The sequence below is a fragment of the Methylobacillus sp. genome, from assembly GCF_036844465.1.
Lineage (GTDB): Bacteria > Pseudomonadota > Gammaproteobacteria > Burkholderiales > Methylophilaceae > Methylobacillus.
The window spans coordinates 55,294-170,636 of record NZ_DAIUFW010000006.1 but is presented as its reverse complement, the minus strand read 5'-3'; the positions used below and the strand labels follow the sequence as shown (position 1 = coordinate 170,636).

The following is a 115,343-nucleotide window of genomic DNA, read 5'->3' as shown; positions in this document are numbered from 1 at the left end:
ACCGCCTGGAAGTGGTGATCGAGGAACAGAGGGAGCTGGCGCGTTGGGGAAATATCGCGTTGGTGAACACTTACGGTGAGTTGTTCCACGCCGCCTCGGACAGTGACCTGCCGGTGTTCTACGGTCCCGGGGACGGTGTGGCGGAAGTGGCGAAGCAATACGGCGCCTATAGCCAGATCCTGGGTACGGGTACCGGCATGCACATCGCGCAGCTGGCATTGACCCCGCGCCGCGCCTGGCAGATCAAGACCAATACCGGCATGGTGATCGAACTGGGCCGGGAAGAGATGGAGACGCGCTTGCAGAAGTTCGCCAGCGTATATGAACAGACATTAGGCGGGTTGAAGGTGGCAATCAACTACGCCGATTTGCGCTATCCCAACGGTTTTGCCGTACGTAAGCCCGAGGGATTGAAGCCAAAACGCAAGACAGGAGCAGCCTGAGTAACATGGAAAATTGGAGAAATAAATGAGCAGGGTCCGGGAAGATAAGAACCTCATTGTCGGGCTGGATATAGGCACTTCAAAGATCGTCGCCATCGTGGCTGAGTTGCAGGTGGATGGCAGTCTCAAGGTCATCGGCCTGGGCCAACATGCCTCGCGGGGGCTAAAGAAGGGAGTGGTGGTGAATATCGACTCCACCGTGCAGGCTATCCAGCGCGCGCTGGAAGAGGCTGAGCTCATGGCGGATTGCAAGATCAGCACTGTATTCACTGGCATTGCAGGCTCGCATATCAAGAGCCTCAACTCGCACGGCATGGTGAAGATCAAGGATGCCGAGGTGACGCAGATGGACGTGGACCGCGTGATCGAGACTGCGCGGGCGATTGCCCTGCCGTCCGACCAGCAGATTCTGCATATCCTCACGCAGGAATTCATCATTGACGGGCAGGAGGATGTGCGCGAGCCCCTGGGCATGAGCGGCATGAAGCTGGAGGTCAAGGTTCATATCGTTACAGGTGCCGTTTCCGCCGCGCAGAACATCGTCAAGTGCATCAAGCGCTGCGGACTGGAGGTGAGCGACCTCATCCTGCAACCATTGGCTTCCAGCACGGCAGTATTGACCGAGGACGAGAAAGAGCTTGGTGTCTGTCTGGTGGATATTGGCGGCGGCACGACCGACATTGCCGTGTTCAAGCAGGGCGCGATCCGCCATACCGCAGTGGTGCCGATTGCGGGCGACCAGATTACCAACGACGTGGCGGTGGCGTTCCGCACGCCAACTCAGTCGGCAGAAGAGATCAAGATCAAGCACGGCTGCGCCTTGCGTCAGCTTGCTGATCCGCGCGAAGTGGTGGAAGTGCCTGGCGTCGATGGCCGCGACCCGCGCCAGTTGTCGGTGCAGACTTTGGCCGAGGTGATTGAGCCGCGTGTGGTCGAATTGTATGAATTCGTGCTTGGCGAGCTACGCCGCAGCGGCATGGAGGAAATGATCGCTTCCGGCATCGTGATTACAGGCGGTTCTTCCCTGATGAAGGGGATGGTGGAGCTGGGTGAAGAGATTTTCCACATGCCGGTGCGCCTTGGCATGCCGCGCAGTGTGGGAGGTTTGTCCGAGGTGGTAGGCAATCCGCGATATGCCACCGGGGTGGGACTGGTGTTGATGGGGCAGCAGCAAGTTGAGCGTCATCTCCAGGGACAGTTGGAATCCAATTCTTTCAGCCAGGTGTTGAGCCGGATGAAGAGTTGGTTTCAGGGTAATTTTTAGCAGTTGAGTTGAATGGCAGCGTGTAGTTGTACTTTTTTCGAGTTTAGGCAGACGTAATATTTAAGGAGGATGGAACATGTTTGAGATTATGGACAGGGACTCACAAGAGGCCGTGATCAAGGTGATAGGCGTGGGCGGTTGCGGCGGTAACGCCGTGGCGCACATGATTGCCAAGGAAGTCGGCGGCGTGGAATTTATTTGTGCCAATACCGATATGCAGGCGCTGAAGAAGAGCCAGGCCAAAACCGTGTTGCAGATTGGCACTGAGATCACCAAGGGACTGGGCGCGGGTGCGCGTCCTGAAATCGGTCGCGAGGCTGCGCTGGAAGACCGCGACCACATCGCGGAAGTGATCGATGGCGCAGATATGTTGTTCATCACCGCTGGCATGGGCGGCGGTACTGGCACCGGCGCTGCGCCCATCATCGCGGAAGTGGCCAAGGAAATGGGTATCCTCACTGTGGCCGTGGTGACCAAGCCTTTTGCTTTTGAAGGCAAGCGCACCAAGGTGGCGCAAGAGGGCCTGGAAGAACTTTCCAAGCACGTGGACTCTCTTATCATCATCCCGAACGAGAAGCTCATGCAGGTGCTGGGTGAGGACGTACCGTTCCTGGAAGCCTTCAGGGCCGCGAATGACGTGTTGCACAACGCGGTTTCAGGCATTGCCGAGATCATCAATTGCCCAGGCATGGTGAACGTCGACTTTGCCGACGTGCGTACCGTAATGTCCGAAATGGGCATGGCGATGATGGGTTCCGCCACTGCCACCGGTAGCGAGCGCGCCCGTATTGCGGCTGAACAAGCTGTGGCAAGCCCATTGCTGGAAGATGTGAATTTGGCGAATGCGCGCGGCGTGCTGGTCAATATCACTGCAAGCATGTCCTTCAAGATGAAGGAATACTACGACGTGATGAACACCATCAAGGAATTCACTGCGGATGATGCGACCGTGATCGTCGGTAATGTATTCGATGAATCCATGGGCGACGGTCTGCGCGTGACCATGGTCGCGACCGGCCTGAACGGCACTGTGGCTCGCCGTCAGCAGAAACCTGAATTGCGTGTGATGACCCAGGTGCGCGATGGCACGACCAATCAGCCTGTATATATGGGCGGCATGGACGACGAGGGTCCGGCTGTATTCAGCTCCAATGGCCGTCGTGCCCAGGTCGAAGCCATGAAGATGTCGGGCGTGGAGGAATATGATATTCCTGCATTCCTGCGCAAGCAGGCTGACTAAAGCCAGGCATCCAGATGGGCATCTTCATTAGTATGGCTTCCGTGCCGGAGCGGGTGGGTGACCGCCTGCCCGGGAAGGGTGAGCTCGCGTGATATAATGTGAGGATTATGTAGATGGGGGTTCTCGTTCAGAGAGATCACAGTGCTTAAACAAAGAACACTGAAAAATGAAATCAGCGCCACTGGTGTTGGGTTGCATTCTGGCGACAAGGTTACCCTGACCTTGAAGCCAGCCGCGCCTGATACCGGTATTGTCTTCCGCAGGGTCGATCTGCCCGGCACTGCGGCATTCAGGGTGCAACCCCATCTCGTCACCGATACCAAACTGTGCTCCGCGCTGGAATGCAATGGTGCGCGGGTCGCTACGATCGAGCACCTGATGTCTGCCTTGGCCGGATTGGGTGTGGACAATATCCATATCGAGCTCAATGCTGGTGAAGTGCCTATCATGGACGGCAGTGCCGGGCCTTTTGTATTCCTTCTGCAACAGGCCGGTATTGTCGAACAAACTGCGATGAAGAAATTCATCCGCATCAAAAAAACTGTTGAATATCGCGAAGGTGACAAATGGGTGCGTTTCGATCCCTATTTTGGCTTCAGGCTCGATTTCACGATTGATTTCAACCATCCTGCCGTGGAAAATACCGGGCAGAAAATTACAATGGATTTTGCTGACAACTCCTATATCAAGGAAATCAGCCGCGCGCGCACCTTCGGTTTCATGCATGAGGTCGAGGCATTGCGCTCCATGGGCCTGGCCCGCGGCGGTAGCCTGGATAATGCCATTGTGCTTGATGAATACCGCGTACTGAACAGCGATGGCCTGCGTTATGACGACGAGTTCGTGAAGCACAAGATGCTGGATGCGATTGGCGATCTGTATGTGCTGGGCCATCCGCTGATTGGCGCTTTCAGCGCCTACAAGGCCGGCCATTACATGAACAATCAATTGTTGCGCACCTTGCTAGCAGATGCAGAAGCCTGGGAATATGCCACCTTTGACAAGTTCGATGAGGCCCCCCAGGCGTTCCGCAACCCGATTGGCATGCCGCCAGTCCTGCAATACGTTTAAGAACCTGATCAAAGACTTTTTATGAGATACGTCGACCTGACAAGGCAGTCGAAGCAAGGCGTAAACCGCAGTCGTGCTCATTGCACGGCGAGGATTTACAACACAGCAGCGGCTGCCTTGTCAGGCCAACCCGAAGGGCATGGCTTCAAAACGCGCCCGCTCCGTGTTGCAGTCCTTGGCAAGGCAATGAGCATTACCCGTGGACTGCGCCTTGACTGGACGCGTTTTGAAACCATGCGTACTTATAAAAAGTCTTTGATCAGGTTCTAATCCATGCTGGTATTACGCATCCTGCTGATATTGGCAGCCATTTCTGTCGTAGTGTCGCTGGGTATCTATTTTCTTTCGGGCGACAAGCGCTATTTACGGTTTACCTGGCAGTTGATCAAGTTTCTTGTAGTGATGATGGTCACGGTGGCTTTGGTCATTAGCATGGGTCGTATCATTCTCTATTAGCTGGCTTGATTGCAGCGGTCTATCCCTTGGGTCGCTGTGCTATGCTTGGTGTTGCGTCACGGTTTGGGTACACACATGCAGTCAAGTAAAGTAGGCATCATGCTGGCAGCCTCGTCAAAAAATGCTGGCAAATCCAATGGGCAGGACAAGGTGGTATTGATTCCGCTTTTGCTGGCGTGCTGGATGCTTTTTTTTCAAACTCATGCAGTGCATGCTGCCAGCGCTGACGATCTTTTTCAGAACGCACGTGCCGCCTATAACAGCCGCAATCTCAATGCGCTGACCGATGCTTCGCAACGCCTGCACGCGCAACAATATATTCTGGCGCCTTATACCGATTATTGGCGTTTGCTGCTCAACCTGTCCCAAGCGGACAAGCAGACGGTCCAGGCTTTTCTTGAGCAATACAAAGACGCGCCTTTTGCCGACCGCCTGCGTGGGGAGTGGCTGAAGATATTGGCACGCCGCCAGGATTGGACCGCCTTCTTTGAGGAATACCCAAAGTTCCAGCGTGAGGATATGGCGGTCAGTTGTTATGCCACGGATGGCCATATTCAGCAGGGGCTGGAATCGGGGGTCGAAGAAGGCAAGGCGCTATGGCTGACTGGCAATGAGCTGCCAGCCAATTGCGAAGCTGTATTCAACCGTTTGCAGCAAGGCGGGGTGTTGCGCGAAGAGGATATATGGGCGCGTATTCGTTTGCTGCTGCAGGGCTCACGGATCACGGTCGCCAAGGCGGTGCTGCAACGCCTGCCGGGTTTCGACAAGAACAACCTCAAGCTGCTCGACCGTGTTTACCAGAACCCGCAACAGGTGCTGGAAAAGCAACAGATCAGTTTCAAGACCCGCTTGGGCAAGGAGCTCAATCTCTATGCGCTGGAGCGTCTGAGCCGTGGCCAGCCTGCGTTGGCGCTGGATATATGGGAAAAGCGGCATGTCAATTTTGATGTGGCCGACCGCGATTATTTCTGGGGACGTTTTGCCTTGCATGCGGCGCGCAAGCATGATCCTGCCGCGCTGACGTATTTCCAGAGAGCGGGCAATGCCGTGCTTGATAAGGAGCAGCAGGAATGGAAGGCCAGGGCTGCCATGCGTGCCGGCGATTGGAAGGAATTGCAGGCGACGATTGCCACCATGCCTGAATCCCAGCAGGAAGAGCAGGTCTGGCAATACTGGAAGGCCAGAGCACTCAAGGAACAGAAGCAGCTGGTGGCGGCCAACCTGATACTGGTCAAGCTTTCCAAGGAGAATACCTATTATGGCCTGCTGGCAGAGGAGGAGATGGGCGATGTCATGGCGGCACAGCACCAGCCTTACAAGGCCAGTGCGGATGAGGTGCGGGCAGCGCTGGAAAATGCAGGCATACAACGCGCGCTGGCGTTGCGACGCCTGGAGATGCGTTGGGAGTCGCGCGAGGAGTGGCGGTTTGCCAGCCGTGATTTCGACGATAAGCAACTGATTGCGGCGGCAGAGGTGGCGTTTCGTGAGGGTTGGTATGACATTGCCATCAGCACCGCCGACCGTACCAAGCTGGTGCATGATTTCGCCCTGCGCTATCCCACGCCTTATCGCGATATCATGCAGGGATATGCGGCGGACAATGCGCTGGACGAAGCATGGGTCTATGGTCTGATTCGCCAGGAGAGCCGCTTTGTGAGCTGGGCCAAATCCGTGGCTGGCGCCTCGGGATTGATGCAGGTCATGCCTGAAACGGCTAAATGGATTGCCAAACGCATGGGTATGGGCGATTACAAACCTGCCATGATCAACCAGCTCGATACCAACCTGAAATTCGGCACGCACTACCTGCGCTACACCATGGACAGGATGGAGCAGCAGCCATTGATGGCGACGGCTGCCTATAATGCGGGGCCAGGCAGGCCGAAGCGCTGGGCTTCGGACAAGCCGCTGGAGGGTGCTATTTATGCGGAAACCATTCCCTTCAGCGAGACGCGGGACTATGTGAAAAAGGTATTGGGTAATTCCATCTATTATTCGCAGCAGCTCGGCACCAAGCCGCAGACGCTGAAAGAACGACTGGGAACTGTTCCCGGGGTGGGCGAGCCTATCAATCCGGAACAGGACTAATGCCAGATTCTGGCAATCATTGAAGGGATAGTGGTAATGCAACGTATCAGGCAAGTATGTGTCCTTGGCGGCTCCGGTTTCGTCGGCAGTGCGATTGTGCAGAAACTGAGCACGGCAGGCTATGACGTCAAGGTGCTAACCCGGCGGCGGGAAAGCAGCAAGCACCTGATCCTGCTCCCCAACGTGCAGGTTGTGGAGTGTGACATCTTCAACGATACCGCGTTGGCAGGTCAGATTCACGGACAGGATGCGGTCATCAACCTGGTAGGCATTCTGCATGAGTCATCGCAAGCGAGTTTCCAGAAGATACATGCCGAGCTACCCAATCGTATTGCGGATATCTGCTGCAAGCAGGGTGTGAAGCGGTTGCTGCATATGAGCGCGCTCAAGGCAAGCGCCGGTGCCAAGAGCGCCTACTTGCGTTCCAAGGCAGCGGGTGAGGCTACCGTGCTTGCGCATTCCGGTGAGTTGAACGTGACCGTATTCAGGCCTTCCGTTATTTTTGGCCGTGGCGACCAGTTCCTCAGCTTGTTCGCCAGTGTAGTCAAGCTGTTGCCAGTTATTGCAGTCGCCAAGCCTCTGGCGCGGTTTCAACCGATCTGGGTTGAGGATGTGGCGCATGTGTTCGTGGCCGCACTGGAAAATGTCAGTACTTATGGCCGCAGCATCGATCTGGGAGGGCCGCAGGTGTATACCCTGCAGGAACTCATCAGCTTTGTGGCTTTCCTGCTCGGCAAGAAACGCCGCATCGTCCCGCTCAACGACACGCTTTCCTACTACCAGGCCTATGTCATGGAAAAATTGCCGGTCAAGCTCATGACGCGGGATAACCTGTTCAGCATGGAGGTGGACAGCGTGTGTGACCAGCCTGTGCAAGAGTTGTTTGGTGTGCCGACAACGTCATTGGAGGCGATCGCGCCAGAATACCTGGTTGGCGATACGCCACGCGGCGCTTATGATCGTTTCCGCAGTTTTGCGGGAAGAACATTCAGCAAGCACTGACGTTGTGCAAATCTATACCGTAGGCGGCGCAGTCCGCGATAGGTTGCTGGGATTGCGAATCAAGGACAGGGATTATGTCGTCGTTGGTGCCACACCAGAGACCATGGTGCAGCTCGGCTACCGCCCCGTAGGCAAGGATTTTCCGGTATTCCTGCATCCCGAAACGCATGAGGAATACGCCCTGGCGCGCACCGAGCGCAAAACGGCCAAGGGTTACAAGGGTTTCCAAGTATATGCCGACCAGGATGTCACGCTGGAACAGGACTTGGCGCGGCGCGACCTCACGATCAACGCGATTGCCGAGGACGGACAGGGCAACCTGATCGACCCTTACCACGGCGTGGCAGACTTGCAAGCCAGGGTCTTGCGCCATGTAAGCCCTGCATTCAGTGAAGACCCTGTCCGTATTTTGCGTGCAGCACGTTTTGCAGCACGATTCACCGAATTCACTGTGGCGGACGAAACCATGGCGCTGATGCGCCGGATGGTGGAGGCTGGCGAGGTGGATGCGCTGGTGCCGGAGCGCGTATGGCAGGAGCTGGCCAAGGGCCTGATGGAGCAAAAACCAAGCCGCATGTTCGAGGCGCTGCGTGCTTGCGGCGCGCTCGAGCGGTTATTGCCTGAGTTGGACAAGCTATTCGGCGTGCCGCAAACCGCCAAGTACCATCCCGAAATCGATACCGGCATTCATGTGATGATGGTGGTGGATTATGCCGCCCGCATGGGCTTCAGTCTGCCGGTGCGCTTTGCCGCGTTGACGCATGACCTCGGCAAGGGCATAACGCCTGCAGATATCCTGCCCCGGCATATCGGCCATGAGGAGCGTAGCGTCGCGCTATTGCAGCCGCTGGTACAGCGCTTGCGCGTACCTAACGATTGCAAGGAGCTGGCGCTGGTAGTGGCGAGATTCCACGGCAAGGTGCACCAGGTCGGAGAAATGCAGCCCGCCACGGTGCTGCGATTCCTGCAGGATACCGATGCCTTGCGCCAGCCAGCGCGGTTTCGCGATTTCTTGCGCGCATGCGAATCCGATGCCAGGGGACGTCTTGGTTTTGAACGTCAGGAGTTGCCGTATTTCCAACTATTGCTAGATATTCTGGAAGTAGTGATGAAGGTGGATGCGGGAGTGGTCGCGCGGCAGCAATCTACTCCTGCCACGATCAAAGAAGCAGTATTCGCAGCGCGCGTTACTGCGATGAAGCAGGCATTCAGTTTTCCCTTGAACCAGAGGATGTTGTGAACTCCGGCAATATCTCGCCCGTCGGTTTCCGCTTGGTGGATTGTACCCATGAAAAACATGCTGCGGATATCCTCGCTATCCTCAACCACGCCATCGTCAATTCCACGGCATTGTACGATTACCACCCCAGGTCGCCCGAAATGATGGAAGCATGGTTCTCGGCCAAGCAGGAGGCGGGATTCCTGGTTGTGGGCGTAGTGGATGCCGCTGGCGTGTTGGCAGGGTTTGCCACTTGGGGAACATTCAGGATGTTTCCGGCCTATCAATATACGGTGGAACACAGCGTGTACATTAAGCCGGGATACCATGGGCAAGGGCTGGGAACGTTACTGCTGCAAGAGTTGATCCGCCGCGCGGCATTGGCCCGGCTCCATGTGCTGGTTGGATGTGTCGATACGGCGAACGAGGCCAGCGTCAGGCTGCACCAGCGCCTGGGATTCACGCATGCAGGCAGATTAAAGGAGGTCGGGTATAAGTTCGGGCGATGGCTGGATACGGATTTCTACCAGCTCATCCTTGATACACCGGACAACCCCCAAGAGAATTGAAAAAGCCCCGCTGTGCGGGGCTTTTTATGCTGAAGTGAGTGTTTATTCTTCCAGGCCGTATAGTAGTGTCAGTTGCTGCTGCACGTATTCCATCGGCTTGCGCTTGTAACCGCTCTTGGCAAACTGATGCCAACGCCCAATCACAAAGCAGATCAGCAGGTTAGCCTGGGATTCAGGATCCAGCTTGCGGCCAGTCTGGGTTTCGGCAATGCGCAGGCTTTGCTTGAGCGTGGATTCAATGCGGTCGAACAACTGGTTGATGCGGGTTTGCAGGCTGGCATCCTCATTCACGAGCGCATCACCGATCAGTACGCGTGTCATGCCGTGGTTTTTTTCCGCGAACAGTAGCAGGATGGTGACGATGCGGCGCGTCTGGCGCAGCCCTTCGGTTTCTTCAGTGGTGATCTTGTTGATCAGGCCAAACAGGGTCTGCTCGATGAACTCAATCAAGCCGTCGAACATCCTGGCCTTGCTGGGAAAGTGGCGGTAGAGGGCTGCCTCGCTGACTTCAAGTCTGGCGGCCAGGGATGCGGTGGTGATCTTCTCACGCTTGGGAGATTCCAGCATCTTGGCCAAGGTTTCCAGAATCTGTTGTTTGCGCTCTCCGGGTTTTAAAGCCATTTCTTTACCTCTTGGTTATGAACTAAGGCAGAAAGTCGGACAGGGATCACTCCCTTGTTTCCCGCCTGTTATAAGTTTTATAAAGCCAGGTGTGGGGCAATTTCAGCACGTTGGAAATACGGGCATCCACATAAGCAGGCCGCCTGAGCCGGGATGAAACATGAATGGTTTTCATGCCTAGCCGTTTGGCCGTCATCAATGCCGGCAGGCTGTTCTCAAGCAGGATGCAATTGCCTGCCTGCACACCCAATGTTTGTAGTAAATGCTGAAAGCCGCGCATTGCAGGTTTGGGATGGAAGCCCGAGGACTCCACGCTGAACACCTGATCGAATACGTCTTCGACAGTCAGTAATTCTAGCACTCTTTTGGCATAACTCATCGGCGCGTTAGTGAATACTACCTTACGTCCGGAGATTTGCTGCAAGGTATGCCGCAATCTTTTGACAGATTTCACCATGCGCGGCAAATCGTCGAGCCGGTGGGTTTGGTGCAGGAAATGATGAGGAGGCACTCGGTGATGGCGCATCAAGCCCTTGAGCGTGGCGCCGTAGGTATGCCAGTAATGTTGGCGCAGCAGGCAGGCTGCTTGCTCTTCCAGCTTGAGTTCGCGCATGATGTAGCGCGTCATTTCGATATGCAGATGCGGGAAGATTGCCGCATCTGCATCATGCAGCGTGTTGTCGAGGTCGAAAATCCAGACCTTGCGTGACATGAGGTGAGTGTGTGTTTACTTTGCGGTAATCATGGTGCCGACGCCGGCATCGGTTAATACTTCCAGCAATAATGCATGTTCCACGCGGCCATCAATGATGTGTACGGATTTCACACCGCTGCGGGCAGCGTCCAATGCGGAACTGATCTTGGGCAGCATGCCGCCGGAGAGGGTGCCATCTGTGACCAGGTCGTCGATCTGCTTGGGTGTGAGGCCGGTGAGCAGGTTGCCGCTCTTGTCGAGTACGCCGGGCGTGTTGGTGAGCAGGATGAGCTTTTCCGCGCCGAGGATTTCCGCCAGCTTGCCGGCGACGACATCCGCGTTGATATTGTAGGTTTCACCATCTTCGCCCACGCCGATCGGGGCAATCACTGGAATGAAGTCGCCGCTATCGAGGAACTGGATCAGGCTGGGGTCGATACCGCTGATTTCGCCTACCTGGCCGATATCGATCTTGTTGGCGGGGTTTTGCAGATCCTGCACCAGCAGTTTGCGCGCATGGATGAAATTGCCATCTTGCCCCGTCAGGCCGACCGCCTTGCCGCCATTGCGGTTGATGAGGTGGACGATTTCCTTGTTCACCTGGCCACCCAGCACCATTTCCACGATGTCCATAGTTTCTTCATCCGTGACGCGCATGCCTTGGATGAATTCGCCTTTTTTCCCCAGTCTGTCGAGCAATTCGTTGATTTGCGGACCACCGCCATGCACCACGATAGGGTTCATGCCGACCAGTTTCAGCAATACGACATCGCTGGCGAAACATTCTTTCAGATATGGGTCGGTCATGGCGTTGCCGCCGTATTTGATGACGATGGTCTTGTCGAAGAAGCGCTTGATGTAGGGTAGGGCTTCTGCGAGGGTTTTTGCCTTGTTGATGGCAGCGTTTTCGGTTTGCATTGGTTCTCTCTAAACGATGGGCGAGTGAATGAACAGAGGTGCGCCTATTCTAACCGGTTTGTCATGAAAATCACGCGAAAGACGCAATGAAGGCGACCTGAATGCTAACTGCTGATTTGCTGGAAATTGTTGCTGTTATTGAATGTGTGTGAGATCTGTTTATTGATCACCAATAATTAGGTAAGTAGACCTTCCTTAGATTTGCTTGGTGAATACTTTTGAGCGGCGTTGCAGGTTATAGAGTTTCTTTTTTTCGCCAGGTAGATGCTCGACATCGGTTTCCTTGAATCCGCGTTCCAGGAACCAATGTTCGGTGCGAGTGGTGAGCACGAAGATGGAGCGCATGCCGGATTCGCGCGCGACCGCTTCGCAATAACCAAGCAGACGGTCGCCGCGTCCTCCACGACGGAAGGAGGAGTGCACGGCCATGCAGGCCAGTTCAGCTGTTTTTACCTCAGGAAATGGATAGAGGGCGGCGCAGCCGATGATCTTGCCGTCGTGCTCCATCACATGGAAATGGTTGATTTCCATTTCTAGCCGTTCGCGGCCACGGCGCACCAGGATGCCCTCGTTTTCCAGCGGTTCTATCAGTTGCAGGATGCCACCGACATCGGTGATGTCTGCCGGCCGCATAGCCTCCAGCGCATCCTCGGTAATCATGGTGCCTATGCCGTCATGGGTAAACAGCTCCTGCAGGATGGCGCCGTCCACATGGCGACTGATCAGGTGCGTGCGTGCCACTCCTTGCTCGCAGGCGCGTATTGCGGCAGGCAGGTAATACAGTTCGTCCTCGGTGATTCTTTGCGGGCCGTTGTTGCCAATGTGCCGCAACAGGTTTCTGGCCTTGTCCGTGGTCATCTCGCGCAACAGCTCGCCACGGATATTGTGCACACCGCTGGAATCCATGAGGAAAATCAGTTTGTCCGCATCCAGCGCAATTGCGGCGCTGGTGGCGACATCCTCCAGTGTCAAGTTGAACACTTCTCCCGTGGGCGAATAGCCCAGCGGAGACAGCAACACCAGTTCGCCATCATCAAGACGTTTTTGGATACCTATGGCATCCACCTTGCGCACTTCGCCTGTGTGTTGCAGATCCACACCCTCCCGCACGCCCAATGGCTTCGCGGTGACGAAATTGCCGCTGGCAACGCGGATATCGGCACCAGCCATCGGGGAGTTGATCAGGCCCATGGAGAGCAGGGATTCGATTTCCACGCGTACCGCACCATTGGCCTCCTTGACTGCTTCCATGGCTTCATCGTCGGTGACGCGCAGCCCATCGACGAGATGGGTTTTCAGGCGCGAGCGTTTCAGCCGGCTTTCGATCTGCGGGCGGGCGCCATGCACCAGCACCAGGCGCACTTCCAGGCTGGCGAGCAGATTGAGGTCATGGGATAGGGCGACGAATTGACCGTCATCGACAACCTCGCCACCGAAAGCGATCACGAAAGTGCGCCCGCCGAATGCATGGATATAGGGCGCGGCGGAACGGAACCAGCGTACAAACTCCTGCGGCTGGTGCAGGGTGATGCGCGAAGTGTTGGTGCTGTTGCCGCTTTCTGCATCGCTTTGTGCATAGAGGGAAGCCGCCGTGCAATCCAGTGCCGCGCAAAGTTTGTGCAACATGGCTTCGGAGATACCTTGTGTTCCGCGTTCGATACGGGAAAGGTTGCCGCTGTTGGCATTCACCTTGCGGGCGAGTTCCTGCAGTGTCATATTGAGCGCCTTGCGACGCATGCGGATTGCGGTGCCTAAAGCCATGTGGTTGCATGTCCCGTGTGTTGAGGTGGCAAAAATTGCGTTCAGCGCATATTTTTATAGCAAACAGACACAGAATGCAATTTTATGCGCAGGAAATTTGCTTGCAGATTTAACGCAGGAAGTCGCCCCAGAGTGATTGCATGCTGGCGATGGCAGCCAGGGCGGCGGTCTCTGTGCGCAAGATGCGTGGCCCCATGCGTACGGTGGTATAGCCATGTTGAGCGGCAAGCCGGATTTCATCATCGGTCAACCCGCCCTCTGGCCCGATGAGTAGGTGAATGTGGTGGCCAGGCGCCGTCATTTGCGGCAGGGTGACAGATGCATCGGGCGCCAATGTAATCAAGCTATCTGCATCGGGCTTCTGCGCTAGCCAATCCTGCAGGTCCAGTGGCATGGCGACTGTTGGAATGGTAGCGCGGCCCGATTGCTCGCAGGCGGAAATGACCACGTTCTGCCAATGTTCGCGGCGCTTTTCGGCACGATCGCCTGCTAGCTTGACGATGCTGCGCTGGCTGGCAACCGGCTGGATGGTAGCTACGCCCATTTCCACGGCTTTCTGGATGGTAAAGTCCATACGGTCGCCAGAGGAAATCGCCTGTACCAAAGTGATGTGCAACGGCGATTCCGTATCGCAGGCGACTGCTTGCAGAATATTGGCGGTGACAGCCTGTTTATTGATGGTTGACAGCGTGCCGTGGTAGTTGTTGCCATCGCCATTGAACAGGACGACTTCATCTCCGACCTGCATGCGCAGGGCGCGACTGGCATGCGTGGCGGCATTGTTGGTTAATGTTGCGAATTGTCCGGGCAGCAATGTGTCCGGGTGATAAAAGCGTGGAGTGGCCATGGGTGGTGATAACATTGCGAACGAATCGGGAATTCTAATAGAAGGAGTCTATGTAATGGCAAGTCTTAACCCACCTGTATGTGAATTCGGCTGGAAAGCGCCAGATTTTGACCTGTTCGGGGTGGATGGGCGGCGCTGGTCATTGTCGCAGGTAAAAGGTGTTAATGGCACCTTGGTGATGTTCATCTGCAATCATTGTCCCTATGTGCAGTCCATACGCGCAAGGCTGGTGGCGGATGTGCATGCCTTGCGGGAGCTGGGTATCAATACTGTGGCCATTTCCTCCAATGATGCTGCGACCTATCCTGATGACTCTTTTGAGAAGATGGCGGAACTTGCTCGCGAGTTCCATTTCCCTTTTCCGTATCTCTATGACGAAAGCCAGGAAGTGGCTAAGGACTATGGCGCAGTATGTACGCCGGATTTTTTCGGCTTCAATGCGCACCTGGAGCTGCAATACCGCGGACGGTTCGACAATCAGGGGCGGGTGATGACGCCGGTGGAGTATCCCACGCGCGATCTCTATAATGCGATGAAGCACGTGGCAGAGACCGGGCGCGGGCCATTGGAACAGGTGCCTTCGATTGGGTGCTCGATCAAATGGCGCGAGACGGCGGAATGATTTTTTGTTCAAACAGGTCTATAGCGAGACGGCAAAAGCATTAGTCTTGATATTGGTATTGCTGAAACCGCCCATCTCAGGAATAATTGCAGCATAAATACCTCTCCGTCGCTGTGGTTTGCGACAATTCAGCATTCCGACAACTCAGAGGATTTCCAAAGAAATTTGAGTAAGGCTTCCTTCAGCTTTTTTGTGCTGGAGAAGCCTTGTTCTTTTCAACCGTAGGGAGATATGTATGGCAGCAACTCGTCAAGAATTGGCAAATGCCATCCGCGTGTTATCCATGGACGCAGTTCAGAAGGCAAATTCTGGACACCCAGGTGCACCGATGGGCATGGCAGATATCGCAGAAGTTCTGTGGAACCACCATCTGCGCCACAATCCAACCAACCCTAACTGGGCTGACCGTGACCGTTTCATTCTGTCCAACGGCCATGGCTCCATGTTGATCTACTCCTTGTTGCATCTGACAGGCTACGACCTGAACATGGATGACATCAAGTCTTTCCGTCAATTGCATTCCCGTTGCGCTGGTCACCCAGAATACGGTTATGCACCTGGCGTTGAAACTACTACTGGTCCTCTGGGTCAAGGTATTACCAATGCGGTTGGTTTCGCGATGGCTGAAAAGCTGCTGGCTGACCAATTCAACAAGCCAGGTCACGACATCGTTGACCACTACACTTACGTATTCCTCGGCGACGGCTGTCTGATGGAAGGTGTTTCCCACGAAGCTGCTGCGCTGGCTGGTACATGGGGCCTGGGCAAGCTGATCGCGGTTTGGGATGACAATGGCATCTCTATCGACGGTCACATCGAAGGTTGGTATACAGACGATACAGTAAAGCGTTTTGAAGCTTACGGCTGGCACGTCATTAGCGTTGACGGTCACGACTTTGATGCTGTGAACGCTGCTATCGAAGAAGCTAAGAAAGTCACTGACAAGCCAAGCTTCATCGCGGCCAAGACTATCATTGGTAAGGGTTCTCCAAACAAGTCCGGTTCCCACGATTGCCACGGTTCTGCACTGGGCCTGGAAGAAGTTGCTGCAACCCGCGAAGCACTGGGTTGGACTCACGAGCCATTCGTTATTCCTGAAGAAGTTTACGCAGGCTGGGATGGCAAGGCTAAGGGTTCCAAGCTGGAAAGCGATTGGGATGCTAAGTTTGAAGCTTACGCTAAGATCTACCCAGCAGAAGCAGCTGAATTCAAGCGCCGTATGGCTGGTGACTTGCCAGCTAACTGGAAGGAAGCCACTGATGCATTCATCAAGGCAACCAACGAGAAGGCTGAAGGCGTTGCTACACGTAAGGCTTCACAAAATGCGATTGCTGCACTGGCTCCAGTATTGCCAGAATTCCTTGGCGGCTCTGCTGACTTGACAGGATCTAACCTGACTAGCTGCTCCAGCTTCAAGCACGTTGATGGCAAGAACCCAGGTAACTACATCTCCTACGGTGTGCGTGAATTCGGTATGTTCGCGATCATGAACGGTATGGCACTGCACGGTGGCTTGCTGCCATTCGGTGGTACTTTCCACATGTTCTCCGACTACGCTAAGAGCGCATTGCGTATGGCTGCATTGATGAAGCAGCGTACTATCGCTGTTCTGACTCACGATTCTATCGGTCAGGGCGAAGATGGTCCTACTCACCAACCTATCGAAAACACTGCTGGCCTGCGTTACATTCCTCGTATGGATGTGTGGCGTCCTGCTGATTCCGTTGAAACTGCGATTGCATGGGTTGCTGCTGTTGAACGCAAGGATGGTCCTTCCAGCCTGGTGTTGAGCCGTCAGAACGTACCTGGCATCAAGCACGACGAGAAACACTTCGACCTGGTTCGCAAGGGCGGTTATGTGTTCTCCGACGTTGAAGGCAAGGCAGACGTGATCATCATCAGCAACGGTTCCGAACTGGATCTGGCGATCAAGGCTGCGGCTGAACTGAATGCTGCTGGTACCAAGGTACGCGTGGTTTCCATGCCATCTACCAACGTATTCGATCGTCAAGACCAAGCCTACAAGGACAGTGTATTGACTCCAGGCGTGAAGCGCGTAGCTGTTGAAGCAGGCGTGACTGATTTCTGGCGCAAGTATGTTGGCCTTGAAGGTGCTGTGGTCGGTATCGACACCTTTGGCGAATCTGCTCCAGGTGGCGCGCTGTTCAAGCACTTCGGCTTCACTGTTGAAAATGTAGTGAACACTGTTAAATCCGTGTTGTAATCGCATGATGTAACTGAAGAAAAAAGGGAGTCAGCTGCTGGCTCCCTTTTTGTTTTTCTAGAGGGAGAATTCTATGACAATCAAGGTTGGCATCAACGGCTTTGGCCGTATCGGTCGCATGGCATTCCGCGCCGCAATGAAAGATTTTACTGATATTGAAATCGTCGCCATCAACGACTTGCTGGAACCGGATTATTTAGCTTACATGCTCAAGCACGACTCCGTGCATGGTCGTTTCAATGGTGAAGTGTCTGTCAGTGGCAACAATCTGATTGTAAACGGCAAAACCATTCGCCTGACCGCAGAGAGGGATCCTGCAAACCTGAAGTGGGATGAGGTCGGTGTGGATGTGGTGGTAGAATGTACCGGTTTTTTCCTGACCGAAGAAACCTGCCAGAAGCACATTGCCGCGGGCGCCAAGAAAGTGGTGCAATCGGCGCCTTCCAAGGACGATACTCCCATGTTCGTCTATGGCGTGAATCATGATACCTATCAGGGGCAAGCCATTGTTTCTGCAGCTTCCTGCACCACCAACGGTCTGGCACCTGTCGCCAAGGTGCTGCACGACAATTTTGGCATCAAGCGTGGCCTGATGACTACCGTGCATGCGGCGACCGCGACCCAGAAAACCGTGGATGGCCCATCCAACAAGGACTGGCGCGGTGGCCGTGGTATCCTGGAAAACATCATTCCCTCCTCCACTGGCGCAGCCAAGGCGGTGGGCAAGGTCATTCCCGAACTGAACAAGAAATTGACTGGCATGGCGTTCCGCATTCCGACCAGCGACGTTTCCGTGGTGGACCTGACCGTGGAATTGAACAAGGAAACCACCTACGACCAGATCGTGGCGGCGATGAAGGCGGCTGCCGAGAGCGGCCCGCTCAAGGATGTGCTTGGCTTCACAAATGAAAAAGTGGTGTCCACCGATTTCCGCGGCAACGTCTGCCCATCCATCTTCGATGCCGATGCTGGTATTCAGCTAGACCCGACTTTCGTCAAGATCGTGGCCTGGTACGACAATGAATATGGCTATACCTGCAACATGATGCGCCTGGTGCGTCATATCGCCAGCTAGGCTAGGAGTAAAAGCAATGACCGTAATCAACATGACGGATCTAGACCTCGCGGGCAAGCGCGTTTTCATCCGTGCTGACCTCAACGTGCCGGTCAGTGACGGCAAGGTGACGTCTGATGCCCGTATCACTGCTTCCATCCCCACCATCCGCCGTGCGCTGGACGCCGGTGCGCGCGTGATGGTGACTTCCCACCTGGGTCGGCCGGAAGAAGGCGTGTATTCCGAGGAGAACTCTTTGCAACCCGTGGCGAATGTCCTTGCTGAAAAGCTCGGCCAACCCGTGCGCCTCGTCAAGGACTGGGTCGATGGCGGCTTTGACGTGGCGGAAGGCGAGGTGGTCTTGCTGGAAAATTGCCGTTTCAACAAGGGCGAGAAAAAGAATGTCGAGGAAACTGCGCGCAAATATGCCGTACTTTGCGACGTGTTTGTGATGGATGCTTTCGGCACCGCGCACCGCGCGGAAGCTTCTACCTACGGCATCGCGCAATATGCGCCAGTTGCTGCGGCTGGTTTGCTGCTCACTGGCGAACTGGATGCGCTGGGCAAGGCATTGCACCAGCCCGCCCGCCCCATGGTGGCGATTGTCGGTGGCTCCAAGGTCTCTACCAAGCTCACCGTGCTGGAAAGTCTTGCTGAGAAGGTAGACCAGCTCGTGGTTGGTGGCGGCATCGCCAATACCTTCCTCAGGGCCTCCGGCAAGCCGGTCGGCAAGTCGCTGTGCGAGGATGATCTTGTGCCTACCGCGCAGGCGCTGATGAAGGAAATGGCGGACCGTGGCGCGGCGGTGCCGATTGCTGTTGATGTGGTGTGCGGTAAGCAGTTTGATGCCAACGAGCCCGCCGTGCTCAAATCGGCGGATGATGTGGCGGATGACGACATGATCTTCGACATCGGCCCCGAATCCGCCAAGCAACTGGCGGATATCATCATGAGCGCAGGCACCGTGGTCTGGAACGGCCCGGTCGGCGTATTCGAGTTCGACCAGTTCGGCAAAGGCACCAAGACAATCGCCGACGCCATCGCCAAGACCAAGGCCTTCACCCTGGCCGGCGGCGGCGACACCATTGCTGCGATCCAGAAATACGATATCTATGACAAGGTGTCTTATATCTCGACGGCGGGCGGGGCATTTCTGGAATTCCTTGAAGGCAAGAAATTGCCGGCGGTGGAGATTTTGGAACAGCGTGCTAAAGGTTGATTGCTAAGATAAGCCTAAAAATAAAGGAGCCTGCGGGCTCCTTTATTTTTTTGTAAGATCTCTTTTGGATGCGTGTAGCAAAGCCAAGTTGCTGTACTAGTTATTTGTTGATATCCAAGTGTTGTTTGAAAAGATGATTTGCTACTATCCTACTGTATCTAAGTTAGGATGGCCGATTAATTTTTGATACTAGAATGAAGGAAAATTTGTGATTTTAACAAGCACTCTTCTTTCGCTCGTTTCGGTAAGTGTATTGCCTCCCGAAAATGTAATGAGCTTTGGTACAGGGTTTTTTTATAACCGCAATGGGGATTTTTTTACAAATCGGCATGTGATTTCAGAGTGTCGTGATGGATCTATTCATGCGAGAACCTCTGATGGTGCTTGGCATCCAGTGAGTCTACTAGCGATTGATACACAAGCAGACTTGGCTGCCGGGAGTATTAACAAGCCAGTTGATGCTTTTGCTTCAATACGTGTATATGGAAATACAGGGAGCGTATCCGTTCCAACTGAGACGGAAGATATTTTTAGTGCGGGGTTTTCTGCTCCAGAGCGCAACCGTTTTAGGTTGCAAACAAAGTGGGGGCAGATTCAAGTATGGAGCGATCCAAACGAAGAGCCGTTCATACAGCGTATGCGTATGGATGCTTTTCCCGGGGCATCAGGTTCGCCGATCCTGGATTATGCTGGTCTCTTGGTAGGTATTCTGTTTGCTGGGTCAAAATACCCTGCTCCAAACATTAATACGCTGAGTTCAGCGGGTTACGGAGATAAATGGATTTTCTTTTATAACAATAATGCAATCGTCGAGTTCGCTAATAAATATCAATTATCTTATTCTGCTTGGGGGAAGTGGCAACGGCAGGATCCTATATTTATCGCTGACCATGCGCAGAAAATCACAGTTTTGCTAGCCTGTCAGACACAGGGTGATATCTAAATGATGATTGTGTGTTTAACCATATGATGCAATTACCTACATCAGTTCCTGAAGCGGATTCTTCGAGTCTTTGGTCGTTACAAAATATTTTGCTCAATTGGGCTGAAGAGCTTGTTGGTATGCGAGATCAATCAAAAAAGATTTATCAACCTCAGTTTCACGAAAACGGTCCAAATATCCGTAACACTCCTTCATTTGATGGCGCATTTTCTGAGCTTAGTTATGCGAGTAAAAATTATTGGCCAACCGTTGTATATGAAATGGCACATGAAACAATTCATTTATTGAACCCAATGGCTGGATACACTAATTGGCTAGAAGAGGGTGTTGCTGTTGAGTTTTCAATCTATGCCCAACAACAATTTAACCTTACGTCTATACAGTCTCCGCACTCAGGCCCTTATCATGAAGCTTTAAATATGGTTCGGTTGCTGCCTAGTGGTACGTTCTGCGCTGCTCGCCATGTGCGTGATGCTGTTGGAAGTCTAGGCTCTGTGACATTTGAACAGCTCTGCGATCTATTTCCCAATCATGATCTTAAGGATTTGCATAAATTATCAGAGCAATGCATTCCCAGATGAAGTGCAATATGTCGATTAATACTCCTAGGGGTAGATGTAAGCTGCTAATTGGTTTCTATTATCTCATGACACAAAATATGCACCCTTCTCCCTAGGCGATGTCAGCATTAACATGAACACTGAGAAATCCTAAGGAAAGGCTGTCATGGCATTACGTAAAACAAAAATTGTGGCGACGCTGGGGCCGGCTTCCAGTGAGGAGGCGGTGATTGAGCGGCTGGTGGATGCCGGGGTGGATGTAGTGCGGCTCAATTTTTCGCATGGGTCTGCCGCAGACCATATCGCGCGCGCCGAACTGGTGCGTGATATATGCCGGCGCAGCGGGCACCCGGTTGGCATTCTCTGTGATTTGCAAGGGCCGAAGATACGCATCGGCAAGTTTGAGAGTGAGCGCATTCTGCTCAAGGTGGGCGACAAATTTATCCTCGATGCGGCATGCAAGCTGGGCAACCAGGAGCGGGTGGGGCTGGATTACAAGACCTTGCCATCCGAGGTGGAGGCTGGCGCGGTGTTGCTGCTCGATGACGGGCGCATCGTGCTCAACGTCGAAGCGGTGAACGGCGGCGAGGTGCATTGCACGGTGGCGGCCGGCGGGGTGCTGTCGAACAACAAGGGCATCAACCGCCAGGGCGGCGGGCTATCTGCGCCTGCATTGACTTTGAAGGACCAGGAGGATATCCGTACGGCAGTGGCGCTGGAGGCGGATTATATCGCCGTCTCGTTCCCGCGCAGCGGTGCGGATATCGAGTTGGCGCGCCAGCTGGTGGAGGAGGCGGGCGGCCATGCGGCGATTGTCGCCAAGATCGAACGCGCGGAGGCGATTGACGCGCTGGAGGAGATTATCGATGCCGCCGATGTGATCATGGTGGCGCGTGGGGACTTGGGCGTGGAGGTTGGCGATGCGGCGGTGCCAGGCTTACAGAAACGCATGATCCGTACGGCGCGCAGGCGCAACAAGCTGGTAATTACGGCTACCCAGATGATGGAGTCCATGATCAGCAGCCCGATTCCTACCCGGGCGGAGGTTTCCGATGTCGCCAATGCGGTGCTGGATGGCACGGATGCGGTCATGCTTTCTGGCGAGACAGCAGTCGGGCAGTATCCTGTTGAGACTATTCATGCCATGAACCGGATTTGCCTGGAGGCGGAAAAGGAATATAACAGTCAGCATTTGCAGCCGCCGATCAATGACGAATTCGAGTTTGTTGATGAGGCAATTGCGATGGCCTCCGTGTATACCGCAGAACATTTGAATGTGAAGGCGATTGCGGCATTGACTAAATCTGGTTCCTCTGTCACCTGGCTGTCGCGGTCCAACACCAATGTGCCAATTTATGCCTTGACCACGGAGCGCAATACCCGGCGTAAGCTCAGCCTGTATCGTGGCGTGTATCCCTACCACATGGAGCAGCCGTCCAGGGAACTGAGTAAGATTCTCTATGACGCAGAGGAAGTCTTGCTGCAGCAAGGGGTGGTCAATCATGGAGATTTGATGATGCTGACTTTTGGTGAGCCCATTGGTCACGCGGGGGGTACCAACACCCTACAAATTGTCCGGGTAGGCGAACACAGGCGTGAACACGCAAAAAAATAGGAGGATGCATGGCGCTGATCAGTCTACGTCAATTGCTGGACCATGCGGCGGAACATTGTTATGGCGTACCTGCCTTCAATATCAATAACCTGGAGCAGGTGCAGGCCATCATGCGGGCTGCTGATGCCTGCGATAGCCCGGTGATCTTGCAGGCTTCTGCCGGAGCGCGCAAATACGCTGGGGAGGGTTTCCTGCTCAAGCTGGTCGGTGCAGCGGTCGAAAGCTATCCGCATATCCCGGTCGTCCTGCACCAGGATCACGGCGCGAGTCCGGCAATATGTCTACACGCCATCAAAACCGGCTTTAGCAGCGTGATGATGGACGGTTCATTGTTGGAGGATGCCAAGACGCCATCCAGCTATGAATACAATGTGGAGGTGACGTGGCAGGTGGTGCAGGCGGCGCATGCTGCTGGTGTTTCGGTGGAGGGCGAGCTGGGCGTGCTTGGCTCGCTGGAAAGCGGGCTGGCGGGTGAGGAGGATGGTGTGGGGGCGGCAGGTCATCTTGACCACAGCCAGTTGCTTACCAACCCTGATGAAGCCGTGGATTTTGTCGCCAAGACCGGCGTGGATGCATTGGCAATTGCCATTGGCACGTCGCATGGCGCATACAAGTTCAGCAGGCCGCCGACAGGGCAGATGCTTTCCATCAGCCGCATTCGCGAGATTCACGCAAAACTGCCGAATACTCACCTGGTGATGCATGGTTCCTCTTCCGTGCCGCAAGAATGGCTGAAAATCATCAACGAATATGGCGGCGACATTCCCGAAACCTATGGCGTGCCGGTCGAGGAGATCGTTAAGGGCATCCAAAACGGCGTGCGCAAGGTGAATATCGATACCGACCTGCGCCTGGCGTTCACGGGCGCGGTGCGCCGTTTCCTCGGGCAGCCGGAACACAAGGCGGAGTTCGATCCGCGCAAGATCCTTGCGGTTGCAACTGCTGCCATGCAGGCATTGTGCAAGGAGCGTTTCGAAGCCTTCGGTTCGGCGGGGCATGCTGCAGCAATACAGCCGATCCCGCTGGAAAAAATGGCGCGGCAATACTGATTGGCCGGACTTCGAGTGCGTGAAGGGCCGGCATTACAGCGTATAATGCTGCCTTGTTTTACCCTCTCCAGAACCGATTTCAAGAAAAGGTATTGTTGTGACTACCCCACTCATGCAATCCAGCATCAAGAGCCTCAGGCTCATCAACCAGGGCAAGGTGCGGGATATTTATGACATTGACGATAAGCATATGCTGCTGGTGGCGAGCGATCGTCTCTCCGCATTCGACGTCATTCTGCCGACGCCTATCCCGGACAAGGGTGCGATCCTGACCCAGATCGCCAATTTCTGGTTCGACAAGCTCAAGCACGTCGTACCCAACCACCTGACCGGCATTGACCCCGACAGCGTAGTGAGCGACCCGGTGGAAAAAGCCCAGCTCGGCCCGCGCGCGCTGGTGGTGAAGAAGCTCAAGCCGTTGCCGATCGAGGCAATCGTGCGCGGCTACCTCGCCGGTTCCGGCTGGAAGGAATACAAGGCCAGCCAAAGCGTGTGCGGCATCCCGTTGCCGGCCGGCCTGCAGGAGGCGGCGCAGTTGCCCGAGCCCTTGTTCACGCCATCGAGCAAGGCGGAAGTGGGCGACCACGACGAGAACATCACGCTCGAAAAATGCGCCCAGCTGATTGGGCCTGAATTGGCGGACAAGGTGGCGCGTATTAGCGTGCAGCTTTACAAGGAAGCGGCAGCCTACGCCCTGGGCCGTGGTATCATCATTGCCGATACCAAGTTCGAGTTTGGCCTCGATGAGGCGGGCAAACTCTATCTGATCGATGAAGTCCTGACCCCGGATTCGTCGCGTTTCTGGCCGCAGGATCAATACCATGTGGGCAGTAACCCGCCGAGCTTCGACAAGCAATATGTGCGCGACTGGTTGGAGTCCACCGGCTGGAACAAGACACCTCCCGGCCCCGAGTTGCCGGATGATGTCGCCGCGAAAACCGCAGAAAAATACCGTGAGGCGTTTGAGCGACTCACCGGAAAGCCATTCTGAAGCAAACACTAAAAGCGCTGGCGCGGCAGTTCAAGACAGAAATCCAGGTCTACCAACTAGTGCTGCGCCATCCGCAAACACCCTGGCTTGCCAAGGCGTTGCTAGGACTGGCAGTAGGCTACCTTCTGCTGCCATTCGACCTGATTCCCGATTTTATCCCCATCCTCGGACAACTCGACGATCTGGTCATCGTGCCGGGTTTGTTCTGGCTGGGCGTCAAGTGCGTGCCGCCGCAGGTCATTGCCGAGTGCAAGCAGCAAGTGCTGGCACAGGCGATGGATGGCGGATGATTTTTCTAGCCGATTTACGCTAAAATCGCGGGATATTCCAAAAATCATTCAAACCCAACACCCTAATTATTAAGGATCAATGCATGTCTCTCTGTAACGTGCCAGCAGGCAAAGATATCCCCAATGACTTCAACGTCATCATCGAAATCTCCATGCGTGGCGAACCCATCAAATTCGAAGTGGACAAGGACTCCGGCGCTGTATTCGTGGACCGCTTCATGGGTACCTCCATGCACTATCCCTGCAACTACGGCTACATTCCGCAAACCCTCTCCGAAGACGGTGACCCGGTCGACGTACTGGTGATCACTCCGATTCCATTGCAGCCGGGCGTGGTAATCCGCTGCCGTGCCATCGGCGTGCTGACCATGGAAGACGACGGCGGGGTGGATGCCAAGGTACTGGCCGTGCCGGTGGATAAGATCTGCCCGCAATATAAGGACGTCAAAAGCTACCTGGACATTCCCGAATTCCAGTTGGCGCCTATCTCTCATTTCTTCGAGCACTACAAGGACCTAGAAAAAGGCAAATGGGTCAAGGTTGGCGAGTGGAAAGGTGTTGAAGACGCCAAGGCGGAAATCGTCTCCGGCGTGGCACGCTACGGCAAGTAGGTTAGTACCTGCAGGATGAAAGGAAAACGGCGCTTGAAGCGCCGTTTTTTATTGGGAAAAGTCAGAGCCTATTCCCCTACCTGCAATAGCAATCCGCGTTGACGGGCAATGCGGAAGTAGCCGAGGAACACGGCAACGCCAGCGCTGAGGAAAATGATATTGAGTCCGATAGCCCATTGCATGTGGGCGACATTGAACGTGTGTTGCAGCAGGAGCTCGCGCATGCCCTCGAACACGTGACTGGCGGGCAGGGCCAGCGCGACGGGTTGCAGCCAGTGCGGCAGGGTGGCGACTGGATAGTAGATCGCGCAGAGTGGCTGGATGGCGAATACGCTGACCCAGGCGATGCTTTCCGCGCCCATGCCGTAGCGCAGCACGATGCCTGAAACCATGAGGCCGATAGCCCAGCCCATGACGATGAGATTGAAGAAAAAGGCGATTAGCGGCAGCCCCATGTCGTAGAAGTTATAGCCGAACAAGGGAATGGCGACCAGCGTCGCGCCGCCGATGCCGATCACGGTGCGGATCAGGCTCATGAGCAGCAGCGAGGCGACCATTTCATAAGGCCGTAACGGGCTGACGAACAGGTGGCCGAGATTGCGCGACCACATTTCCTCCATGAATACCAGGGCGATGCCGAGCTGCCCGCGGAACAGCACGTCCCAGAGCAGAACGCCGGACAGCAGCAGGCCGCTGGCCTTGGCGATCAGGCTGCTGTTGCCTTGCAGGTAGAGGGTGATGAAACCCCACAATATCATCTGCACTGTGGGCCAGTAGACCATCTCCAGCACGCGCGGCCAGGAGGAGCGCATCAGGTACAAATGGCGCAAGGCGACTGCGCCGATACGGCGTATGGAGAAATGCACGTCATGCATCAGGCGGGCTCCTTGTGGCGGGCGATGTCGATAAAGACTTCTTCCAAATTGTTGCGGCCGTACCTGGCCTGTAGCTCGGCAGGCGTGCCAGTATCCACCACCTGGCCCTTGCGCATCATGATCACGTCGCTGGCCATGCGCTCGACTTCTGCCATGTTATGCGAGGCGAGCAGGATGCTGGCGCCGGTATCGCGCTGGTATTGCTCCAGGTAGCTGCGGATCGAGTCGGCGGTATCTGGGTCCAGCGAGGCGGTGGGTTCGTCCATCAGCAGCAGTTCGGGTTTGTTGAGCAGGGATTTTGCCAGCGAGACGCGAGTTTTCTGCCCGGCGGAAAGCTGCCCGTAACGCTTGTCAAGCAGGCTGTCTAAGCTGAGCGCCGCTGCCAGCTCCTCGATGCGCGCCTTCAGGCTGGGCAAGCGGTAGAGATGGCCATAGACCGTGAGGTTCTCGCGGATGGTCAAGCGCTGCGGCAGGTCTACGTAGGGTGAGGAGAAATTCATGCGGTGCAGCAGGCGGTAACGGTGCTGCAGCATATCCTCGCCCAGGATGCGGATCTGCCCCTGGCTGGGGATCAGCAACCCAAGTAGCATGGCGATCGTCGTGGTTTTTCCCGCGCCGTTGCCGCCGAGCAGGGCGGTCGTAGCGCCGCGACGGGCGTTGAAATTCAGGTTATCGACCGCGCAGAACTGGTCGAAATACTTGTAGAGGCCAGTGACCTCAATGACGAAATCATGATTCATACCAGGCTCCATAACATCTTGAGGCCGACCACATACAGCAGCAGCGCAAATAGTTTCTTCAATACCGCCACGGGCAGCCGGTGGGCCAGGTAAGCGCCCAGCGGCGCGGTCAGCATGCTGGCAAGCGCAATGCCCAAGAATGCAGGCAAATAGACGTAGCCCAAGCTGTATTGCGGCAGGTTGCCTTCCGCCAGGCCAGTGATGATGAAGCCCGTAGCCCCGGCCACGGCAATCGGCAGGCCGATGGCGGCGGATGTGCCGATCGCGTAGCGGGCATTGAAGTTGCAATAGATCAGAAATGGCACGGAAAGCGAGCCGCCGCCGATGCCCACCAAGCTGGCGATGAGGCCGATGAGACTGCCCATGCTTGCTGTGCCTAGTTTTCCTGGGAGCTGCCGGTGCGCGGCGGGTGTGAAGTTGAGCGCCATTTGCGTGGCGATCAGCAGCATGAATACTGCGAAGATACATTTCAGCACAGTGGTATCCAGCTCGCTGGCCAGCGCCGCGCCCAGCAGAGTACCGATCACGATGCCGGGAGCGATCAGTCTGACCACTGACCAATGCACGTTTTGCTTGCGATGATGCGCGCGCGCAGAGGAAATCGAGGTGACGATAATGGTTGCCAGCGAAGTGCCCAAGGCGATATGCATGATGTGTTGCTCAGGGAAAGCCAGCGATGTGAAGATGAACACCAGCATGGGCACAATAACCGTGCCGCCGCCCACGCCCAGCAGCCCTGACAAAATGCCGGCACCAGCGCCCGCGATGAAGTAAAGTAAAAATTCCATACTGAATCCGATTTAATTCCCGGCAAGGCAGGGTGATTAGCGACGACTTGATAGCCTGGCGATGGCATCGCCTAATGCCGAACCCTGCAACTCCTTGGCTAGCTTCTCCAGACTGGCAGCCGCGGCTGGGCTGAGCACGCGAGCTGGTTTTGCAGGTTTGCCTGCGCTGGTTTGCACTTGCACCTCGACCCTGATCGAGGTGACTTCCAACCCTTGTTTTTGCAGGCCCAGCATCAGGCTGGGCAGCAGCAGCTTGATTTTTGCGGCTACGGCGCCATTGGCCGCATATACAGTCAGCCGCTTGTGGCTGAGAGCGCCCGCTTGCGTATAAGGTTTCAATCCGGCAGGGACGACTGTATTCCATTTCTGCTGTGTCAGCGTTAACTTCTCTGCTTGATGCGAAAGCGCTGCCAACTCGGCATTTTCAGTAAACAGGGCACTGACGCGCAACATGTTGGACTCTCCCCAGGGGATTGGTGATAGGTAGTAGGGCAAGGCGATGGAAAAACTGCCCTGTTTCACTGGAGGGCGTGGCGCTGGACTTGCCGGACTGGCTGGCTATTGTGCCATAGGGCAAATATGAGCACAAAGGCGGGGGATTTTGTGGCGCGGATCAAGGTGTCTGTGTATGCTTCTGCTGCTGAAAATATATCGGCTGCGGAGCAGATTGCTGAATATGGTAGAATTGTCAAGATTGACTCTATGTTCAGGGATGGAAAATTGTGCCTAGCCTGATGCAGGTCAAGGTATGTTGAATAATGTGGCGCTGGTTCGCACAAGATGTTTTGGGTGTGTGAATTGAGTTTATTTACTAATCTATAAAGCTAATCTAGAGGTTTCCGTATCAACGGAAAAGTGGTGTCATTTCATGTTATCCGCGGTGTTCAAAAAAATCTTCGGCAGCCGTAACGATCGGCTGGTCAAGCAATACGCACAAAACGTCAAGGCCATCAATGCGCTGGAACCCAGCATGCAGGCATTGACTGATGAACAGCTCAAAGCCAAGACTGAAGAATTCAAGCAACGCTACCAGAAAGGCGAGACGCTGGAAAAGCTGTTGCCTGAGGCGTTTGCTGTGGTGCGCGAGGGTGGACGCCGCGCGCTGAATATGCGCCATTTCGATGTGCAGATGATCGGCGGCATGGTGCTGAATGCGGGCAAGATTGCTGAAATGCGTACCGGTGAAGGCAAGACCCTGGTAGCGACCTTGCCGGCCTACCTGAATGCGCTGACCGGCAAGGGCGTGCATGTGGTGACGGTCAACGACTACCTGGCGCGCCGCGATGCGGAATGGATGTCACGCCTCTATAACTTCCTTGGCCTGAGCGTGGGCATTAATCTCTCGCAAATGCCGCATGATGAAAAGCAAAAGGCTTATGCGGCTGATATTACCTACGGCACCAATAACGAATTCGGTTTTGACTATCTGCGCGACAACATGGTGTTTACGGTGGAGGAGCGCGTGCAGCGTGGCCTCAATTATGCGTTGGTCGATGAGGTGGACTCCATCTTGATCGACGAGGCCCGTACGCCGCTGATCATTTCCGGCCAGGCCGACGATAGCGTGGATCTCTATGTGCAGATGAATGGTATTGCCGCCAAGCTGGTCCGTCAGGAAACAGAGGATGGCGAGGGCGATTTCTGGGTAGATGAAAAATCCCACCAGGTTCTGCTGTCCGAACAAGGGCATGAGCACGCAGAAGCCTTGCTGGCAGAGGCTGGTCTGCTGGCAGAAGGCAGTAGCCTGTATGATGCCGCCAATATCAGCTTGGTGCATCATATGTATGCAGCCTTGCGCGCGCAATCGCTCTATCATCGCGACCAACACTATGTGGTGCGTGACGGCGAAATCGTCATCGTCGATGAGTTTACAGGCCGTATGATGCCGGGCCGCCGCTGGTCTGATGGCTTGCACCAGGCGGTGGAAGCCAAGGAAGGCGTGGCGATCCAGAAGGAAAACCAGACCCTCGCGTCGATCACATTCCAGAACTATTTCCGCATGTACGGCAAGCTTTCCGGCATGACCGGCACTGCTGATACCGAAGCTTATGAATTCAACCAGATCTACGGTCTGGAAACCGTGGTAATTCCTACACACCGTCCCTTGCAGCGCAAGGACCACATGGATAAGGTCTATCGCACTGCCAAGGAAAAATACCAGGCGGTGATAGACGATATCAAGGAATGCCAGAAGCGCGGACAGCCAGTGCTGGTGGGTACTACCTCGATTGAAAACTCCGAATTGATCTCCAAGGTGCTGACCGAGGCCCAGCTGGAACACCAGGTGCTGAATGCCAAGCAGCACGAGCGCGAGGCGCATATCATCGTGCAGGCAGGACGTGCCGGCATGATCACGATCGCCACCAATATGGCAGGCCGGGGTACCGATATCGTACTGGGCGGAAACCCGGAACCTGAAATTGCCGCGATTGAAGCTGACGAAAGCCTGTCCCAGGCCGACAAAGAGGCTCGCATCGCCAAACTCAAGGCCGATTGGCAGGTACAGCATGATGCCGTATTGGCCGCAGGCGGCCTGCATATCATTGGCACTGAGCGACACGAATCCCGTCGGGTGGACAACCAATTGCGTGGTCGTTCAGGCCGCCAGGGTGACCACGGCTCCAGCCGTTTTTACTTGTCGCTGGAAGATCAGTTGCTGCGCATCTTCGCCTCCGACCGTGTTGGAGCGATCATGGAGCGCTTGAAGATGCCGGAAGGCGAGGCAATCGAGCATCCTTGGGTAACGCGCGCGATCGAGAATGCCCAGCGCAAGGTGGAAGGCCGTAACTTTGATATCCGCAAGCAATTGCTGGAATACGACGATGTTTCCAATGACCAGCGCAAGGTGATTTACCAACAGCGCAATGAGTTGCTGGAAGCTATAGATGTGGGTGACACCATCGCCACTATGCGTGTGGATGTGATCCACGACCTGATTGCTACCTATATTCCGCCTGAAAGCCTGGAAGAGCAGTGGGATATCCATGGCCTGGAAAAAGCATTGCAGGCTGACCTGGGGATGGAAATCCCACTGCAGAAGATGCTGGACGATAATCCCAATCTGCATGAGGAAACCATTCGCGAGCATATCGTTGATACTGCGAATGCTGCTTATACCGCAAAGGAAACCCAGGCTTCTTCCAGCGTCATGCGCCAGTTCGAGCGCGCTGTCATGCTGCAAAGCCTGGATAACCATTGGCGCGAGCACCTGGCGGCACTGGATCATTTGCGCCAGGGCATTCATCTGCGCTCTTATGCGCAGAAGAACCCCAAGCAGGAATACAAGCGCGAGGCTTTCGAACTGTTTGCCCGCTTGCTGGATACCGTCAAGCGCGAGGTGACCCAGGTCACCATGCTGGTCAAAGTGCAGAGCGAGGCGGACGTGCAAGCTGTCGAGAAGCCTGCCGAGCTTGAAAATGTGCAGTATCAGCATGCGGACTACGATGAAGCGCTGGGCCATGACGATGAAACAGCCGAGGCTGGCGCTACGGTAGCGGCGCCGTTTGAGCGTAGCGGCGCCAAGGTCGGCCGTAACGATCCGTGTCCATGCGGTTCCGGCAAGAAGTACAAGCAATGCCACGGCAAGCTGAGCTAACAACAGTTTCGCAAGTGGCTTCTCCCTGTATTGGGATCTGCGCGCTGGATGCGCAGCGGGAATATTGCACCGGCTGCTTGCGAGCCATTGGCGAAATCCGCGACTGGCGCACGATGAGCGACCAGGAGCGTTTGCAGGTATTGCAGGATATTGCCGCCAGGCGAGTCGGACAGTATTGAATCAAGCCGGGGTCTCCCGGTTTTTTTATTGGGCGCTTCAATCGGCACTGTCGGGCAAGTGTCATCTGATTACGGTAAAATCAGCGTTTTGCCTTTTCAGAGAACTACCATTATGCCAGTCAATCTTGTTGCGCCAGAAGCGCACTCCCTGTTGCCAGTTCCAGGTGTGGAGTTGGGTATTGCCAAAGCCCATATCCGCAAACCTGACCGCAAGGATATGCTGGTCATCAGGCTGGCTGAAAATACTCGTGTGGCTGGCGTATTCACCTTGAACCGCTTTTGCGCGGCACCGGTAACGGTGTGCAAGGAACACTTGGCGGCAGGCCAGGATATTCGCGCCTTGCTGGTCAATACTGGCAACGCCAATGCAGGGACTGGCGAAACTGGCTGGCAGAATGCGCGTGCCAGTTGCGAGGCGCTGGCGGAAATATTGCAGGTCAACCCTGAGCAGGTCTTGCCGTTTTCGACTGGCGTGATCCTGGAGCCATTGCCGATGGACAGGCTGCTGGCAGGCTTGCCGCATTGTGTGGCCGACCTGAAGGCGCAGAACTGGTTCGATGCCGCCGAAGCGATCATGACCACCGATATCGTCTCCAAGGGCGCCTCACGGCAAATTACCCTGGGCGGCAAGACGGTGACGATTACCGGCATCTCCAAGGGCTCCGGCATGATTCACCCTAACATGGCGACCATGCTTGGCTATGTCGCGACGGATGCGGCCATCAGCCAGCCAGCGCTGGAAGCACTGATCAACCATGCGGTGAACCGTTCCTTCAATTGCATTACCGTGGATGGCGATACTTCCACCAACGATTCCTTCATCGTCATGGCGACGGGGCAGGCGGGCAATGCCGAGATTGCCGATGTGCACAGTGCGGAATTCCTGCAGTTGCAGGCTGCAGTCACCGAAGTGTCGGTCGAGCTGGCGCAGGCGATCGTGCGCGATGGCGAGGGCGCGACCAAGTTCATGACCATCCAGGTCGAAGCGGGCCGCGATGTGGAAGAGTGTCGCAAGGTAGCGTATGCGATTGCGCATTCCCCCCTCATCAAGACGGCATTCTTCGCCTCTGACCCGAACCTGGGCCGGATTCTGGCTGCGATTGGCTATGCGGGCGTGGATGATCTGGACGTCAATACCATGCAGTTGTATCTGGGTGATGTGCTGGTGGCAGAGCATGGCGGACGCGCGGCCAGCTATGTAGAAGAGCAGGGGGCTGCGGTGATGAAGGAAGCGGAAATCACTGTGCGTGTCGTGCTGAACCGCGGGACGGCGGCAGCTACGGTCTGGACCTGTGATTTTTCTTATGATTATGTGCGTATCAACGCAGATTACCGCAGCTAAGGGAATCGAATGGCTGATCTTGAGCAATTGATTACACGGGCAGAAGCCGTATTGGCGAGGCTGGAGAATTTCTTGCCGCCGCCTGCGGAGGAGTCCGACTGGAGTGCTATCGCCTGGCGTTGGCAAGTGTTGAACGGGCGCGGCCGACTGGTGGCAGTGGAGCATCCGCATCATATCAGCCTGGACGACATCTGCAATGTGGACGAGCAAAAAGCGGAAATCGTCCGCAACACGGAACAGTTCGTGCATGGCTATCCGGCCAACAATGTGCTGCTGACCGGCGCGCGCGGCACGGGCAAGTCATCGCTGGTAAAAGCTGTGCTGAGCGCATTTGCTGATCAAGGCTTGCGGCTGGTGGAGGTGGATAAGCAGGATCTGGTATCCCTGCCTGAGATTGTCGCCTTGCTGCGCGAGCGCAAGGAGCGCTTTATCATCTTTTGCGATGATCTGTCGTTCGAATCCAGCGACCCCGGCTATAAGGCCTTGAAGGTAGTGCTCGACGGCTCGATCGCCGCTACCTCGGACAATGTGGTCGTCTATGCCACATCCAACCGCCGCCACCTCATGCCGGAATACATGTCGGAAAACCTGGAAGTGTCGCGGCACGGCGATGAAATCCGCCCGGGCGACACCACCGAGGAAAAGGTCTCGTTGTCCGAGCGTTTCGGCTTGTGGCTGTCGTTCTACTCCTTCAGCCAGGACGAATACCTGGCTGTCGTTGCGCAATGGCTTGGGCATTACGGCATCAATGAGATGGATGAGGAAACCCGCAGCGCCGCCTTGCTGTTTTCGCATACGCGCGGCGCGCGCAGCGGCCGGGTCGCCTACCAGTTCGCGCGTGACTATGTGGGCCGCCAGGCATTGCAGGCAAACGCATGAGCATAGTGCGGGTGGCAGTCGCCATATTGCAGCGACCTGATGGACAAGTGCTGATGGCGGACAGGCCGGCAGGCAAGCCCTGGGAGGGCTGGTGGGAGTTTCCGGGGGGCAAGATAGAAGCGGGAGAAACACCACATCACGCGCTGGTGCGTGAACTATATGAAGAGCTCGGGGTGAAGGTGGAAAAGGCTTATCCCTGGCTGGTGCGCCGTTTTGAATATCCCGATCGCCATGTGGAACTGCATTTCTTCATCGTGCGGGAGTGGCAGAATGAACCACATGGATGCGAGGGGCAGCGCCTGAGCTGGCAATCTCCGTCCGCTCTGACCGTGCAACCGGTGTTGCCCGCCAATGAGCCCATCCTCGCGGCACTGAATTTGCCGCCTGTTTATGCGATCAGCAATGCGGCCGAGCTGGGGAAGCAGGGTTTTCTTGATAGCCTGAAACGTGCCTTGGACCAAGGTCTGCGCCTGTTGCAGCTGCGGGAAAAACAATTGTCATTGGATGATTTGCGGCGACTGGCGGAACAAGTCATTGCCATCAGCGAGCCTTATCATGCCAGGGTGCTGCTGAATGGCGATATTGCTACGGCGCGGGAGTGGGGTTTCGCTGGCGTGCATCTGTCTTCTGACAAGCTAATGACGCTTTCCGAACGCCCGCAGGATATGCTGTGCGCCGCTTCTTGCCATGATGCAGGGCAGCTTGTGCATGCCCAATCCTTAGGGCTGGATTTTGCCGTGCTGTCGCCGGTCCTGCCTACACTGAGTCATCCTGGTGCACCAGTGCTGGGATGGGATGGTTTTGCCGGACTGGCTCAAGGCAGCAGCTTGCCCGTATATGCATTGGGCGGCATGCAGCAGGCGTATATTGAGCAAGCCTGGCAACACGGCGCGCATGGCGTCGCCATGATGCGCGGCATATGGGCCCAGGCATGATGACGCGCAAGCTGGCATGGATCGCCATGGCAGTATTGTTGGTGCTGTGCGCTTTTGTTTATTTCTGGCTCAAGCCGGAAGCAGTCAAACCGGAGCCAATGGCATGCGAGGATATTGTGCAGGGTTGCAGCCAAGATGGCTTGACAGTACAGGCCATGACAGCGCCCAAGGTCATGCATGCATTCGAGATGCGGGTGACCGTGCCGGAAGCCAGCTCTGTGCAGGCCAGCTTTGACATGAAAAGCATGCAGATGGGGATCAACCGTTACCGGTTTCAGCAGCAGCCAGACGGTAGTTGGCGTGCCAGGGTAACCTTGCCGGTGTGTGTGGATGGGCGCAGCGATTGGCTGATGACCATTCATGTCAAACATCCATCACGACAGGCAGGCGACAACTACCAGCTTGAGTTCAGCGCAGAACCTTAGCCTGATAGTGCTAATTAGCCTGCCTTAGTATTCGTCGTTCTCGGGTTTGGGGTTGTTTTCCGGAATGCGGTAGTTCTCGCTCGCCCATTGACCAAGGTCGACCAGGCGGCAGCGTTCCGAGCAGAATGGGCGGTAGGGGTTGGCGCTGGAGTATTCGCTTTGTGTCCCGCACTGAGGGCAAGGCACCAGTTTTTTCTTGCTTACAGGTTGCACAGCGTCAGGGAGAAATGAATGTCGTGGTCGCAAGGGCGTGGCCGCTGGGCATTGTCCAGGCTGTTGAAGCGGATATTGATGGCATATTTGTTCGCGCTGACTTCGGGAAAACAGGGAACCTCGTCGCTGATTTCCACTCGCAGCATCTGGGCCGGTTTCGCACCTCCCAGCATCTGCTGGTAAGAACCGTTGATGGCAGTCATGCTGGTGGTGGCGCCGCTGCCACGCAGGATGTGCAGGATAATACGGATGGCATTGTATAACGGCATCAGCGGGCTTATCCATGTCTGGATATCCTGCCTGCGGCGCTCGTTGCTCAGGCCCAGCCAGTAATGGTAGGACGGCAGATCGAACTCACAAACGCCGCCAGGGATCACTGAGCGTTGCTTGATGCTCATCAGCCATTCATTATCGCGCAGGCTTTGTCCCAGCTTGCCCGGCGTGTTGCGCAGGGGATGGGCCGCGCTCTCAATATCGCTTACCAGATCATCCAGCACCTGCTCTTGAATCGACGGGTTGCCGCGCAGGTTGTTCATGACCATTTTTTGCCGGTCCAGCTCCTGTAGCAAGTCCATTTTGAGCTCGGCGCGCTCAATGATGTCCAGAATCTGGAAAATGGAAAACAGGGCGCTGTGGTGAGTAAACTCGTGCTCCCCCTCAATGTTGTGCAGAACCTTGATAAACAGGTCCTCCAAACGCAACAGGGTACGGATGCGTTCATTAAAAGGGTAATCGTAACTTGGCACGGGCTTCTCGAAACGGATCCGAATAGGAGGTTAAAGTTGTTGTGGATTATCAGATTTATTCGCTAACTGCGCAAGTCTTAATGAATTTTTCATGCATGCGATGGACGTTTTGCTCCAGTTCCTCAATTGTGCCATTGTTATCAATGATATCGTTGGCCAGTGCGCGGCGGAAACTACGCGAAGCTTGTGTAGCAATGATGGAACGTACCATTTTCTCGGTAAAGCCGTTGCGATTGACGACGCGGCTGACCTGCAAGTCTTTGTCGCAATCGATCAGCAAGGTGCGGTTGACGATACCTTCGTAACGGTTTGATTCAAAGAACAAAGGGATGGCGAGAATCTGGTAAGGCGCGCGATGATAGCTTTCCAGCTCGCGCAAGGCTTCGCTGTGGATGACTGGGTGCAGTATGGATTCCAGCAGCCTGCGGTCGGCGTCGCTGGAAAAGATGCGCTCGCGGATTTTTTCCCGGTCCATGGCGCCATCTACGGTGACATATTCCTTGCCGAAGGCATGGGCGATCTTGGCAACCAGCGGCTGGCCAATGCCGGTCAGACGGCGGGAGATGACATCAACATCCACGACAGGCACGCCTATCTCACTGAAGATTCTTGCTGCTTCGCTTTTGCCGGCGCCAATACCGCCAGTCAGTCCAACCACATACATTGATCAGCCTCCTAGATATAGTTGCGAGAGTTGATTACCAAAAAATAGAGCCGCCACTCCTCCCAAGGCCAGATATGGGCCAAACGGGATAGGTATTTCGCGTCTGTGTTTGCTGAATACTATTAAAGCTATCCCGATAATGGAGCCAGCGACGGATGATAGCAGGATGACAGCAGGGAGCAATTGCCAGCCGAACCAGGCGCCTAGCGCAGCCAGTAGTTTGAAATCGCCATAGCCCATGCCTTCCTTGCCAGTAACCAGCTTGAACAGCCAATATACTGACCAAAGTACGAGGTAACCTGCCGCTGCGCCAATGACGGCTGATGCGATATCTGTAAAGCCGTGGTTGAGGTTGAACAGCAAGCCGGCCCAAAGCAGAGGCAGGGTGATGTCATCGGGCAGCAAATGTGTGTCGAGATCGATGAAGGTCAGGGCAACCAGTGCAAAGATGATGAGCCAGCTTGCTACCGCAAGGCTGGAATAGCCGAAATGCCAGCTTGCCAGTCCAACAAGGGCTGCGGTCAGTAGCTCCACCATGGGGTAGCGAAGGCTGATGGCGGTTTTGCATTGGCTGCATTTGCCCCCCAGGGCCAGATAACTGATGATGGGGATATTCTCCAGTGCAGTGATTGCGTGCTGGCAATTGGGGCAGCAGGAGCGCGGTGTGACGAGATTGTATCGAGACTGCTCGGGCAGGGGTTTGCCTTCTGCCTCAAGCCGTTCCGCTTGCCAGTCCAGCTCCATCATCTGCGGCAGGCGGTGAATCACTACATTGAGGAAGCTGCCCACCATGAGGCCCAGCAAGACCGAGCAGGTGATGAAAAATGCAGGACTTTCTTTCAGGACGTCCAGGAATGTGGAAATAAAATCAGGCATAGAATGGGCAGGGGAGTAAACTTTCCGCATCATCTCACCGTTATACTCAGTATGGCAACCGTGTTGCGGACAATCAGCGCAGGACTTGAATTTGGCCGAAACGTCGCCAGTTAGTAGTTGTATGGATGATCGTCACTAACTGAAAGGAACGCATATGATGAATACCGGAGCTCATGAAGCATGGGATGCCGCAGTTGTCTGCCGCGTCGAGGTGGATTTGCCTGGCTGGCTGGAACAGCTGACGGGCAAGGCCGATTGGGAGTTGTATGACGAATCTGAGGATGAAAACTACATGAGCTTTGCCATGCGCCATGGGCGGCGGCAGGCTGAAGTAACGCTATACCACAACGGTTATGCAACCGTGGATGTGGACGGGGAATCGTTGTTTGACGGCTCGCTGACCACCAGAACCAGTGATTGCGCTCACTTGAGCTATTATCACGTCGAAAGCGGCGACTTGATCACCCTGAATTAAGGGGGGGGGGCTCAAAAGCTGCGGCTGACGGCAAAATCTGCCAGCTGCAGCAACGCCTGTTTATACATCGAATCCTGCAGGTGGGCGATTGCCTGGCAACCTGCCTCTGCCTCTTTTCTGGCGACTTCGCGCGCATAATCTAAAGCGCTGGTGGCATGCACTGCGGAGATTACTGAGGGCAGTTCATCCAGGCCACCTTGCTCAATGGCCTGGCGAATGATGTTGCGCTGGGTTTCGCTGCCCTGGCGCATGGCATATAGCAACGGCAAGGTAGGCTTACCCTCGGCGAGGTCATCTCCCAGGTTCTTGCCGATCTCGCTACTGTCGCCACTCAGGTCCAGCACATCGTCGATTAATTGAAAGGCTGTGCCAAGGCGCATGCCGTATTCCGCCATGGCGGTCTCGTCATGTGCAGTGGCCCCGCAGATGATCGCTCCCAGCCGGGTGGCGGCCTCGAACAGCTTCGCAGTCTTGTAATGGATCACTTTCAGGTAAGCCTGCTCGGTGATGTCGGCGTCATGCACGTTGAGCAATTGCAGCACTTCGCCTTCGGCGATGGTGTTGGTGGTCTCGGAGAGCACTTCCATGACGCGCATGTTCTGAAGACTGACCATCATCTGGAAGGTACGGGAATAGATGAAATCACCCACCAGCACGCTGGCCGCGTTGCCAAACAGGGTGTTGGCTGTAGCCTTGCCGCGGCGTAAGGAGGATTCGTCCACCACATCGTCATGCAGCAAGGTGGAGGTGTGGATCAGCTCGATCACGGCTGCCAGATCGTGATGTTGCGCATTTATCCTGCCGAAAGCGCCTGCGGAAAGCAGCACCAGCGCCGGCCTCAATCGCTTGCCGCCACTGTTGACGATATACTCGGCAACCTGGTTGATCAGGATCACATCGGAATGCAAGGATTTGCGAATCACCGCATCGACCTTTTGCATGTCTTCTGCGATGCACGATTGAATAAAAGCTAGGGACACGTCTGGCTGCCAAAAATAAGTCCCGGAATTCTAGCATACGCAACAGAGGAAACAGTGCCGGTATATAGCAGATGTAATATCTGGAAAATAGTCATGGCGCAGGGCATGTATTTAGCTGGTAATTGCATTTGCTTTCCTCGTGATTTTCCGTATAATGCCCGATTCATTTGAATGCGTAGCAAACGAGGCATAACCATGTATGCAGTTATCAAAACTGGTGGCAAACAATATCGCGTAGCCGCTGGTGACAAGCTTAAGGTAGAAAAGTTGGCGGGCGACGTCGGCAGCGAAATCACGCTCGACAAGGTATTGTTGGTTTCTGATGGTGAAAACACTACTATCGGCTCCCCTCTGGTTCAAGGTGCAAGCGTACAGGCCAAGGTTGTTGCCCACGGCCGCGCCGACAAGGTGCTGATCTTCAAGATGCGCCGCCGCAAGCACTATCGTAAGACTCAGGGCCATCGCCAGAGTTTTACTGAAATCCAGATCGAAAAGATTGCTGCTAAGTAAGGAGTAATGAAGAATGGCACACAAAAAAGCAGGCGGTAGTTCCCGTAACGGTCGCGACTCAAACGCACAGCGACTGGGTGTTAAGGCATTTGGCGACCAGTTTGTTTCTGCTGGCAGCATCATCGTGCGTCAGCGCGGTACCAAGATGCACCCAGGTGAAAACGTTGGCATTGGCAAGGATCACACCTTGTTTGCCAAGGTTGACGGCAAGGTGGCTTTCTCTGTGAAAGGCGCTCTGGGCCGCAAGCTGGTCAGCATCATCCCAGCTTAAATCTGGCATGATTCAGAAAAAGCCCTATCGCTGAGATAGGGCTTTTTTATTTCAGGCAGCGATGGGTCATGTTGTGCCAACAGGAGCACGACACTACACTGACTGCTTTAACAGATTCATCTTTCAGATAGCGATCATGAAGTTTATAGACGAAGCTACGATCAAAGTATACGCCGGAGATGGCGGCAATGGTGTTGCCACATTCCGCCGTGAAAAATATGAGGCCATGGGCGGACCCAATGGTGGGGATGGTGGTCGTGGCGGTTCGATCTATATGATTGCTGACCGCAATATCAATACCCTGGTGGATTACCGCTATACCCGCGTGTTCCGCGCGCAACGCGGCGAAAATGGCCGTGGCTCCGACCAGTATGGCGCAGGTGGCGACGACATGGTGCTGCGCGTGCCGGTCGGTACCGTCATCAGCGATAAAGCGACGGGGCAAATACTGACTGATCTGGCCGAGCATGGCCAGAAAGTCATGGTAGCCAAGGGCGGGAATGGCGGCCTGGGGAATATCCATTTCAAGTCCAGCGTCAACCGTGCGCCGCGTCAATGCACCAAGGGCGATGCAGGTGAGGAATTCGAGCTATATCTTGAACTCAAGGTGCTGGCAGATGTTGGCCTGCTTGGCATGCCGAATGCGGGCAAATCCACCTTCATTCGCTCCGTTTCCGCAGCCAAGCCCAAGGTGGCGGATTATCCTTTCACCACCCTGCATCCCAATCTCGGTGTGGTGCGCGTTGATGCCAACCGCAGTTTTGTGATTGCCGATGTGCCAGGATTGATTGAAGGCGCAGCTGAGGGTGCGGGGCTGGGCCATCAATTCCTGCGCCATCTGTCACGTACTCGATTGTTATTGCATCTTGTGGACCTTGCGCCGTTTGATGAGGCGGTTGATCCTGTGCGCGAAGCTGTTGCCATCGTTGAGGAGCTGCGCAAGTACGACGAAGAGCTGTACAACAAGCCGCGTTGGCTGGTGCTGAATAAGGTCGATATGCTGGAAAACAGCGAGGAGCAGGTCGAATCCTTCGTTAAGGCATTGGGCTGGGAAGGCCCGTATTTCGCCATTTCCGCGCTGACCGGCAAGGGCTGCCGCGAATTGACCTACGCCATCATGGAGCATGTGGAGGCCACCCAGGCAGAAGAACTGGCTGCCAGTGAGCAGGTCGAGCCGCGTCCATGAGCTCTTTGTTATTGAATGCCCAATGCCTGGTGGTCAAGGTTGGCTCCAGTCTGGTGACCAACAATGGCGCCGGGCTGGATAAACAGGCAATTGCAGCCTGGGCCAGCCAGATTGCCAGCCTGGTTAAATCGGGAAAACAAGTAGTGCTGGTGTCCAGCGGGGCGGTGGCGGAAGGCATGCAGCGCCTGGGCTGGAAAAAGCGTCCGGTCGCCATCAATGAATTGCAGGCTGCGGCTGCGGTCGGGCAAATGGGACTGGTGCAGATGTATGAGAGCTGTTTTGCCTCGCACGGACTGCATACCGCGCAAATCCTGCTGACGCATGCCGACCTTGCGGACCGGAAGCGCTATCTCAATGCGCGCAGCACCTTGCGTAGCCTGCTCGATTTTGGCGTTATTCCCGTCATCAATGAAAACGACACTGTGGTGACCGATGAAATCCGCTTTGGGGATAACGATACCCTGGGTTCGCTGGTCGCCAACTTGATCGAGGCCGACGCCTTGGTCATCCTGACCGATCAGCCCGGCCTGTATTCCGCCGATCCGCGCAAGCACCCTGATGCCGTATTCATCCAATACGAAGCCGCAGGCAATCCTGCGTTGGAGAAAATGGCGGGCGGCGCAGGCACTGCTATTGGCAGTGGCGGTATGCTGACCAAGATACTGGCCGCCAAGCGTGCCGCCCGCAGCGGCGCGCATACCATCATCGCCTCTGGCCGTGAGCCAGATGTGCTGGTGAGGCTGGCGCAGGGTGAGGCTGTTGGCACTCATTTGCAGGCGCCGCAGGTCAAGACTTTGGCGCGCAAGCAGTGGCTGGCGGATCATCTGCGCCTGGCGGGCAGGGTTGTGCTGGATGACGGCGCGGTTCATGCCTTGTTGCAGGGCGGCAAAAGCCTGCTGCCGATTGGTGTGGTGAAGGTGGAAGGCGCATTCGAACGCGGCGAGGTGGTCGCCTGCGTCAATGCTACCGGTGTGGAAATTGCGCGTGGCTTGGTCAATTATAGTGCGCTGGAGACAGCACGTATCCTGCGCGCGCCTAGCCATGAAATTGAACGTATTCTGGGTTATGTCGAGGAAGCTGAGTTGATTCATCGTGATAACCTGGTATTGGTGTAAGGAAAAATATGTCCAAACCATTGGTTGGCATCATTATGGGGTCCGATAGCGACTGGCCGGTGATGCGTGCTGCGGCACAAATGCTGGCAGATTTTGGTGTTGCCTACGAGGCGCGGGTAGTATCCGCGCATCGCACGCCCGATCTGATGTTCGAGTTTGCCGAGGCTGCGGCTGAGCGTGGGATCAAGGTGATTATCGCCGGTGCCGGCGGCGCGGCACATTTGCCGGGCATGGTCGCTGCCAAGACCACCTTGCCGGTGCTGGGAGTGCCGGTGCCCTCGCGTCATTTGCAAGGACAGGATTCTCTGCTCTCCATCGTGCAGATGCCCAAGGGTATTCCAGTCGCTACTTTTGCCATCGGCGAAGCTGGTGCGGCGAATGCAGGCTTGTTCGCTACAGCGATACTGGCTACCACGGATATCAAGCTGGCACAGAAGTTAGCAGATTTCCGCGCGGCGCAGACTGCGCGTGTGCTGGATATGTCTTTGGCTGATCAACCCTGATCAGGCCTATATTGAAGAAACCAAGGAGTATTGCGTGAGTAGTGCGAATACCATTCTGCCTCCAGCCGTGCTGGGGATGCTGGGCGGCGGCCAGCTGGGCCGCTTTTTTGTCATTGCAGCCCATGAGATGGGCTACAAGGTAGCGGTGCTGGACCCGGATCGCAACAGTCCGGCAGGCAAGATAGCCGATGTACATCTGTGCGCGGCCTATGATGATGAGGCCGCCTTGCGCAGCATGGCGGAGCAATGCGCAGCGATTACCACCGAATTCGAGAACGTCCCGGCGGCTACGCTGCAGTTTCTGGCGCAATCTCGCACTGTGCGCCCGGCAGCCACTGCGGTAGCGATTGCCCAGAATCGTGTCGCCGAAAAAAACTTCTTCCGCGATTCTGGCCTGCCGGTAGCCCCTTATGTCGTGATCGAGCAGGCGGCGGATATTCCTGGGGCAGATAGCGGTTTGTATCCCGCCATCCTCAAGGTCGCGCGTTTTGGCTATGACGGCAAAGGCCAGGCTAGAGTTGCGACGGCGGAGGAAGCGCGTGCTGCCTTTGAAAAATTCGGCGCGGAAATCTGTGTGCTGGAACGCATGCTCAAGCTGGATTATGAGGTTTCATTGGTATTGGCCCGCGATGCGGATGGCAATGTGGCCGCATTCCCCGTGGCGGAAAATGCCCACTTGAACGGCATTCTTGATATCAGCATTGCGCCGGCGCGCGGTGATGCCGCCATTCGTGAGCAAGCGCGTGCCATGGCGATCGAGGTCGCGCAAAAGCTCAATTATATCGGTGTGCTGGGTGTGGAGTTCTTTGTCAGCGAAGGCAAGCTGCTCGTCAATGAAATGGCGCCAAGGCCGCATAACTCGGGGCATTACACCATTGATGCCTGTGTGACCAACCAGTTCGAGCAGCAAGTACGCGCTTTGGCCGGTTTGCCGCTGGGTGATGCGCGCCAGCACAGCCTTGCGGTGATGGTGAATCTACTGGGCGATATCTGGAAAAATGGCGAAGCTCCCGCCTGGCAGCTTGCCTTTACCGAGCCTGGCCTGAAAATGCACCTGTATGGCAAGCATGAGGCGCGCCCTGGCCGTAAGATGGGGCACTTCACCGTGATTGGTGAAGAGAGCGGGCAAGTGCTGGAAGATGCGCTGAAGGTGCGCAAGGCGCTCGGTGTGGGAGAGTAATAAGTAATCCGTGTGAAATAAAAAGCCAGGCTTGGTGCCGAGCCGTTCAACTAAATTGTTGAAAGTAAAAAGCCACACGAAATCGTGTGGCTTTTTACTTTTAGGGTTATAAGTGTGTGAAATGCACCGTTTAGCGAGGTACGTATTGGTCGAGGAAACGATGGATCACTTGGCCGATTTCTTCGGAGTGAGTCTCTAAAGCAAAGGTATGAGAAGAGGCATAACATAATAGATGCCGAGAAGCATAATCTCGACGGGTTATCTTGAAACTCCAGCGTATGACAACTGGCGTAATAGATCATTTGGAAGCATAAATGTGTCTTTTTAATAATTTCGGAACCATAATGCTGTCTCCAAATATGTAATCTCAATAGCCAGATTTATGCTTCCATAAGTTTACTTGCACCCATAAGCGCGTCCTACCTTCTCTAGGACACGGATGGGCTTGTAGAGGAGTTTCAATTTGATTCAAGTTCTTCTGATCCGCTCAGTTTGCCGAAAGTAGTAAAGATACAAAAGTGGGAGTATCAATAAGGTCAACAAGGAAGAAGAAACAATGCCTCCGATCACCACGGTTGCCAAAGGCCTTTGAACTTCAGCTCCGGTAGAGGTTGCTAAAGCCATGGGCAAAAAACCAATGGCTGCAACTAACGCAGTCATTACCACTGGGCGGAAACGATAAATAGCGCCTTCTATTATCGCTTCTTTCAATGTACGCCCTTCATTCCACAGAGTCCTAATGAAAGTAACCATTACCAATCCATTCAGAACAGCGACTCCAGACAACGCAATAAAACCCACCCCAGCTGAGATTGAGAAGGGCAGGTCTCGTAACCACAAGGCCAATACGCCGCCGGTGAGGGCAAACGGTACACCGCTGAATACGATCAGACCGTCCCGGAAATTTCCGAATAAGGCATATAACAATATCAATACGATCAAAAGTGCTGCCGGCACCGCGATATATAGTCGTTGCGTTGCAGATGTAAGCTGCTCGAATTGTCCGCCCCAGCTGATCCAGTAGCCTGTGGGCAGTTTGATGTTGTCGCGAACTACTGATTGAGCTTCGCTCACGAAAGAGCCGATGTCCCTGTTCCGAACGTTCGCAGTCACCACCATTCGTCGTTTGCCATTCTCGCGCCCCACCTGATTGGGGCCTTGCACGACTTCCACAGAGGCAATTTCTGCCAGGGTTATAAAAGCAGTTTCATTAGAAGATACTTTGATCGGGATGCGCTTGATGGCCTCAAGCTCGTTACGCACGGACTCAGGCATGCGTACTTGAATCTCGAAGCGACGGTCGCCCTCAAAAACAAGGCCTGCGCCACGACCACCTATTGCTGTGCTGATGGCGTCTTGCACATCAGCCATCATGATGCCATAGCGAGCGATCTTGGATCGGTCGGGCGTGATGGTTAGGACGGGCAGTCCAGTTAGCTGTTCTGCTTTGACATCTGCGGCCCCCGATACGGTTTTAAGGAGCTGCTCGATCTGCTTGCCGTTAGCTACCAGAACATCCATGTCATCGCCAAATACCTTGATCGCGACATCTGCCCGGACCCCAGAAAGAAGCTCATTGAAGCGCATCTGGATAGGCTGCGTGAACTCATAATTATTGCCAGGTACCTTTTGCACTGCTTGTTCCATGGCATTGACCAGCTCTGCTTTGGACCGGTAGCTTCCCGTCCATTGATCCTGTGGTTTGAGGATGATGTAAGTATCTGCCACGCTAGGCGGCACGGGATCCGTGGCAATTTCGGCTGTGCCGATTTTTGAGAACACCCGATCAACCTCAGGAAACTCCTTTACAGTTCTCTCCAGTGCATTCTGCATTTCAATCGCCGTGCTGAGACTAGTGCCGGGAATCCGTAGTGCATGCATGGCGATATCCCCTTCATTCAGGCTAGGAATAAATTCGCTACCCAATCTCGTAGCCAGTAACAGTGATAGAGCGATAGCCGCAGCGGTGATTGTCAGCGCTATCGCAGGAGCTTCAAGGGTGGATAACAAGAGGTGTTGGTAGCGTTCTTGGAGCCAGGAGAAACCTGTATGTTGATGAGTTGTTTCTTCCGGCTGCAGAAAAAGCGCGATAGCGGCTGGAATGAAGGTAATCGAGAGGATAGCTGCCCCCAACAGAGCGATGACAACGGTATAAGCCATGGGGTGAAACATCTTGCCTTCAACGCCAGAGAGCGAAAATACAGGGATATAGACGGCCATGATGATCAACTGGCCATAGAGCAAGGCGCGACGCACCTCGTGTGTCCCGTCGAATACGACAGTCAGTTTTTCGTCTAAGCTGAGCTGTCGTCCTAGCCTGTTGCGCTCTTCCCCCAACCTGCGGTAGCAATTCTCGACAATGACAATGGCACCATCGACGATGATGCCGAAGTCCAGCGCGCCCAAGCTCATGAGATTAGCGCTGACCTTGTTCGCTATCATCCCTGAGAAGGTGAAGAGCATGGCCAGGGGAATCACCATGGCTGTAATAAGTGCAGCACGCATATTGCCCAGCATCAGGAATAGCACCACGATCACTAGTACCGCGCCTTCCAACAGGTTGGTTGCAACGGTATCAATGACTTTGTTGACCAGATTTGATCGGTTATATGCGATGTTGATCAAGACTCCTTCGGGCAGCGAAGGGCGGATTTCGCCAATTTTCCGTTCTACCGCCTTGGATACGCTATGGCTATTTTCCCCGACCAGCAGGAATGCCGTGCCCAGCACGACTTCCTGCCCGTTCTGGGTAGCGGCACCATTCCGTAATTCCTTGCCGATCAGGATATCGGCCACATCCTTGATGCGAATTGGTACACCTTGATGCGTCCCGACGGTGATCTGCGCGATTGCGTCTGTATCGGTAACCTGACCTGGCACCCGAACCAGATACTGCTCACCGCTGCGCTCGATGTAGCCTGCACCCACGTTCAAGTTGTTACGTTCCAATGCATGGATGACGTCCTGCAGGTCAAGTCCGTAAGCCAGAAGCTTTTCCGAATAAGGCGTAACGTGGAATTGTTTGATATAGCCGCCTACCGAATTGATCTCAGTGACGCCTTTTACGGTGCGCAGCTGGGGCTTGATGACCCAATCTTGGACTTCACGCAGGTCCATGGAGGTGTAAGCCGTCCCATCCGCTTTCTTAGCATTGGGGTCAGCCTCTACCGTCCACATGACGATTTCCCCTAGTCCCGTCGATATCGGTCCCATACGTGGGATTGCCTGAGCTGGCAATCGATCGCGTACTTCCTGGATGCGTTCGTTGACGAGTTGCCTGGCGAAATAGATATCGGTGCCATCTTTGAAGATAACTGTTACTTGAGATAGGCCATAACGCGAGATTGAACGCGTGTATTCGAGTTTGGGTAACCCGGCCATGACGGTCTCGATGGGGAAAGTAATGCGTTGCTCTACCTCGACCGGACTATAGCCTTTGGCTTCGGTGTTGATCTGCACCTGTACATTGGTAATATCGGGAACGGCATCGATCGATAGCAGTTTGTAGCTATAAGCTCCGACCAAGGTCATCGCCAAGACGGCCAGCATGACCAGCCACCGATGGCGTATGGAAAAGTCCAGGATACGTTCGAACGTACCGGACTTATCGGGCGCTTGCGGTCTAGTGGTCATGGGTCGCTCCTGACTTGCCGATGTCAGCTTTGATGGCAAAGCTGTTAGTGGCTGCGTAGACTTCTCCAGCAGAGAGTCCGCTCAAAACTTCCACCATCTGCCCATCGGACCGGCCCAATTCAATTGGTCTGGCTTCGAAATAGCGTCCATAACGTCCGAACACCACGGTCCAATCACGGATCGTCTGCAATGCTTCAGCCTTCACTGCGACTGGCACTTCGGTGGAATCTTGTGTCAGTATCACATCGACAAACATGCCGGGGCGCCATTGCCCATGGGTATTGTCTAATGTCAGCCGCGCGGTAGCGGTCCTGGTCTGTTCCCCCATAAATGCACCGATGAATTCGACAGTGCCTTCACCTTCTGTATCGGAAGCGGATGCTCTCACCTTTGCCAGGCTACCGATCTTTACCGCATTGATGTCCTTGGGATAGACGGTCGCGTTTACCCAGACAGTACCGATGTCCGCCAGTGTGAAGATCTCTTGCTGATCCTGCACGGTTTGGCCGCTGGCGATCTTTTTATCTACTACAAGACCAGCGATAGGCGCGCGCACCTCGTATTGCGCAGTATTCTGTCTGCTATAACCGCGCACTCCTAAGGTAGAGAGTTTCTCAGCAGCGAGATTACGTGCAATATCTGCCTCGACATGTGCCTGACGTGCTGCCAAGTAATCCTGTTCCGCGGTGATCTTTTCTTCCCAGAGCTTACGTTCCCGTTCCAGCGTGGTCTTCGCCAGACCCAGGCGTTTTTCTGCCGCGTGCAATTCACTGCGCATCTCTGCAAGACGCTGGCTTTCAACGATAGCAAGTAGATCCCCCTTATTGACTTGCTGTCCTGCGGACACCTTGACCACGGCCACTAAGCCCGAGACACGGGGAACGACATGAACGATACGGTCTGCATTGAAAGCGACTTCACCCGGTAGCTTGACTGAAGTCGTGATGATCGCTGGGCCTGCCTTTTCTAGCTTGATACCGCTGCTAGCCAGTACTTCATCAGACATCTCTACACGGGCCTCGACCTGGCTATATTGCCAGTGATAGGGCTTGCCTTTGTGGCTGACATTGATGGTCACATCGAACGAATGTGGCTCCACCACCACCTGGTTGCCAACATAGTAATCGGCCTCACGCTTGAATTTGAAAGCCTGCACCGGTCGGCCCAGCCGACTAAGCTCGATATCGACGCTAGTGGAAGCGTCGCGAATGAGTTTGCCATTCTCGTAGGTATATACGCGGAATTGGGGTGGTATACCGGTTTCAAATATGGTGACCTCTACTGCGAAGTCACCCTGGCTGAAATACTTGCCACCATGAGGGCCTTTGGCGGGCTCAGCAGCCTCGTGATGCTCAGTATCATGGGTATATCCGGCCTCATGACTATGGGTTTTGCTTGGCTGGTCTTGTCGGATAATCAGATAGCCCAGTAGAACACTCACAATCAAAATGGCGATGATGAATGGTAGTTGTCGGTTTTTCATGAAGCTTCCTTTATTCTTGTACGGCTGCCAAACGGTCGGGCAAAGGCGTCGCCATGAGGCGTTCCAGCTCGTTGACGAGCTTCTGGTAATTGCCAAGGGCTCTCAGGTAGAGAATCTGGTTCTGAAAAAGCGTGCGCTGGGCGTCCAGCACCTCAAGAAACCCGAATCTGCCTAGTTCATATCCTCGGCGGGCGACCTGGAATGCATCCTTGGCGGCGGGAAGGATGGTGGTTCGTAGGGTCTCTGATTCCATCTGAGCTGCTTGCAGGGATTCATAGACGCTGGAAATTTCCGACTTTATGCGAAGATCTACAGAAGTGGCTTCTGCCTCTGATTGCTGCAAACGCTCATAGGCAGCCTGGACATTGCCCTGGTTGCGGTCGAACACGGGGATAGGAATGCTGACGCCCAGTACGGCAGCATTATCGTCGGATTGGGAGAATCGTCGGTAACCTGCACTCAATTGCACATCAGGAATGCGGCGTTTCTTCTCAAGTTCAAGCATTGCTTCCCGCTGTTCGCGGAATTTTTGCGATCGCAAGAGCAGGGGATTCAGTTGGGCATTATGAATGGCAGTATCGAGATCTGGCAATGCGACCATAGTCTCCAAGCTACCTAAAGCTTTGATGAATTGCGGTACATCATCCCGCCATAGCAAAGCCAGCCGTTTACGAGCCGCCACCAGCTCCCGTTCTGCCTGTTTGAATTCGATTTCAGCTGATGCCGCGGCAATGCGTGCCTTGGTCTCCTCGACAGGGGGGACTTTTCCGGCCTGTACCCGCTTTCTCGCAGTATCGACCACCATGCTGGCCAATTGCATACCTTCATTTGCCAACTCCAGCCTGCGCTGCCCCATCAATACCTCGATATAGGCATTCGAGACCCGGCCTAGCAGCTCAAGCCGTTTGGCTTCGGCTTCCTGGCTTGCTACTTCCTGAGCGAGGGTTCCGGCTATGACTCTTGCTTGGCGTTTACCACCTAGCTCGAAGACTTGGCTCAGGCGTACCGTAGTAAAGCGCTCACGTCCCAAGCCCCGGTCTGCGCCAATATCTTCTGATTCGAGATTAAGTTGGGGATTCCGTATGAGGCCTGCTTGCTGGGTGAGACCTTCCAAAGCTTTGGTCTCCTGATTGGCGATGACTAACTCTGGATTGCGTTCCAATGTCAGCCGAACTGCCTGTTCAAGGGTAATGGTGTCTGCTGCATCGGCAAGCGCGCCGACCGAGTACTCAGCCGCCTGTCCAATAGCAGCGAACCATATGAACCACAATGCGCATAGCGGGCGCGAACGTAGAATAGATTGTTTCATGATGACGTCCTCTCGCATTGATAACATGCGATGAATCGATAGCGGACAAGCGTCCAGGGAACCCTGAGAACGCTTGCACTAAAAGGCCTCTTAGAGACCTATGCGCTAGATAATTCGAGGAGGTCGAAGCAACAGATCGGGTCGGGATTCAGGAACGAAAACCGAACCGGAGGGGATAAACTCGTGGGCTTGCACAAGAATAGGCAAGCTCAGGGTTTGTGCAAAATAACCTGACTGGGCGTGCTGGATAGCATGGACATATTGATGCAACGCCCCATCTTCATCTTCATGTTGTAAATCGCCGTCATGGTCATGAGAATAGTCATGGTCATGACCGTGAGTAGATTGAACGAAATGTGTATGGTCTAGATCATGGGCCACAGCTGCGCTCGATACCCAACCTAAACCACTCACGGCTAATGCCATGATCAGAATGACAGATACAAGGTTTTTGAAGGATACGAGCATTGTGCGTGCGAGATTAACATTGATGAGTCAGACCCGGCAATAGCCATGCAGGTTCATTACCTGCGATGGACTATTTGGACTGCTTGTCTAAAGCTTGTTTGATGACCTTTGCTAAATCCTCCGCCTTGCCTTTGCCCCAATAGTGCATGAAGAAGTAATGGGGGTCGTCTTCCGTCATGTGCTGATGGATGGCGACAATATTGATACCGCCAGCGCGCATTGTTTTCAAAATCGGCTGCATTTCATCTTTTAGCATGGCGAAGTCGCCATCAACTACTGCTTGGTCATCGGTTCCAGCAAAGGCAGCCCAGGTGTTAACCCCCATGGCATTACCAATTTTGACGCCATGCATACTGGATGTGCGGCCGACAGACATCTTCCACATGCCATCCTTGGATTCACCTTTCAAGCCGAGTATACGTTCCAATGGTTCGGCAGAAATGCTGCTGGTTGATGGTATGTTTCCCAGAAACTGCTGTTGTGGTTCCGGATGCTCCTTACGGAATGCCGCGATCCTGTCATAGACATTTCTTACCCCTTTTGCCAACTGTTCTTCACTTCCCATGCCGCCGATATGCATGAAATAGACCTTGGGCTTATCGAAGAAAAAATGATTATGAAGCGCGGTCACTTCGAGGCCTGCTTCGAAAGCCGCGTCCATGGCAGGGTTGACCTCATCTTCGAAAACTACCGTGTCGCCCATCATCATCACGTGATTATGGACGGGGGTAAAAGCTGCCCAGGATGTGAGCCCCATGAATGGCGGCAATTGCCATTGATCCACCTCAACCTTGACGTCAGTTCGTGGCTTGCTGATCTTGAAAACGTTCTCTTCTTTTGAGTATTTGCCTTTCAGGCCGGTAGTTTGCTCGATGGCGGCAATGTCGATGCCTGGATTATCTGCCGCAGTTGCCGGTTGATTCAGTGCAATCGAAAGAGCACCTGCTGCAGCAAGCCGTAATAGCGTATTCATCATAATATCCCTCAGCCCACTTGGGGTGGCCAGTTGTGTGTTTCGGCCTGGCAATGCTTACACCAGGCATAAAGTGCGTCATACATGACCATCCCATGGGCCAGCATTTCGTGGTCATCGGCAAAGGTTTGCGATAAGCCCAGCGAGATGGCATAGAGTCCGGCCGACTGCGGCGTAAGGTCGAGGCGAGAGGTATCCGCGCCGCGAATTATCGCTGCCAGCTGTTGCAGTGCCGGGTCGGTCAAGCCATACTTCTTCAAGAACGCATCGAAGCTGCATAGTTCACCAACATGCGAAAACTCCACGCCGGGAATGTCGTAAGGAATGGCACCGGTTTCTTCTGCCACGTTCGGCACCTCGCTACTTGGCACATACAGAAACTGGGCCTCCTTGTCGATGAAACGGACGATAAGCCAAGGACAGGCGATTCTGTCAATTTTTGGCCGCTCACGTGTTACCCATTTCATGATTTATCTCCTTGATCACTCATCTCGAAGCACCCCTTCAGACAGTAGGATGCTTCCATTCCGATATTGCACCTGATTCCGGTTTAGCCAGATTTCGAAGCAATCCGATTCAACTATCGAAACCTTACGCATGACACAGACTTCTCCGCTCTTGGACAGCTCCCAGCTGCCAGTTTGAGTGCGGCCAAGCTGATGCCCTCCTAGGATGCCTCCTTCGAGGAACTTGTCAGCCCAATGGGCTTCGTCTGTAATGGTTTTGCCAATAACAATTGAACGAATCTCGGCTGCTCTAAGACGGTGGAATTGTTCGGCCGCGCAAACGGGGTGAGTCGGCAATGCAGTCAATATCGTTAATAACGTTGTTGCAGATTTCATGATCATGCGAATAGCTTCCAAACCATACCTGCCAATCCGCTACATAAGATGACAGGTATCACACCTGCTTTGAACCGGAATATCGCGACCATTGCGGCTACTGCCAGCACTACGGCCGCCCATTCGATACGCTCCGCAAGGCCGTGCGGCCAGAACACATGATAAGCAAAGAACACCGCCAAATTGACGATAACACCGACCACGGCTGCAGTGATTGCTGTCAGCGGCGCCGTGAACTTAAGGTTGCCGTGCGTGGTTTCGATGAAAGGGCCACCTAGTAGAATGAAGACAAAGCTCGGCAAGAACGTGAAGAAAGTCACGATGGCTGCAGCCACGAACGCCGAGGACACGATGGCATCAGTTCCGAACACTTGGCTTACCCAGCCACCGACGAAACCGACGAAGGTCACCACCATAATCAGCGGGCCGGGGGTGGTTTCGCCCAGTGCCAGCCCATCGATCATCTGGATAGGTGTTAACCAGTGGTAGTGTTCGACGGCGCCCTGATAGACATACGGCAGTACGGCATAAGCCCCGCCAAAGGTGAGCAAGGCCGCCTTGGTAAAGAACCAGCCCATCTGTGTGAAGGCTCCATGCCACCCATAGGCAACTGTCAAGATCACCATGGCTGCTACCCAGATGCCTAAGCCAATCCCGGCAACACGCCAGAAATGTGCCCATGTGAATAGTGCATGTTGAGGCGTGGGCGTTTCATCATCAATGATGGCCGGTCCGTAATCGACCTTTGCAGCCCCATGGCCGCCGCCGGCCCGGAAATACTCGGGCTGGTACAGGCCGCCCAAATAACCGATCAAAGCCGCTCCCAGCACGATCAACGGGAATGCTAGTTTCAAGGCAAAGATCGCGAAGAATGCGAGTGCGGCGATTGACCATAGCACCCTGTTTTTAAGAGCCCGCGAGCCAATCCTGTAAGCGGCAAACAGCACGATCGCAACCACTGCCGGCTTGATGCCATAAAGTGCTCCCGCCACAGCAGGGACAGAGCCGTATGCCATGTATATCCATGCTAGACCCACTAGAATGAAAAAGGATGGCAGTACGAACAATCCGCCTGCAATAATCCCACCCCAAGTGCGATGCATGAGCCAGCCAATGTAGGTGGCAAGCTGCTGAGCCTCTGGGCCAGGTAGCACCATGCAATAGTTCAATGCATGGAGGAATCGCTTCTCGGAAATCCAGCGTTTCTTTTCAACCAAGTCCTGATGCATGATGGCGATCTGCCCTGCGGGGCCGCCGAAACTGATAAAACCAAGCTTGAGCCAATACCAGAAGGCTTGTCCAAGGGTGATCGATTGAGGTGCTTGCGTTGCTTCCGACTGAAGCTGGGTGTTGCGAGTGACGTCCACGAACTCTCCTTTTGGGTATTCCTACCCTTATTGGAGCAGACCTTGGACGTAAACGTCTTAAACGGGGAGGCTGCTGAATCCCCTAGCCACGATTTTAAGCTCCATAATGAGAAAAGACAATCTCATCAGGTGATGCCTAGGAACCCCTAAAGACTTGAAATGATGATTATCAGAAAATGCCGGTGCCACAGATTGGAAGCATATAGCTGACTTTGGGACAAAGTTATGCTTCCACTGACAAAAGGGGCCAGTATCCAAAAACGTACTTCTGCTTTCGGGATGTCGTGCTTGAACGCTTTCGCTCCGGAAGCCATACAAAGGTCATTACAGGGGACTTGGTTACCGCAGGGAGTTAGGTTATCCGCATGCGCTTTTCGTGATGGTTGGGGTTGGTGAAAATACCGGTCGATTTGAATTTGAGTGGATTAGGTCTAACTAAACCTCAAGGTCCATGGCACAACATGAAATGACCAAGTAATACGTCCTTACATCCTGGGACATGGTCACGACCATGAGCCGTCTCGAAGTGGCACGTAGTAAACTTGGCTCCAGGTACCACTACCGTTTTCCCGCTGCCATCCTTAATCATCTTGAGTGTCTTTTGCATGTCAGGGTTCTGGATCCCATGTTGCAGGCCACTTAGAATTTCCGGCTTGTCTGCTTTGGAGGCTATTAAGCCAACCATGAAGCCTATATCCGCGTCCCGTCCATAGATTCCATTCACGAAACGTAATACCCCATTCTTGAAATATTCCAGGCGACTAGTATTTGCACCTGGCTTAGACTTGAGCTTCTTGAATTCCAGGACAACGTTCAATGGGGGTTCGAGCCTATCGCTTACATAGGTGATATCGGTCCTGCCTTTGGATTCCAACTTCATATCATTGATCACGGCTACAGGATCTTCAATGGCAAAGTATCCTGTGATGCCGAAGGTACGAGCATTCTTGCGTAATGAAAGCGCGAAAAATTTTGTTATTTTCGGTTCGGATTCCTTAGGATCGAGATCCGGTACAGGATGCGCCAAAAGATCAGACCAATGGGATTGGATGAACTCAATTACGATATGAACATTGTCTTTGCGACCGAAAGCAACATCCCACTCATCACCGGTCAGAATTCCACTATAACGGGATGGGGTCGACATAATGATTAGCCCCTAGGTGCCCTGCGTACCGTCTGCACTATCCGGTAAGCATCATGGACTGCAGCAGTACTTAGCCACAGACGTTTCAGCATCGGTTTCACTAGGTAATAGTCTGGTTTGTAGTAAACCAGGAAATCTGATGCCACTGTGGCAGCATTCTCTCCAGCAACAGGGTAAAGATTGTCATCCTGAAGTTCGATTAGCAGATCATCAAAGACTCGATCGAATGCATTGGATCGCTTTGACTCGCTTTCCAAACTAATGCGTATGATTCCCATGGAGTCGGGTCTTCTCATACTTGGCTCTGCCATCTTCACCGTGAACGTACCTTCACCTGACAGCCGATCACGCCATACCTCGAGCTCGTTGTGCAGGACGCGGGTGTAATCCTTCAAATCTCCTTGCTGAGGCTTTTGATGCAATGGACGGCTCAGCGCAGCGAACGTATTAGGTTGTCTACTTGGAATGTAATACTGGCACGTGTCCCTTACCACCTGGCGTTCATTCTCATTCAAGCCAAAATAATCAAATATGAGATCATCGATGATTGCTCGCGCACCTTGCCAGTCCTTGTTATTCGAAAGGTATCCCTCCTTATGGCCATCTAATAGGTGAACAACCTTATGGATTATGTTGTTGGCCTTCTCTGGCGACTCATGTTTCGATGGCATCAAGAAAGGCAAGCTTTCGATTTCGCGCATCTTCACATGTGGCCGTTCCATTGATAGCGAAAATGTCGTATAGAACAGTAAATAGCTCGCCAGCTTGGATCGCAGGTAGGCTGTCAGGAACTTCATCAGATCCTTATCGTTTTTGCGATCAACGATTGCTCCGACGGATTGTGTGAAGCAGCATGGAGTATCCGTGTAGCATGCGCGAACCTCCAGCGTGTTCTGATCGGCTCCATCCGGAAAGATTACTCTTACCCCATCGAATGCCTGGCCGGACTTGGATCCATAATCTGCGACGTCCATGATGGACGCAGGAAAACCAGTTAAATCATCATTAGTTACGAAATAGCGATTCTTAGGATAGGCATTGTTGCCGAAGCTTGTATCCAGAAAGGGGTATGCTTTAAGCGGTTCACTGGTCTTGGGTTGCTTGGACCGGTCGGTCATGTGGAACCCCTTGCAGAATATGAACCGGCCGTTTTCGCCGAAGCCGTGATTAGCCAGGGTACCAAAGATGCGAAGTCTTGCGATGAGGGACTCGTCGAGCTCATTACCCCAGAAATATGTACGCAGCACTTCCACATCATCACAAACCGTATGGGTAGGTAATCGTTTGCGGTCAGCGCTGTGAACGGTCAGACGACCGAATGCAAAGCTGACGTCTGCTTTTGGGACGAAATAGTCGAAACACTCCCTCATCGGGATCGAACCTGACGTTTCTGTAGGACGGCGAACCCCTGTAACGATTGTCGCTGGGTGAATGGCACCTTCAAATAGCAGACTGCGTAAGTCGGATAGATTATAGATGCGCTCTGGTGCAAGCTCTTTGAACCAGCCCCGTAGATATTCGTTGGCACCGGAAGCAGCTAAAGTAGAAGCTGGCAAGATAAGACAAAGTCTTCCTCCCGGTCTAAGTAAATCAGTGGCACGACGAGCAAAGGCCAATGCTATTTGCCTCCGTGGCAGTGCTTGTCCGAAGCGCTCTGTCCACCAGTGTTCATAAGACTTGCGCTCTTGGTCGCTAGGCTCGAACCAAGGTGGATTCGATATGACGATCGAAGCAATGCCTGGTTGAGCTACCTGATTGTGAGGGGAAAAGAAATCACCGGTATTTTCCTTGGCGATGATGCTGCCGATTAATTCCGGCAACTTTACCTTCTGGTCTTCTTGCAGCTGCAAGATGTCGGCTGGGGCCAAATCCTCGAGCAAGGCGAGGTATAGGCTGAAGACCGTGACCTTACAAGCTGCAATCGAAATGTCGCTACCGCGCACACTCGACAAGAGGATTTCGCACCGTTGGGAATAGCTCAATGCCTTTTCTTGCATGGATTGTTTGGCACCAAGTATTCGCCGATAGGCACTGGTCAGCAGGATTCCCGAGCCGCAAGCACCGTCTAGTACTACCTCTTTCCATGGCTCAGCAATACCCCTAAATGCCTCATCCACAGCCAGATAGGCGAGGTGGCGTGGGGTATAGAAAGCACCACTATCTCGTTGCTGAAACCCTAAGAAGGACTCGTAAATGCCTGAAATGAGTTCGACGGGGATGTGCTTGAAATCATATGGCCATAAGGACTGTTGTCCTTGACGGATATGCGTTTGCAACAGGAATTGGGTAAGGAGGTCGAGGATATTATGGCGAAGACTTTTCCAATCGATGTTGGCCCCGCCTTCGATTTCGAGCAAGTCCCCATTGAAATCGCGCTTAAGCTGCCTGAACAACTTGTCCAGACCTTGACCGTCGCTACTTTTCAACAGTTCGAGCAGCGTACTAAATTGATGATGCTCTCGGTACCTGTTGCCGACAATCTCCCGATGCTCAAGATAAGAAACGAAGATGCACTTTCCAAGAAGCAATTGGGCTTGTTCTTTTGTGAGTCCTTCGTCGACAAGCAGTTCAACGACCGCCGACAGGTTGTCCTGGAGTACACGGTCGATTCGATAGCGGCGTTCAAACCAATCAGGCAACTCACTGAAGATTGCTCCGGATGTGATGCTGTTCGCGCACAGTGGGTTATCGCGTCCAACATCGGAGGCGGTCAGTTTTATTGGCTTCGTGAGATTGCGTGGAGCCGGATACGCCGTAGCATTTTCGTCTTCAAGGACAATCACGATCGAAACCAGGTTCTGGTTCCATATCTTCTGACGTATCTCGTCGATGACGTTAGGGGAGATTCCGTTTCCAGCTTCGACGAAACAAACCGCGGGGACGTGATCCACCTCAAATACCGCAGAAGAGCGAATATCGCCGTCCTGCCGAAGCATCAAGGTCATCTCCCGGGCATACGGATGGTCAGCCCTCACATCCCCAACCGAGCGATGCAATACACCTGGGGCCGCATGGTAACCCAGCCGCTGCAACCAGTGATCAGTGATGCCCATTATCTCGCTCATGATGCCTCGAATATATCATGCATAATGATAGAAAGCAATTATATTGATTAGTGTGATTAATACGATTATCCTAATCATAATAAGTTACACAATCTATGGAACTCGCTACTCAAATCGACAAGATCAGCTTTGCTCAAAAGCAACGTCTGACTTTCATTGAATCCGTTGCCTATTGGGAAGGCGCGGTGGATCGCGCACGTGTATCGGAGACGTTCCAAGTTAGCGAAAACCACGTGACCAAGGACTTCCGTTTATATAAGGAGGTCTTTCCAGGAAACCTTCAATACGATGAGTCATACCGCACGTATCGGCCCAGCAAACGGTTCAAACCTTATATCGGTAAAGGTTCTGCTGAGGAATACCTGTCCATGCTACGTATGCATGCTGAGCAGAATCATGCGGCCCTACCGCTGCCGACGGGAGTAGTGGCTGCTGATGCGGTCTCACAACCTAAAGGCTTGCTAAAGCCGGAAATACTGAACAGCATCACACGAGCGATCTCATCGAAAAAGGGGTTGTCGATCACCTACCAATCGATGAATTCGGACGAACCACGTCCACGTAAGATTTGGCCTCATGCCCTCGTCTTTGGGGGTACTCGCTGGCATGCCCGGGCTTATGACGAAGAGCGGGCCGATTTCGTGGATTTGGTATTGCAGCGAGTGCTTTCGGCCAAGCCCATGACCAAAGGAATTTTGCCGGCGAACCTTGTCGATTCTGAGTGGGAAAAAATCGTCACACTCGAGGTAATCCCTAAGAAGAACCTCACGAAGACCCAAGCAGAAGTGGTTGCACAGGAGTATGGAATGACCAAGAAGGGCGGCCATTGGGTATGGGAGATACCCATGCGTGAATGTATGGCAGCCTACTTCATCTACCTATACCGATTGGACGTTACTGAAGACGCCAAGCGCAGAATCGAACTCAAGTCACCTGATATAGCCAAAAAATATCTGTCAGCTACCCTCTAGAGCCATTCGCCAAGTCCTGCAAGGACACAGGCGAATCTAACAATCCCAACCTCATCGCGGGCGTTCTCTTGTCTTCACCTACCTGGCAAAAGTTGTAATGGACACGGAACAGTCGCAGAACCCGTTCTACTACCAATGGGCTATATGCTGAATAACCGTGCCATGAACGCCCTACACTGTTTGCCGTAGCAATCGGGCGTTCCAAAAGCGATATTCGCCTCCGTACTTGCATGAAGAACCGGTCCACGCCACGCAGACTGGCTCTTCGATAAAGTCTGGCCAAATGGTCGATCTCATAGTCTCCGAAATCGGTCAGGTGTTGGATTGTCTTTTCTGGCTCTGCCATGTCGGCGAACGGATAGCGGAATGGGCCCTTGTTACCGGCCAACCGGTGAGCCTCAATGTGTGAAATCAGATATAGCTGCTTTATATCGACATTATGTGACACTTTGATATCGGCAGCGTAGCGTTCCAATTCCTTATTGGCACGAGAAATCATGGTTTTTTTCTGCGACATCGTCAGCGTCTTGGCACCACGAATGATAAAGACATCGACATCGCGCGATTTCACTTTATCCACAAAAGCGGACAAGCAGGCCGAATCCATACCTTGATCGCTGTCGAGGAAGAACCGCAATTTCTCAAACCCTCCCAACAACGATCTCAAGTGATAAAACAAGGCCAACTGAGTATATTGAACATGGACCTGCATACCTGAGTGAGGAAGCTTGAAATCGAGCTCAGACATTTCCTCTGCTTCTGTATCTGACTCTGAATTCTTAGAGGCATCATATTCACGTTCCAGCCACACGCGAGCGTAATGACGATGTGGTAGAGGAAGGTCGTAATCACCACGGTTGATCGCATCTGCCTCGACTTCTCTAGCATCTAGACTGGAATCGAAATTTAGCTGCAGCGCGAGGGCATACCCGCTGATATTTTCGACAGCGCCTAATACGCCTAGCATGATGTTGCGCCGATCCAACTGTGTCCCCCAATTCAACACATGATCTTGGCGATCGACACTTACGTAGGCTCGTTTTGCGAAACAGCCCGAATTGATCAACTTGAGTTCTTGCTTTTCAGCAAATTCGGTTGCGATATGGTCCAGGTAACTGAGCTTGTTGTAAAGGGTTGCGGGGTTTATATCTAGAACTTCGCATATGCGACGCATCGGTACTTTGTTGACTAGGAGTTTATAGACTTCAGCATTGAGTTCAGGCCGGCGCTGTCGACGAACAGGTACCCCTGCAGAAAATGTTGAGCCACAGTGTCTGCATCGAAATCGAGGCTCGCCACTAGAGGTTTTGCCGTGCAGGTAGTAGTCAGTCTTATGTTCTGACCAAGGTGTTCCGAATGCTTTGCATTGCTCGTTAGGGCAAGCAGCTTTATTGAGCCTCAGTAGGCTAGGACTAAAACGTAAGAGTTCTTGTGCTATAGCACGGTTACTTCGCATCGCTGTATGTTTTGTGCAGACTTTGCAATAGATGAAGCGTGCAAGTTCTTTATTGCCTATGATTTTGTATCCACCAATCGATGTACGTTTCCTCTCACCCTTTCGATCCTCGCTGGGTAATACACCAAAATTCGCGCATAACGGATTTTTACAGTGATTGACTTGAATACCATCAATGGCAATTGGATATCGCGGAAGACTATATTGTTTAGCCAAAAAAATACCCTCCAAATAGGAGGGTATTTTACGTACTCAATAAATTCAACAATTTAATTGAACGGCTCGGCTTGGTGCCTGGCTTTTTTGTTGCTGGTTAGTCGTTATTTGCGGATGTTCCTGGTCATGGCTCTCAGGTTGCTGTCCATGGGGAAGGCATAATCATGCACAGCCAACACCACATTGGTGTTGGGTTGTATTACCTTGAGGTTGACGAAAATCATATCGCTGCTCATGGCGTAAGTGCCTGCGATCACGGCCTGCGCATTATGGTTTTTTGCCACATCCTTGATCTCGCGCGTGAGCAGCAGTTCGCCTTGATCCTGCTTCATATAGACATAATCGCGGAACTTCATTTCGATCATGCTGTAACCGGCCTGGGAAAAGCGGGATGAAATCTGCTCGGAGGCCAGTCTGCCGAAGGTGGACGAGCTGGTGAGCTCGTCGATATTGACCAGGGTGGCGATGATCATGGGTTGCGCAGGATTGATCCTGCCGTTGAGCTGTTGTATCAAGACATCGGCAGCCTTGTAGTTGTTCTCGATGAAGGGATTGTTGGCGGCAGCCGCGTAATTGAGTTTATTGTTGATGCTGGATTCTGTCGGTACGTGCGAGCACGCGGCCAGGATCAACGCTGCCAGCGTTATGCATGAATATCTGGTCATCATCATTAGTTGTTCCCCCGCACATTGAAAGTTGCTCCCTTGACAGCCTGATACAGCCATTGGTCGGTGTCGGCGGCATAGTAAGTGGCGCGTGATACGGCCAGATAGTGGCTATTGTCGCTCACGGCAGCATTGATGATGATTTCTGTTTTTGGCGTGGGGCCGGACGCCTTGTCCGAGTTGAAGAATGCTTGCGCATCGCTACCGAAAATCAGGCCGGTGGCAACTCCTGCTGGCGTGATGGAGGTATTCAGCTCGGTCAAAGACCAGAGACCTGTAGCCAGGGCTGACAGTGCGCCAATCTGGCGAGTTTGCAAACGCTGCGGGGAAAACTGCAATACCTGCGTGTCGATTTCTACATTGACGGCGGCGCCACGGGTTTTGACAATGGTGTAGCCGTTGCTCACCAGTGAGGCGATCAGTTCGCCGACCACGGCCTGGTTGAAGGGGGAGTCAGTGCTTGCTGAAACATAGAGCGTCTGTTCCTTGCTGACCTTGTTACCCATTTGCGTTTGCAGTTTTTTCGATAAATCCTGGGTAATCAGCCCCCAATGTGCCGCAGCCTGGAGTTTTTCCTGCTGCATAATTGGGAAATTCGTCGCAATGGGTACTTCGCTGTGCGAGGTGGCGCAACCGGCAAGCGCTATAGTGGAAAGAAGAATGATTGCCTTGATTCTTGGCATGTTGGCGGACTCCCTGATTGATAATATATAAATGATTTTAAAGGGATAAAATTGATTTTTAAGAAAAATTCCCCGTTCCTTTGTAGATTATAATCCGTGGACTGTGGGTCTGCAATGCTGGAGCCTAGCGCCCATGCAGAGCCAGTTCAAACAGACTTGCCGCCGGTTGGGAATCCGTCTGGCGCAATTACGCAAGCGCTTGGGAATCTCCCAGGAAGAACTGGCTTATCGTGCGGAAATAGACCGCACGTATATTTCGCAGATGGAGCGCGGAGTGTGCAATCCATCTCTACTGGTGCTGAGTAAGGTGGCTGCTGTGCTGGAGGTAAAGCTGGTGGATTGCTTTGAAGGGGTGGATGCGTTGGAAGGTTAGGTGATTGTTTGCTTATAAGGCGCAATAAAAAAGCCGGGATATCCCGGCTTTTTTTTCACAATCATGTGAGGACAGCTTAGGTCAGAGCCTTGATCGCTGCGCTTAGGCGGCTCTTGTGGCGAGCTGCCTTGTTCTTGTGAATGATTTTCTTGTCTGCAATGCGATCAATGACGCTGACGTTCTCGTTGAACACGCTTTGAGCTGCAGTCTTGTCGCCGGCTTTCACCGCTTTGATGATCTTCTTGATCGCGGTACGCAGAGCCGAGCGCAGACTTGCATTATGGGCGCGTTGCTTGATTGCCTGACGTGCGCGCTTTCTCGCCTGTGCGCTATTAGCCATGGATGATAATTCCTGTTGATTGAAATCGAAGCCCGCAATATTAACTAAATTCTCTTTTGAATGCAATCCCTATCTTGAGCTTTCAGTGAGTCGGGACGGTAGGCATGATAAAATCCCTGCTTTGCTTAATTCCTGGGTGCGATATCCAAATTGATGCAAGCTAACATCGTGATGTGTGTGCAATGAATCTATTAAAAGCGTTGGTTACTGTGGGGAGCATGACCTTTGTTTCCCGCATATTGGGATTTATCCGGGATACATTGATTGCCCGCGTATTCGGCGCAGGCGTCTACACCGATGCGTTTTTTGTTGCGTTCAAGATACCTAACCTGTTGCGCCGCCTGTTTGCCGAGGGTGCTTTCTCCCAGGCGTTTGTGCCGGTCCTGGCTGAATATAAAAACCGTCGCGGCCATGACGATACCTGCGACCTGGTGAGCAAGGTCGCGACCCTGCTCGGCCTCGTGCTGATGGGGGTGACCCTGCTCGGCATATTGGCTGCTCCCGTGATCGCCTATATCAGCGCGCCGGGCTGGGTGCATAGCGAACCGGAAACCTTTGCGTTGACGATAGATATGTTGCGCATCATTTTCCCCTACATCCTGCTGATTTCGCTGGTTTCTCTGGCAGGCGGTGTGCTCAATACCTATAGCAGATTCTCCGTGCCGGCGTTTACGCCGGTCTGGCTCAACATTGCCTTTATTATTGCCGCATTATTCTTCGCCCCTTATTTTGAGCCGCCTATCATGGTGCTGGCCTGGGCGGTGTTCGCAGGCGGCGTGCTGCAATTGGCTTTCCAATTGCCCTTCCTGCGCAAGATCGGCATGCTGCCGAAGTTGCGGTTCGATTTCCGGGATGAGGGCGTCTGGCGCATCCTGCGTTTGATGGGGCCCGCAGTGTTCGGAGTCTCGATTGCCCAGCTGTCATTGCTGATCAACACGATTTTTGCTTCTTTCCTCGAAAGTGGCAGCGTTTCCTGGCTTTATTATGCTGACCGGTTGATGGAGTTTCCCACTGGTTTGCTGGGGGTAGCGTTGGGGACAATCTTGCTGCCCAGCCTGTCAAAGAGCGTGGCCGACAAGGCCGAGCAAGAGTATTCCGCACTGCTGGACTGGGGCTTGCGCCTCACCCTGATGCTGGCATTGCCTGCCGCGGTGGCGTTGGCTGTCCTCGCGGTGCCGCTGGTGACATCACTGTTCCATTATGGCGCGTTCACCGAACATGACGTCTGGATGACGCGCCAGGCATTAATTGCTTATAGTCTGGGTTTGCTGGGTCTGATTCTGGTCAAGGTGCTGGCTCCCGGTTTTTACGCACGGCAGAACATCAAGACACCGGTAAAGATTGCTGTGGCGACCTTGATTGCCACACAATTGATGAACCTGGCATTTGTCGGCATTTTCCGCCATGCCGGGCTGGCGTTGGCGATCGGCCTCGGAGCCTGCCTCAATGCAGGATTGCTCTATTATCACTTGCGCAAAAATGGCACATACCAGCCGCAGCCAGGCTGGCTGGCGTTTATCGCGCGGGTGGTTATCGCCTTGGTGGCGATGGGTATCGCACTCTGTCTGGGAACAGGCGATAGCAGCACCTGGCTGCATGCTTCGCTTTGGGCCAAGCTCGTGAATTTGCTGCTATTGGTGGCGCTTGGCGTCAGCGTCTATTTTGCGGTGTTGTGGCTGCTCGGGCTGCGTATCCAAAACTTCATCAAGCGTAGTACAAACTGAAAACGAGGTTGTGATGCAGATATTCCGCCATTTTCATCAAGCGGCCAATCATCCCCTGGCAGTAGCCATCGGCAATTTCGATGGTGTGCATCTGGGGCATCAAGCCCTGTTACGGCACCTGAACGAGGTAGCGCGCGACAATGGCCTGAAATCTGCCGTCATGACGTTCGAGCCGCATCCGCGCGAGCTTTTCATACCAGACCGCGCGCCCACACGGCTGACCTCTCTGCGCGAGAAACTGGAGTTATTTGCCGAGGCGGGTGTGGAGTATGTTTATGTTTGTCATTTTAACCGCCGCTTTGCGGCCATGTCTGTGGAAACATTCATGTATGACATTCTGCGCGACAGCTTGGATGCACGGGCAATTCTCGTAGGCGAGGACTTCCGCTTTGGCGCCGGACGGCAAGGCGGCATCGAGGATTTTGTGCGCGCCGGGTTCAACTTGCAAAGTCAGCCCAAAATCAGCCTGGATGGGCGGCGTATTTCCAGCACAGCGGTGCGTGAGGCGCTGGCTCAAGGCCGGTTGGACGAAGCTACGCGTTTGCTGGGCCGGACATACAGCATCAGCGGCAAGGTAGTGCATGGCGACAAACTGGCGCGCGAATTGGGCTATCCGACAGCCAATATCCATATACTGCATGACAGGCCGCCGCTTTTTGGCATCTATGCGGTAAAATTGGAAGGTTTGCCCGATCATGCCGATTGGCCGGGCGTGGCCAGCCTGGGCGTGCGGCCCACGGTCAAGCAGAATGGACGGCCTACCTTGGAAGTACACCTGTTCGATTTCAACGGCGATATTTATGGCCGTCATGTGCGTGTGAAATTCCTGCACAAGATACGGGATGAAATGAAATTCGATAGCCTGGAAGTCCTGAAGCACTGGATTGCCAAGGATGCGGACGAGGCGCGTGAGTATTTCCGCAACCATCCGTAACCCACATAAGATTTTTGAAGATCAACTGAAAACTAGACCGATGAGCGAAAACACCAAATACAAGTTGAACCTGCCCGAAACCAGCTTCCCAATGCGCGGAGACCTGGCGAAGCGCGAACCCGCATGGCTGAAAAGCTGGCAGGAAAAACAGGTGTACCAGCGCATACGCAATGCGCGCAAGGGCGCGAAGAAATTCATCCTGCATGACGGCCCTCCTTACGCCAACGGTGCGATCCACCTCGGGCATGCCGTCAACAAGATATTGAAGGACATCATCGTCAAGTCCAAGACCCTGTCCGGCTTCGATGCGCCCTACGTGCCGGGCTGGGATTGCCACGGCCTGCCGATCGAGCTGGCTGTCGAGAAGCAGCACGGCAAGGATATCCCGCCAGCCCAATTCCGCGAACTGTGCCGAGCCTATGCCGCCGAGCAGGTGGCGAGGCAGAAGCAGGACTTCATCCGCCTGGGCGTACTGGGCGACTGGGACAACCCCTACCTGACCATGGATTTCCAGACCGAGGCCGACATCATCCGCGCGCTCGGCGACATCTACGAGAACGGCTATCTCTACCAGGGCTCCAAGCCCGTGCATTGGTGCGTGGACTGCGGCTCGGCATTGGCAGAGGCCGAAGTCGAGTACGAGGATGTCAATTCGCCTGCGATCGACGTCGGTTTCAAGTTCGTCGATAACGCTGCGCTCGGCGCGGCATTCAATACCGCCGTCAACGGCGATGCCTACGCCGTGATCTGGACTACCACGCCCTGGACCTTGCCCGCCAACCAGGCGGTAAGCGTGCATCCCGAGCTGGATTACGACCTGCTGCAGACCTCGCGCGGCTTGCTGGTGCTGGCGCATGAACTGGCCGAAGCGACGCTCAAGCGCTATGGCGAGGAAGAGGCGCAAGTGCGCGGCTCCGCCAAGGGTGCGGCGCTCAAGGGCCTGCTGTTGCAGCATCCTTTCGACCAACGCACCGTTCCCGTGATCACGGGCGAGCATGTCACCACAGATGCCGGTACCGGCCTGGTGCATACCGCCGCTGCCCACGGCAACGACGACTGGCTGGTGATGCGTGCCCATTATCCCGAGGAAAAGCCGCGCGTGCTGATTGGCGGCGACGGCAAGTTCTTCAACAGCGAGCTGGTCGAGCTGGCGGCAATCCGCGGCTTGAACCGGCAAGAGGCCAACAAGGTGATCCTCACCGTGTTGCAGGAGAAAGGCGCATTGTTCGCCAGCGCGCGCCTTAACCATAGTTTCCCGCATTGCTGGCGCCACAAGACGCCATTGATGCAGCTGGCGACCCACCAATGGTTCATCGGCATGAACCAGGTCGGCAGCAATGGCAAATCGTTGCGCGAACTGGCGAACAAGGCGGTGGACGATACCGCGTTCTATCCTGCCTGGGGCCGTGCGCGCCTTGAGGCAATGATCAAGAACCGTCCCGACTGGTGCGTCTCGCGCCAGCGCAACTGGGGCGTGCCGATGCCGTTCTTCGTGCACAAGGAGACCGGCGAACCGCATCCGCAAACTGCGAAGCTGCTCGAGACTGTCGCGTTGCAGGTGGAACAGCAGGGCATCGAAGCCTGGTTCTCGCTCGACGGCGCAGCGTTCCTGGCCCAGCATGCGCCCGATGATGCGGATCAGTACAAGAAGGTGACGGATACGCTGGACGTCTGGTTCGATTCCGGCGCCACGCATGCGGCAGTATTGAAGCGCCGTCCCGAACTGCAAAGCCCAGCCGACCTGTACTTGGAAGGTTCGGACCAGCACCGCGGCTGGTTCCAGTCCTCCTTGCTCACCGGCTGCGCGATCGATGGCCGTGCGCCTTACGACGCCTTGCTCACCCATGGTTTCACCGTGGACGAAAAGGGCTACAAGATGTCGAAATCGCGCGGTAACGGCATTGAGCCGCAGGATATCTGCAACCGCCTGGGTGCGGACATGCTGCGCCTGTGGATTGCGTCCACGGACTATTCCGGCGAAATGTCATTGTCCGAGGAAATCCTCAAACGCGTGACCGACAGTTACCGCCGCATCCGCAACACCTTGCGCTTCCTGCTCGCCAACCTGGCCGATTTCGATGCGCAGCAGGATTTGCTGCCGGTCGGGCAGTGGCTGGAGCTCGACCGCTTCGGCCTGGCCCTGACGCAGAAATTGCAGGAGCAGGTGATTGCCGACTTCGACCGCTATGAATTCCACCTCGCGGTGCAAAAGCTGGTGGGCTTCTGCTCCGAGGAACTGGGCGGCTTCTACCTCGATATCCTTAAGGACAGGCTCTATACCTCGGGCGACAAGTCGCACGCGCGCCGTTCCGCGCAGAGCGCGCTGCACCACATCACCCATGCCTTGATGCGCCTGATGGCGCCTATCCTCAGCTTCACTGCGGATGAAATCTGGAACACCCTGGGCCTGGATGCCAAGGCCACCGTGTTCGAGGAAACCTGGTATGCCTTGCCGGAGCACGGCCTGGACCAGGTTGCATTACAGGCATGGGGTAAGGTGCTGGAAGTGCGCAACGTCTCCAACAAGGCGATCGAGAACGAGCGTGCGCAAGGCAAGATCGGCGCTTCCCTGCAAGCCGAGCTGGATATCTATGCCAGCGGCGATATTCATGCCGCGCTGGCGCATCTGCAAGACGACCTGCGCTTCGTGCTCATGGCGTCGCGCGCTACCTTGCATGCGCGCGAAGGCGAGCTGGAAGTGAATGTGAGCGCCAGCGCGCATGCCAAGTGTGAGCGCTGCTGGCATTACCGCGCCGATGTCGGCAGCGATGCCGCGCATCCTACTATCTGCGGGCGTTGCGTCAGCAACTTGTTCGGCCAGGGTGAGTCACGCCATTATGCTTAAATGGCTGGGCCTGAGCGGCATCGTCATTGCGCTGGACCTCTACACCAAGCACCTAGTGCTCAAGGCGTTCGAGTATGGCGAACACCTGCAGATGACATCGTTCTTTGACTTGGTGCGCTACCATAACGAGGGCGCCGCATTCAGCTTCCTCGCGGCGGCCGGCGGCTGGCAGCGTATCTTTTTCAGCGCGATTGCCGTGGTGGCTTCCGTCATCATCATCCGCCTGTTGCGCAAGCATCCGCAGCAGCACCTATTCTGTCTTGGGTTGGCCCTGGTGCTGGGCGGCGCGCTAGGCAACCTCTATGATCGCGTGACCCTGGGCTACGTAGTGGACTTCCTGTTCTTCCATTACCAGGAATACTACTGGCCCGCATTCAACGTGGCGGATTCCGCCATCTGCGTCGGCGTTGCACTGCTGATCGTGGATAGCTTCAGGAAGAAAGCCTGAGTCGTCCTTGGGCAAGAATGAAAAAAGCACACCAGGTGTGCTTTTTTATTACATACGCCAGGGGGGCTACATGAGCGCGCGCAACGACCCGCTGGCAATAATGCCAAGCACTACGGTAGGCAGCAGCGGCAACGTGATAGCTGCGAGCAACGTGACCGCCAGCGCGGCAAGGTCTGCGGGGTTGTTCGCGACAAACGCTGGTGCAATGACCGAGATCAATACGCAACCCGGTACGCTTTCCAGCACATATATCATGCGCGGGCCGAGTGTTTTGTTGCGCAGGGCCAGGAAGCCCAGTATCCGCATCAGATAGGTCGTAAGCGCCATCAGCACGATGGTGAGTAAGGTGGGCAAGTCTATCATGCGCTTTTGCTCCAGTAGGCGGCGGATAAGATGCCCGCGACGGCGCCTGCGGGGACATACCATGCGCCGGGCACCAGCAGATAGGTGATGGCCGCCGTGACGAGGCTGACCAACCAGGGCAGCGATTTTCTCGCCCCTTTCCACATACCTTTCAGCAAGACGAGAAAGATGGCGACAAAGGCCATGCCGAAACCGTATTGCTCTATATCGCCCAGCACCGGGCCGATCACGGCGCCAAGGCCGGTGAACACTACCCAGTTGATATAAAGCGGAATGGAAACGCCCATAAAATAGGTCAGGCTGATCTTGCGGGTCGGAGTACGTTCGGCATGGTTGAGCGCCATGGCCCAGCTTTCATCGCACATGAAAAACAATGTGGGCAGCACCTTGCGCTTGGGCTGATGGTTCAGGTAGGGCACGATAGCCGCGCCCATCATGAGGTGCCTACTATTGACCAGGCACGACATGGCGACGATCAGCAGGATATGCGGCGGGGATGTCCACAGGTTGATGGCGGTGAATTCGGAGCCGCCTGCGAAGTTGAGTCCCGTCATGAGTGAGACTGTTGCACCTTCCAGGCCTTTCGTCGCGGCCTGTGCGCCCAACACCAACGCGACCGGGATGAAGCCAAGCCATACTGGGATGGAGTCAACGAAACCCTGGAAAAAATTGGTTTTGTGAAAGGCGGATGGTGACTGCATACAATCAAGATAAAATTGATAAGGGACCTAAATATTATCACAGGCAAGGAAAACACCCGCTGGACGAAATGAAAAAAGCACACTGCATGCAGTGTGCTTTTTTGTTACTAAAAGTGTATCAGGCGGCTTGCTTCAAGCTGGCGATGTCGATTACAAAGCGGTATTTCACATCGCTCTTCAGCATGCGCTCAAATGCATTGTTGATATCCTGGATCGGGATCAACTCGATATCGGAAGTGATATTGTGCTCGGCGCAGAAATCCAGCATTTCCTGGGTTTCCTTGATGCCACCGATCAAGGAGCCTGCTAGCTTGCGGCGCTTGAAGATCAGGTTGGCAATGCTGGGTGAGGGGTGTGGACTGTCCGGCACGCCGACCAGGCACATGGAGCCGTCACGCTTGAGCAGGGCCATGAATTGGTCAAGATCGTGCGGCGCGGCGACTGTGTTGAGAATGAAGTCGAAGCTTTGCAGGTGCTGCTGCATCTGCTCGGGATCCTTGGAAATGATGACCTCATCGGCGCCCAGGCGCTTTGCATCTTCTACCTTGCTGGGGGAAGTGGTGAACAGTACCGTGTGCGCGCCAAATGCTTTGGCAAATTTGACGCCCATGTGACCGAGGCCGCCCAGGCCGACGATGCCCACTTTCTGGCCGGGGCCGACTTTCCAGTGGCGCAGCGGGGAATAGGTGGTAATGCCTGCGCAGAGCAGTGGAGCGGTGGCTGCCAGGTCGAGCTTGTCGGAAATCTTGAGCGTGAAGCGCTCATCCACCACGATCAGGTTGGAATAACCGCCATAAGTCACTTGGCCGGGCATGTGCTTGTCCGGACTGTTGTAGGTGAATACGGAATGGTTGCAGTATTGTTCTAGGCCTTCCGCGCAATCAGGGCACGTGCCGCATGAGTCCACCATGCAGCCTACGCCCGCCAAATCGCCGACCTTGAATTTTTTGACATTGTTACCGACCTGGGTAACGCGGCCCACGATTTCATGGCCTGGTACCAATGGAAATGTGGAGTTTCCCCATTCGTCACGTACCTGGTGCAGGTCGGAGTGGCAAACGCCGCAGTAAAGAATTTCGATCTGCACGTCATTGGCACCGACAACACGGCGTTCAAATGAGAAAGGTGTCAACGGGGATTTGGGGTCATGAGCTGCGTAGCTGATGGCTTTGGCCATGAATATGCTCCTGATATCTAGTGAGTGAATGAAATACGAGGTAACTTTATTATTATGCGCTGCAATATTGATCCAATAAATGGAAATAACTTAATTTCACAATTCCTGATTTTGGAGTTGAAAACTGGGGAGTGCAATGCATGTCTTAATATGCGTAGATAGAGAGAAAGTTGTATGAAGCAAATTTGATACTAATGAGTAATAGAGAAAGTTGATAGGGTATATGAGCCCTGTAAATTCTGGATTTGCAGGGCTTGTCGTTTTGACGGGTGGGGTTAGCGACCCGGTTTATCCAGGGAGAGACCCAGGGTGCCGGTGCTGGCCAGCATGAGGAAACCGCCTGCGATTGCCAGGTCTTTGAGGAAAAGAATAGTCTGCATCTGGTCATTGAAGTCAAGGTGGAACAGTAGCGCCGCTGCAATGCAGAATAACGCGAGCAGCCAAGCAACCAGGCGGGTCTGGAAACCTATGATAATCGCAATCCCGCCTAAAACTTCGAGCGCAATGGTGGGCCAGAGCAAAATACCTGGCAAGCCAACTGACTCCATATAGCCGATTGTGCCGGCAGGGTCTGCTATTTTTCCTGCTCCGGCTACTATAAAAATAATAGCAATCAGAATGCGCCCAACTAGATGTGCATATTGGTTCATTGATCTCTCCTCAAATATTGGCATGAAATATGGGTAGTTGGCATTTAGCATGGCTACCAACTACCACCATAAAACAAATCAATTGAAGATGCCACGCTGTTGATGATTGGCTGCCTGCATCAGGAATATGTCCTGATCGTTTTGTTGTTGGTTGCAGAGGGGAAAGTAAAAGAGCAAAGTCCGCATTCTGGCGGACTTTTCCTGTTCGAACGAGTTTGAATCAGCCGGATTGCTGTTAGTGAGCGTGAGTCGGCGGGTTGATACGAATCTTTTGCAGGATAATGGTGGATAGCTCTTCAATGGAGCGGGTGGTGGAGTCAATCCAGCTGATACCCTCACGTTGCATGAGGTCCTCTGCCAGCCGGATTTCATGACGGCAATTGTTGAGCGAAGCGTAATGGCTGTCGGGGCGGCGTTCGCTGCGCACATTATGCAGGCGCTCGGGTTCAATGGACAGGCCATAGAGTTTTTCCGGGTATTTTCTCAAGGCTTCCGGCAGGACGCCACGTTCCAGATCTTCCGGAATGAGCGGATAATTGGCTGCCTTGATGCCGAACTGCATCGCCATATACAAGCTGGTGGGTGTCTTGCCACAGCGCGACACGCCAACCAGAATAACCTGGGCTTCGCTCAGGCCGAAGTCCGTCATGCCGTCATCGTGATTCAAGGTAAAGTTGATGGCGTCAATGCGTTCATAGTAGCTGTTGCCCATCACGCTATGAGCAATACCCGATGTCCTGGACGGCTGTTCCTGCAATTCCTCCGCCAAAGGGTCAACAAAGGAACCAAATACGTCCAGGTTCAGGGCGTCGCTTTGTTTTAACCTGTCGCGCAGTTCAGGGTTCACCAATGTCATGACCACAATGGGGCGCACACCATTTACGCTGACTTCTTCAGCGATGCGGGCGAGGGCCTCATCTACTTTTTGCTCCGAGTTTATAAACGGCAGGCGGACGTGCTTGAAACTGACGGTAGGAAAATGCGCCAGCAGGTGACCGAGGGATTCGGCGGTAATCCCGGTACCGTCGGAAATAAAGAATACAGTACGTTTCTGCATGGCGCGCTATCCTTTGCCGGAGTGTGTTATTTGCTCTTACTGATACGCTGCCAGGTGTTGATCACGGTGTCCGGGTTAAGGGAAATGGACTTGATGCCCTTTTCCACCAGCCATTCTGCGAAATCAGGATGGTCGGAAGGCCCCTGGCCGCAGATGCCGACATACTTGCCCAGGCGGTTTGCGCTGCTGATTGCCATTTCCAGCAATGCCTTGACCGCGGGGTCGCGCTCGTCAAAGCCATGGGCAACCAGGCCGGAGTCACGGTCCATGCCCAGGGAAAGCTGGGTCAGGTCGTTGGAGCCGATGGAGAAGCCATCGAAATATTCCAGGAATTGTTCTGCCAGCAGGGCATTAGATGGGATTTCGCACATCATGATCAGGCGCAGGCCGTTTTCGCCACGCTTGAGGCCATGCTTGGCGAGAATCTCGACCACCTTGCGGGCTTCATCCAGAGTGCGGACGAATGGGATCATTAGCTCGACATTGGTGAGGCCCAGTTGTTCGCGCACCTTGCGCATGGCGATGCATTCAAGCTCGAAGCAATCTTCGAAATCTGGAGAAATGTAGCGTGCGGCGCCACGGAAACCCAACATGGGGTTTTCTTCTTCCGGTTCATAGATTTCGCCGCCAATCAGTTTGCGGTATTCATTCGACTTGAAGTCGGACATACGCGCAATGACGGGTTTAGGCCAGAACGCGGCGCCAATGGTGGCAACGCCTTCGGTCAGCTTGTCAATGTAGAACTGGCGTGGGTTTTCGTAACCCCTAGTGCGGCGCTTGATTTCTGCTTGCATGTCAGCAGGCACGCTGTCCAGGTTGAGGATGGCTTTGGGATGGATGCCAATCATGTTGTTGATGACGAATTCCAGACGGGCAAGGCCGACGCCGTCGTTCGGGATCTGGGCAAAGCTGAAGGCCATGTCGGGGTTGCCTACGTTCATCATGACCTTGACTGGTGCTGGCGGTAGCTTGGCTTCTTCTTCCTGAGTAACGCTAAACGGTACTGCACCGGTATAGACATAGCCGGTTTCACCTTCTGCGCAGGAAACAGTCACAACCTGGCCATCCTGCAGCAAATCAGTGGCATTGCCGCTGCCAACGATGGCAGGGATGCCAAGTTCACGCGCAATGATGGCTGCGTGGCAGGTACGGCCGCCACGATTGGTTACCAGTGCGGAAGCGCGCTTCATGACCGGTTCCCAGTTAGGGTCTGTCATGTCGGCAACCAGCACGTCACCAGGCTGCACGGTATTCATTTCGGAAGCATGCTTGACCACGCGCACTGGGCCGGAACCCACTTTCTGAGTTACTGCGCGGCCAGTGATCAGGGCAGTATGACCTGCGCTCTGGATCTGGAATTTCTCGACTATGCTGCCGCTCTGGGATTGCACAGTTTCTGGGCGGGCTTGCAGGATGTAGAGTTTGCCATCTACACCATCACGACCCCACTCCACGTCCATTGGACACTTATAGTGTTCTTCGATCAATACGGCAAAACCGGCAAGTTCGAGGATTTCTTCGTCGGAGATAGAATAGCGCGCGCTTTCTTCCGGGCTGTTTTCCTCGGTATGTGTGCTCTTGCCGGCAACGTTACTATTGCTGAAAACCATCTTGATCAGCTTGGAGCCGAGATTACGGCGCACGATAGCCGGGAAACCCTTGGCCAGCAGTGGCTTGTGCACATAGAACTCATCGGGGTTTACCGCGCCTTGCACCACGGTCTCGCCAAGACCGTAAGAGGAGGTAATGAAGACTACGTCACGGAAGCCGGATTCGGTATCCATGGTGAACATCACGCCGGAACTCCCCAGATTGCTACGCACCATGCGCTGCACACCTGCGGACAAGGCCACGTCGGCGTGGACAAAACCCTTGTGCACGCGGTAGGAGATAGCACGGTCGTTATACAGGGAAGCGAATACTTCCTTGATGGCGTGCAGGATATTGTCCAGGCCACGGATGTTGAGGAAGCTTTCCTGCTGACCTGCGAAGGAGGCATCCGGCAAGTCTTCAGCCGTCGCTGAAGAACGCACAGCAAAGGTCACGTCGTCGCCAGACTCGGTAGTCAGCGTCTTGTAATGTTCTGCGATTGCATTTTGCAATTCTGCCGGGAATGGAGTGTCCACAATCCACTTGCGGATTTTTTCGCCAGTGGCGGTCAATGCGTCAACGTCATCCACATTGAGCTTGTCGAGCTCCGCATTGATGCGTTTGTCCAGGTCGTCCTGCGCCAAGAACTGGCGATAGGCGTGAGCGGTGGTGGCGAATCCTCCAGGCACTCGCACCCCCTTGGCGGTGAGTTGACTGATCATTTCACCTAGTGAGGCGTTCTTGCCGCCAACTGCAGGGACATCGGAGATGCGCAGCTTATCAAAGGCGATTACGTAATCCAACATGTTAACTCTCCATCAGTTGCATGGCGCCCGGTGCGCGTAAGTTTTTGTTTCAGCAGGATTTCTGTCAGGTTCTAGCGGCTAGCCAGAGTCATACTGGAAAGCTGTAAAGGTAAGAACTGCAGGCATTAAACCAATATTTTGCCTTATTCTGGCCTTTTATGTCACGTGTCGCCGTGTCGGAACAGCGAAAATTGCTTAATTTTCCGGCAAGCAGGGTGGGATTCTAATCGCGGTAAATATTCCCAGGGAAGGGGAGTGGTCCTAATGGACTAATGGCATTGCCGGATTATTTACGAACCGGATGTTTGTTCAGCTTGCGTTGCAGGGTGCGCCTATGCATGTTGAGGCTACGCGCGGTAGCGGAAATATTTCCGTCATTTTCCTGCAGGACGCGCTGGATATGCTCCCACTCCATGCGGTTGACAGAGAGGGCATTGCTGGCAACCGGAGTATGGATATCGCCTTCGATGCGCTCAAATGCGGCCAGGATCTGGTCTGCATCAGCAGGTTTGGACAGATAGTGCGTAGCGCCCAGCTTGACGGCTTCTACTGCGGTGGCGATGCTTGCATAACCCGTCAGCACAACGATGCGGGTTTGGTTGTCGATCTGGTGCAGGTGTCTGACCAACGTCAGACCGGAGTCGCCGGGCATGCGGAGGTCGATCACGGCATATTCCGGGCTTTCATCCACATAAAGCGACATGGCTTCATTCACATTGCAGGCAGTTTGCACATGAAAGCCGCGTTTTTGCATGGCTTTTCCTAATACTTGCGTGAAGATCTCATCATCATCGACGATCAATATCGTGGGCTGGTCTTGCAAGGGTTCAGTCATCATGGTGCGGGCGTTAAGCTAAACGGAGTGTTCTGAGAGGAATGCGGATTCTGGTCAAAGTGCCCTGCGGCTCCCTGGGGTGGAACGTGACTTCTCCATCAAATTGTTCCAATACGGATTTTGCAAGGAATATACCCAACCCCAATCCGCCGGAATGCTGTTTGGTACTGTGAAACAGGGTACCCATCAAAGCCAGGTCGTCCGCGCCGGGAAAATGGCCATTATCCTGAATGTCTATTGTCAGCATTTCATGCTCTAGCCTGACCAACAGGCTGATACCCTCTGGCGATGCATCGGCGGCGTTGTTGATCAGGTTGATGATGGACTGCCCCAACGCGAGATCTGCCACAATGACTGGGGCAGGCTGAGGAAGCTGACAATCGAGTTCGAGGGGCGTTGCGGGACGCATGTCTCTCCAGCGGCCTGTCAATTGCGTAATAAAGTCATGAAGCGGTAAGGAGGTAGAGGACTCCGAGCGCATCATGCCGGCCGATGCCGTGATGGAGGAGAGGATTTCCTTGCAGCGATCGATCTGCTTGCGCAACAGGGAGAGAGAGCTGGAAAGCTCTGGATCGTGCTGGTGTTCCTGAAATAGTTCCTGTGTCAGTATTGCCATGGTGGATAATGGCGTGCCTAGTTCATGGGCAGCGCCTGTCGCCAGCGTGCCCAGCGCCAGCATGCGTTCGCTTGCCAGTACTTTTTCGCGGGATTCGGCCAGCAACCGGTCATATTCACGCAGGTTGCGCCCCATGCGCTCCACGAAAAAGGCGATCACGACTGCGCTGACGACAAAGCCGCACCACATGCCAAGCAGATGCAGGCCAAAGCCTTCATCGTGTTCGTGGTAAGAAGCGCCAAGATGCATATGGGTATGAATGACGAGCGGCTCATACCAGAACATCAGCAGGCTGTAAGCCGCAATGACCAATCCTGCGATCAGCCAGGTGTGGCGCCAGGGCAATGAAACCGCCGCAACAGACAATGGCAGCAGATACATCCAGACAAAAGGATTGCTGTAGCCGCCGGTGGCATAAAACAGCCAGGTGAGCAGGGCAATATCCAGCAATAGCTGCAATAACAGCTCCAGGTCGTGGATGCGTGCCTTACGCCACAGACGCAACCAGCTGACGAAATTGACAATCACCATCAGTCCAAGCGCGCTGGCGACTTCCGCGACAGGAAGCATGATATGAAATGCCTTGGCAGCAACCAGGCTGGCCAGGACCAGGGTGATCATCATGACAACGCGTAGCCAGAGCAGCCGGCGCAGGTTGGGGGCAAAGGCGAGGAAGGACATGAGGTCATTTTACCCCAGGTGCAGGCAGCGTATGCATGCGGCAAAATGCCGCGTCATGCTAGGCACTGCAATAGTGGCTGGAGAGCCCTGCGACAATGTGCCGCATTCCTTATTCCTTATGCGCTCGTTAATATGTACTCATCCAGATATATGGATACCCCATCTTAATTTCCGGGCTTTATCGTCCTGTGTTCTCAAGGCTGGGCACTTGCTGGTGTCCGGCCTTTTCTTTCATATTCTTTCATATGTTTACAGCGTAGTGATTTTTCTCATTTATTACGGGCACGCAAACGGTTCTCGGCAATATCCATAGAGCCATTTGACGATGTTGTGATAGTGATTAGCCCGTTTGGCCCCTGCCGTTTTTACTCACAAAAGCATATACTTGCCCCCGAAGAAAAACCTATGGCAATAAATATTGACTGGGGAGAGGCTGGATGATGCGTGAGGGCTGGTAAGCCAGAGGCGCCGTGATGCATGACCTTGCAGCTGCCGGGGGATGCGTTTACCTGAGCGGAATCAGACCCGGAAAAGAATAATAAGCACTTTTCTCTATCTTACGGTTAATTGTCGCATACACTATCTGTATACGCTTCAATGAGTTAAGAAAGCATGAAACAACACATTAGCGGAATTATCGGGGTTTTGGTCAGTTGGTCGGCAATGGCAGTGGAAATCGGGCCAGATGCGGTCAATTATGATGAGGATGTGGAGCTACGCCAAATGGCAGATCGCATCCCGAGCAACTGCCGCGTAGCCGGGGCGCGTGATGCGAATGGCCAGCCGGTATTTTTCTGGCAGCATACCTTCAAGGATGGAACGCGTGACCTGGTAATGGCAGCTTCGCTGCAAGGCCGTCTGCAGGGTATACGCCGGGTGACCTATGGCGGCAGCCAGAGTCTGGGCTGTCATTTCCCTCTGCTGGCCCTTGTGCGTGGCGGGAGCTGGGGCTGGCATCTGGTGTGGATGCGCATGAACCGAGGTGTGTTTTATGCGCGCATGGATAGCGCTGCCTGGGTTTCTTCTCCTCCCAAGCGCATGACCACTGCTGATGTCAGCCTGATCGAATTGAGCGCGGAGTATAACCACGTTACCCTGAATTGGCTGGAAATTCGTCCCGATGGCACTTCCATGCCTTATCGCATGTTTTCTGACGATGACGGGCGTACCTGGGAAATGCGTTAGATAGTTTTATTGCCGAGTACAGACTTGAATTTGGGTGGATAACCACCATTTAACAGTCAATTAAATCTCTCGTGATATTGAAGAAAGGCGACCATGCGTTTCGATAAATTGACTACCAAGTTCCAACAAGCACTCGCCGATGCGCAAAGCATTGCAGTTGGCAACGACAACTCCTCGATTGAACCACAACACCTGTTGTTGGCTCTGCTGGGTCAGGATGACGGCGGCACGGCTTCTCTACTGGCGCGTGCCGGAGTAAACCTTGCCCCGCTCAAGGCGGCATTGCAGGCTTCCGTCAGTAACCTGCCGCAAATTCAAGGCAATGGCGGTGAGGTATCCATTTCCCGTGATCTCAACAATCTCCTGAACGTCACGGATAAGAATGCCCAGAAACGCAACGATGCTTATATTGCGAGTGAAATGTTCCTGCTCGCGCTGGCGGATGACAAAGGCGAGACCGGGCGACTGCTGAAAACCCATGGCCTGACCAAGCAGGCGCTGGAGCAGGCGGTGAATGCCGTGCGTGGCAGTGATGGCGTCAACAGCCAGGAGGCCGAGGGCAACCGCGAGGCATTGAAGAAATTCACCGTAGATCTGACCGAGCGCGCCCGTCATGGCAAGCTGGATCCAGTAATTGGCCGCGACGATGAAATCCGTCGCGCTATCCAGGTATTGCAGCGTCGTACCAAGAATAACCCTGTACTGATCGGCGAGCCTGGCGTGGGCAAGACCGCGATTGTCGAAGGCCTGGCGCAGCGCATCGTAAATGGCGAAGTGCCCGAAACGCTCAAGAACAAGCGCGTGCTGGTGCTGGACATGGCGGGTTTGCTGGCTGGCGCCAAATACCGTGGCGAGTTCGAGGAACGTTTGCAAGCGGTGCTCAAGGAGCTGGCGCAGGACGAGGGCCAGACTATCGTCTTTATCGACGAAATCCATACCATGGTTGGCGCAGGCAAGGCCGAGGGGGCGATGGATGCTGGCAATATGCTCAAGCCTGCCCTGGCGCGTGGTGAGCTGCATTGCGTAGGCGCAACTACGCTGGACGAGTACCGCAAGTACATTGAGAAAGATGCCGCGCTGGAGCGCCGCTTCCAGAAAGTGCTGGTGGGTGAGCCTTCCGTGGAAGCCACGATTGCAATACTGCGCGGTTTGCAGGAAAAATACGAACTGCACCACGGTGTCGAGATCACCGATCCGGCCATTGTAGCTGCGGCCGAGCTGAGCCATCGCTATATCACTGACCGCTTCTTGCCGGATAAGGCGATCGACCTGATTGATGAGGCCGCCTCGCGCATCAAGATGGAGATTGATTCCAAGCCGGAGGCGCTGGACAAGCTGGAGCGTCGCTTGATCCAGCTCAAGATCGAGCGTGAGGCTGTACGCCGCGAAAAGGATGAAGCTTCGCAGAAGCGCTTTTCGCTGATTGAAGAGGAAATCACCCGACTGGAGAAGGAATACGCTGACCTGGAAGAAATCTGGAAGGCGGAAAAAGCCCAGGTGCAAGGCAGCAAGCATCTCAAGGAAGAAATCGAGAAGGTTCGTGTGCAGATCGAGGAAGCCACGCGCAAGGGTGAATGGCAGAAGGTGTCCGAGCTGCAATACGGCAAGCTGCCGCAACTGGAAACCCAGCTCAAGCAGGCAGCCAGCGCCGAGGAGCAAGGCGAGCGTAAGCATCACCTGTTGCGTACCCAGGTGGGTGCCGAGGAAATTGCCGAGGTGGTCTCGCGCGCGACTGGCATCCCGGTCTCCAAGATGTTGCAAGGCGAGCGCGATAAGCTGCTGCATATGGAAGACAAACTCCATGAGAGAGTGGTCGGCCAGGATGAGGCTGTACGACTGGTTAGCGATGCGATCCGCCGTTCGCGTTCCGGGTTGTCCGACCCGAACCGGCCTTATGGTTCTTTCCTGTTCCTTGGGCCGACCGGCGTCGGCAAGACCGAGTTGACCAAGGCATTGGCCGGGTTCCTGTTTGATTCCGAAGATCACCTGATTCGCATCGACATGAGCGAATTCATGGAGAAGCACTCGGTGGCCCGCCTCATTGGCGCGCCTCCCGGTTATGTCGGTTATGAAGAGGGCGGTTACCTGACTGAAGCTGTGCGTCGCAAGCCGTATTCGGTAATCCTGCTGGACGAAGTCGAGAAGGCGCACCCGGATGTGTTCAATGTGCTGTTGCAAGTGCTGGATGATGGCCGTCTGACCGATGGACAAGGCCGCACCGTGGACTTCAAGAATACGGTGATCATCATGACTTCCAACCTGGGTTCGCAGATGATCCAGAATATGGCAGGCGATGATTACCAGGTGGTCAAGCTGGCGGTGATGGGTGAAGTGAAGGCCAATTTCCGGCCCGAGTTTGTCAACCGGATTGATGAGGTTGTGGTGTTCCATGCCTTGGGTGAGGCGCATGTGAAGTTGATTGCTGGCATCCAGTTGCAAAGCCTGGCCAAGCGTCTGGCGGCGATGGAGATGCATCTCGAAGTGAGTGATGCTGCGCTGGCAGAAATCGCTAATGCCGGTTTCGATCCGGTTTACGGCGCGCGGCCGCTTAAGCGTGCCATTCAGTCCGAGATCGAGAATCCGTTGGCGAAGGAAATCCTCAACGGCAACTTCGCGGCCAAAGATACCGTGCATGTGGATTTCAAGGGTGGTCGCATGGTGTTCAGCAAGCAATAAGCTGGATCAGCAAGGGCAGGAGTAATCCTGCCCTTTTTTATGATAGAAAGATTTTTCGGCAAAATGAGAAAGGCTTGGAATTTGGATATGAGTTCACTGTCCAACTTTCAGCCCAGCTTAAAATGGCATTGATTGGATGACATCTGCGCTGGCAAACAGCCAGGAGGAAGAAAAATGAGAATAGTGATTGCTGCCATGGTTGGCAGTCTGATACTCGTCGGGTGCGCCACGACGACCCAGCAGCAGGAGCCGCAGATACAGCGTATCTCTGCAGAAGAGTTGGACAAGTTAATGCCGCAGCCTGCGCCGTTCATTACTTATGACGAGCTGGTGCGCTTGTCCAAAGCAGGCACGAGTGCGGACGAGATCATTGCCAAGATCAAAGAAAGCAATTCCCGCTATGAGTTGACTCCTTCCAAGGCATTGGAACTGAGCAAGCAGGGCGTGGATGCCAAGGTGTTGGATTATATTTACAGCAGCCGGGAACAGGCCTTGCGGGATGGATTTGCCGAAGAAATTAACAAGCGGGAAAAGGAAAAAGTCATCGAGCAGGAGAAGTTGCGCCGCGAATACCAATGGCGCTATCGCAACGATATGTACTGGGGTCCAGGTTGGGGGCCATACTGGCGCGGTTATTACGGTCCGCGTTGGGGCTGGTGATGCCGGAGAAAAGGCTGGAAGATTCCAGCCTTTTTTATTGGTTCAATCTTGTTGGATTTGAATATAAGGCGATGGCCCTCTATCTACCTGTCTCTGTCCTGTTGCCAGCGAAGATGGGACTGTCAAGCGCGAGGTCTGCGGCGACGTGTGGCCATGCCCACGATACCCAACCCTGCCAGTAGCATGACATAGGAATTTGCCTCAGGCACGGCGGCAATATTGGCGACTACCTGGATGGATTGCAGGTTGATCGAGGCAGTACCTATTACACCTTGGGGTTCATACACATCTTCCCAATAGCCATCCTCAACCCATTGGTCGGGCTCGCAGAATCCGTATTCATCACAAGGCCCCGGTTCGTAATAGCCGGTGTCTATCCACACTTGACCCATATAAACATCAATCCAGGTGTAATCTGCCCAAGCTTCAAAAGAACCGGCGATTGTGGGGAGAACGGCACCGGGGATAATGCCTGTTGCACTGAAAGTGGAGCCATACCCATCAGAACCGTAAAATGAAGCTCCTGAACCGTTAACGCTCACACCGGCGGCACCCAGACTGCCGTTTGATGCGTCATAAGTGCCGGAATAGGTGATGGAGTAACTTTCGATGGTCTGGCCAGGATGGGCAGTAAAGGACAATGGAAGGGAAAAGGTACCGGAAAAGCTTTCGTAACCAAAATAACGGCCACCGTCCGCGCTGGTATACAAAGACCCACCAAAGCTGATTGAAACACCATTGGTAACACCGGATATTGAAGCAATACTGTTATCCAATGTTTGCCAGCCGTAATATGCATCATCGACCTCAAACAGGAATGTATCCGGATCATAGGTGATATCGACCGCACTGGAGTTGATGGTGGTGGAGGCTGCCATGGCAGGCACTGCGGCTGCGAACAGAGCGATAGCACTCAAGTAACGTATTTTCATTTTGAATCTCCCGGGGGTAGTAGAGGAAATGATAATTGCACGCTGCGATATAAATATATTTTTATGTCGCATAAATAAATATAGTCCAATCGGACTATTGGAAGCTCATGGCCATGGACATGGGAAAAGCAGCGGAGCGGCTACTTCGTTTTTCAGTATTGCGTCCAGTCGCTATACTTCCGCTATCAGCCGTTATCAGGGGTATTCGCATGCAGCAACGACATCACCAGATTATTCAATCCACAAATGGACGCCGTTTGTATGACATCACGCCAGCCGTGGTGCGTTGGGTGGGTGAAGCGGGAATAAGAGAGGGATTGCTGACTTTATATATCCAACACACCTCGGCTAGTATCATGGTCAATGAAAACTATGATTCGGACGTGCTGGTGGATATGGAAAGCTTTTTTGCAAGGCTGGTGCCGGATGGCGATCCTTTGTTTATCCATACCGCAGAGGGGCCGGATGATATGCCTGCCCATGTGAGGTCGGCGCTGACCCAGACCAGTATTTCCATCCCTGTGCTGGATGGCAAGGCCGCGTTGGGTACTTGGCAGGGGATATTCCTCTATGAGCATCGCCGCATGCAGCATACGCGCAAGGTACTGCTGCACTTGATCGGCGAGTAATCTGGGAGTCCGTTTGTTACTTGACGACGCTCCAGCTTAGCGGGTCGAAAGGCTTGCTCTGGTGGCGTAGCTCGAAATAAACGCCGTGCTGCTCGTTGCCGCCGCTGTTTCCCACGGCGGCAATAGTGTCTCCACCCTTGACGTTGTCTCCGACCTGTTTCAATACTGCCTGATTGTTGCCATAAAGGCTCATATAGCCGCTGCCGTGGTCGACGATGATCAGGTTGCCAAAGCCGCGTAGCCAGTCCGCAAACACGACCTGGCCGCTGGCGACTGATTTGACCTCGCTGCCTTCGCTGGCGCGAATGAACAGGCCTTTCCATGAAATGCCGGTGTCAGCACGGCTGCTGCCGAAGCGGTTGGTGATTTCGCCGCGCACGGGCAGGTTGAGTTTGCCTTTCAATGAAGCAAAGCTGGTACCGTCGAACGCATTGCTAGGCAGGGTTTCGTTGCGACCGACAATTTTGCCGCTGGCGGGTTTGGTTGCAGATTTTTCGGCTGGCTGGCTGGGCCTTTCTCGGTTTGCCTCGCGCTGGGCTTTTTCCCTTGCAGCTTTTGCCGCCTTTTCTCTTGCGGCTTTTTCACGTGCAGCCTGCTCGCGCGCTGCTTTGGCGAGTCTCTCCATCAATTGCGTCAGGCGTTGCTCGTCGCGCTTGAGCTTGTCAATTTCATTGCGCTGCGCGCTGATCTTGCTCGACAGTTGCTTGACCAGTTTGTCGCGCTGGCTTTTCTGCTGCTGCAATTCCTCGCGTTCTTTTTCCTGCTGCTCCTGCAATGTGTCCAGTCGTTCTAGCGTTTTACTGGCCTCCGCATTCAGGGTTTCTATCTGGGCGATATTGGCAGCCGCAGCATCCATCAATTCCTTGCGAGCCTGGGAAACATAGCCGAAGTAATGCAGTTGCCGTGCGGCAGTATTGGGATCTTGTTGCTGCAGCAGTACTTGTGCCTGGCTGGGTTTGCCATGCAGGTATTGTTGGTAGAGCTGCTGATCCAACAATGCCTGCTGCTGCTTGAGCTCGGCTTCGTGGGCAGCTTTCCGCTGTTGCAGAGAGTGTAATGTCTGGCTGTTTTCCTGCTGCTGCTGCCTGAGGTCGTGAAGTTTGCGGTTGGCCTCGCTGATTGCCTTCTCGCTCTTTTTAAGCGCATCGGCGGCTTCAGCATGCGCTTCTGTCGAACTACTTAGTTCTTTTTTCAGTGATTCGAGGCGCTGGTGAATTTCATCCAGTGCAGCCTTGGGCTTCTCCGGAGCATCCTTGCCAGCTCCTGCTGCTGGTGCGGTGAAAAGGCTGCTTGCCAGCAGCATGCTGAGCCAGCGTGCATGCATGTATTTATGCTGCCTTGAAAGTAACCAGGGACTTCCCGGTCATTTCCGCTGGCTGCTTGAGGCCCATCATGGCAAGCAGGGTGGGCGCCAAGTCGCAAAGCGAGCCGGTGCCGGGAGTTGCCAGGTCGGCAGGCTTGCCGATAAAGAACAGTGGTACCTGGTTGGTGGTGTGCTGTGTATGCGGCTGGTGGTTCTCGTAGTCGACCATTTGCTCTACGTTGCCGTGGTCGGCGGTGATGATCATTTGGCCGCCGATGCTTTCCATGGCCTTGACGATGCGGCCGATACTGGCGTCAACCGTTTCCACAGCCTTGATCGCGGCATTGAGGTCGCCGGAGTGGCCGACCATGTCGCAATTGGCATAGTTGCAGATGATGGCATCGTATTTTCTGCTCAGGATAGCGGCTTCCAGCTTGTCGGTAACTTCGGGCGCGCTCATCTCTGGCTGCAGATCGTAGGTAGCGACCTTGGGGGATGGCACCAGAATGCGGTCTTCTCCGGCGAATACCTGCTCTTCCCCACCGTTAAAGAAAAAGGTCACGTGCGGATATTTCTCGGTCTCGGCAATGCGCAGTTGGGTGAGGCCGTGCTGGGCGACGTATTCGCCGAAGGTGTTGCGGATTTCCATAGGCTCGAAAATCGGTTTGGCACGGGTTTCTGCCTTGTCATATAAAGTCAGGGTATAAAAACCTGACAATTTGGGCTGGCGGCGGCGGTTGAAGCCTTCAAAATCCGGATCCAGCAGGGCATGGGTAAGCTGGCGTGCGCGATCGGAACGGAAATTGACGAAAATGACTATATCGCCATCTTCCATTTTGACGGGCTGCTCGCCAGGTGCAACGATTGCAGTGGCTTTGACGAACTCATCCTTTTCGTCGCGCCCATAGGCAGCTTCCAGGCCAGCCAGCGCGGTGGGGGCGCTGTATTCGCCTTCGCCTTCCGTGATCAGGTTGTAGGCCGCTTCGACACGTGGCCAGCGTTTGTCGCGGTCCATGGCGTAGAAACGTCCACAGATAGAAGTGATCTTGCCGCCGCCGATCCGGGCGCAAGCTTCCTCCAGCTTTTTCAGGTAGGGCTTGGCGCTGATGGGCGGCGTATCGCGGCCATCAAGGAAGGCATGCACGTATACTTTTTCTACCCCAGCCTTAACCGCCATTTCAATAGTGGCGTGGATATGATCTTGATGGCTGTGCACGCCGCCATCGGACAACAGTCCGAGGATGTGTACCGCCTTGTGGCCTGTCTTGGCCTTGTTGATAGCTTCAACCAGGATTGGGTTGCTGAAGAATTCGCCCGAAGCAATTGATCGGTTGATGCGCTCGAAATCCTGGAACACCACGCGGCCCGCACCAATGTTCAGGTGACCTACTTCAGAGTTGCCCATCTGGCCGGTCGGCAGGCCGACGAAGGTTTCCGAAGCGTTGATCAGCGTATGCGGATATTGTTTCCAGAAACGGTCGAGATTGGGCGTATTGGCTAGGGCAATGGCGTTGTCACGGCTATCTTCGCGGTAGCCGAAGCCATCAAGGATCACGAGCAGGGCAGGGGTTACAGTCATGTTGGTCAGGTCCTGGTGAATGCGATGTTAACCTTATATTTTAGAGAGTTTTTCTCGATCACGCATGCCTAATCGCCTGTCTGGCTTGCATTTGAATGATTTCTGCGCAATTTTTTCCGGGAGCGCTTGAATCTTTGCTGACAGTCGTCATCTACTTCACAGTGGCAGTCGGTTGGCGAGCGTAATTTAGGTACAATGGGCAGTTTTAGGCATTTCTTGAGGTGATTGTGGATTTTTTGGCAAAAAATGCATTATGGGCGGGACTGGCCCTGGGTTCGGCCCTCATGCTGCTATGGCCGATGCTTAAGCGCGGCGCTGGTGCGAGCGTGAGCGCCAATGATGCCGTGCTGCTGATCAATCGTTCTGGCGCCGTAGTTTTGGATATTCGTGATGATGCCGCGTTTGCGGCTGGGCATATCGCCGAGGCCAAGCATATTCCCTTGGCGCAATTGTCTGATCGTCTCAAAGAGCTGTCCAAGTTCAAGGAGAAGCCTGTATTGGTCTGTTGCGATAACGGTATCCAGTCTGGCAAGGCGGCAGTGATATTGGCGAAGCAGGGCTTCGCGCAGGTGCGCCAATTGCAGGGCGGCGTCAAGACATGGCAGGAAGCAAAGCTTCCATTGGTGAAGGTTAGATAATGGCAAATATATTGATGTATACCACCGGCACTTGTCCTTATTGCGTCAATGCCGAGCGGTTGTTGCTGAACAAGGGCGTGCAGCAGATTAACAAGGTGCGTGTAGACCTGGAGCCGGAGCTCAGGATGAAAATGATGGAGCAGACCGGCAGGCGCACTGTTCCGCAAATCTATATCGATGATGTGCATGTGGGCGGGTTTGACGACCTGCATGCGCTGGATATGGCTGGCAAACTGGATGTGATGCTGGCGAAATAGTGTCATGGAGTTGCAGTACAAAAACATGACTTAAGCGGATAGAATGGCAGGCTTGAAGTTTTAAACGCTTGTAATATTTTTATTTCATCGACAAGGAAGCGCGAGACGCGACCTGAAACCAAGGGAAGAAACATGGCAGAAGAACAGGCAGTAGCACAAGACCAACAACCGGCATTCGGTATCGAAAAGATCTACGTCAAGGATCTCTCACTGGAAATCCCGAATGCACCACAGATTTTCACACAGCGTGAAACACCCCAGGTTTCCATTGAGTTGAGCAACGCAACGGCGCAACTGGAGGATGGTATCTATGAAGTGACCGTAACCGTAACAGTAACCTCCAAACTGGGCGAAAAGACAGTATTCCTGGTGGAAGTGGCGCAAGCTGGCATTTTCCAGATCCGCAACGTGCCACAGGAGAATCTGGATATCATCCTTGGTGTGACTTGCCCGAACATCGTGTTCCCTTACGCGCGCGAAACCATTTCCGATATCGTTACCCGCGCAGGCTTCCCACCCATCTTGCTCAACCCGGTCAATTTTGAAGCGCTCTACGCACAACAAAAGCAGGAACAAGCCAAGGCCAATGGCACAACCACTCACTAAGCTATTTGTCGTAGTTTCCATGCTGATGCCTGCATGGGCATCAGCGGTCGAGTTTCGCTCAATTTCAGTTCCCAAGGCAGTGGTGTATGACACACCATCCGCCGCAGGCAAGAAAACTTTCATCCTGGGCCAAGGCTATCCTGTCGAGGTGCTTGTGAACCTGGGCGACTGGATCAAGGTACGCGACGCACAGGGCAGTTTGAACTGGATTGAGGCCAAGCAGCTTGCTGCCAAGCGCACTGTGCTGGTCAAGAGCGGCCAGGCCGATGTCAGACAGGCGGCTGAAGCAGGCTCGGCTCTGATCGGCAAGCTTGATAAAGATGTTGTGCTCGATATGGTCGAGCCTCCGGTCAATGGCTGGGTCAAGGTCAAGCATAGGGATGGCATGACAGGATATGTGCTTGCCTCTTTCCTATGGGGCTTTTGACGAGCCGCTTAAGTAGCAATCTATGAAGAAAATTACAGTCTTGGGTGCGGGTGCCTGGGGAACGGCGCTGGCGCTGCAAATCAGCCGCCAGCACCAGGTGTCGCTGTGGACGCGCAACCAATCGCATATCATGGATATGCAGATCACGCGTGCCAACCTGCAATACTTGGGCGACTTTACTTTTGGCGACCAACTCACCGTGGAAGGCGATCTCGGCCGCGCACTAGAAGGCACGGACCTCATCGTCTCCGTGGTGCCGACCAATGGCTTCCGCAATGCTTTGAAGGAAATCAAGCGGTTGGGCTGCGATGCACCTTTGATCTGGGCTTCCAAGGGCCTGGAGGCAGCCACGGCCAAACTGCCGCATGAGGTTGCGCAGGATGAGCTGGGCGACAGCCGCCCTTGGGGGGTGTTGTCCGGACCCAGCTTCGCAGCGGAACTGGTGCGTGGATTACCAACAGCTGTGACGCTGGCAGCTAATGATGCCGAATTTGCGGCACAGGCTGGCGCTTTGCTGCATGGCGGTAACTTCCGCGTCTATACCAGCACTGACGTGATCGGCGTCTCTGTTGGCGGCGCACTCAAGAATGTGCTGGCGATCGCTGCAGGCATCAGCGATGGCATGCAGTGTGGCAATAATGCCCGTGCCGCGCTGATCACGCGAGGCATGGCCGAGATGACGCGCTTCGGCGTGGCATTGGGCGGCGCCAAGGAAACCTTCATGGGGCTGACAGGCGCTGGCGATCTGATCCTTACCTGTACCGGGCAATATTCGCGCAACCGCGAAGTGGGCCTGCGACTTGCCAATGGCCAGACCCTGCAGGAGATTCTCAAGACTCTGGGTCATGTGGCCGAAGGTGTGCATACTGCCCGCGAAGTACTCAAGCGCGCCAACCTGCTCGGTGTGGACATGCCGATTACGCAGGAAGTCGATCAGGTATTGTCACATGGTCGATCGCCACGGCAGGCAATGGAGAACCTGCTGAGCCGGGAACAAAAATCCGAGTCTCAATAAGATCCGATCAATGCAAAAAGCACCAGTTGGTGCTTTTTTTATCTACCAAATTTGATTAAATCGCCCCATCGAAATCGTGCTGTCGCCAGGCTTCGTATAGCAATATGGCAGCGGAGTTGGAGAGGTTTAGGCTGCGGCTTTCCGGCATCATGGGTAACCTGACTCTGTGCTCGGGGCTGAACTCGGCGCGGATTTCTTCCGGCAGGCCGCGTGTCTCCGGGCCGAATACAAATACATCTCCCGGCTGAAAGCGGATATTGCTGTGGCGCGTGCTGCCCTTGGTAGTGAGCGCAAACATCCTGTGGCCTGTCAGCGCCTGTTTGCAGGCTATCCAATCCTCATGCACGACCAAGTTGGCGTATTCGTGGTAATCCAGCCCGGCGCGCTTCAACTGCTTATCCTCCAGCGTGAACCCTAACGGTTTGACCAGGTGCAGGCGGGTACCGCTGTTGGCGCACAGGCGGATGATATTGCCGGTATTGGGTGGAATTTCTGGCTGATATAAAACGATTTCAAACATTTATGATGAGATGGTTCGTGCGATCACCCAGCATTCTACATGGCTGGCCCCCGCATCCTTCACAGTTTTTGCCAATGCGTTGAGGCTGGCCCCCGTCGTCATGACGTCATCCAGTAATACGATACGTTTTCCTTGCAGGTCAGCCGTGCAGGCAAAAGCGCCGTGCATATTCCTGATGCGTTGCTTGTATGGCAGGCTGGCCTGCGGCGGAGTGGGTTTGACGCGTTTGCAGGCATGCAGGTTGACTGGCATGGATAATTGCTTGCTGACGATCCTGGCGATTTCCACAGATTGATTGAAGCCGCGCTCCTTGATGCGCTGAGGATGCAACGGCATGGGGATGATGCAATCTGGCAATGGCAGGTGCTTGACCTGGCTGGCCAGTAAATGGCCCATTGTGCGGGCCAATGGGAGCAATTGTCCGTATTTGTATTGCTGCAATATGACCGAGAACGGAAATTGATATTGGAACAAGCATTGGACCGCATCAAACGATGGAGAGGACCGGAGGCATTGTCCGCAAAGATGATTGTCTGGACTAGGCAACGCACATTGCGGGCAGAGGTTTTCCAAGTGCCACGGCATGTCGCGCAGGCAATGATCACAAATACCCAGGCTACTGGCCTGATTTGCGCAAAGCAAACAGGACTGGGAAAGCAGCAGTTCCATGAGCCTGGTAATCAACGATGGCCTATCCGCTATTGGTAGAAAGTTAGCGGATTGTAGCGCTTATTGCACCTGCTTGCTTCAGCAGGCGAAATGGCTGCTGTTATTGGGTTTCTATACTCATATCCCGCCAGCATTCCTTATGCGCCTTGAGCAGTGCGAACAGTCCGGCGGGTACAACCACCGCGAAAGCAATTGCCCACAGGACTAGGCCAAGATGCAGGCCATCGCCTACCAGTGGGATCAACACGCCCGCGAAGATCATGGAGGCAAGCAAGCCACCAAAAATGCCGTAAAAACGGTAACCCGCATGTTGGGTATATTGTCTGACCAATGGATTGGGATGATGAATATTGGCGGAATAGACAAAAATGGAAAGACCTATCCAGATCAGCAGGACAGGGAAAAGCGGCATCAGGAGCACGGCAATCACGGAGCCAAAATTGAAAACCTGTGCGCACCTCTTTTGTGATCGCGCGCTGATGACGGAAGTTGCTGTCTGATTTTCCATACTGTCGTTCCCTTATTCAACAATCTGAGAACATTATGAAAGTTTTTATAAATCAATAATAATGAAATTTATCTGCTGTTTATATGATAATTATTGATATTTGGTTAAAGGGTGTTTGTTGGTTGTGCAACTTGCAATTTGTAGTGATTTTCTTAAGTAAACAGAGCATTGAAAGTGAGCGCATCGACAGAATCTTAAATTCTCGATAGCCGTGTCACGGCTGGCTTACGTGGGGAAGGTGACTGATTTCTTTGATGAATCGAACACCAAGGATAAGCTATTCTGGTTGCCATCATTGCATGTAGTGCAAGCATTAAAGAACGACTTGGATATTCGTGCCGGTATTGCCAAAACTGTGCGCCGTCCCTCACTGCGTGATCTTTCTCCAACCATAGTCACTGAGGATGGCACGATAGCCGAACCTGATACGGCAGGTAACCCAAATGTTGTCCCTGAAACTGCATGGGGCCTGTGCGATAGAGCATACTTACCGCTCAATGTATGTCAAGTTAACCTATCTGTTTTAAAATTTAGTAAGTATCAAAAAGGAGCCATGTGTTCCTTTTTTTATTTGAATCAAAGGAATTTCTGGAGGGTTGTCTGGAAGCAATATCAAGCTGATATTAATCATCCACATGTTGAATGAAATATAAGTAAAGATTGAAAACTTAGGTTTTGTTTAATATTTGTGCAAATGTAAAGTGATTGTTGTCGTGAATGTTGACAAGTTATAATTCGGGTTAAATTTTCATAAGGATTGTCATGGCGACTAAAATTGTCACGGCCAAACAGCAGATGCGGGCAGCGCAAGCTTTCCCCTTCTTTTCCAGCCTTGCAGTCATCATCCCGATATTGATTCCCTTCTGGATTGCAGCTTCTATTTTTTCCTACTGTTCTATTGCGCATCATCCATGCAACCGGGTCTGCCAATATCTGGTGCCGGCAGGGTATCGTTTTTATGGGTTGATGGGAACCTGGGTGGTGTTGCTCAATTTCAGTTCGCAACTGGCCGATTGGGCGGGCGGTGCCTTGAGGCTGGCATTCATTGTATGGGCAATCAGTATTCTTGTGATTGTGCCGTTTGGTATTCGTGACATCCTGCGGGCGCGAAAAGAACCCTGGCAAGATATCACGGTTGAAACAGAATAAAGTGAAGAGAGGAAATACATGCAAGAGTCAGTGATTGACATACGTGGCCTGGACGGTGCTGTGCGCACTAAGATACAGGCCCGCGCAGAGGCGCCGAAGCGCTGGGCGGTGGAAGAGATTGCCGCGCTGTTCGAGTTGCCTTTTGCTGACCTGATGCATCGCGCTCAGACCGTGCATCGTGCGAATTTCGACCCGAACGGCGTGCAGGTCAGCACTTTGCTATCTATTAAAACGGGCGGCTGTTCCGAGGATTGCGGCTATTGCCCACAGGCGGCGCGTTATCATACTGATGTGGAAAAGCAGGACTTGATGCAGCTGGAAGAGGTGCTGGCGGCAGCGCGTGCAGCCAAGGAAAGCGGCGCCAGCCGCTTCTGCATGGGCGCCGCCTGGCGCAGTCCCAAGCAGCGCGACCTGGAGCCGGTGCTGGCAATGATCCGCGAGGTGAAAGCGATGGGTCTGGAAACCTGCGCTACCTTGGGCATGCTGAAGGAAGGACAGGCCGAGCAATTGAAGGATGCCGGCCTCGACTACTACAACCATAATCTCGATACCGCGCCCGAATACTACGGCGACGTGATCACCACGCGTACTTATCAGGACCGGTTGGATACGCTGGACCGCGTGCGCGAGCAGGATATCAACGTCTGTTGCGGTGGCATCATCGGCATGGGCGAAACCCGTGCGCAGCGTGCTGGCCTGCTGGCCCAGCTTGCCAATATGGAGCGTCCGCCCGAAAGCGTGCCCATCAACCTGCTGACGCAAGTGGAAGGCACGCCTATGTATGGCATGGACGAGCTGGACCCATTCGAATTCGTGCGCACGATTGCCGCCGCGCGCATCACCATGCCGCAGAGTTTTGTGCGTCTTTCTGCTGGCCGTCAAAGCATGCATGAAGGTATCCAGGCGCTGTGCTTCCTGGCAGGTGCCAACTCGATCTTCTATGGTGAGAAGCTCTTGACCACCGGCAATCCAGAAGCAGATGCCGACAAGGCTTTGTTTGGCAAGCTGGGCATTCATCCACTCTAAATCCCCCGGCAATGACAGCGCTATTCTCCTCCGGCAATACTGGTGCAGCATCACCGTTGCTGGAGGTATTGCAGGCAGAACTTCAGCAGCGTGCTGATCAGGGGTTGCTGCGGAAACGCAGGGTGTTGCAAGGAATGCAGGGTGCGCATGTCGTTGTCGACGGCGAGCGCTTGCTCTCGTTTTGTAGCAATGATTACCTGGGCCTTGCCAGCCATCCTGCGCTGATCGCCGCCATGTCGCAAGCGGCGGGCGCGGCAGGGGCTGGCAGCGGGGCATCGCACCTGGTGACCGGCCACCAGGAGGCGCACGAGGCGCTTGAGCAATACCTACGCCAATTCACCGGGCAGCCGGCAGTGTTGCTGTTCACGACGGGCTATATGGCCAATCTGGGCATCATCACTGCATTGTGCAACCGGGATGACGTCATCTTCGCCGACAAGCTCAACCATGCCTCGCTCAATGATGGTGCGGTGCTGTCGCGCGCCACGCTCAAGCGCTATCCGCATAATGATCTCGCCAGCCTGGAACGCATGCTGTTCCAGACCAATGCGCGGCGCAAGCTAGTGGTGGCCGATGCGGTATTCAGCATGGATGGCGACCTGGCACCGGTACCTGAGTTGCTGGCATTATGCGAGCGCTATGAGGCTTATCTCTTGCTGGATGATGCGCATGGATTTGGCGTATTGGGGGAGGATGGCCGAGGCATATTAGAGTATTTTGGCCTGAGTTCACCACGTATCATCTATATGGCGACGCTGGGCAAAGCGGTAGGAGCGGCAGGTGCTTTTGTGGCAGGCGCCGAGGTGCTGGTGGAATACCTCATGCAAACCGCGCGATCCTATATCTACACCACAGCCAGCCCCGCGCCGGTGGCTGCCGCGGCCTTGGCGGGGGTGCGGCAGATTGCGGAAGATGGCCGCCGTCGCCGCCACCTGCATGACCTGATCCATTTGTTCCTATCAGAATGCCGGTTGCAGCGCTGGCAGCGCATGGAATCTCATACGGCTATCCAGCCCATTATTATCGGCAGCAATGACGAGGCTCTGCGTGTGAGTGAGCGCCTGCGTGAGCAAGGTATCCTGGTGCCAGCAATCAGGCCTCCTACCGTGCCCAAGGGCAGCGCGCGGCTGCGTATTTCCCTTTCTGCGGCGCATAACGAGGAAGATGTGCGCCGCTTGCTGCGGGTGCTGCATATGCTGGAGTTGGCATGAGCGCTGTGCATGTCGAGGTGACAGGCCAGGGCGAGCCGCTGGCGCTGATTCATGGCTGGGGCATGCATGGTGGCGTCTGGCAACCCGTGATCGATAAGCTGCAAGCGTATTTCACCTTGCATATCGTGGATTTGCCAGGCATGGGTTTGAGCCGGGAGGTGCAAGCGCACGATCTGGATGACATGGTGCAAGCCTTGCTGCCTGTGTTGCCACCATGCTTTAGCGTCTGTGGCTGGTCGTTGGGTGGACTGGTCGCCATGCGGCTGGCTATGCAGCATCCGCAGCGGGTGAATAAATTATTGCTGGTTGGCAGCACGCCGTGCTTCATCAATACTGAGCCCAATCAGGAATCTGCCTGGCAATACGGTATGGCGGCCAGTGTCTTTGAGCAATTTGCCAGCCAGGTGGCTGAGGATTATGCTGCGACACTGATCAAATTCCTGACCCTGCAATGCATGGGCGCCGAGGACGCGCGCGCCACCATCAAACAGTTGCGCCAGGCCATCAGCGCTCGACCAGCACCCACGCAAGCTGGATTGCAAGTAGCACTGGACATCTTGCTGCACAATGATTTGCGTGCTGGGATCCAAGCCTTGCAAGCGCCTGTTCTTTTGATACACGGCGACCGGGACACATTGGCGCCAGTGCAAGCCGCTCACTGGCTGGCGCAGCATTTGCCGCATGCGCAACTGCGTGTGCTGGCTGGAGCCGGGCATGCGCCCTTTCTTTCGCATCAGGCTGCCTTTGTGGAGTATCTGATGCATTTTCTTTTGCCTGTAAAAACCTCATGAGTGACCAATACCAGATAGACAAGGCCAGGGTGCGGGCATCGTTTGACCGCGCGGCAGGCAGTTACGACGCGGCTGCCATCCTGCAGCAAGAAATACGCACGCGCATGCTGGAGCGGTTGGAACTGGTCAAGATCGCGCCGCAGGTCATCCTGGATGCCGGTTGCGGTACCGGCCATGCCAGCGTTGCCCTGGGCAAGCGCTATAGCGGTGGTAGTGTGATCTCGCTTGATCTGGCCTTGGGCATGCTGCAACAGACGCTTGCGCATTATCCCCTGCTCAAGCGCATCCTGGGTAGCAAGCGCCCGGCGGCACTGTGCGCGGACATCGAGCAATTGCCGTTAAGCGATAATAGCGTGGACCTGATCTGGTCCAATGTCGCCATCCAGTGGTGCAACAACCTCGACCAGGCATTTGGCGAAATAGCGCGCGTGCTACGCACGGATGGCTTGCTGATGTTCAGTACCTTTGGCCCGGATACGCTAAAAGAGCTGCGGGTGGCTTCCGGCAATGAGCATGTACATGTCAGCCGTTTCATCGACATGCACGATATTGGCGATGCTTTGGTGCGTGCTGGCTTTGCCGATCCAGTGCTGGACGTGGAGCGCTTTGTGCTGACTTACGACGATGTCATGGCCGTCATGCGCGACCTCAAGGCCATAGGCGCCAACAATGCTGCGGCAGGCCGCGCGCGCGGCCTGCTCGGGCGCGGATTCCTGGCCCGCTTGACAGCAGCCTACGAGCAATTCCGCCATGAAGGTAAATTGCCCGCCACCTATGAAGTGATTTACGGACATGCCTGGAAACCACAACCCAAACAACTCGGCGTGGCAACCGTGACCCTGCATCCGCGGAGGCCGCGTTGAGCCAGGCGAAAAAGCAGGCGTATTTTGTCACAGGGACGGATACCGGCGTAGGCAAGACTTTTATCAGCAGCCTGCTGGTGCGCCAGTTTGCCCGGCGTGGTTTGCGCAGTGTGGGCATGAAGCCGGTGGCCTCCGGCTGCGAGCGTGTGGATGGACGGCTGGTTTCCGAGGATGCCGCGCAATTACTGGCGGCAAGCAATGTGGAATTATCAATTGATGACATCAATCCCTACGCCTTTGAGCCAGCCATCGCCCCGCATATTGCAGCGCAACAGGCTGGGATGCGGATTGACCTTGACCATATCCAGACTGTATTCAAGCGTTTGCAAGCGCAGGTAGACGTGGTGATTGTCGAGGGGGCGGGTGGTTTCTATGTGCCACTGGATGAGCAGCACGATATGGCTGATTTAGCCGTCAAGCTTGGTTTTCCGGTGATTCTGGTTGTCGGCATGCGCCTGGGCTGCATCAATCATGCGCTATTAACCGCAGAGGCGATCAGGCAACGCGGCCTGACATTGGCAGGTTGGGTAGCGAACCAGGTCGACCCTGGAATGGCGATGCTGGAAGAGAATCTGCAAACCTTGCGGCAGCGTATGCCAGCTTCTTATCTCGGTTGGGTGCCCTGGCAGACGGCTACAGACACATTGAATGTAGTGGAATTGATAATCTGAATAGAGATTACGGCTAGCTATATAAGTGGTATCGGTGGATATAGTCCAGCACGCTGTCTGGCAGTTGGTAGCGTGGCGATTGGCCAATTTGTAGCTGATGGCGGATATGCGTCGCCGAGATATCCAGCGCGGTGATGCACTGTATATATATTCCATTGTGGGCTTGAGTATATAGTTGCGGCAGGCTTGAAACCGTATGGGTTTGCAAAAACCCAGCCAATGCCAGGTTGTCCGCAGGCAATACTGCCCCTGGCCGCGTCGCTACGACGATATGCGCGAATTGCAGTAATTCCTGCCAACGATGCCAGCTGGTAATTCCCGCCAAGGCATCCATGCCCATCAGCAGGCAAAGCCTTGCCTTGCCTTGCAGTTCTTCATGCAGGGATTGCAGGGTGTCTATGGTGTAGGAGTAGCCTTCGCGCTCCAGTTCCCGCGTGTCCAGCTTGAATAAAGGATTGTCGGCAATCGCGAGCGCGACCATTTCCGCACGTTGCTTGGCCGAGGATGTGGGCTGGTCGCGGTGGGGCGGCGTGGCGGATGGGATGAAGCGGACTTCACTGAGATTCAAAGCCTCGGCCAGTTCCTGCGCCATGCGCAGGTGGCCGAAGTGGATGGGATCAAAAGTGCCGCCCATCAGGCCGATGAGCGGAGCGGAGTTGGCTGGCGGCGTGGCGCCAAGGAGCATGCTGGTGAAGTGCAGGTGGGACGGCATCAGGCCCTGGTTTCACCATTGCCGAATACGACGTATTTCAGGCTGGTGAGTCCGTCCAGCCCGACCGGGCCGCGTGCGTGCAGTTTGTCGGTGGAAATGCCGATTTCAGCACCCAAGCCATATTCAAAGCCGTCGGCAAAGCGGGTGGAAGCATTGACCATGACGCTGCTGGAATCCACTTCGCGCAGGAATTGGTGCGCGCGGGTGTAGTTCTCGGTGATGATGGACTCGGTGTGCTGGGAAGAGTACTGGTTGATATGGGCGATGGCTTCGTCCACGTCCGCCACAATTTTCACCGAAATGATGGCATCTAGATACTCCGTGTAGTAATCCTCTTCCGTCGCTGGCTTGGCTGCCGCTACCAATGCCTGCGTTTCTGCGCAACCGCGAATCTCCACGCCTTTGCTGATGAGCATGTCAGCCAGCAGCGGCAAGGCTGCTGGGGCGATGCTGCGGGCGACCAGCAGGGATTCCGCCGTGTTGCAGGTGCCGAGCCGCTGGGTTTTGGCGTTTTCCAGGATGCGCAATGCCTTGTCGAGGTCGGCGCTTTCGTCCACATAGACGTGGCAATTGCCGTCGAGGTGCTTGATGACGGGGATGCGGGCATCGTTGGAGATGCGCTCGATCAGCCCCTTGCCGCCGCGCGGCACGATGACATCCACATAGTCCTTCATGGTGATGAGCTCGCCGACAGCGGCGCGATCTGTGGTAGCAACCACTTGCACGGCAGCCTGTGGCAGGCCAGCGGCTGCCAGACCTTCATGCACGATGGCAGCCAGCGCGCGGTTGCATGCAATGGCTTCGGAGCCGCCGCGCAGGATGGCGGCATTGCCGGATTTGAGGCAGAGGCCGGCAGCATCGACAGTCACATTGGGCCGGGCTTCATAAATGATGCCGATGACGCCGAGCGGTACGCGCATCTTGCCGATCTGGATGCCGGAAGGGCGGTATTTGAAATCCGACATTTCACCGATAGGGTCTGGCAGGCTGGCGATCTGTTCCAATCCTTCGGCCATGGTGTTGATGCTTTTTTCCGTCAGCGTCAGCCTGTCCAGCATGGCGGGTTCCAACCCGTTGTTGCGGGCGTTTTCCAGGTCCACAGCATTGGCCTGCAATAGCGCGGCCTGTTCGCGGCGAATGGCGTTGGCGATGGTGAGCAATGCCAGGTTCTTGGTATGGGTGCTAGCGCGCGCCATGGCGCGGGAAGCCAACCGCGCTTCCTTGCCCAGTTGCTGCATATAATGTTTGATGTCTTCCATTTCTGCCTCTATTTCCTGCTGCCTATGCGCGCCAGCCCGAAGCACAGACGCGAGATTTCCAGCCAAGGGTCCTGATTGAGCAGTCCCTTGGCGGCCTTGTCGATTTCTGCCAGCTTTTGCAACGCTGCTTCTAGGTGGCGCATGCTCAAGCGTGACAATGCTCGCCGCACCAGGTTCTGCCTATCGCCATAAATCCTGGCTTGCTGCATGGCAGAGCTGACATTGCCGCCCTGGGTTTCCGCGTATTTTACCTTGACCAGGCCGCGCAGCACCCAGGCCAGCGCGCTCATGATAGCAACCGGTTGCGCGCCTTCGTCACGCAGGCCGTGCACGATGCGCACGGTATGTTCGCTATCGCCGCTCAGTACGGCATCGCCCAGCTGGAATGCGTCATAGCGAGAGACATTCAATACTGCCTCACGGACAGCATTGCCGTCCAGTATGCCAGCGGGGTAAAGCAGCCCCAGTTTCTGGATTTCCTGATGGGCGGCCAGCAGGTTGCCTTCCACCTGGTGCGCGATGAATTCCAACGTTTCCTGGTCGGTCTGCTGGCCTTGCTGGGCGAAGCGTGCCGCAATCCATTGCGGCAAGGCGGCCGGCACCACTTCATTCAGGGTCAGCGATATGCCATGGTTCTCCAGCGCGGCAAACCAGGCGCTGTTCTTGGCATCGCGTTCCAGCTTGGGCAGGATGATGATGGTGACAGTGTCGTCAATGGGGTGTCCGGCCAATGCGGATAATGCCTTGCCGCCATCCACGCCGGGTTTGCCGGAGGGAATGACGATTTCAAGGATGCGGCGGCTGGCAAACAAGGAAATGGACTGGCCGAATGCAGTGACCTGTTGCCAGTTGAAATTGCGCTCGACAATCAGTCGTGTGCGTTCGTCATATCCTGCTGCGCGGGCAGCGGCGCGGATGGCATCCAGGCTCTCGCGCTGGGCCAGCGGCTCGTCGCCCATGAGGATATAAAGCGGCGCAAGGCCTTGCGCCAGGTGCCGCTCAAGCTCTTGCGGCTTGAGCCTCATTCCTCTATATCGTCCGGTAAGCGCAGGTCGGCAGCGCGTGGCTTGTCCTTGGCTGGCTTGATGACCATAAGGCGGCGCAGCAATTCCCTGGTTGCATCTTCCTTCATGTCGTTATAGAGCCGTTCTTGCTCTAGCTGTTTCGCGAGCAGTTGCGAATCGTCATAGGTGATTTCACGCTGGCCCTTGATGGATTGCACCTCTCCCCAGGTTTCGCTGGCTGGATCGCGCACCCGGAAAGTGAGGGTGTAGAGCAGCTCGAATTCACGCACCAGACCACGTCCGCTCAAGGAAAGAATACGTTGTTCCTGCGCTTCGCTCATAAGTTCAAGCAATAGATCAGCCTGGTCTGCCGAACTCACTATCTTGACATTATTGACGGTAAGCGAACGCTTGAACGGCTTGGAGATGGAAAGCGACGGCCCCTGGATGAACAGGGTATGGAACTTGAGGTCGGCCACGCCACGCATCTTGAAACCGCAGGCCGTGAGAGCCAGCAGCATGGCGAGCAGAATCCAGCGGGTGGCGCGCATATACATGGTTTATCCTACAACGATATTGACGAGTTTGTTGGGCACGACGATGATCTTGCGCACGCTGCCTTCCGCCAGGTATTTCTTGACGTTTTCCTGTTGCACGGCCAATGCTTCAATTGCTGCCTTGTCCAGCGTGCGGGCCACGGTCATGCTGCCGCGCAGCTTGCCGTTGACCTGCAGCATCAGCTCGATTTCATCCTGCACCATTGCGGCTTTGTTCGCAGCTGGCCAGCGGGATTCCAGCAATTGCGTGCCGGGGCGCAGTTCCTGCCAGAGCGCATGGCTGATGTGCGGCACGATGGGAGACAACAGCAGTACGACGTTTTCCAGCGTTTCCTGCCGGATGGCGCGGGTAATGGCATCATCGCCTTCGATCTTTGCGTAAGCGTTCATGAGTTCCATGATGGCGGCAATCGCGGTATTGAAGGAGTGGCGGCGGCCATAGTCATCGCTGACTTTTTCGATGGTCTGGTGCAACTGGCGGCGGAAGGCTTTGAGTTCAGTATTGAGTTCGCCAGTGCTGAACGCAGCAACCAGGCCGGTTTCCACATGCGCCGCAACCGCGGCCCAGACGCGCTTGAGGAAACGGTGCGCGCCTTCCACGCCAGCATCTGACCATTCCAGGCTTTGCTCTGGTGGCGCGGCGAACATCATGAACAAGCGTGCGGTATCCGCACCATAGTGATCAATCAGTTCCTGCGGGTCGACCGTGTTGCCCTTGGATTTTGACATCTTGCTGCCATCCTTGAGCACCATGCCTTGCGTCAGCAGGTTGTTGAACGGTTCATCGTGCTTGATGAGGCCGACATCGCGCATCAGTTTGTTGAAGAAGCGCGCATAGAGCAAATGCAGGATGGCATGCTCGATACCGCCGATATATTGATCCACGGGCAGCCAGTAATTGGCGCGTTCGTCCACCATGCCGCTGGTGGCGTCAAAACTGGCGTAGCGCGCGAAATACCAAGATGATTCGACGAATGTGTCCATGGTGTCGGTTTCGCGTGTGGCTTTCTCGCCGCAGCTTGGGCAGGTGGTTTCGTAGAAGGCCGGGTCTTTCTTGATCGGCGAACCGACGCCATCCATGACCACATCTTCTGGCAGGATCACTGGCAATTGCTCGGCAGGCACAGGCACTTCGCCGCAGCTTGGGCAATGCACGATGGGAATCGGGCAGCCCCAGTAACGCTGGCGGGAAATACCCCAGTCGCGCAGACGGTATTGCGTACGCTTCTTGCCGAGGTTTTTTTCAGTCAATGTGCTGGCGATGGCATCGGTGGCTTGCGCAAAATTGAGGCCGTTGAATTCGCTGGAATCAAACAGAATGCCATGTTCGGTATAGGCTGCCTGCAAAGGCAATTCCAGTTCTCCGTGCGCAGGTTTGATGACAGCTTTGATCGGCAGCTTATATTTGCAGGCAAATTCGAAATCGCGTTCGTCATGGGCAGGCACGGCCATGACGGCACCTTCGCCGTAGCTGATCAATACGTAGTTGGCAACCCAGACCGGCAGTTTTTCGCTAGTGATGGGGTGCAGGACGAACAGGCCGGAATCCATGCCTTTTTTCTCTGCCGTGGCAAGGTCGGCTTCTGCAACACTGCCGCGCTTGCATTCGTCGATGAATGCCTGCAATTCAGGATTGTTTTGCGCGGCTTGCGTGGCCAATGCATGTTCTGCGGCCACGGCGACATACGTCGCACCCATCAGAGTGTCGGGGCGCGTGGTGTAAACCTTGAGCGTGCCTTCGCCTGTTGCCAGCGGAAACTCCACTTCGCAACCGTAGCTCTTGCCTATCCAGTTGCGCTGCATGGTCTTGACCTGCTCAGGCCAGCCTTCCAGCTTGTCCAGGTCTGTCAATAACTCTTCCGCATAGGCGGTGATCTTCATGAAATACTGCGGAATGTCGCGTTTCTCGACCAGGGCGCCAGAACGCCAGCCACGTCCATCAATGACCTGCTCGTTGGCGAGTACGGTCTGGTCCACCGGGTCCCAGTTGACGGTGGCGGTTTTCTTGTAGATCAGGCCCTTTTTGTACAGTTCGGTGAACAGCCATTGTTCCCAGCGGTAATAGTCGGGCTTGCAGGTAGCAATCTCGCGCTGCCAGTCCACTGCCAGGCCCAGGCTCTTGAGCTGGTCCTTCATGTGTTCGATGTTGCTGTAGGTCCAGCCCGCGGGCGCGACATTATTCTTGATCGCGGCATTTTCGGCAGGCAGGCCGAAAGCATCCCAGCCCATGGGCTGCATCACGTTGTAGCCGCGCATGCGATGGAAACGGCTCAGCACATCGCCGATGGTGTAGTTGCGCACATGGCCCATATGCAGCTTGCCGGACGGATAGGGAAACATCGACAGGCAATAGTATTTGGGCTTGTCGGATTGTTCCGTGGCGTGGAATGTTTGGGAGGATTCCCAGAACAGTTGCGCTTGTTGCTCGATTTCGCGGAATGGATACTGCTGCTGCATGATGGGCGGGACGTCTGAAAAAGATTAAGGGGAAATTATACCTGATTTAGGCAGCCGGCCTTGCCTGCGACCTGTTGCTGTCTTGTAGAGTCATAAGGGGCTGTTACCAGATTCTGGACGAAGCCGTTGCAATATCCGGCTTCGTCAATAGTCAGTGCTTACTGGCTTAGTGCCTGCAATACCTGGTTGCGGATATCGCTGACTTCGCCCAAACCGGAGATCTTCACGTATTTTGGCGCGTGCTCGCCGCCTGCTGCGGCCCAGCCGGAATAATAATCAACCAGCGGCTTGGTCTGGTTGTGGTACACCTCCAGACGCTTGGCGACGGTTTCTTCCTTGTCGTCGTCGCGTTGCACCAGGTCTTCGCCAGTCACATCGTCCTTGCCTGCCACTTTGGGCGGGTTGAATACCACGTGATAGGTGCGGCCCGACGGCAAGTGGGTGCGGCGGCCACTCATGCGTTCGATGATGGCTTCATCCGGCACGTCGATTTCGACCACATGGTCGATATTGACGCCAGCCTGCTTCATGGCTTCGGCTTGCGGAATCGTGCGTGGGAAACCGTCAAACAGGAAACCTTGCTGGCAGTCGGCATCCTTGATGCGTTCCTTGACTAGGCCGATGATGACGTCATCAGGCACCAGGCCGCCGGAGTCCATGTAACGCTTGGCTTCCAGGCCGAGCTGAGTGCCGGCCTTCACTGCGGCGCGCAGCATATCGCCAGTAGAAATCTGCGGAATGTTGAATTGTTCCTTGATGAATGTAGCCTGGGTGCCCTTGCCAGCGCCGGGGGCGCCTAACAGTATGACTCTCATTATGGTCTCCTCTTGTCAATCGGCCATTATATCAGCCGGGTTTCACGCTGCCAGATAATTGGCAATTGCGACAAACCCGGCGGTGGGTACGTTTTCCGCGCGCAGTTGCGGGTCCAGACCCAGTGCGGCAAAACCCGCATCATCCAGCAAGCCCTTGAGTGTGTTACGCAGGGTTTTGCGGCGCTGGGCGAAAGCGGCAGTCACTACCTTGGCGAACAGGGCTTCATCCTGGGCCGGGTAGGGTAATGTGGCATAAGGCACCGCGCGAACAAAGGCGGATTCCACCTTGGGCGCCGGGTCGAAGGCATCGGGCGGCACGGTCAGCAGGTATTCCATCTGCAAACGATATTGCAGCATGACGGAGAGCCTGCCGTAGGCGGCGCTGGAAGGCTCAGCCACCATGCGCTCCACCACCTCTTTCTGCAACATGAAATGCATGTCGATGATATGCGGCACGTTATCCAGCAGGTGGAACAGGATAGGGGTGGAGATGTTATACGGCAGGTTGCCGACCACGCGCAGGCGCTCGCTGATGCTGCCGAAATTGAACTTGAGCGCGTCGCTGGCATGGATGGTGAGCTTGTCTTGCGGGTAATGGCCCTGCATCCAGTCGATGATGTCGCGGTCGATTTCCACGACATGCAGATGTTGCAGGCGTTCCAGTAGCGGCTTGGTCATGGCGCCCAGGCCCGGCCCGATTTCCACCATGCAATCCGTCGATTGTGGATTGATGGCTTCGATCAGGCTATTAATGATGGCGCGATCGGTCAGGAAGTTCTGGCCGAAGCGTTTTTTGGCGATATGTTTCATAATATTGACTTGCGGTTTCCGGCCAGTGCGATGGCGAGCCGAATGGCGCTAAGCAGGCTGCCGATGTCGATGTTGCCCTTGCCTGCCAGGTCCAGTGCCGTACCGTGATCCACCGAGGTGCGGATCATGGGCAGGCCCAGGGTGACATTGACGCCTTCGCCGAAGCTGGCGTGCTTGAGCACGGGCAGGCCTTGGTCGTGATACATCGCCAGCACGCAGTCGCCCTGCGACAGGTTGTGCTGGGTAAATAGCGTGTCTGCGGGCAACGGCCCCTTGAGCAGCATGCCTTCCTGGCGCAGGCGCTCCAGCACCGGGGTGATAGAGGTGATTTCTTCAGTGCCCAGATGACCGCCTTCGCCTGCATGCGGATTGAGGCCGGTGACCAGGATGCGCGGATTGGCAATGCCAAATTTTTGCACCAGGTCATGGTGGAGAATACGGAGAGTGGCTTCCAGGCTGGCTTGGGTAATGGCCTGGCTGACTTCCGCCAATGGCAGGTGCGTGGTCGCCAGTGCCACGCGCAATGAACCGCCGACCAGCATCATCACGACTTGATCTGTTGCGGTGCGTTCGGCGAGAAACTCCGTATGTCCGGTGAAGGCAATCCCGGCATCGTTGATGACACCCTTATGCACAGGTGCCGTGACCATGGCATCAAACTCACCTTGCATGCAGCCATCAATCGCGCGCTCCAGCGTATGTAGCACATAATGGCTGTTGGCGGAGTTCAATTGTCCAGCTGTGACGCTGGCAGCGCAAGGTTGATGTAGGACGGTGAGTTGGTGTTGTCCCCGATGTTCCGGCCAATTGTCAGGATTGTAAGCGTCAATATGCAGCGGAAGCTGCAATGCCTGGGCGCGTTCTGCCAGTACAGCCTGGTCGGCAATGACGGCTACTCTGGCTGGCAGCGGATGGGCTGCCAGCATGACGCAGAGGTCTATGCCGATGCCGGCAGGCTCTCCCGCAGTGATGACGATGCGTGGCAGTTTATCCACATGCAGACCTAGTATTTGTCTTCCAGGTGGTATTCGACATATGCCCGGTCGCGCAGCTCATGCACCCAATCCTGATAGGCCTCGTCCGCTTTGCGGGCGCGGATTTCCTGTCTGGCTTTGAGGCGGGCGGATTCCTTGGACATATCCTGCGTGCGGCGCTCTAGCACCTGGATGATATGCCAGCCGAATGGCGTGCGCACGGGAGCACTGATCTGGTTGGGTTGCAGCGTGTTCATGACCTGCTCAAATTGCGGAACGGTATCGCCTGGGTTGGTCCAGCCCAGGTCGCCGCCATTATTGGCAGAGGCGTCTTCCGAATACTGCCGCGCCAGTTCGGCAAAGTCGGCGCCATGGTCGAGGCGCTGTTTGATGGAATCAATTTTCTGCTCGGCTTCCATATCGGATACCACTTCGCTGAGCTTGATGAGGATATGGCGCACATGGGTTTGGTCCACGACCAAGGGCGAGCTGCCGCCACGGCGATCCACCAGCTTCAGGATATGGTAGCCATTCGGGCTGCGCAGGATGCCGGAAAGCTGGCCACGTTGCAGCGGTTGCAAGGCATCGACGAACAACGATGGCAATTGCGCGGCGGTTTTCCAGCCGATCGTGCCACCCTCAAGCGCATTGGGGGCATCCGAGTATCCAGCGGAGATTTGCGCGAAATCGGCCCCATCCTGTAGTTCTTTCAGTGCGGTTTCAGCCTTGGCCCTGAGTTTTTGCAGATCTTCGGGGCTGCTTTCTTCCGGTGCGCGAATCAGGATGTGGGCTACGTCGAACTCATCCTGGATGTCATTGCGGGAAGACTGGGTGGTCAGGAAGTTGTCGATTTCCGACTCGGTGACATTCACGCGGTTATCCACCTCGCGCTCACGCAGGCGGGCAAGGATGATTTCATTGCGGATATCTTCGCGGAACTTGCGATAGGGAATTCCTTCCTCTTCCAGCGCCTTGCGGAATTCGCCGGTGCTGAGCTTGTTCTGCTCGGCAATGCGCTCAATGGTCTTGTCGAGCTGGGCATCATCGACGCGCAGGCCGGTTTGGGTGGCGTATTGCAGTTGCAGCCTGTCATTGATCAGGCGTTCGAGAATCTGCTTTTCCAGCACATCTCTTGGCGGTAGCTGCGTGCCTTGTTTTTCGAGTTGCGTGGTTACGGTCTGGATGCGGTCTGTCAGTTCTTTTTCCGTGATAACGCCTTGATCGACGACAGCAATGATCCGGTCCATCTTGGCAATTTCTGCCGCCAGAAGCTGGGTGCTGAACAGAAACAAGAAAACCAGGAAGCCGCGCTGGGCCAGGGTGCTGAGAAATTGAATGTGCATAGGTAATTACTGGTATGAATCCGGGATCAGGCTTGAGCTAGTATAGCCGGGAATAGCGCGGTTAAGAAGTTTGAGCGGGTTCTGCCCGATGGAGGCCAAGCCGCCCAGCTCAAGCTGGAAATACAGCGCATAGTTGGCATCCGCAGTCGCAGTGGAGACGCGCTGCATGACAGTTCTGGCCTGCCAGCAGCCTGCGTCGTATTCCAGCCCGGCAATGCCTTCAATCGGCTGGTTTTCGCGCAGAGAGTAGTTCCAGCGCCCCAGGCCGTACCAGCCCTTGCCCAGCGGCCATTGTCCGGAAATATTGATCTGTTCCAGGCGATCTTCGGTGTAACGGTAGCCCAGGTTGAGGACTTTGCCGGGTTCTGGATTGTAGCGGGCGCTGATGTTTTTGCGGATGTAGACGCTACGGTCGGTGTTGTACTGGCCAAAGACATCGAGGTTCCAGTGGTTGAGCAGGCGTGCCGTGAGTTCGCCAATGATATCGGAGGTGTCGCCTGAGCGCGGATTGACACCAGGTAAATAAACTCTTTCGTCAGCAAAATAATAGCGTTGGCCCAAGGTGACAGCCATGCGCTGCTCCCCGGTTTTCTTGCTGATCATGCGGCTGGTGGCTGCCAGGGTGAGCTGGTTGGCATTGTTGATGCGGTCCTGGCCCGTGAACTGGTTTTCCAGGAAGAGCGAGCCCATATTCAAATCGGACAGACTGGAGTCGTATACCGGGATCAGCGACTGGTCGCGGTAGGGAATATAAACATAGTACAGGCGCGGTTCCAGGGTCTGGGTGTAGCGGTTCTTGACGATACGCACGTCGCGGTCGAAGTAAAGGCCGCTGTCTATGCTGAAAATCGGCAGGGTGCGGCTTTGCGATTGATACGCACTGTCCATAGTGAGATTGCCGTCGCTGTCGTAGAGCTTGAAATCGCCATTGTCCACTTGGTACTGGGTGTAATGCAGTCCCAGCTTGGGGGTGATGTATCCGTAGGGGCGCGCCATGGGCAGGCTGATGCTGGGATAGGCCACCAGGCGTTTACCTGTCACTAGCGTGTCCAATGCACCGCCGCTCAATGTGGCCCGTGTGCTGATGGCATCATTGTCACGGTCAAAATTCGCCCATTGCGTGAACAGCTTGACATCAAACGGCCCCCACTCGTCGTCGCCGGTCAAGGTGAGTTGCGGTAGACGTTGCAGCGGGTAATTGATGCCGTCCAGGGTCTGGTATTTCTGCACCAATGCATTGAATGTCCAGTTTTCGTCGGCATAGTTGACATAAGCCTGTTGCGGCAGGTTCACCCGGCTGGTCGTGACAATACGGGTGGACATTTCGGAGAAGTATTTGTCATCAGATACTTTCTCCAGGTTGTAGGCAGCCGTCCAGCCGTTATGGAAGTCGTGCAAGTGGGCAAACTTCGCATAGTAGCGATTCTCACCAGTGCTGGTGTCGCTGGGCAGATACTCAATATTGGCAGTGCCTTGATAATCCTCGTTCAGATAGCGGAACTCCCCTTGGTACTGCATGCCGCGTTTGCTCAGGTAGCGGGTGCCAAAAGTGGCATCCATATCAGGGGCGATATTCCAATAGAACGGCACCAGAAATTCAAAACCACTGCGGCTGGTGGTGCCCCAGGTGGGAGCAAGCAGGCCAGTTTTCCGCTGGTTCATGAATGAAAAATTGATCCAAGGCGTCCACAGGATGGGCACGCCCTGGAATTCCACGCGGGCGTTACGCGCGGTGCCGGTTTTGGTGTAGTCGTCCAGTTCCAGCTCCTTTGCCCGGACGAACCAATCGTCCGCACCTACTTCACAAGTAGTGTAGCGGGCGTTTTTCAGACGCTTACGGCTAGGCCCTTCAAAGACGACGCCTGTTGCATCGCCGCGCGAGGCTCCCTGTCTGCGGCTCAGCCCCGGCGCATAGCCGCTGTCTTCGATATTTTGCTGGGTGAGTGGAGTGGTGTTGTCAGTTGAATAGACAAGGTTGTCGTTATCCTGGCGCTTGTTCCCGCTGGTGCCGAATTGCGGCAGGTTGGCAAATTGGGAGTCCATCTCGAAAGACGGGTTTTTCATCTCGCCTATGCTCTCTGCTGGCTTTAGTCGCAGCTCCGGCCCCTTGATGCGGCCGCCCTTGGTTTCCAGCCGAACATTGCCGATTACATGCAGCTCTTCATTCTGCACATCGTATTCTATGGTGTCGCCATAGACTTCCTGCTGGCCCGAGATCAGGGAGGCGTTGCCAATGGATTTCAGCTTGCGGTCCAGATATACCTGGACCTTGTCACCTTCGATGATGATGGCATCGGGATCTGGCAGAGTTTCTGGTGCCGAATCGACGGCTTCAGTTTCCGGCGTGTCTTCGGCATAGGCCTGGCCAAGGCCAAGGCAAACAAGCGCGACGAGAAAGGTGATGGGACGGATTTTCACAATGAATCAGGAGTAAGGCTGGACTTTAAATGGGCGCGTGTTTGTTTTATGGGTGATAAAATCGCATAATTTGCCCTTTTAAGCAATCCATAAATCGCTCGCGGTATTGCTTTCTTGCTGAATTAAAAGGAAGTTTGAGTTTTGCGGCATGTTGTCAATATGCCGCATTTTTATGTATCGCCACTATTTCCAAGTGTAACCTCTAAGGATGATCCACTCGTGTCGCGTCTTGATCAATTGAATGGCTGGCTGGACCAGGTATTGCAGGAGAAACCTCATCAGCTGACGGCTGCATCTGCCGATGCCAGTTTCCGGCAATATTTCAGGGCTCACCTGGAGGATGGCACTACGCTGATTGTCATGGATGCGCCTCCACCACATGAAGATTGCAGACCTTTCGTCAAGGTTGCTGCCTTGTTTGCGGAAGCCGGGCTGAATGTACCGGAAATACTGGCACAGGACCTGGAGCAGGGCTTTCTGCTGCTTAGTGACCTCGGCACCCAGACTTTTCTCGATGTGCTGAACGAGGACAATGCAGATGTCTTGTTCCGCGATGCGACCGATGCCCTGGTAACTTGGCAATTGGCAAGCAAGCCGGGAGTGCTGCCGCCATATGACGAGGCCTTGTTGCGCCGGGAGCTTAGTCTGTTCCCGGATTGGTATGTGGCACAGCATCTCAAGATTGAATTGGACGAAAAGCAGCGCAATACGCTGGATAATGTGCTCAGCACCATTGTGCGTTATAACTTGGCTCAGCCGTCGGTTTATGTGCACCGCGATTACATGCCGCGCAACCTGATGGTGAGTACGCCTTCGCCTGGCATTCTGGATTTCCAGGACGCGGTCTATGGCCCGATCAGTTATGACGTGGCGTCCTTGTTCAAGGACGCCTTTATCAGCTGGGAGGAGGAGCGCGTGCTGGATGGCGCAATCCGCTATTGGGAAAAGGCGCGCAAGGCCGGCTTGCCGGTGCGTCCTGATTTCGGCGATTTTTACCGTGATTTCGAGTGGATGGGTCTGCAGCGCCATCTCAAGGTGCTGGGGATATTCGCCCGTATCAATTACCGTGACGGCAAGCCCAAATATCTCGCTGATACGCCGCGTTTCATGAACTATGTGCGCCAGGTCTGTGTCCGTTATGGTGAGCTGAAGTCTTTGTTGCGGCTGCTTGATACGCTGGAAAAATGCGAGCCGCAGTTCGGTTATACCTTCTGATGGAGACCACATCGCTTTGAAAGCCATGATTCTTGCCGCAGGCCGCGGCGAACGTATGCGGCCGTTGACCGATACGACGCCCAAGCCTTTGCTGCAAGTGGGTGGCAAGCCGTTGATCGTCTGGCACCTGGAGCGCCTGGCTGCAGCGGGATTCAAGGAAGTCATCATCAATCATGCCCATCTCGGACAGCAAGTCGAAGATGCGTTGGGGGATGGCAGCCGCTGGGGGCTGATCATCCGGTATTCGCCTGAACAGGCTGCGCTGGAAACCGCAGGTGGTATTGTGAATGCCTTGCCCTTGCTGGGCGATGCGCCATTTCTAGTAGTGAATGGCGATGTGTTTTGCGATATTGATTTTGCACGCTTGCGCGATGGTTTGCAGGCTGATCAATTGGCCTATATGGCGCTGGTGGATAACCCACCACAACATGCCTATGGCGATTTTGCCCTGGAAAATGGTCAGTTGCTGTTGGATGGGCAGAACCGGCTGACTTTTTCCGGTGTTGCCGTTTATGCGCCATCCTTGTTCAAGGGCGTGTTGCGCGGCAGTGTGGCGAAGCTGGGACCTTTGCTCAAGGAGGCTATCATGCGCGGACAGGCAACCGCCTTTCATCATCAGGGTGTCTGGCACGATATCGGCACTCCCGAGCGACTGCAAAGCCTGGATGCGGAATTGCGCGGCCAAGCATGAATTCCCAGTATAGCGTCATGATCCATTATTTATTTTCTCAAGGACGCGCTTGGCGTGTTGGTTGAAGCAATGCAGATTGAAGAATTCAAGGCGCGCCGCCAGGCGTTGATGGAAAAAATCGGCCAGGGCGTGGCCGTGATTCCAACCGCGGCTGAAGCGGTGCGTAACCGCGACAGCCATTATCCCTATCGCTTCGATAGCTATTTTTATTATCTGACCGGGTTCGACGAGCCGGAAGCTGTGCTGGTGCTACTGGCTGGCGAGTCGCCCAAAAGCATCTTGTTCTGCCGCGATAAAGATATGGAGCGCGAAATCTGGGACGGTTTCCGTCACGGCCCGGCGGGCGCACTAGAGGCTTTCGGCTTTGACGAGGCGTACAGCATCGATGAGCTTGACCAACGCATAGGTGAATATCTTGCCAACCAGCCGCAATTATTGTTTGCGCTGGGTGCCGACCCGGCATGGGATCAGCGGCTGGGCGGCTGGCTCAAGCAACTGGCCAGCCAGGCGCGCAGCGGCATTGCCGCGCCTGCGGCGATCGTGGACGTGCGCCGTCTGCTGGACGAGATGCGCCTCATCAAGTCTCCCCTGGAACTGGATGTGATGCGCAGGGCGGCGGCGATTACCGTGGATGCCCACAAGCGCGCCATGCGCGCCGCCCGGCCGGGCATGATGGAATATGAGGTCGAGGCAGAAATCCTGCACGAGTTCTACCGGCGCGGCAGCCGTGCGCCCGCCTATACTTCTATCGTCGCGGGTGGCGGCAACGCCTGTGTGCTGCATTACATCACCAACCAGGCGCGGCTTCAAGATGGCGACCTGCTGCTAATCGATGCAGGTTGCGAATTGGAAGGGTATGCCGCCGACATCACGCGTACCTTCCCGGTGAACGGCAAGTTCAGCGCTGCGCAGAAGGATGTCTACGAGCTGGTGCTGGCGGCGCAGGCAGCCGCGATTGCCCAGGTCAAACCGGGCCAGCACTGGAATGCGCCGCACGAGGCTGCGCTGAACGTGCTGGCGCAGGGCCTGATTGATTTCGGGTTGTGTGAAGGATCGCTGGACGCGGTGCTGGAGTCGGGCGACTACCGCCGTTTCTATATGCACCGCACGGGCCACTGGCTGGGCCTGGACGTGCATGACGCCGGGGAATACAAGCAGGCTGATGGTAACTGGCGCCTATTGCAGCCGGGCATGGTGCTGACGGTGGAGCCGGGCTGCTATATCCGCCCGGCCGATAACGTGCCGGAGCATTTCTGGAATATCGGCATTCGCATCGAGGATAATGCAGTGGTCACAGCCGAGGGCAATGAAATCACCACGGCTGCAGCGCCGAAGACTGTGCGGGAAATCGAGGAATGGATGGCTGGGGTATGAGCGTGGTGACGGAACATGATCTATTGATTGTCGGCGGCGGCCCGGTCGGGGCCACCCTGGCGCTGGCGCTGCAGCACCAAGGCATCAATGCCACCATGCTCGAAGCCCGCGCCAAAGGGGCCTCCCATCATGACCAGCGCGCGCTGGCTTTGTCTTACGGCAGCATTCTGATACTTGATCGGCTGGGCTTGTGGGCAGAGTTGAAACCCAAGGCGACCGCCATCAACACCATACATGTATCGCAACGCGGCAGCCTGGGGCGCAGCCTGCTCAAGGCAGAGGAGCATGGGCAGCCTGCATTGGGCTACGTGCTTTCCTATGGCGACCTTTCCACAGCGCTGGACCATGCCATCCAGCAATTCCCGGGGATAGAGGTCAGCTACGAGACGGAGGCGCTGGCGATCAAGCCAGGCCAAGATAGCGCCGAGGTGGAATATCGCTCGCAATGGCAAAATTACGCGGGCATGGCCCGCATGGCAGTGCTGGCCGACGGGGGCCGCAGCCTGGCGGATATTCCCGGCCTGCAGCGCGAAACCAAGCATTACGGGCATGATGCGCTGGTGAGCAAGGTCGAATGTGAACTTCCTCATGACAATATCGCTTATGAGCGGTTTACCCCGGCCGGCCCAGTGGCCTTGCTGCCGAACGGGCCGCGGGATTTTTCCCTGGTGTGGACAGGCAAGGCAGAAGAGGTGCAGGCTTTGCTCGCGCTGGATGACGACGCTTTCCTGCAGGCGCTGCATACGCATTTCGGCGATCGTGTCGGCCAATTCCTCAAGATAGGCAAGCGGCTCAGTTTCCCGCTCAGGCTGTCTTACCTCAAGCCCGTGACGGCGCCGCACTTGGCGGTGATCGGCAACGCCGCCCAGACCATGCATCCGGTGGCGGGGCAGGGGTTTAACGTCGGCATGCGCGATGCCTGGGAGTTGGCGCAATTGCTCGCGGCGATGCCTATGGAAGAGTGGGGGCAGCCTCGGATGATGCAGGCCTACCAGGCCAGCCGTAAGGCGGATACCCGCGGCGGGTTGCTGTTCACGGATTTCCTGGTCAATGTGTTTTCCAACGACATCGTCGGTTTGCGCAAGGTGCGCGCGTTGGGGCTGGGCTTGCTGGATATCGTGCCGCTGGCCAAGCAACACCTGGTGCGCAAAATGAGTTTCGGGCCCAGGGGTTAGGCATGGCAAATCTGCAACATGAATTTGACATCATTGTCCTTGGCGCCGGGCTGGTGGGCGTGGCGGCTGCGGTTGCGCTCAAGCTGCAGGGCTATCGCGTCGCCTTGCTGGAACGCGGGCAGGCTGCGGTGGAGTTGTATGAGGAATGGGATAGCCGCATTTATGCGATCAGTCCGGGCAACGTCGCCTGGCTGGAGCATCTGGAAGTATGGAACAGGCTGGATGCCAGCCGCTATTGCGCGGTGGAAGGCATGCAAATCTGGGGTGATGATGGCGCGCGACTGGAATTGGATGCCTATGCCGCCGGGCTTGCCAACCTGAGCGTGATTGCCGAGGGTAGCCGTTTGCAGCAGGCCTTGCTTGAGAGGCTGGAAAGCCTGGATGTGCCTTTGCACGAGCACGTTTCCATTGAGCGGGTTGACTGGAATGCCCAGGGCGCTTCATTGCAGACCAGCGATGGTGCAACCTATACCGCATCCTTGCTGGTGGGCGCGGACGGCGCGGCCTCTTGGGTGCGCGGACAGGCAGATATCACGGTCAAGCGGCACGATTACGCCCAGATGGGCGTGGTGGCCAATTTTGCCTGCGAGCGCCCGCACCGTGCGCAAGCCTGCCAGTGGTTCCGTGGCGATGATGTGCTGGCCTGGCTGCCGTTACCTCAGCAGCATATATCCATGGTCTGGTCGTTGGATAATGCCAGGGCACAGGCGTTGATGGCGCTGGATGCCGATGCCTTGGCGCAGGAAGTGGCTTCCGCCGGGCAGCATTATTTCGGCCAATTGGCGCTGGCGACCCCGGTACAGGCATTTCCGTTGGCGATGCAGGAAGCCGGCAATCTGGCCAGGCCGGGGCTGGCCCTGATCGGCGATGCCGCGCATCAGGTGCATCCGTTGGCGGGGCAGGGCGTCAACCTGGGCTTTCGCGACGTTCAAATGCTGGCTGAGGTATTGGCCGCGCCGCAATCGCGGCGCCAGCCCGGGGATTTATATGTGCTGCGGCGGTATGAGCGGGCGCGCAAGGCGGATATGATGTCCATGCGCGTATTGACGCACGGACTCAATCATTTATATGCGCATCCTGCGTCTTGGCTCAGGATGTTGCGCAATGGGGGTATGCAATGCTTGAACCGCATGCCGGTGCTGAAAAGGCAATTGATGCAGCAAGCCGTTATTTGATATTTGAATCACAGGGAAAGCATGGAAATTATGTTTAAAAAGTGGATGGCAATAGGAGTGACTTCACTGTTGGCGGCAAATGCCTGGGCGGATGAAGCCAACCTGAAGAAAACGATAGAGGCGACCTACCCCAAGGTAAAAATCGAAAGTGTGATCAAGACGCCTTATGCGGGTTTGTACGAGGTGTTTCTCGATGGGCAGATCATCTATACCGATGAGAAGTTCAGTTTCCTGATCGCGGAAGGGCGGCTGGTTGAGCCCAAGACCAAGCGCGACATCACAGGCGAGCGCATAGACGAGTTGACCAAGGTGGATTTTGCTTCTTTGCCGCTCGACCAGGCCGTCAAGGTGGTTAAGGGTAATGGCAGCCGCAAGCTGGTGGTGTTTTCCGACCCGGACTGCCCTTACTGCAAGCGTCTGGAACAAAAGGAACTGGCGAATATCAATGACGTGACTATTTATACTTTCCTCTTCCCGTTGGAGCAATTGCACCCGGATGCCGCCAACAAGTCGCGTGCTATCTGGTGTGCGCCGGATCGTGCCAAGGCTTGGAATGACTGGATATTCAACGGCCAGTTGCCCAAGGCGCAAGGCACTTGCGATACGCCGATTGAAAAGCTGGCCGACCTGGGCCGTAAGCTCAATGTGACCAGCACGCCTACCCTGATTTTTGCCGACGGCAAGCGCATGCTGGGCGCATATCCCGCCAAGGATATTGAAAAGGCGATGAATGCCGCGGCTGCAGGCGGAAAAAAGTAGAAGTTCCTCTGGAATACAAAAAAA

113 protein-coding genes and 1 pseudogene (1 of these 114 running past the window's edge) are annotated in these 115,343 nt (G+C 54.8%); 61 read left to right on the top strand and 53 right to left on the bottom strand.

From position 1 onward, the window contains the following. The 9 genes from V7Z75_RS09870 to V7Z75_RS09830 form a co-directional block, all read left to right on the top strand. Positions 1–443, top strand: partial view of a cell division protein FtsQ/DivIB gene (locus V7Z75_RS09870; protein ID WP_334108450.1) — the 3' portion only. The gene continues 289 nt to the left of window position 1, outside the view; 443 of the gene's 732 nt are visible here — the last part of the coding sequence; its start codon lies off the left edge, out of view; the stop codon is at positions 441–443. A 25-nt stretch (positions 444–468) separates the two neighbouring features. Further along, positions 469–1,707 carry a cell division protein FtsA gene (gene ftsA / locus V7Z75_RS09865; protein WP_334108449.1) on the top strand — a complete coding sequence of 413 codons (1,239 nt, stop codon included), beginning with the start codon at positions 469–471 and terminating at the stop codon, positions 1,705–1,707. A gap of 76 nt (positions 1,708–1,783) precedes the next feature. After that, entirely contained in the window at positions 1,784–2,947 is a 1,164-nt protein-coding gene (gene ftsZ, locus V7Z75_RS09860) for a cell division protein FtsZ (RefSeq protein WP_334108448.1), read from the top strand. Between the two features lie 141 nt (positions 2,948–3,088). Beyond that, positions 3,089–4,018, top strand: coding sequence for a UDP-3-O-acyl-N-acetylglucosamine deacetylase (lpxC, locus tag V7Z75_RS09855; protein WP_334108447.1), 930 nt, complete (start codon positions 3,089–3,091; stop codon positions 4,016–4,018). 273 nt (positions 4,019–4,291) lie between these two features. Then, complete coding sequence (locus V7Z75_RS09850; RefSeq protein WP_334108446.1) at positions 4,292–4,474, top strand: hypothetical protein; 183 nt, start codon at positions 4,292–4,294, stop codon at positions 4,472–4,474. Positions 4,475–4,549: 75 nt separating this feature from the next. Continuing rightward, positions 4,550–6,562 (top strand): lytic transglycosylase domain-containing protein, encoded by a 2,013-nt coding sequence (locus tag V7Z75_RS09845; protein WP_334108445.1) that lies wholly within the window; start codon positions 4,550–4,552, stop codon positions 6,560–6,562. A gap of 36 nt (positions 6,563–6,598) precedes the next feature. After that, positions 6,599–7,564: a complex I NDUFA9 subunit family protein gene (locus V7Z75_RS09840; protein ID WP_334108444.1), complete on the top strand. Its 966-nt coding sequence runs from the start codon at positions 6,599–6,601 to the stop codon at positions 7,562–7,564. 4 nt (positions 7,565–7,568) lie between these two features. Then, positions 7,569–8,804, top strand: coding sequence for a multifunctional CCA addition/repair protein (locus tag V7Z75_RS09835; protein ID WP_334108443.1), 1,236 nt, complete (start codon positions 7,569–7,571; stop codon positions 8,802–8,804). After that, positions 8,801–9,352, top strand: coding sequence for a GNAT family N-acetyltransferase (locus V7Z75_RS09830; RefSeq protein ID WP_334108442.1), 552 nt, complete (start codon positions 8,801–8,803; stop codon positions 9,350–9,352). Before V7Z75_RS09835 ends, V7Z75_RS09830 begins: the two co-directional genes overlap by 4 nt. A 42-nt stretch (positions 9,353–9,394) precedes the next feature. Here the strand turns inward: V7Z75_RS09830 and slmA are convergent, their stop codons facing one another. The 5 genes from slmA to V7Z75_RS09805 form a co-directional block, all read right to left on the bottom strand. Next, positions 9,395–9,973 (bottom strand): nucleoid occlusion factor SlmA, encoded by a 579-nt coding sequence (gene slmA / locus V7Z75_RS09825; protein ID WP_334108441.1) that lies wholly within the window; start codon positions 9,971–9,973, stop codon positions 9,395–9,397. Positions 9,974–10,019: 46 nt separating this feature from the next. After that, complete coding sequence (locus V7Z75_RS09820) at positions 10,020–10,685, bottom strand: pyrimidine 5'-nucleotidase (protein ID WP_334108440.1); 666 nt, start codon at positions 10,683–10,685, stop codon at positions 10,020–10,022. A gap of 15 nt (positions 10,686–10,700) precedes the next feature. Beyond that, entirely contained in the window at positions 10,701–11,585 is an 885-nt protein-coding gene (argB, locus tag V7Z75_RS09815) for an acetylglutamate kinase (protein WP_334108439.1), read from the bottom strand. Positions 11,586–11,780: 195 nt separating this feature from the next. Continuing rightward, the gene (gene argA / locus V7Z75_RS09810; RefSeq protein ID WP_334108438.1) at positions 11,781–13,346 is read right to left on the bottom strand and encodes an amino-acid N-acetyltransferase; all 1,566 of its coding nucleotides are present in this window, start codon (positions 13,344–13,346) and stop codon (positions 11,781–11,783) included. Positions 13,347–13,455: 109 nt separating this feature from the next. Further along, on the bottom strand, positions 13,456–14,193 hold the full coding sequence (locus V7Z75_RS09805; protein ID WP_334108437.1) for a 16S rRNA (uracil(1498)-N(3))-methyltransferase: 738 nt from the start codon (positions 14,191–14,193) through the stop codon (positions 13,456–13,458). A 55-nt stretch (positions 14,194–14,248) separates the two neighbouring features. On the opposite strand from V7Z75_RS09805, the gene V7Z75_RS09800 reads away from it, so the two are divergent. The 11 genes from V7Z75_RS09800 to ppa all read left to right on the top strand — a co-directional run bounded on the left by V7Z75_RS09800 (position 14,249) and on the right by ppa (position 25,371). Further along, entirely contained in the window at positions 14,249–14,815 is a 567-nt protein-coding gene (locus tag V7Z75_RS09800) for a thioredoxin family protein (protein ID WP_334108436.1), read from the top strand. Positions 14,816–15,050: 235 nt separating this feature from the next. Beyond that, positions 15,051–17,039: a transketolase gene (gene tkt, locus V7Z75_RS09795; protein WP_334108435.1), complete on the top strand. Its 1,989-nt coding sequence runs from the start codon at positions 15,051–15,053 to the stop codon at positions 17,037–17,039. Between the two features lie 73 nt (positions 17,040–17,112). Then, complete coding sequence (gene gap, locus V7Z75_RS09790; protein WP_334108434.1) at positions 17,113–18,114, top strand: type I glyceraldehyde-3-phosphate dehydrogenase; 1,002 nt, start codon at positions 17,113–17,115, stop codon at positions 18,112–18,114. 16 nt (positions 18,115–18,130) lie between these two features. Beyond that, positions 18,131–19,312 (top strand): phosphoglycerate kinase, encoded by a 1,182-nt coding sequence (locus V7Z75_RS09785; RefSeq protein ID WP_334108433.1) that lies wholly within the window; start codon positions 18,131–18,133, stop codon positions 19,310–19,312. A gap of 208 nt (positions 19,313–19,520) precedes the next feature. Next, entirely contained in the window at positions 19,521–20,255 is a 735-nt protein-coding gene (locus V7Z75_RS09780) for a S1 family peptidase (RefSeq protein ID WP_011480467.1), read from the top strand. Between the two features lie 11 nt (positions 20,256–20,266). Then, positions 20,267–20,836, top strand: coding sequence for a hypothetical protein (locus V7Z75_RS09775; protein WP_011480466.1), 570 nt, complete (start codon positions 20,267–20,269; stop codon positions 20,834–20,836). 145 nt (positions 20,837–20,981) lie between these two features. Next, a complete protein-coding gene (gene pyk / locus V7Z75_RS09770; protein WP_334108432.1) occupies positions 20,982–22,430 on the top strand; it encodes a pyruvate kinase in 1,449 nt (482 codons plus the stop codon). An 8-nt stretch (positions 22,431–22,438) separates the two neighbouring features. Further along, positions 22,439–23,479, top strand: a complete 1,041-nt coding sequence (gene fba, locus V7Z75_RS09765; protein WP_334108431.1) for a class II fructose-bisphosphate aldolase — start codon at positions 22,439–22,441, stop codon at positions 23,477–23,479. A gap of 97 nt (positions 23,480–23,576) precedes the next feature. Continuing rightward, positions 23,577–24,470, top strand: coding sequence for a phosphoribosylaminoimidazolesuccinocarboxamide synthase (locus V7Z75_RS09760; protein WP_334108430.1), 894 nt, complete (start codon positions 23,577–23,579; stop codon positions 24,468–24,470). A 59-nt stretch (positions 24,471–24,529) separates the two neighbouring features. After that, the gene (locus V7Z75_RS09755) at positions 24,530–24,760 is read left to right on the top strand and encodes a YkvA family protein (RefSeq protein ID WP_442919907.1); all 231 of its coding nucleotides are present in this window, start codon (positions 24,530–24,532) and stop codon (positions 24,758–24,760) included. An 83-nt stretch (positions 24,761–24,843) separates the two neighbouring features. After that, a complete protein-coding gene (gene ppa, locus V7Z75_RS09750) occupies positions 24,844–25,371 on the top strand; it encodes an inorganic diphosphatase (RefSeq protein WP_334108429.1) in 528 nt (175 codons plus the stop codon). Between the two features lie 68 nt (positions 25,372–25,439). Here the strand turns inward: ppa and V7Z75_RS09745 are convergent, their stop codons facing one another. From V7Z75_RS09745 to V7Z75_RS09730, 4 genes are read right to left on the bottom strand one after another with little or no spacing between them, the layout of a single operon-like run. Beyond that, positions 25,440–26,246 carry an ABC transporter permease gene (locus V7Z75_RS09745; protein WP_334108428.1) on the bottom strand — a complete coding sequence of 269 codons (807 nt, stop codon included), beginning with the start codon at positions 26,244–26,246 and terminating at the stop codon, positions 25,440–25,442. After that, entirely contained in the window at positions 26,246–26,986 is a 741-nt protein-coding gene (locus tag V7Z75_RS09740; RefSeq protein ID WP_334108427.1) for an ABC transporter ATP-binding protein, read from the bottom strand. Before V7Z75_RS09740 ends, V7Z75_RS09745 begins: the two co-directional genes overlap by 1 nt. Then, positions 26,983–27,774 carry a sulfite exporter TauE/SafE family protein gene (locus V7Z75_RS09735; protein WP_334108426.1) on the bottom strand — a complete coding sequence of 264 codons (792 nt, stop codon included), beginning with the start codon at positions 27,772–27,774 and terminating at the stop codon, positions 26,983–26,985. Before V7Z75_RS09735 ends, V7Z75_RS09740 begins: the two co-directional genes overlap by 4 nt. Before the next feature lie 36 nt (positions 27,775–27,810). After that, complete coding sequence (locus tag V7Z75_RS09730) at positions 27,811–28,227, bottom strand: DciA family protein (RefSeq protein ID WP_334108425.1); 417 nt, start codon at positions 28,225–28,227, stop codon at positions 27,811–27,813. A 415-nt stretch (positions 28,228–28,642) separates the two neighbouring features. Between V7Z75_RS09730 and secA the strand changes: the two genes are divergently transcribed. The 6 genes from secA (at position 28,643) to V7Z75_RS09700 (ending at position 35,129) form a co-directional block, all read left to right on the top strand. Beyond that, complete coding sequence (gene secA / locus V7Z75_RS09725) at positions 28,643–31,369, top strand: preprotein translocase subunit SecA (protein WP_334108424.1); 2,727 nt, start codon at positions 28,643–28,645, stop codon at positions 31,367–31,369. Beyond that, positions 31,348–31,548: a DUF1289 domain-containing protein gene (locus V7Z75_RS09720; RefSeq protein WP_334108423.1), complete on the top strand. Its 201-nt coding sequence runs from the start codon at positions 31,348–31,350 to the stop codon at positions 31,546–31,548. The genes secA and V7Z75_RS09720 overlap by 22 nt, the downstream gene beginning before the upstream one ends. 112 nt (positions 31,549–31,660) lie before the next feature. Beyond that, positions 31,661–32,890, top strand: a complete 1,230-nt coding sequence (gene argJ, locus V7Z75_RS09715; protein WP_334108422.1) for a bifunctional glutamate N-acetyltransferase/amino-acid acetyltransferase ArgJ — start codon at positions 31,661–31,663, stop codon at positions 32,888–32,890. Positions 32,891–32,899: 9 nt separating this feature from the next. Beyond that, a complete protein-coding gene (locus V7Z75_RS09710) occupies positions 32,900–33,769 on the top strand; it encodes an ATP-binding protein (protein WP_334108421.1) in 870 nt (289 codons plus the stop codon). Continuing rightward, positions 33,766–34,704 carry a Nudix family hydrolase gene (locus tag V7Z75_RS09705; protein WP_334108420.1) on the top strand — a complete coding sequence of 313 codons (939 nt, stop codon included), beginning with the start codon at positions 33,766–33,768 and terminating at the stop codon, positions 34,702–34,704. The genes V7Z75_RS09710 and V7Z75_RS09705 overlap by 4 nt, the downstream gene beginning before the upstream one ends. Next, entirely contained in the window at positions 34,701–35,129 is a 429-nt protein-coding gene (locus tag V7Z75_RS09700) for a hypothetical protein (RefSeq protein ID WP_334108419.1), read from the top strand. The genes V7Z75_RS09705 and V7Z75_RS09700 overlap by 4 nt, the downstream gene beginning before the upstream one ends. A gap of 24 nt (positions 35,130–35,153) precedes the next feature. Here the strand turns inward: V7Z75_RS09700 and V7Z75_RS09695 are convergent, their stop codons facing one another. The 4 genes from V7Z75_RS09695 to V7Z75_RS09680 are packed head-to-tail and all read right to left on the bottom strand — an operon-like array spanning position 35,154 to position 37,628. Further along, the gene (locus V7Z75_RS09695; RefSeq protein WP_442919906.1) at positions 35,154–35,315 is read right to left on the bottom strand and encodes a DNA gyrase inhibitor YacG; all 162 of its coding nucleotides are present in this window, start codon (positions 35,313–35,315) and stop codon (positions 35,154–35,156) included. Between the two features lie 14 nt (positions 35,316–35,329). After that, positions 35,330–36,088 carry a cell division protein ZapD gene (gene zapD / locus V7Z75_RS09690; protein ID WP_334108418.1) on the bottom strand — a complete coding sequence of 253 codons (759 nt, stop codon included), beginning with the start codon at positions 36,086–36,088 and terminating at the stop codon, positions 35,330–35,332. A 55-nt stretch (positions 36,089–36,143) separates the two neighbouring features. Beyond that, a complete protein-coding gene (gene coaE / locus V7Z75_RS09685; RefSeq protein WP_334108417.1) occupies positions 36,144–36,752 on the bottom strand; it encodes a dephospho-CoA kinase in 609 nt (202 codons plus the stop codon). 3 nt (positions 36,753–36,755) lie between these two features. Continuing rightward, entirely contained in the window at positions 36,756–37,628 is an 873-nt protein-coding gene (locus V7Z75_RS09680) for a prepilin peptidase (RefSeq protein WP_334108416.1), read from the bottom strand. A gap of 154 nt (positions 37,629–37,782) precedes the next feature. Between V7Z75_RS09680 and V7Z75_RS09675 the strand changes: the two genes are divergently transcribed. Beyond that, positions 37,783–38,103 carry a hypothetical protein gene (locus V7Z75_RS09675; RefSeq protein ID WP_334108415.1) on the top strand — a complete coding sequence of 107 codons (321 nt, stop codon included), beginning with the start codon at positions 37,783–37,785 and terminating at the stop codon, positions 38,101–38,103. 11 nt (positions 38,104–38,114) lie between these two features. On the opposite strand, the gene V7Z75_RS09670 is transcribed toward V7Z75_RS09675, so the two are convergent. Then, on the bottom strand, positions 38,115–39,044 hold the full coding sequence (locus tag V7Z75_RS09670) for a polyprenyl synthetase family protein (RefSeq protein WP_334108414.1): 930 nt from the start codon (positions 39,042–39,044) through the stop codon (positions 38,115–38,117). 234 nt (positions 39,045–39,278) lie between these two features. Between V7Z75_RS09670 and rplU the strand changes: the two genes are divergently transcribed. The 6 genes from rplU to V7Z75_RS09640 all read left to right on the top strand — a co-directional run bounded on the left by rplU (position 39,279) and on the right by V7Z75_RS09640 (position 43,848). Continuing rightward, positions 39,279–39,593, top strand: coding sequence for a 50S ribosomal protein L21 (gene rplU / locus V7Z75_RS09665; protein ID WP_334108413.1), 315 nt, complete (start codon positions 39,279–39,281; stop codon positions 39,591–39,593). A gap of 13 nt (positions 39,594–39,606) precedes the next feature. Continuing rightward, complete coding sequence (rpmA, locus tag V7Z75_RS09660) at positions 39,607–39,864, top strand: 50S ribosomal protein L27 (RefSeq protein WP_011480439.1); 258 nt, start codon at positions 39,607–39,609, stop codon at positions 39,862–39,864. Between the two features lie 136 nt (positions 39,865–40,000). Further along, a complete protein-coding gene (gene cgtA / locus V7Z75_RS09655) occupies positions 40,001–41,050 on the top strand; it encodes an Obg family GTPase CgtA (protein ID WP_334108412.1) in 1,050 nt (349 codons plus the stop codon). Further along, positions 41,047–42,165 carry a glutamate 5-kinase gene (proB, locus tag V7Z75_RS09650; protein ID WP_334108411.1) on the top strand — a complete coding sequence of 373 codons (1,119 nt, stop codon included), beginning with the start codon at positions 41,047–41,049 and terminating at the stop codon, positions 42,163–42,165. The genes cgtA and proB overlap by 4 nt, the downstream gene beginning before the upstream one ends. A gap of 8 nt (positions 42,166–42,173) precedes the next feature. Then, positions 42,174–42,668 carry a 5-(carboxyamino)imidazole ribonucleotide mutase gene (purE, locus tag V7Z75_RS09645; RefSeq protein WP_334108410.1) on the top strand — a complete coding sequence of 165 codons (495 nt, stop codon included), beginning with the start codon at positions 42,174–42,176 and terminating at the stop codon, positions 42,666–42,668. 34 nt (positions 42,669–42,702) lie between these two features. Next, entirely contained in the window at positions 42,703–43,848 is a 1,146-nt protein-coding gene (locus V7Z75_RS09640) for a 5-(carboxyamino)imidazole ribonucleotide synthase (protein WP_334108409.1), read from the top strand. A gap of 468 nt (positions 43,849–44,316) precedes the next feature. Here the strand turns inward: V7Z75_RS09640 and V7Z75_RS09635 are convergent, their stop codons facing one another. From V7Z75_RS09635 to V7Z75_RS09590, 10 genes are all read right to left on the bottom strand, one after another. Continuing rightward, a complete protein-coding gene (locus V7Z75_RS09635) occupies positions 44,317–47,481 on the bottom strand; it encodes an efflux RND transporter permease subunit (protein WP_334108408.1) in 3,165 nt (1,054 codons plus the stop codon). Beyond that, positions 47,471–48,964, bottom strand: a complete 1,494-nt coding sequence (locus tag V7Z75_RS09630) for an efflux RND transporter periplasmic adaptor subunit (RefSeq protein WP_334108407.1) — start codon at positions 48,962–48,964, stop codon at positions 47,471–47,473. Before V7Z75_RS09630 ends, V7Z75_RS09635 begins: the two co-directional genes overlap by 11 nt. A 10-nt stretch (positions 48,965–48,974) precedes the next feature. Then, complete coding sequence (locus tag V7Z75_RS09625; protein ID WP_334108406.1) at positions 48,975–50,273, bottom strand: TolC family protein; 1,299 nt, start codon at positions 50,271–50,273, stop codon at positions 48,975–48,977. 105 nt (positions 50,274–50,378) lie between these two features. After that, positions 50,379–50,699 carry a hypothetical protein gene (locus V7Z75_RS09620; RefSeq protein WP_334108405.1) on the bottom strand — a complete coding sequence of 107 codons (321 nt, stop codon included), beginning with the start codon at positions 50,697–50,699 and terminating at the stop codon, positions 50,379–50,381. A 112-nt stretch (positions 50,700–50,811) separates the two neighbouring features. Then, positions 50,812–51,717 carry a DUF1259 domain-containing protein gene (locus V7Z75_RS09615; RefSeq protein WP_334108404.1) on the bottom strand — a complete coding sequence of 302 codons (906 nt, stop codon included), beginning with the start codon at positions 51,715–51,717 and terminating at the stop codon, positions 50,812–50,814. An 8-nt stretch (positions 51,718–51,725) separates the two neighbouring features. Continuing rightward, positions 51,726–52,181, bottom strand: coding sequence for a chromate resistance protein ChrB domain-containing protein (locus V7Z75_RS09610; RefSeq protein WP_334108403.1), 456 nt, complete (start codon positions 52,179–52,181; stop codon positions 51,726–51,728). Between the two features lie 15 nt (positions 52,182–52,196). After that, on the bottom strand, positions 52,197–52,562 hold the full coding sequence (locus tag V7Z75_RS09605) for a hypothetical protein (protein ID WP_334108402.1): 366 nt from the start codon (positions 52,560–52,562) through the stop codon (positions 52,197–52,199). After that, the gene (gene chrA / locus V7Z75_RS09600; protein ID WP_334108401.1) at positions 52,559–53,923 is read right to left on the bottom strand and encodes a chromate efflux transporter; all 1,365 of its coding nucleotides are present in this window, start codon (positions 53,921–53,923) and stop codon (positions 52,559–52,561) included. Before chrA ends, V7Z75_RS09605 begins: the two co-directional genes overlap by 4 nt. A gap of 442 nt (positions 53,924–54,365) precedes the next feature. Further along, on the bottom strand, positions 54,366–55,070 hold the full coding sequence (locus V7Z75_RS09595; protein WP_334108400.1) for a hypothetical protein: 705 nt from the start codon (positions 55,068–55,070) through the stop codon (positions 54,366–54,368). A gap of 5 nt (positions 55,071–55,075) precedes the next feature. Next, positions 55,076–58,135, bottom strand: coding sequence for an N-6 DNA methylase (locus V7Z75_RS09590; RefSeq protein ID WP_334108399.1), 3,060 nt, complete (start codon positions 58,133–58,135; stop codon positions 55,076–55,078). A 95-nt stretch (positions 58,136–58,230) separates the two neighbouring features. On the opposite strand from V7Z75_RS09590, the gene V7Z75_RS09585 reads away from it, so the two are divergent. Next, positions 58,231–59,106, top strand: a complete 876-nt coding sequence (locus V7Z75_RS09585) for a WYL domain-containing protein (protein ID WP_334108398.1) — start codon at positions 58,231–58,233, stop codon at positions 59,104–59,106. On the opposite strand, the gene V7Z75_RS09580 is transcribed toward V7Z75_RS09585, so the two are convergent. From V7Z75_RS09580 to V7Z75_RS09570, 3 genes are all read right to left on the bottom strand, one after another. Further along, a complete protein-coding gene (locus V7Z75_RS09580; protein ID WP_334108397.1) occupies positions 59,096–60,778 on the bottom strand; it encodes a hypothetical protein in 1,683 nt (560 codons plus the stop codon). The two genes, V7Z75_RS09585 and V7Z75_RS09580, sit on opposite strands and share 11 nt — an antisense overlap. A gap of 104 nt (positions 60,779–60,882) precedes the next feature. Further along, a complete protein-coding gene (locus V7Z75_RS09575) occupies positions 60,883–61,443 on the bottom strand; it encodes a FlgO family outer membrane protein (RefSeq protein WP_442919908.1) in 561 nt (186 codons plus the stop codon). A 5-nt stretch (positions 61,444–61,448) separates the two neighbouring features. Then, the gene (locus V7Z75_RS09570) at positions 61,449–62,126 is read right to left on the bottom strand and encodes a hypothetical protein (RefSeq protein WP_334108395.1); all 678 of its coding nucleotides are present in this window, start codon (positions 62,124–62,126) and stop codon (positions 61,449–61,451) included. Between the two features lie 133 nt (positions 62,127–62,259). Between V7Z75_RS09570 and V7Z75_RS09565 the strand changes: the two genes are divergently transcribed. Beyond that, positions 62,260–62,499, top strand: a complete 240-nt coding sequence (locus V7Z75_RS09565) for a helix-turn-helix domain-containing protein (RefSeq protein ID WP_334108394.1) — start codon at positions 62,260–62,262, stop codon at positions 62,497–62,499. A gap of 76 nt (positions 62,500–62,575) precedes the next feature. On the opposite strand, the gene rpsT is transcribed toward V7Z75_RS09565, so the two are convergent. Continuing rightward, positions 62,576–62,839 carry a 30S ribosomal protein S20 gene (gene rpsT / locus V7Z75_RS09560; protein WP_334108393.1) on the bottom strand — a complete coding sequence of 88 codons (264 nt, stop codon included), beginning with the start codon at positions 62,837–62,839 and terminating at the stop codon, positions 62,576–62,578. Positions 62,840–63,021: 182 nt separating this feature from the next. Here rpsT and murJ point away from each other — a divergent pair, with 182 nt between their 5' ends. Genes murJ through lspA form a run of 4 tightly spaced genes read left to right on the top strand, consistent with a single transcriptional unit; the run spans position 63,022 to position 68,790 of the window. Further along, entirely contained in the window at positions 63,022–64,563 is a 1,542-nt protein-coding gene (murJ, locus tag V7Z75_RS09555) for a murein biosynthesis integral membrane protein MurJ (protein ID WP_334108392.1), read from the top strand. Positions 64,564–64,576: 13 nt separating this feature from the next. Beyond that, positions 64,577–65,497 (top strand): bifunctional riboflavin kinase/FAD synthetase, encoded by a 921-nt coding sequence (locus tag V7Z75_RS09550; RefSeq protein WP_334108391.1) that lies wholly within the window; start codon positions 64,577–64,579, stop codon positions 65,495–65,497. A gap of 40 nt (positions 65,498–65,537) precedes the next feature. Then, complete coding sequence (gene ileS, locus V7Z75_RS09545) at positions 65,538–68,342, top strand: isoleucine--tRNA ligase (RefSeq protein WP_334108390.1); 2,805 nt, start codon at positions 65,538–65,540, stop codon at positions 68,340–68,342. Beyond that, the gene (gene lspA, locus V7Z75_RS09540) at positions 68,335–68,790 is read left to right on the top strand and encodes a signal peptidase II (protein ID WP_334108389.1); all 456 of its coding nucleotides are present in this window, start codon (positions 68,335–68,337) and stop codon (positions 68,788–68,790) included. Before ileS ends, lspA begins: the two co-directional genes overlap by 8 nt. A gap of 66 nt (positions 68,791–68,856) precedes the next feature. Here the strand turns inward: lspA and V7Z75_RS09535 are convergent, their stop codons facing one another. From V7Z75_RS09535 to V7Z75_RS09500, 8 genes are all read right to left on the bottom strand, one after another. After that, entirely contained in the window at positions 68,857–69,153 is a 297-nt protein-coding gene (locus V7Z75_RS09535) for an AzlD family protein (protein WP_334108388.1), read from the bottom strand. After that, complete coding sequence (locus tag V7Z75_RS09530; RefSeq protein WP_334108387.1) at positions 69,150–69,854, bottom strand: AzlC family ABC transporter permease; 705 nt, start codon at positions 69,852–69,854, stop codon at positions 69,150–69,152. The genes V7Z75_RS09535 and V7Z75_RS09530 overlap by 4 nt, the downstream gene beginning before the upstream one ends. A gap of 118 nt (positions 69,855–69,972) precedes the next feature. Continuing rightward, positions 69,973–71,031, bottom strand: coding sequence for an NAD(P)-dependent alcohol dehydrogenase (locus V7Z75_RS09525; RefSeq protein ID WP_334108386.1), 1,059 nt, complete (start codon positions 71,029–71,031; stop codon positions 69,973–69,975). A 275-nt stretch (positions 71,032–71,306) separates the two neighbouring features. Next, positions 71,307–71,732, bottom strand: coding sequence for a DoxX family protein (locus V7Z75_RS09520; protein ID WP_334108385.1), 426 nt, complete (start codon positions 71,730–71,732; stop codon positions 71,307–71,309). 184 nt (positions 71,733–71,916) lie between these two features. Further along, positions 71,917–72,738, bottom strand: coding sequence for a posphoenolpyruvate synthetase regulatory kinase/phosphorylase PpsR (gene ppsR / locus V7Z75_RS09515; protein ID WP_334108384.1), 822 nt, complete (start codon positions 72,736–72,738; stop codon positions 71,917–71,919). A gap of 26 nt (positions 72,739–72,764) precedes the next feature. Next, positions 72,765–75,134, bottom strand: coding sequence for a phosphoenolpyruvate synthase (gene ppsA / locus V7Z75_RS09510; protein WP_334108383.1), 2,370 nt, complete (start codon positions 75,132–75,134; stop codon positions 72,765–72,767). A gap of 286 nt (positions 75,135–75,420) precedes the next feature. Further along, positions 75,421–75,972, bottom strand: a complete 552-nt coding sequence (locus V7Z75_RS09505; protein ID WP_334108382.1) for a response regulator transcription factor — start codon at positions 75,970–75,972, stop codon at positions 75,421–75,423. A 10-nt stretch (positions 75,973–75,982) separates the two neighbouring features. Continuing rightward, the gene (locus V7Z75_RS09500) at positions 75,983–77,266 is read right to left on the bottom strand and encodes an ATP-binding protein (protein WP_334108381.1); all 1,284 of its coding nucleotides are present in this window, start codon (positions 77,264–77,266) and stop codon (positions 75,983–75,985) included. A 612-nt stretch (positions 77,267–77,878) separates the two neighbouring features. Here V7Z75_RS09500 and V7Z75_RS09495 point away from each other — a divergent pair. From V7Z75_RS09495 to V7Z75_RS09485, 3 genes are all read left to right on the top strand, one after another. Then, a complete protein-coding gene (locus V7Z75_RS09495; protein WP_334108380.1) occupies positions 77,879–78,451 on the top strand; it encodes a hypothetical protein in 573 nt (190 codons plus the stop codon). A 93-nt stretch (positions 78,452–78,544) separates the two neighbouring features. Then, complete coding sequence (gene clpB / locus V7Z75_RS09490) at positions 78,545–81,127, top strand: ATP-dependent chaperone ClpB (RefSeq protein WP_334108379.1); 2,583 nt, start codon at positions 78,545–78,547, stop codon at positions 81,125–81,127. A gap of 174 nt (positions 81,128–81,301) precedes the next feature. Further along, positions 81,302–81,787 carry a hypothetical protein gene (locus V7Z75_RS09485; RefSeq protein ID WP_334108378.1) on the top strand — a complete coding sequence of 162 codons (486 nt, stop codon included), beginning with the start codon at positions 81,302–81,304 and terminating at the stop codon, positions 81,785–81,787. 122 nt (positions 81,788–81,909) lie between these two features. Here the strand turns inward: V7Z75_RS09485 and V7Z75_RS09480 are convergent, their stop codons facing one another. Then, positions 81,910–82,719 (bottom strand): PEP-CTERM sorting domain-containing protein, encoded by an 810-nt coding sequence (locus V7Z75_RS09480; RefSeq protein WP_334108377.1) that lies wholly within the window; start codon positions 82,717–82,719, stop codon positions 81,910–81,912. Between the two features lie 209 nt (positions 82,720–82,928). Here V7Z75_RS09480 and V7Z75_RS09475 point away from each other — a divergent pair, with 209 nt between their 5' ends. Continuing rightward, positions 82,929–83,348, top strand: coding sequence for a secondary thiamine-phosphate synthase enzyme YjbQ (locus tag V7Z75_RS09475; RefSeq protein WP_334108376.1), 420 nt, complete (start codon positions 82,929–82,931; stop codon positions 83,346–83,348). Between the two features lie 16 nt (positions 83,349–83,364). Here V7Z75_RS09475 and V7Z75_RS09470 read toward each other — a convergent pair whose 3' ends face one another. After that, positions 83,365–84,672, bottom strand: coding sequence for a murein hydrolase activator EnvC family protein (locus V7Z75_RS09470; protein WP_334108375.1), 1,308 nt, complete (start codon positions 84,670–84,672; stop codon positions 83,365–83,367). A 4-nt stretch (positions 84,673–84,676) separates the two neighbouring features. Further along, positions 84,677–86,230 (bottom strand): 2,3-bisphosphoglycerate-independent phosphoglycerate mutase, encoded by a 1,554-nt coding sequence (gene gpmI, locus V7Z75_RS09465; RefSeq protein WP_334108374.1) that lies wholly within the window; start codon positions 86,228–86,230, stop codon positions 84,677–84,679. A gap of 227 nt (positions 86,231–86,457) precedes the next feature. Here gpmI and V7Z75_RS09460 point away from each other — a divergent pair, with 227 nt between their 5' ends. From V7Z75_RS09460 to V7Z75_RS09440, 5 genes are all read left to right on the top strand, one after another. After that, a complete protein-coding gene (locus V7Z75_RS09460; RefSeq protein WP_334108483.1) occupies positions 86,458–86,868 on the top strand; it encodes a rhodanese-like domain-containing protein in 411 nt (136 codons plus the stop codon). Then, positions 86,868–87,125: a glutaredoxin 3 gene (gene grxC / locus V7Z75_RS09455; RefSeq protein ID WP_334108373.1), complete on the top strand. Its 258-nt coding sequence runs from the start codon at positions 86,868–86,870 to the stop codon at positions 87,123–87,125. Before V7Z75_RS09460 ends, grxC begins: the two co-directional genes overlap by 1 nt. A 132-nt stretch (positions 87,126–87,257) precedes the next feature. After that, positions 87,258–87,731: a protein-export chaperone SecB gene (secB, locus tag V7Z75_RS09450; protein ID WP_334108372.1), complete on the top strand. Its 474-nt coding sequence runs from the start codon at positions 87,258–87,260 to the stop codon at positions 87,729–87,731. Further along, positions 87,712–88,158: an SH3 domain-containing protein gene (locus tag V7Z75_RS09445; protein ID WP_334108371.1), complete on the top strand. Its 447-nt coding sequence runs from the start codon at positions 87,712–87,714 to the stop codon at positions 88,156–88,158. The genes secB and V7Z75_RS09445 overlap by 20 nt, the downstream gene beginning before the upstream one ends. A gap of 22 nt (positions 88,159–88,180) precedes the next feature. Continuing rightward, positions 88,181–89,173, top strand: a complete 993-nt coding sequence (locus V7Z75_RS09440; protein ID WP_334108370.1) for an NAD(P)H-dependent glycerol-3-phosphate dehydrogenase — start codon at positions 88,181–88,183, stop codon at positions 89,171–89,173. A 55-nt stretch (positions 89,174–89,228) separates the two neighbouring features. Here the strand turns inward: V7Z75_RS09440 and trmL are convergent, their stop codons facing one another. The 4 genes and pseudogenes from trmL to V7Z75_RS09420 all read right to left on the bottom strand — a co-directional run bounded on the left by trmL (position 89,229) and on the right by V7Z75_RS09420 (position 90,870). Further along, positions 89,229–89,693: a tRNA (uridine(34)/cytosine(34)/5-carboxymethylaminomethyluridine(34)-2'-O)-methyltransferase TrmL gene (gene trmL / locus V7Z75_RS09435; protein WP_334108369.1), complete on the bottom strand. Its 465-nt coding sequence runs from the start codon at positions 89,691–89,693 to the stop codon at positions 89,229–89,231. After that, positions 89,694–90,089, bottom strand: a complete 396-nt coding sequence (locus tag V7Z75_RS09430; protein ID WP_334108482.1) for a ComF family protein — start codon at positions 90,087–90,089, stop codon at positions 89,694–89,696. Between the two features lie 123 nt (positions 90,090–90,212). Then, positions 90,213–90,362, bottom strand: a pseudogene (locus V7Z75_RS09425) (double zinc ribbon domain-containing protein); the annotation flags it as partial. Positions 90,363–90,462: 100 nt separating this feature from the next. Next, positions 90,463–90,870 (bottom strand): hypothetical protein, encoded by a 408-nt coding sequence (locus V7Z75_RS09420; protein ID WP_334108368.1) that lies wholly within the window; start codon positions 90,868–90,870, stop codon positions 90,463–90,465. A gap of 238 nt (positions 90,871–91,108) precedes the next feature. On the opposite strand from V7Z75_RS09420, the gene V7Z75_RS09415 reads away from it, so the two are divergent. The 7 genes from V7Z75_RS09415 (at position 91,109) to bioD (ending at position 96,581) form a co-directional block, all read left to right on the top strand. Next, a complete protein-coding gene (locus V7Z75_RS09415) occupies positions 91,109–91,516 on the top strand; it encodes a hypothetical protein (RefSeq protein ID WP_334108367.1) in 408 nt (135 codons plus the stop codon). A 116-nt stretch (positions 91,517–91,632) separates the two neighbouring features. Then, complete coding sequence (locus tag V7Z75_RS09410) at positions 91,633–92,019, top strand: hypothetical protein (protein ID WP_334108366.1); 387 nt, start codon at positions 91,633–91,635, stop codon at positions 92,017–92,019. An 18-nt stretch (positions 92,020–92,037) separates the two neighbouring features. Then, the gene (gene bioB, locus V7Z75_RS09405) at positions 92,038–93,045 is read left to right on the top strand and encodes a biotin synthase BioB (RefSeq protein ID WP_334108365.1); all 1,008 of its coding nucleotides are present in this window, start codon (positions 92,038–92,040) and stop codon (positions 93,043–93,045) included. A gap of 11 nt (positions 93,046–93,056) precedes the next feature. Next, complete coding sequence (gene bioF, locus V7Z75_RS09400) at positions 93,057–94,256, top strand: 8-amino-7-oxononanoate synthase (protein WP_334108364.1); 1,200 nt, start codon at positions 93,057–93,059, stop codon at positions 94,254–94,256. Next, complete coding sequence (bioH, locus tag V7Z75_RS09395) at positions 94,253–95,047, top strand: pimeloyl-ACP methyl ester esterase BioH (RefSeq protein WP_334108363.1); 795 nt, start codon at positions 94,253–94,255, stop codon at positions 95,045–95,047. Before bioF ends, bioH begins: the two co-directional genes overlap by 4 nt. Further along, entirely contained in the window at positions 95,044–95,910 is an 867-nt protein-coding gene (gene bioC, locus V7Z75_RS09390; protein WP_334108362.1) for a malonyl-ACP O-methyltransferase BioC, read from the top strand. Before bioH ends, bioC begins: the two co-directional genes overlap by 4 nt. Then, positions 95,907–96,581, top strand: coding sequence for a dethiobiotin synthase (bioD, locus tag V7Z75_RS09385; protein ID WP_334108361.1), 675 nt, complete (start codon positions 95,907–95,909; stop codon positions 96,579–96,581). The genes bioC and bioD overlap by 4 nt, the downstream gene beginning before the upstream one ends. Positions 96,582–96,594: 13 nt before the next feature. Here the strand turns inward: bioD and nadD are convergent, their stop codons facing one another. The 10 genes from nadD to V7Z75_RS09335 form a co-directional block, all read right to left on the bottom strand. Beyond that, complete coding sequence (nadD, locus tag V7Z75_RS09380) at positions 96,595–97,293, bottom strand: nicotinate-nucleotide adenylyltransferase (RefSeq protein ID WP_334108360.1); 699 nt, start codon at positions 97,291–97,293, stop codon at positions 96,595–96,597. Next, entirely contained in the window at positions 97,293–98,552 is a 1,260-nt protein-coding gene (locus V7Z75_RS09375) for a glutamate-5-semialdehyde dehydrogenase (protein WP_334108359.1), read from the bottom strand. The genes nadD and V7Z75_RS09375 overlap by 1 nt, the downstream gene beginning before the upstream one ends. Before the next feature lie 8 nt (positions 98,553–98,560). Then, positions 98,561–99,577 carry a DNA polymerase III subunit delta gene (gene holA / locus V7Z75_RS09370; RefSeq protein ID WP_334108358.1) on the bottom strand — a complete coding sequence of 339 codons (1,017 nt, stop codon included), beginning with the start codon at positions 99,575–99,577 and terminating at the stop codon, positions 98,561–98,563. Beyond that, entirely contained in the window at positions 99,574–100,113 is a 540-nt protein-coding gene (locus tag V7Z75_RS09365) for an LPS-assembly lipoprotein LptE (RefSeq protein ID WP_334108357.1), read from the bottom strand. Before V7Z75_RS09365 ends, holA begins: the two co-directional genes overlap by 4 nt. A gap of 3 nt (positions 100,114–100,116) precedes the next feature. Further along, a complete protein-coding gene (gene leuS, locus V7Z75_RS09360) occupies positions 100,117–102,570 on the bottom strand; it encodes a leucine--tRNA ligase (RefSeq protein WP_334108356.1) in 2,454 nt (817 codons plus the stop codon). A 158-nt stretch (positions 102,571–102,728) separates the two neighbouring features. Beyond that, the gene (gene adk / locus V7Z75_RS09355) at positions 102,729–103,385 is read right to left on the bottom strand and encodes an adenylate kinase (RefSeq protein ID WP_334108355.1); all 657 of its coding nucleotides are present in this window, start codon (positions 103,383–103,385) and stop codon (positions 102,729–102,731) included. Positions 103,386–103,427: 42 nt separating this feature from the next. Next, on the bottom strand, positions 103,428–104,195 hold the full coding sequence (rsmA, locus tag V7Z75_RS09350) for a 16S rRNA (adenine(1518)-N(6)/adenine(1519)-N(6))-dimethyltransferase RsmA (RefSeq protein WP_334108354.1): 768 nt from the start codon (positions 104,193–104,195) through the stop codon (positions 103,428–103,430). Further along, positions 104,192–105,190 (bottom strand): 4-hydroxythreonine-4-phosphate dehydrogenase PdxA, encoded by a 999-nt coding sequence (gene pdxA / locus V7Z75_RS09345; RefSeq protein ID WP_334108353.1) that lies wholly within the window; start codon positions 105,188–105,190, stop codon positions 104,192–104,194. Before pdxA ends, rsmA begins: the two co-directional genes overlap by 4 nt. 8 nt (positions 105,191–105,198) lie before the next feature. Beyond that, the gene (locus V7Z75_RS09340; RefSeq protein WP_334108352.1) at positions 105,199–106,512 is read right to left on the bottom strand and encodes a peptidylprolyl isomerase; all 1,314 of its coding nucleotides are present in this window, start codon (positions 106,510–106,512) and stop codon (positions 105,199–105,201) included. Between the two features lie 6 nt (positions 106,513–106,518). Further along, positions 106,519–108,930, bottom strand: a complete 2,412-nt coding sequence (locus V7Z75_RS09335; protein ID WP_334108351.1) for an LPS-assembly protein LptD — start codon at positions 108,928–108,930, stop codon at positions 106,519–106,521. Positions 108,931–109,149: 219 nt separating this feature from the next. On the opposite strand from V7Z75_RS09335, the gene V7Z75_RS09330 reads away from it, so the two are divergent. From V7Z75_RS09330 to V7Z75_RS09305, 6 genes are all read left to right on the top strand, one after another. Beyond that, a complete protein-coding gene (locus V7Z75_RS09330; RefSeq protein WP_334108350.1) occupies positions 109,150–110,145 on the top strand; it encodes an aminoglycoside phosphotransferase family protein in 996 nt (331 codons plus the stop codon). Between the two features lie 25 nt (positions 110,146–110,170). Next, positions 110,171–110,836, top strand: a complete 666-nt coding sequence (gene murU, locus V7Z75_RS09325; RefSeq protein WP_334108481.1) for an N-acetylmuramate alpha-1-phosphate uridylyltransferase MurU — start codon at positions 110,171–110,173, stop codon at positions 110,834–110,836. A gap of 69 nt (positions 110,837–110,905) precedes the next feature. Next, positions 110,906–112,210 carry a Xaa-Pro aminopeptidase gene (gene pepP / locus V7Z75_RS09320; RefSeq protein WP_334108480.1) on the top strand — a complete coding sequence of 435 codons (1,305 nt, stop codon included), beginning with the start codon at positions 110,906–110,908 and terminating at the stop codon, positions 112,208–112,210. Continuing rightward, positions 112,192–113,385: an FAD-dependent monooxygenase gene (locus V7Z75_RS09315; RefSeq protein WP_334108349.1), complete on the top strand. Its 1,194-nt coding sequence runs from the start codon at positions 112,192–112,194 to the stop codon at positions 113,383–113,385. Before pepP ends, V7Z75_RS09315 begins: the two co-directional genes overlap by 19 nt. A 2-nt stretch (positions 113,386–113,387) precedes the next feature. Continuing rightward, entirely contained in the window at positions 113,388–114,560 is a 1,173-nt protein-coding gene (locus V7Z75_RS09310) for an FAD-dependent monooxygenase (protein ID WP_334108348.1), read from the top strand. 30 nt (positions 114,561–114,590) lie between these two features. Further along, entirely contained in the window at positions 114,591–115,319 is a 729-nt protein-coding gene (locus tag V7Z75_RS09305; RefSeq protein WP_334108347.1) for a DsbC family protein, read from the top strand. Positions 115,320–115,343 lie beyond the last annotated feature (24 nt).

Coding starts and splice junctions, on each gene's coding strand:
- V7Z75_RS09445 (WP_334108371.1), top strand. CDS start 87,712: ATGGCACAACCACTCACTAAGCTATTTGTCGTAGTTTCCATGCTGATG.
- ftsA (WP_334108449.1), top strand. CDS start 469: ATGAGCAGGGTCCGGGAAGATAAGAACCTCATTGTCGGGCTGGATATA.
- V7Z75_RS09805 (WP_334108437.1), bottom strand. CDS start 14,193: ATGGCCACTCCACGCTTTTATCACCCGGACACATTGCTGCCCGGACAA.
- V7Z75_RS09740 (WP_334108427.1), bottom strand. CDS start 26,986: ATGAATCATGATTTCGTCATTGAGGTCACTGGCCTCTACAAGTATTTC.
- argA (WP_334108438.1), bottom strand. CDS start 13,346: ATGGCTTTAGGCACCGCAATCCGCATGCGTCGCAAGGCGCTCAATATG.
- V7Z75_RS09565 (WP_334108394.1), top strand. CDS start 62,260: ATGCAGAGCCAGTTCAAACAGACTTGCCGCCGGTTGGGAATCCGTCTG.
- V7Z75_RS09670 (WP_334108414.1), bottom strand. CDS start 39,044: ATGCAAAAGGTCGATGCGGTGATTCGCAAATCCTTGCATTCCGATGTG.
- gap (WP_334108434.1), top strand. CDS start 17,113: ATGACAATCAAGGTTGGCATCAACGGCTTTGGCCGTATCGGTCGCATG.
- V7Z75_RS09530 (WP_334108387.1), bottom strand. CDS start 69,854: ATGCAGTCACCATCCGCCTTTCACAAAACCAATTTTTTCCAGGGTTTC.
- pepP (WP_334108480.1), top strand. CDS start 110,906: ATGCAGATTGAAGAATTCAAGGCGCGCCGCCAGGCGTTGATGGAAAAA.
- V7Z75_RS09630 (WP_334108407.1), bottom strand. CDS start 48,964: ATGAAAAACCGACAACTACCATTCATCATCGCCATTTTGATTGTGAGT.
- V7Z75_RS09700 (WP_334108419.1), top strand. CDS start 34,701: ATGATGACGCGCAAGCTGGCATGGATCGCCATGGCAGTATTGTTGGTG.
- fba (WP_334108431.1), top strand. CDS start 22,439: ATGGCGCTGATCAGTCTACGTCAATTGCTGGACCATGCGGCGGAACAT.
- V7Z75_RS09440 (WP_334108370.1), top strand. CDS start 88,181: ATGAAGAAAATTACAGTCTTGGGTGCGGGTGCCTGGGGAACGGCGCTG.
- argB (WP_334108439.1), bottom strand. CDS start 11,585: ATGCAAACCGAAAACGCTGCCATCAACAAGGCAAAAACCCTCGCAGAA.
- tkt (WP_334108435.1), top strand. CDS start 15,051: ATGGCAGCAACTCGTCAAGAATTGGCAAATGCCATCCGCGTGTTATCC.
- V7Z75_RS09635 (WP_334108408.1), bottom strand. CDS start 47,481: ATGACCACTAGACCGCAAGCGCCCGATAAGTCCGGTACGTTCGAACGT.
- V7Z75_RS09525 (WP_334108386.1), bottom strand. CDS start 71,031: ATGGCCAAAGCCATCAGCTACGCAGCTCATGACCCCAAATCCCCGTTG.
- holA (WP_334108358.1), bottom strand. CDS start 99,577: ATGAGGCTCAAGCCGCAAGAGCTTGAGCGGCACCTGGCGCAAGGCCTT.
- V7Z75_RS09575 (WP_442919908.1), bottom strand. CDS start 61,443: ATGACCAGATATTCATGCATAACGCTGGCAGCGTTGATCCTGGCCGCG.
- V7Z75_RS09720 (WP_334108423.1), top strand. CDS start 31,348: ATGCCACGGCAAGCTGAGCTAACAACAGTTTCGCAAGTGGCTTCTCCC.
- V7Z75_RS09680 (WP_334108416.1), bottom strand. CDS start 37,628: ATGCCTGATTTTATTTCCACATTCCTGGACGTCCTGAAAGAAAGTCCT.
- V7Z75_RS09625 (WP_334108406.1), bottom strand. CDS start 50,273: ATGAAACAATCTATTCTACGTTCGCGCCCGCTATGCGCATTGTGGTTC.
- V7Z75_RS09315 (WP_334108349.1), top strand. CDS start 112,192: ATGGATGGCTGGGGTATGAGCGTGGTGACGGAACATGATCTATTGATT.
- pyk (WP_334108432.1), top strand. CDS start 20,982: ATGGCATTACGTAAAACAAAAATTGTGGCGACGCTGGGGCCGGCTTCC.
- V7Z75_RS09820 (WP_334108440.1), bottom strand. CDS start 10,685: ATGTCACGCAAGGTCTGGATTTTCGACCTCGACAACACGCTGCATGAT.
- V7Z75_RS09305 (WP_334108347.1), top strand. CDS start 114,591: ATGTTTAAAAAGTGGATGGCAATAGGAGTGACTTCACTGTTGGCGGCA.
- trmL (WP_334108369.1), bottom strand. CDS start 89,693: ATGTTTGAAATCGTTTTATATCAGCCAGAAATTCCACCCAATACCGGC.
- rpsT (WP_334108393.1), bottom strand. CDS start 62,839: ATGGCTAATAGCGCACAGGCGAGAAAGCGCGCACGTCAGGCAATCAAG.
- V7Z75_RS09470 (WP_334108375.1), bottom strand. CDS start 84,672: ATGCATGCACGCTGGCTCAGCATGCTGCTGGCAAGCAGCCTTTTCACC.
- leuS (WP_334108356.1), bottom strand. CDS start 102,570: ATGCAGCAGCAGTATCCATTCCGCGAAATCGAGCAACAAGCGCAACTG.
- V7Z75_RS09745 (WP_334108428.1), bottom strand. CDS start 26,246: ATGCATGACGTGCATTTCTCCATACGCCGTATCGGCGCAGTCGCCTTG.
- V7Z75_RS09850 (WP_334108446.1), top strand. CDS start 4,292: ATGCTGGTATTACGCATCCTGCTGATATTGGCAGCCATTTCTGTCGTA.
- proB (WP_334108411.1), top strand. CDS start 41,047: ATGAGCTCTTTGTTATTGAATGCCCAATGCCTGGTGGTCAAGGTTGGC.
- V7Z75_RS09590 (WP_334108399.1), bottom strand. CDS start 58,135: ATGAGCGAGATAATGGGCATCACTGATCACTGGTTGCAGCGGCTGGGT.
- rpmA (WP_011480439.1), top strand. CDS start 39,607: ATGGCACACAAAAAAGCAGGCGGTAGTTCCCGTAACGGTCGCGACTCA.
- V7Z75_RS09800 (WP_334108436.1), top strand. CDS start 14,249: ATGGCAAGTCTTAACCCACCTGTATGTGAATTCGGCTGGAAAGCGCCA.
- bioB (WP_334108365.1), top strand. CDS start 92,038: ATGCAAGAGTCAGTGATTGACATACGTGGCCTGGACGGTGCTGTGCGC.
- V7Z75_RS09420 (WP_334108368.1), bottom strand. CDS start 90,870: ATGGAAAATCAGACAGCAACTTCCGTCATCAGCGCGCGATCACAAAAG.
- rplU (WP_334108413.1), top strand. CDS start 39,279: ATGTATGCAGTTATCAAAACTGGTGGCAAACAATATCGCGTAGCCGCT.
- V7Z75_RS09585 (WP_334108398.1), top strand. CDS start 58,231: ATGGAACTCGCTACTCAAATCGACAAGATCAGCTTTGCTCAAAAGCAA.
- V7Z75_RS09570 (WP_334108395.1), bottom strand. CDS start 62,126: ATGCCAAGAATCAAGGCAATCATTCTTCTTTCCACTATAGCGCTTGCC.
- bioH (WP_334108363.1), top strand. CDS start 94,253: ATGAGCGCTGTGCATGTCGAGGTGACAGGCCAGGGCGAGCCGCTGGCG.
- V7Z75_RS09375 (WP_334108359.1), bottom strand. CDS start 98,552: ATGGAAGACATCAAACATTATATGCAGCAACTGGGCAAGGAAGCGCGG.
- slmA (WP_334108441.1), bottom strand. CDS start 9,973: ATGGCTTTAAAACCCGGAGAGCGCAAACAACAGATTCTGGAAACCTTG.
- V7Z75_RS09485 (WP_334108378.1), top strand. CDS start 81,302: ATGAGAATAGTGATTGCTGCCATGGTTGGCAGTCTGATACTCGTCGGG.
- V7Z75_RS09495 (WP_334108380.1), top strand. CDS start 77,879: ATGAAACAACACATTAGCGGAATTATCGGGGTTTTGGTCAGTTGGTCG.
- murU (WP_334108481.1), top strand. CDS start 110,171: ATGATTCTTGCCGCAGGCCGCGGCGAACGTATGCGGCCGTTGACCGAT.
- secB (WP_334108372.1), top strand. CDS start 87,258: ATGGCAGAAGAACAGGCAGTAGCACAAGACCAACAACCGGCATTCGGT.
- clpB (WP_334108379.1), top strand. CDS start 78,545: ATGCGTTTCGATAAATTGACTACCAAGTTCCAACAAGCACTCGCCGAT.
- V7Z75_RS09675 (WP_334108415.1), top strand. CDS start 37,783: ATGATGAATACCGGAGCTCATGAAGCATGGGATGCCGCAGTTGTCTGC.
- lspA (WP_334108389.1), top strand. CDS start 68,335: ATGCTTAAATGGCTGGGCCTGAGCGGCATCGTCATTGCGCTGGACCTC.
- murJ (WP_334108392.1), top strand. CDS start 63,022: ATGAATCTATTAAAAGCGTTGGTTACTGTGGGGAGCATGACCTTTGTT.
- V7Z75_RS09520 (WP_334108385.1), bottom strand. CDS start 71,732: ATGCTAAATGCCAACTACCCATATTTCATGCCAATATTTGAGGAGAGA.
- ppa (WP_334108429.1), top strand. CDS start 24,844: ATGTCTCTCTGTAACGTGCCAGCAGGCAAAGATATCCCCAATGACTTC.
- V7Z75_RS09340 (WP_334108352.1), bottom strand. CDS start 106,512: ATGCACATTCAATTTCTCAGCACCCTGGCCCAGCGCGGCTTCCTGGTT.
- ppsA (WP_334108383.1), bottom strand. CDS start 75,134: ATGTTGGATTACGTAATCGCCTTTGATAAGCTGCGCATCTCCGATGTC.
- V7Z75_RS09430 (WP_334108482.1), bottom strand. CDS start 90,089: ATGGGCCATTTACTGGCCAGCCAGGTCAAGCACCTGCCATTGCCAGAT.
- V7Z75_RS09610 (WP_334108403.1), bottom strand. CDS start 52,181: ATGAAATGGGTAACACGTGAGCGGCCAAAAATTGACAGAATCGCCTGT.
- V7Z75_RS09840 (WP_334108444.1), top strand. CDS start 6,599: ATGCAACGTATCAGGCAAGTATGTGTCCTTGGCGGCTCCGGTTTCGTC.
- V7Z75_RS09705 (WP_334108420.1), top strand. CDS start 33,766: ATGAGCATAGTGCGGGTGGCAGTCGCCATATTGCAGCGACCTGATGGA.
- V7Z75_RS09615 (WP_334108404.1), bottom strand. CDS start 51,717: ATGATGAATACGCTATTACGGCTTGCTGCAGCAGGTGCTCTTTCGATT.
- bioF (WP_334108364.1), top strand. CDS start 93,057: ATGACAGCGCTATTCTCCTCCGGCAATACTGGTGCAGCATCACCGTTG.
- V7Z75_RS09785 (WP_334108433.1), top strand. CDS start 18,131: ATGACCGTAATCAACATGACGGATCTAGACCTCGCGGGCAAGCGCGTT.
- V7Z75_RS09535 (WP_334108388.1), bottom strand. CDS start 69,153: ATGATAGACTTGCCCACCTTACTCACCATCGTGCTGATGGCGCTTACG.
- gpmI (WP_334108374.1), bottom strand. CDS start 86,230: ATGACTGTAACCCCTGCCCTGCTCGTGATCCTTGATGGCTTCGGCTAC.
- nadD (WP_334108360.1), bottom strand. CDS start 97,293: ATGCCGTCCCACCTGCACTTCACCAGCATGCTCCTTGGCGCCACGCCG.
- ppsR (WP_334108384.1), bottom strand. CDS start 72,738: ATGCAGAAACGTACTGTATTCTTTATTTCCGACGGTACCGGGATTACC.
- purE (WP_334108410.1), top strand. CDS start 42,174: ATGTCCAAACCATTGGTTGGCATCATTATGGGGTCCGATAGCGACTGG.
- V7Z75_RS09310 (WP_334108348.1), top strand. CDS start 113,388: ATGGCAAATCTGCAACATGAATTTGACATCATTGTCCTTGGCGCCGGG.
- V7Z75_RS09505 (WP_334108382.1), bottom strand. CDS start 75,972: ATGATGACTGAACCCTTGCAAGACCAGCCCACGATATTGATCGTCGAT.
- V7Z75_RS09620 (WP_334108405.1), bottom strand. CDS start 50,699: ATGGCATTAGCCGTGAGTGGTTTAGGTTGGGTATCGAGCGCAGCTGTG.
- cgtA (WP_334108412.1), top strand. CDS start 40,001: ATGAAGTTTATAGACGAAGCTACGATCAAAGTATACGCCGGAGATGGC.
- rsmA (WP_334108354.1), bottom strand. CDS start 104,195: ATGAAACATATCGCCAAAAAACGCTTCGGCCAGAACTTCCTGACCGAT.
- argJ (WP_334108422.1), top strand. CDS start 31,661: ATGCCAGTCAATCTTGTTGCGCCAGAAGCGCACTCCCTGTTGCCAGTT.
- bioC (WP_334108362.1), top strand. CDS start 95,044: ATGAGTGACCAATACCAGATAGACAAGGCCAGGGTGCGGGCATCGTTT.
- adk (WP_334108355.1), bottom strand. CDS start 103,385: ATGAGAGTCATACTGTTAGGCGCCCCCGGCGCTGGCAAGGGCACCCAG.
- V7Z75_RS09605 (WP_334108402.1), bottom strand. CDS start 52,562: ATGATCATGAAATCTGCAACAACGTTATTAACGATATTGACTGCATTG.
- V7Z75_RS09550 (WP_334108391.1), top strand. CDS start 64,577: ATGCAGATATTCCGCCATTTTCATCAAGCGGCCAATCATCCCCTGGCA.
- V7Z75_RS09475 (WP_334108376.1), top strand. CDS start 82,929: ATGCAGCAACGACATCACCAGATTATTCAATCCACAAATGGACGCCGT.
- V7Z75_RS09730 (WP_334108425.1), bottom strand. CDS start 28,227: ATGTTGCGCGTCAGTGCCCTGTTTACTGAAAATGCCGAGTTGGCAGCG.
- V7Z75_RS09735 (WP_334108426.1), bottom strand. CDS start 27,774: ATGGAATTTTTACTTTACTTCATCGCGGGCGCTGGTGCCGGCATTTTG.
- V7Z75_RS09595 (WP_334108400.1), bottom strand. CDS start 55,070: ATGTCGACCCCATCCCGTTATAGTGGAATTCTGACCGGTGATGAGTGG.
- V7Z75_RS09480 (WP_334108377.1), bottom strand. CDS start 82,719: ATGAAAATACGTTACTTGAGTGCTATCGCTCTGTTCGCAGCCGCAGTG.
- V7Z75_RS09410 (WP_334108366.1), top strand. CDS start 91,633: ATGGCGACTAAAATTGTCACGGCCAAACAGCAGATGCGGGCAGCGCAA.
- secA (WP_334108424.1), top strand. CDS start 28,643: ATGTTATCCGCGGTGTTCAAAAAAATCTTCGGCAGCCGTAACGATCGG.
- V7Z75_RS09845 (WP_334108445.1), top strand. CDS start 4,550: ATGCAGTCAAGTAAAGTAGGCATCATGCTGGCAGCCTCGTCAAAAAAT.
- V7Z75_RS09365 (WP_334108357.1), bottom strand. CDS start 100,113: ATGTATATGCGCGCCACCCGCTGGATTCTGCTCGCCATGCTGCTGGCT.
- V7Z75_RS09500 (WP_334108381.1), bottom strand. CDS start 77,266: ATGTCCTTCCTCGCCTTTGCCCCCAACCTGCGCCGGCTGCTCTGGCTA.
- coaE (WP_334108417.1), bottom strand. CDS start 36,752: ATGTATGTGGTTGGACTGACTGGCGGTATTGGCGCCGGCAAAAGCGAA.
- ftsZ (WP_334108448.1), top strand. CDS start 1,784: ATGTTTGAGATTATGGACAGGGACTCACAAGAGGCCGTGATCAAGGTG.
- grxC (WP_334108373.1), top strand. CDS start 86,868: ATGGCAAATATATTGATGTATACCACCGGCACTTGTCCTTATTGCGTC.
- V7Z75_RS09710 (WP_334108421.1), top strand. CDS start 32,900: ATGGCTGATCTTGAGCAATTGATTACACGGGCAGAAGCCGTATTGGCG.
- ileS (WP_334108390.1), top strand. CDS start 65,538: ATGAGCGAAAACACCAAATACAAGTTGAACCTGCCCGAAACCAGCTTC.